Annotated in this window: 106 protein-coding genes, 3 tRNA genes and 1 pseudogene (1 of these 110 cut by a window edge); 60 read left to right on the plus strand and 50 right to left on the minus strand. The window is 66.8% G+C overall.

Annotation, left to right across the window (positions count from 1 at the left end):
• The first annotated feature begins 41 nt into the window (after positions 1–41).
• From NP4_RS08220 to NP4_RS08230, 3 genes are all read left to right on the plus strand, one after another.
• Positions 42–470 (plus strand): NUDIX hydrolase, encoded by a 429-nt coding sequence (locus NP4_RS08220; RefSeq protein WP_067994359.1) that lies wholly within the window; start codon positions 42–44, stop codon positions 468–470.
• Positions 471–480: 10 nt separating this feature from the next.
• The gene (locus NP4_RS08225; protein ID WP_067994362.1) at positions 481–1,743 is read left to right on the plus strand and encodes a helix-turn-helix domain-containing protein; all 1,263 of its coding nucleotides are present in this window, start codon (positions 481–483) and stop codon (positions 1,741–1,743) included.
• 195 nt (positions 1,744–1,938) lie between these two features.
• Positions 1,939–2,346 (plus strand): tyrosine-type recombinase/integrase, encoded by a 408-nt coding sequence (locus tag NP4_RS08230; RefSeq protein WP_307596653.1) that lies wholly within the window; start codon positions 1,939–1,941, stop codon positions 2,344–2,346.
• On the opposite strand, the gene NP4_RS08235 is transcribed toward NP4_RS08230, so the two are convergent.
• Positions 2,338–2,410: transfer RNA gene (locus NP4_RS08235), tRNA-Ala, on the minus strand. The genes NP4_RS08230 and NP4_RS08235 overlap by 9 nt on opposite strands.
• A gap of 160 nt (positions 2,411–2,570) precedes the next feature.
• Here NP4_RS08235 and NP4_RS08240 point away from each other — a divergent pair.
• Positions 2,571–4,298, plus strand: a complete 1,728-nt coding sequence (locus tag NP4_RS08240) for an N-acyl-D-amino-acid deacylase family protein (RefSeq protein ID WP_067994860.1) — start codon at positions 2,571–2,573, stop codon at positions 4,296–4,298.
• Positions 4,299–4,301: 3 nt separating this feature from the next.
• Here NP4_RS08240 and NP4_RS08245 read toward each other — a convergent pair whose 3' ends face one another.
• Positions 4,302–5,042 carry a uracil-DNA glycosylase gene (locus NP4_RS08245; RefSeq protein WP_067994368.1) on the minus strand — a complete coding sequence of 247 codons (741 nt, stop codon included), beginning with the start codon at positions 5,040–5,042 and terminating at the stop codon, positions 4,302–4,304.
• Between the two features lie 205 nt (positions 5,043–5,247).
• Between NP4_RS08245 and NP4_RS08250 the strand changes: the two genes are divergently transcribed.
• From NP4_RS08250 to NP4_RS08285, 8 genes are all read left to right on the plus strand, one after another.
• Positions 5,248–5,691 carry a GyrI-like domain-containing protein gene (locus NP4_RS08250; RefSeq protein WP_067994370.1) on the plus strand — a complete coding sequence of 148 codons (444 nt, stop codon included), beginning with the start codon at positions 5,248–5,250 and terminating at the stop codon, positions 5,689–5,691.
• Positions 5,688–6,122, plus strand: coding sequence for an effector binding domain-containing protein (locus NP4_RS08255; protein ID WP_067994373.1), 435 nt, complete (start codon positions 5,688–5,690; stop codon positions 6,120–6,122). The genes NP4_RS08250 and NP4_RS08255 overlap by 4 nt, the downstream gene beginning before the upstream one ends.
• Before the next feature lie 295 nt (positions 6,123–6,417).
• Positions 6,418–7,149 (plus strand): hypothetical protein, encoded by a 732-nt coding sequence (locus NP4_RS08260; RefSeq protein WP_067994375.1) that lies wholly within the window; start codon positions 6,418–6,420, stop codon positions 7,147–7,149.
• Complete coding sequence (locus NP4_RS08265; RefSeq protein ID WP_067994378.1) at positions 7,139–9,268, plus strand: Rv1355c family protein; 2,130 nt, start codon at positions 7,139–7,141, stop codon at positions 9,266–9,268. The genes NP4_RS08260 and NP4_RS08265 overlap by 11 nt, the downstream gene beginning before the upstream one ends.
• A gap of 43 nt (positions 9,269–9,311) precedes the next feature.
• Entirely contained in the window at positions 9,312–11,144 is a 1,833-nt protein-coding gene (locus tag NP4_RS08270) for a putative bifunctional diguanylate cyclase/phosphodiesterase (protein ID WP_281277662.1), read from the plus strand.
• 2 nt (positions 11,145–11,146) lie between these two features.
• Positions 11,147–12,130, plus strand: coding sequence for a GAF domain-containing protein (locus tag NP4_RS08275; RefSeq protein WP_067994381.1), 984 nt, complete (start codon positions 11,147–11,149; stop codon positions 12,128–12,130).
• Between the two features lie 67 nt (positions 12,131–12,197).
• Entirely contained in the window at positions 12,198–13,325 is a 1,128-nt protein-coding gene (locus NP4_RS08280) for a glycosyltransferase (protein WP_067994384.1), read from the plus strand.
• A gap of 88 nt (positions 13,326–13,413) precedes the next feature.
• A complete protein-coding gene (locus NP4_RS08285; RefSeq protein ID WP_067994387.1) occupies positions 13,414–14,262 on the plus strand; it encodes an SDR family oxidoreductase in 849 nt (282 codons plus the stop codon).
• On the opposite strand, the gene soxR is transcribed toward NP4_RS08285, so the two are convergent.
• Positions 14,263–14,760: a redox-sensitive transcriptional activator SoxR gene (gene soxR / locus NP4_RS08290; RefSeq protein ID WP_067994390.1), complete on the minus strand. Its 498-nt coding sequence runs from the start codon at positions 14,758–14,760 to the stop codon at positions 14,263–14,265. It lies immediately after the preceding gene.
• A 116-nt stretch (positions 14,761–14,876) separates the two neighbouring features.
• On the opposite strand from soxR, the gene arcA reads away from it, so the two are divergent.
• The gene (gene arcA / locus NP4_RS08295; protein ID WP_067994393.1) at positions 14,877–16,106 is read left to right on the plus strand and encodes an arginine deiminase; all 1,230 of its coding nucleotides are present in this window, start codon (positions 14,877–14,879) and stop codon (positions 16,104–16,106) included.
• 7 nt (positions 16,107–16,113) lie between these two features.
• A complete protein-coding gene (locus NP4_RS08300) occupies positions 16,114–16,473 on the plus strand; it encodes a GntR family transcriptional regulator (RefSeq protein WP_067994395.1) in 360 nt (119 codons plus the stop codon).
• Positions 16,474–16,476: 3 nt separating this feature from the next.
• On the opposite strand, the gene NP4_RS08305 is transcribed toward NP4_RS08300, so the two are convergent.
• Positions 16,477–18,078 carry a dolichyl-phosphate-mannose--protein mannosyltransferase gene (locus tag NP4_RS08305; RefSeq protein ID WP_373863814.1) on the minus strand — a complete coding sequence of 534 codons (1,602 nt, stop codon included), beginning with the start codon at positions 18,076–18,078 and terminating at the stop codon, positions 16,477–16,479.
• Between the two features lie 209 nt (positions 18,079–18,287).
• Here NP4_RS08305 and rsmI point away from each other — a divergent pair, with 209 nt between their 5' ends.
• Together rsmI and NP4_RS08315 are read left to right on the plus strand one after the other, a co-directional pair.
• Entirely contained in the window at positions 18,288–19,136 is an 849-nt protein-coding gene (gene rsmI, locus NP4_RS08310; RefSeq protein WP_067994399.1) for a 16S rRNA (cytidine(1402)-2'-O)-methyltransferase, read from the plus strand.
• 160 nt (positions 19,137–19,296) lie between these two features.
• Positions 19,297–20,046 (plus strand): CPBP family intramembrane glutamic endopeptidase, encoded by a 750-nt coding sequence (locus NP4_RS08315; RefSeq protein ID WP_169813691.1) that lies wholly within the window; start codon positions 19,297–19,299, stop codon positions 20,044–20,046.
• A 1-nt stretch (position 20,047) separates the two neighbouring features.
• Here NP4_RS08315 and metG read toward each other — a convergent pair whose 3' ends face one another.
• Positions 20,048–21,607 (minus strand): methionine--tRNA ligase, encoded by a 1,560-nt coding sequence (gene metG / locus NP4_RS08320; RefSeq protein WP_067994404.1) that lies wholly within the window; start codon positions 21,605–21,607, stop codon positions 20,048–20,050.
• A 59-nt stretch (positions 21,608–21,666) separates the two neighbouring features.
• Here metG and NP4_RS08325 point away from each other — a divergent pair, with 59 nt between their 5' ends.
• Both NP4_RS08325 and NP4_RS08330 read left to right on the plus strand, forming a co-directional pair.
• Positions 21,667–22,494, plus strand: coding sequence for a TatD family hydrolase (locus NP4_RS08325; RefSeq protein WP_067994406.1), 828 nt, complete (start codon positions 21,667–21,669; stop codon positions 22,492–22,494).
• A gap of 194 nt (positions 22,495–22,688) precedes the next feature.
• A complete protein-coding gene (locus tag NP4_RS08330; RefSeq protein ID WP_067994409.1) occupies positions 22,689–23,816 on the plus strand; it encodes a resuscitation-promoting factor in 1,128 nt (375 codons plus the stop codon).
• On the opposite strand, the gene NP4_RS08335 is transcribed toward NP4_RS08330, so the two are convergent.
• Entirely contained in the window at positions 23,817–24,584 is a 768-nt protein-coding gene (locus NP4_RS08335; RefSeq protein ID WP_067994412.1) for an SDR family NAD(P)-dependent oxidoreductase, read from the minus strand. It abuts the gene before it with no gap.
• 168 nt (positions 24,585–24,752) lie between these two features.
• On the opposite strand from NP4_RS08335, the gene NP4_RS08340 reads away from it, so the two are divergent.
• The 3 genes from NP4_RS08340 (at position 24,753) to rsmA (ending at position 28,057) form a co-directional block, all read left to right on the plus strand.
• Complete coding sequence (locus NP4_RS08340; RefSeq protein ID WP_245997770.1) at positions 24,753–25,892, plus strand: lipase family protein; 1,140 nt, start codon at positions 24,753–24,755, stop codon at positions 25,890–25,892.
• A gap of 73 nt (positions 25,893–25,965) precedes the next feature.
• Positions 25,966–27,132 carry a lipase family protein gene (locus tag NP4_RS08345; protein ID WP_067994416.1) on the plus strand — a complete coding sequence of 389 codons (1,167 nt, stop codon included), beginning with the start codon at positions 25,966–25,968 and terminating at the stop codon, positions 27,130–27,132.
• A 43-nt stretch (positions 27,133–27,175) separates the two neighbouring features.
• Positions 27,176–28,057: a 16S rRNA (adenine(1518)-N(6)/adenine(1519)-N(6))-dimethyltransferase RsmA gene (gene rsmA / locus NP4_RS08350; RefSeq protein ID WP_067994420.1), complete on the plus strand. Its 882-nt coding sequence runs from the start codon at positions 27,176–27,178 to the stop codon at positions 28,055–28,057.
• Between the two features lie 439 nt (positions 28,058–28,496).
• Here rsmA and NP4_RS08355 read toward each other — a convergent pair whose 3' ends face one another.
• The 3 genes from NP4_RS08355 to NP4_RS08365 are packed head-to-tail and all read right to left on the minus strand — an operon-like array spanning position 28,497 to position 31,830.
• Positions 28,497–30,725 (minus strand): heavy metal translocating P-type ATPase, encoded by a 2,229-nt coding sequence (locus NP4_RS08355; protein ID WP_067994423.1) that lies wholly within the window; start codon positions 30,723–30,725, stop codon positions 28,497–28,499.
• Positions 30,722–31,624 (minus strand): DUF8832 domain-containing protein, encoded by a 903-nt coding sequence (locus NP4_RS08360; RefSeq protein ID WP_067994425.1) that lies wholly within the window; start codon positions 31,622–31,624, stop codon positions 30,722–30,724. The genes NP4_RS08355 and NP4_RS08360 overlap by 4 nt, the downstream gene beginning before the upstream one ends.
• Positions 31,621–31,830, minus strand: coding sequence for a heavy-metal-associated domain-containing protein (locus tag NP4_RS08365; protein WP_062514183.1), 210 nt, complete (start codon positions 31,828–31,830; stop codon positions 31,621–31,623). Before NP4_RS08365 ends, NP4_RS08360 begins: the two co-directional genes overlap by 4 nt.
• A 130-nt stretch (positions 31,831–31,960) precedes the next feature.
• Here NP4_RS08365 and NP4_RS08370 point away from each other — a divergent pair, with 130 nt between their 5' ends.
• Positions 31,961–32,893, plus strand: a complete 933-nt coding sequence (locus NP4_RS08370; protein WP_067994428.1) for a 4-(cytidine 5'-diphospho)-2-C-methyl-D-erythritol kinase — start codon at positions 31,961–31,963, stop codon at positions 32,891–32,893.
• A 397-nt stretch (positions 32,894–33,290) separates the two neighbouring features.
• On the opposite strand, the gene NP4_RS08375 is transcribed toward NP4_RS08370, so the two are convergent.
• Positions 33,291–34,139: an LLM class flavin-dependent oxidoreductase gene (locus NP4_RS08375; protein ID WP_067994432.1), complete on the minus strand. Its 849-nt coding sequence runs from the start codon at positions 34,137–34,139 to the stop codon at positions 33,291–33,293.
• Between the two features lie 208 nt (positions 34,140–34,347).
• Between NP4_RS08375 and NP4_RS08380 the strand changes: the two genes are divergently transcribed.
• Positions 34,348–36,147, plus strand: a complete 1,800-nt coding sequence (locus NP4_RS08380) for an ABC-F family ATP-binding cassette domain-containing protein (protein WP_067994435.1) — start codon at positions 34,348–34,350, stop codon at positions 36,145–36,147.
• Between the two features lie 6 nt (positions 36,148–36,153).
• Here NP4_RS08380 and NP4_RS08385 read toward each other — a convergent pair whose 3' ends face one another.
• The 3 genes from NP4_RS08385 to NP4_RS08395 form a co-directional block, all read right to left on the minus strand.
• On the minus strand, positions 36,154–36,864 hold the full coding sequence (locus NP4_RS08385) for a hypothetical protein (RefSeq protein ID WP_067994437.1): 711 nt from the start codon (positions 36,862–36,864) through the stop codon (positions 36,154–36,156).
• Between the two features lie 104 nt (positions 36,865–36,968).
• Positions 36,969–37,796, minus strand: coding sequence for an Abi-alpha family protein (locus NP4_RS08390; protein ID WP_082875665.1), 828 nt, complete (start codon positions 37,794–37,796; stop codon positions 36,969–36,971).
• A complete protein-coding gene (locus NP4_RS08395) occupies positions 37,784–39,103 on the minus strand; it encodes a DUF445 domain-containing protein (RefSeq protein ID WP_062515399.1) in 1,320 nt (439 codons plus the stop codon). The genes NP4_RS08390 and NP4_RS08395 overlap by 13 nt, the downstream gene beginning before the upstream one ends.
• Before the next feature lie 280 nt (positions 39,104–39,383).
• On the opposite strand from NP4_RS08395, the gene NP4_RS42470 reads away from it, so the two are divergent.
• On the plus strand, positions 39,384–40,265 hold the full coding sequence (locus NP4_RS42470) for a DUF4393 domain-containing protein (RefSeq protein ID WP_245997779.1): 882 nt from the start codon (positions 39,384–39,386) through the stop codon (positions 40,263–40,265).
• An 89-nt stretch (positions 40,266–40,354) separates the two neighbouring features.
• The gene (locus NP4_RS08405; protein WP_067994440.1) at positions 40,355–40,879 is read left to right on the plus strand and encodes a nuclear transport factor 2 family protein; all 525 of its coding nucleotides are present in this window, start codon (positions 40,355–40,357) and stop codon (positions 40,877–40,879) included.
• Here NP4_RS08405 and NP4_RS08410 read toward each other — a convergent pair.
• From NP4_RS08410 to NP4_RS08420, 3 genes are read right to left on the minus strand one after another with little or no spacing between them, the layout of a single operon-like run.
• Complete coding sequence (locus NP4_RS08410) at positions 40,876–42,495, minus strand: peptide chain release factor 3 (protein ID WP_067994442.1); 1,620 nt, start codon at positions 42,493–42,495, stop codon at positions 40,876–40,878. The two genes, NP4_RS08405 and NP4_RS08410, sit on opposite strands and share 4 nt — an antisense overlap.
• Before the next feature lie 57 nt (positions 42,496–42,552).
• Positions 42,553–43,116, minus strand: a complete 564-nt coding sequence (locus NP4_RS08415; RefSeq protein ID WP_067994876.1) for a TetR/AcrR family transcriptional regulator — start codon at positions 43,114–43,116, stop codon at positions 42,553–42,555.
• 17 nt (positions 43,117–43,133) lie between these two features.
• Positions 43,134–44,450 (minus strand): dicarboxylate/amino acid:cation symporter, encoded by a 1,317-nt coding sequence (locus NP4_RS08420; protein WP_067994444.1) that lies wholly within the window; start codon positions 44,448–44,450, stop codon positions 43,134–43,136.
• Positions 44,451–44,725: 275 nt separating this feature from the next.
• Here NP4_RS08420 and NP4_RS08425 point away from each other — a divergent pair, with 275 nt between their 5' ends.
• The 5 genes from NP4_RS08425 (at position 44,726) to NP4_RS08445 (ending at position 48,768) form a co-directional block, all read left to right on the plus strand.
• Positions 44,726–45,385, plus strand: coding sequence for a lysophospholipid acyltransferase family protein (locus tag NP4_RS08425; protein WP_067994448.1), 660 nt, complete (start codon positions 44,726–44,728; stop codon positions 45,383–45,385).
• Positions 45,386–45,604: 219 nt separating this feature from the next.
• Positions 45,605–46,213 (plus strand): 50S ribosomal protein L25/general stress protein Ctc, encoded by a 609-nt coding sequence (locus NP4_RS08430; RefSeq protein WP_067994451.1) that lies wholly within the window; start codon positions 45,605–45,607, stop codon positions 46,211–46,213.
• A gap of 22 nt (positions 46,214–46,235) precedes the next feature.
• Positions 46,236–46,817, plus strand: coding sequence for an aminoacyl-tRNA hydrolase (pth, locus tag NP4_RS08435; RefSeq protein ID WP_067994454.1), 582 nt, complete (start codon positions 46,236–46,238; stop codon positions 46,815–46,817).
• A 26-nt stretch (positions 46,818–46,843) separates the two neighbouring features.
• Positions 46,844–47,935 carry an ADP-ribosylglycohydrolase family protein gene (locus NP4_RS08440; RefSeq protein WP_067994457.1) on the plus strand — a complete coding sequence of 364 codons (1,092 nt, stop codon included), beginning with the start codon at positions 46,844–46,846 and terminating at the stop codon, positions 47,933–47,935.
• Between the two features lie 89 nt (positions 47,936–48,024).
• On the plus strand, positions 48,025–48,768 hold the full coding sequence (locus tag NP4_RS08445) for an SDR family NAD(P)-dependent oxidoreductase (RefSeq protein ID WP_067994460.1): 744 nt from the start codon (positions 48,025–48,027) through the stop codon (positions 48,766–48,768).
• A 1-nt stretch (position 48,769) separates the two neighbouring features.
• Here the strand turns inward: NP4_RS08445 and NP4_RS08450 are convergent, their stop codons facing one another.
• Positions 48,770–49,948 (minus strand): aminotransferase class V-fold PLP-dependent enzyme, encoded by a 1,179-nt coding sequence (locus NP4_RS08450; RefSeq protein WP_067994879.1) that lies wholly within the window; start codon positions 49,946–49,948, stop codon positions 48,770–48,772.
• Between the two features lie 199 nt (positions 49,949–50,147).
• Between NP4_RS08450 and egtA the strand changes: the two genes are divergently transcribed.
• The 4 genes from egtA to egtD are packed head-to-tail and all read left to right on the plus strand — an operon-like array spanning position 50,148 to position 54,811.
• The gene (egtA, locus tag NP4_RS08455; protein ID WP_067994463.1) at positions 50,148–51,434 is read left to right on the plus strand and encodes an ergothioneine biosynthesis glutamate--cysteine ligase EgtA; all 1,287 of its coding nucleotides are present in this window, start codon (positions 50,148–50,150) and stop codon (positions 51,432–51,434) included.
• Between the two features lie 13 nt (positions 51,435–51,447).
• On the plus strand, positions 51,448–52,785 hold the full coding sequence (egtB, locus tag NP4_RS08460) for an ergothioneine biosynthesis protein EgtB (protein WP_067994466.1): 1,338 nt from the start codon (positions 51,448–51,450) through the stop codon (positions 52,783–52,785).
• Positions 52,785–53,843 (plus strand): class II glutamine amidotransferase domain-containing protein, encoded by a 1,059-nt coding sequence (locus tag NP4_RS42475; protein WP_067994469.1) that lies wholly within the window; start codon positions 52,785–52,787, stop codon positions 53,841–53,843. Before egtB ends, NP4_RS42475 begins: the two co-directional genes overlap by 1 nt.
• Positions 53,840–54,811 (plus strand): L-histidine N(alpha)-methyltransferase, encoded by a 972-nt coding sequence (gene egtD, locus NP4_RS08470; protein WP_067994472.1) that lies wholly within the window; start codon positions 53,840–53,842, stop codon positions 54,809–54,811. Before NP4_RS42475 ends, egtD begins: the two co-directional genes overlap by 4 nt.
• Here egtD and NP4_RS08475 read toward each other — a convergent pair.
• From NP4_RS08475 to NP4_RS08495, 5 genes are all read right to left on the minus strand, one after another.
• Positions 54,808–55,440 carry a DUF2461 domain-containing protein gene (locus NP4_RS08475; protein WP_067994475.1) on the minus strand — a complete coding sequence of 211 codons (633 nt, stop codon included), beginning with the start codon at positions 55,438–55,440 and terminating at the stop codon, positions 54,808–54,810. The two genes, egtD and NP4_RS08475, sit on opposite strands and share 4 nt — an antisense overlap.
• A 19-nt stretch (positions 55,441–55,459) precedes the next feature.
• Entirely contained in the window at positions 55,460–55,774 is a 315-nt protein-coding gene (locus NP4_RS08480) for a hypothetical protein (RefSeq protein WP_082875693.1), read from the minus strand.
• Positions 55,775–55,918: 144 nt separating this feature from the next.
• Positions 55,919–56,899, minus strand: coding sequence for a ribose-phosphate diphosphokinase (locus NP4_RS08485; protein WP_062513281.1), 981 nt, complete (start codon positions 56,897–56,899; stop codon positions 55,919–55,921).
• Entirely contained in the window at positions 56,896–58,386 is a 1,491-nt protein-coding gene (glmU, locus tag NP4_RS08490; protein ID WP_062513283.1) for a bifunctional UDP-N-acetylglucosamine diphosphorylase/glucosamine-1-phosphate N-acetyltransferase GlmU, read from the minus strand. The genes NP4_RS08485 and glmU overlap by 4 nt, the downstream gene beginning before the upstream one ends.
• A gap of 92 nt (positions 58,387–58,478) precedes the next feature.
• Positions 58,479–58,549, minus strand: a tRNA-Gln gene (locus NP4_RS08495).
• A 234-nt stretch (positions 58,550–58,783) separates the two neighbouring features.
• Here NP4_RS08495 and NP4_RS08500 point away from each other — a divergent pair.
• The 4 genes from NP4_RS08500 to NP4_RS08515 all read left to right on the plus strand — a co-directional run bounded on the left by NP4_RS08500 (position 58,784) and on the right by NP4_RS08515 (position 64,832).
• Positions 58,784–59,398 carry a TetR/AcrR family transcriptional regulator gene (locus NP4_RS08500; RefSeq protein WP_067994476.1) on the plus strand — a complete coding sequence of 205 codons (615 nt, stop codon included), beginning with the start codon at positions 58,784–58,786 and terminating at the stop codon, positions 59,396–59,398.
• A gap of 215 nt (positions 59,399–59,613) precedes the next feature.
• Positions 59,614–60,261: a TetR family transcriptional regulator gene (locus NP4_RS08505; RefSeq protein ID WP_062513287.1), complete on the plus strand. Its 648-nt coding sequence runs from the start codon at positions 59,614–59,616 to the stop codon at positions 60,259–60,261.
• Positions 60,262–60,531: 270 nt separating this feature from the next.
• Positions 60,532–64,149: a transcription-repair coupling factor gene (gene mfd, locus NP4_RS08510; protein ID WP_067994477.1), complete on the plus strand. Its 3,618-nt coding sequence runs from the start codon at positions 60,532–60,534 to the stop codon at positions 64,147–64,149.
• On the plus strand, positions 64,146–64,832 hold the full coding sequence (locus NP4_RS08515; protein WP_067994480.1) for a nucleoside triphosphate pyrophosphohydrolase: 687 nt from the start codon (positions 64,146–64,148) through the stop codon (positions 64,830–64,832). Before mfd ends, NP4_RS08515 begins: the two co-directional genes overlap by 4 nt.
• Positions 64,833–64,847: 15 nt before the next feature.
• On the opposite strand, the gene NP4_RS40780 is transcribed toward NP4_RS08515, so the two are convergent.
• The 5 genes from NP4_RS40780 to NP4_RS08535 all read right to left on the minus strand — a co-directional run bounded on the left by NP4_RS40780 (position 64,848) and on the right by NP4_RS08535 (position 67,560).
• Positions 64,848–65,021: a hypothetical protein gene (locus tag NP4_RS40780; protein WP_156524895.1), complete on the minus strand. Its 174-nt coding sequence runs from the start codon at positions 65,019–65,021 to the stop codon at positions 64,848–64,850.
• Between the two features lie 381 nt (positions 65,022–65,402).
• Positions 65,403–66,131, minus strand: coding sequence for an NIPSNAP family protein (locus NP4_RS08520; protein ID WP_067994482.1), 729 nt, complete (start codon positions 66,129–66,131; stop codon positions 65,403–65,405).
• Between the two features lie 85 nt (positions 66,132–66,216).
• Complete coding sequence (locus tag NP4_RS08525; protein ID WP_062513298.1) at positions 66,217–66,513, minus strand: MTH1187 family thiamine-binding protein; 297 nt, start codon at positions 66,511–66,513, stop codon at positions 66,217–66,219.
• Positions 66,514–66,517: 4 nt separating this feature from the next.
• On the minus strand, positions 66,518–66,994 hold the full coding sequence (locus NP4_RS08530) for a hypothetical protein (RefSeq protein ID WP_067994485.1): 477 nt from the start codon (positions 66,992–66,994) through the stop codon (positions 66,518–66,520).
• A 110-nt stretch (positions 66,995–67,104) separates the two neighbouring features.
• Positions 67,105–67,560, minus strand: coding sequence for a flavodoxin domain-containing protein (locus NP4_RS08535; RefSeq protein ID WP_067994884.1), 456 nt, complete (start codon positions 67,558–67,560; stop codon positions 67,105–67,107).
• A gap of 650 nt (positions 67,561–68,210) precedes the next feature.
• On the opposite strand from NP4_RS08535, the gene NP4_RS08540 reads away from it, so the two are divergent.
• Entirely contained in the window at positions 68,211–69,632 is a 1,422-nt protein-coding gene (locus NP4_RS08540) for a stealth family protein (protein WP_082875694.1), read from the plus strand.
• A 6-nt stretch (positions 69,633–69,638) separates the two neighbouring features.
• On the opposite strand, the gene NP4_RS08545 is transcribed toward NP4_RS08540, so the two are convergent.
• From NP4_RS08545 to NP4_RS08575, 7 genes are all read right to left on the minus strand, one after another.
• A complete protein-coding gene (locus tag NP4_RS08545; protein WP_067994492.1) occupies positions 69,639–69,953 on the minus strand; it encodes a hypothetical protein in 315 nt (104 codons plus the stop codon).
• A gap of 114 nt (positions 69,954–70,067) precedes the next feature.
• Complete coding sequence (locus tag NP4_RS08550; protein ID WP_169813692.1) at positions 70,068–71,018, minus strand: phosphodiesterase; 951 nt, start codon at positions 71,016–71,018, stop codon at positions 70,068–70,070.
• A 125-nt stretch (positions 71,019–71,143) separates the two neighbouring features.
• Positions 71,144–72,484: an MATE family efflux transporter gene (locus NP4_RS08555; RefSeq protein ID WP_082875695.1), complete on the minus strand. Its 1,341-nt coding sequence runs from the start codon at positions 72,482–72,484 to the stop codon at positions 71,144–71,146.
• 53 nt (positions 72,485–72,537) lie between these two features.
• Positions 72,538–73,566 carry a PLP-dependent cysteine synthase family protein gene (locus tag NP4_RS08560; protein WP_067994498.1) on the minus strand — a complete coding sequence of 343 codons (1,029 nt, stop codon included), beginning with the start codon at positions 73,564–73,566 and terminating at the stop codon, positions 72,538–72,540.
• 40 nt (positions 73,567–73,606) lie between these two features.
• A complete protein-coding gene (locus NP4_RS08565; protein WP_067994501.1) occupies positions 73,607–74,929 on the minus strand; it encodes a type III PLP-dependent enzyme domain-containing protein in 1,323 nt (440 codons plus the stop codon).
• Positions 74,920–75,882, minus strand: a complete 963-nt coding sequence (locus tag NP4_RS08570; protein ID WP_067994885.1) for an ornithine cyclodeaminase — start codon at positions 75,880–75,882, stop codon at positions 74,920–74,922. Before NP4_RS08570 ends, NP4_RS08565 begins: the two co-directional genes overlap by 10 nt.
• Positions 75,836–77,005 carry a TauD/TfdA family dioxygenase gene (locus NP4_RS08575; protein WP_067994503.1) on the minus strand — a complete coding sequence of 390 codons (1,170 nt, stop codon included), beginning with the start codon at positions 77,003–77,005 and terminating at the stop codon, positions 75,836–75,838. The genes NP4_RS08570 and NP4_RS08575 overlap by 47 nt, the downstream gene beginning before the upstream one ends.
• A gap of 311 nt (positions 77,006–77,316) precedes the next feature.
• On the opposite strand from NP4_RS08575, the gene NP4_RS08580 reads away from it, so the two are divergent.
• From NP4_RS08580 to NP4_RS08630, 11 genes are all read left to right on the plus strand, one after another.
• Positions 77,317–78,816, plus strand: a complete 1,500-nt coding sequence (locus NP4_RS08580) for an ABC transporter substrate-binding protein (RefSeq protein ID WP_067994506.1) — start codon at positions 77,317–77,319, stop codon at positions 78,814–78,816.
• On the plus strand, positions 78,813–79,742 hold the full coding sequence (locus tag NP4_RS08585; RefSeq protein WP_067994510.1) for an ABC transporter permease: 930 nt from the start codon (positions 78,813–78,815) through the stop codon (positions 79,740–79,742). Before NP4_RS08580 ends, NP4_RS08585 begins: the two co-directional genes overlap by 4 nt.
• The gene (locus NP4_RS08590; protein ID WP_067994512.1) at positions 79,739–80,524 is read left to right on the plus strand and encodes an ABC transporter permease; all 786 of its coding nucleotides are present in this window, start codon (positions 79,739–79,741) and stop codon (positions 80,522–80,524) included. Before NP4_RS08585 ends, NP4_RS08590 begins: the two co-directional genes overlap by 4 nt.
• Positions 80,521–81,906: an ABC transporter ATP-binding protein gene (locus tag NP4_RS08595; RefSeq protein ID WP_067994515.1), complete on the plus strand. Its 1,386-nt coding sequence runs from the start codon at positions 80,521–80,523 to the stop codon at positions 81,904–81,906. The genes NP4_RS08590 and NP4_RS08595 overlap by 4 nt, the downstream gene beginning before the upstream one ends.
• A gap of 346 nt (positions 81,907–82,252) precedes the next feature.
• Positions 82,253–83,002: a lytic transglycosylase domain-containing protein gene (locus NP4_RS08600; protein ID WP_067994518.1), complete on the plus strand. Its 750-nt coding sequence runs from the start codon at positions 82,253–82,255 to the stop codon at positions 83,000–83,002.
• Between the two features lie 132 nt (positions 83,003–83,134).
• Complete coding sequence (eno, locus tag NP4_RS08605; protein ID WP_067994520.1) at positions 83,135–84,424, plus strand: phosphopyruvate hydratase; 1,290 nt, start codon at positions 83,135–83,137, stop codon at positions 84,422–84,424.
• A 131-nt stretch (positions 84,425–84,555) separates the two neighbouring features.
• Positions 84,556–85,122, plus strand: a complete 567-nt coding sequence (locus NP4_RS08610) for an FtsB family cell division protein (protein WP_067994522.1) — start codon at positions 84,556–84,558, stop codon at positions 85,120–85,122.
• On the plus strand, positions 85,119–85,649 hold the full coding sequence (locus NP4_RS08615; RefSeq protein ID WP_067994525.1) for a DUF501 domain-containing protein: 531 nt from the start codon (positions 85,119–85,121) through the stop codon (positions 85,647–85,649). The genes NP4_RS08610 and NP4_RS08615 overlap by 4 nt, the downstream gene beginning before the upstream one ends.
• On the plus strand, positions 85,642–86,589 hold the full coding sequence (locus NP4_RS08620) for a Ppx/GppA phosphatase family protein (RefSeq protein WP_067994528.1): 948 nt from the start codon (positions 85,642–85,644) through the stop codon (positions 86,587–86,589). Before NP4_RS08615 ends, NP4_RS08620 begins: the two co-directional genes overlap by 8 nt.
• Before the next feature lie 223 nt (positions 86,590–86,812).
• Positions 86,813–88,279, plus strand: coding sequence for a peptide MFS transporter (locus tag NP4_RS08625; RefSeq protein WP_067994530.1), 1,467 nt, complete (start codon positions 86,813–86,815; stop codon positions 88,277–88,279).
• Between the two features lie 57 nt (positions 88,280–88,336).
• Positions 88,337–88,410 (plus strand) — tRNA-Leu (locus NP4_RS08630).
• An 866-nt stretch (positions 88,411–89,276) separates the two neighbouring features.
• On the opposite strand, the pseudogene NP4_RS43325 reads toward NP4_RS08630, so the two are convergent.
• The 5 genes and pseudogenes from NP4_RS43325 to NP4_RS43535 form a co-directional block, all read right to left on the minus strand.
• Positions 89,277–90,317 (minus strand): annotated as a pseudogene (locus tag NP4_RS43325) (recombinase family protein); the annotation flags it as partial.
• 1,168 nt (positions 90,318–91,485) lie between these two features.
• Complete coding sequence (locus NP4_RS39775) at positions 91,486–92,892, minus strand: pentapeptide repeat-containing protein (RefSeq protein ID WP_082875669.1); 1,407 nt, start codon at positions 92,890–92,892, stop codon at positions 91,486–91,488.
• Complete coding sequence (locus NP4_RS08640; protein WP_067994536.1) at positions 92,889–93,692, minus strand: RNA polymerase sigma factor; 804 nt, start codon at positions 93,690–93,692, stop codon at positions 92,889–92,891. Before NP4_RS08640 ends, NP4_RS39775 begins: the two co-directional genes overlap by 4 nt.
• Before the next feature lie 315 nt (positions 93,693–94,007).
• Entirely contained in the window at positions 94,008–95,345 is a 1,338-nt protein-coding gene (locus NP4_RS08645) for a M20 metallopeptidase family protein (RefSeq protein ID WP_082875670.1), read from the minus strand.
• Between the two features lie 279 nt (positions 95,346–95,624).
• Positions 95,625–96,041: a M20/M25/M40 family metallo-hydrolase gene (locus tag NP4_RS43535; RefSeq protein WP_425464080.1), complete on the minus strand. Its 417-nt coding sequence runs from the start codon at positions 96,039–96,041 to the stop codon at positions 95,625–95,627.
• A 929-nt stretch (positions 96,042–96,970) separates the two neighbouring features.
• Here NP4_RS43535 and NP4_RS08655 point away from each other — a divergent pair.
• Entirely contained in the window at positions 96,971–98,305 is a 1,335-nt protein-coding gene (locus tag NP4_RS08655; RefSeq protein ID WP_067994542.1) for a threonine/serine exporter family protein, read from the plus strand.
• A 239-nt stretch (positions 98,306–98,544) separates the two neighbouring features.
• Positions 98,545–98,931, plus strand: coding sequence for a hypothetical protein (locus NP4_RS08660; protein WP_067994545.1), 387 nt, complete (start codon positions 98,545–98,547; stop codon positions 98,929–98,931).
• Between the two features lie 36 nt (positions 98,932–98,967).
• On the opposite strand, the gene NP4_RS40785 is transcribed toward NP4_RS08660, so the two are convergent.
• From NP4_RS40785 to NP4_RS39780, 5 genes are all read right to left on the minus strand, one after another.
• The gene (locus NP4_RS40785) at positions 98,968–99,405 is read right to left on the minus strand and encodes a DUF3558 domain-containing protein (protein ID WP_147287933.1); all 438 of its coding nucleotides are present in this window, start codon (positions 99,403–99,405) and stop codon (positions 98,968–98,970) included.
• An 81-nt stretch (positions 99,406–99,486) separates the two neighbouring features.
• Complete coding sequence (locus NP4_RS08670) at positions 99,487–100,053, minus strand: helix-turn-helix domain-containing protein (protein ID WP_067994550.1); 567 nt, start codon at positions 100,051–100,053, stop codon at positions 99,487–99,489.
• A gap of 27 nt (positions 100,054–100,080) precedes the next feature.
• Complete coding sequence (locus tag NP4_RS08675; RefSeq protein WP_067994555.1) at positions 100,081–100,317, minus strand: hypothetical protein; 237 nt, start codon at positions 100,315–100,317, stop codon at positions 100,081–100,083.
• The gene (locus tag NP4_RS08680) at positions 100,304–100,576 is read right to left on the minus strand and encodes a hypothetical protein (RefSeq protein WP_067994558.1); all 273 of its coding nucleotides are present in this window, start codon (positions 100,574–100,576) and stop codon (positions 100,304–100,306) included. The genes NP4_RS08675 and NP4_RS08680 overlap by 14 nt, the downstream gene beginning before the upstream one ends.
• Before the next feature lie 16 nt (positions 100,577–100,592).
• Positions 100,593–100,826, minus strand: coding sequence for a hypothetical protein (locus tag NP4_RS39780; protein ID WP_147287934.1), 234 nt, complete (start codon positions 100,824–100,826; stop codon positions 100,593–100,595).
• A gap of 497 nt (positions 100,827–101,323) precedes the next feature.
• Between NP4_RS39780 and NP4_RS08685 the strand changes: the two genes are divergently transcribed.
• From NP4_RS08685 to NP4_RS08695, 3 genes are all read left to right on the plus strand, one after another.
• Positions 101,324–102,223: a DUF5753 domain-containing protein gene (locus NP4_RS08685; RefSeq protein ID WP_067994560.1), complete on the plus strand. Its 900-nt coding sequence runs from the start codon at positions 101,324–101,326 to the stop codon at positions 102,221–102,223.
• 5 nt (positions 102,224–102,228) lie between these two features.
• Positions 102,229–102,435: a DUF397 domain-containing protein gene (locus NP4_RS08690; protein ID WP_067994563.1), complete on the plus strand. Its 207-nt coding sequence runs from the start codon at positions 102,229–102,231 to the stop codon at positions 102,433–102,435.
• Positions 102,436–103,343: 908 nt separating this feature from the next.
• The gene (locus tag NP4_RS08695; RefSeq protein WP_067994566.1) at positions 103,344–103,535 is read left to right on the plus strand and encodes a YegP family protein; all 192 of its coding nucleotides are present in this window, start codon (positions 103,344–103,346) and stop codon (positions 103,533–103,535) included.
• A gap of 115 nt (positions 103,536–103,650) precedes the next feature.
• Here NP4_RS08695 and NP4_RS08700 read toward each other — a convergent pair whose 3' ends face one another.
• On the minus strand, positions 103,651–104,121 hold the full coding sequence (locus NP4_RS08700; RefSeq protein WP_067994570.1) for a hypothetical protein: 471 nt from the start codon (positions 104,119–104,121) through the stop codon (positions 103,651–103,653).
• Between the two features lie 715 nt (positions 104,122–104,836).
• Here NP4_RS08700 and NP4_RS08705 point away from each other — a divergent pair.
• Positions 104,837–105,526 carry a DUF6304 family protein gene (locus NP4_RS08705; protein WP_147287936.1) on the plus strand — a complete coding sequence of 230 codons (690 nt, stop codon included), beginning with the start codon at positions 104,837–104,839 and terminating at the stop codon, positions 105,524–105,526.
• Between the two features lie 100 nt (positions 105,527–105,626).
• Positions 105,627–106,256 (plus strand): VOC family protein, encoded by a 630-nt coding sequence (locus NP4_RS08710; RefSeq protein WP_067994890.1) that lies wholly within the window; start codon positions 105,627–105,629, stop codon positions 106,254–106,256.
• 8 nt (positions 106,257–106,264) lie between these two features.
• On the opposite strand, the gene NP4_RS08715 is transcribed toward NP4_RS08710, so the two are convergent.
• Positions 106,265–109,012, minus strand: a complete 2,748-nt coding sequence (locus tag NP4_RS08715) for an ATP-binding protein (RefSeq protein WP_245997784.1) — start codon at positions 109,010–109,012, stop codon at positions 106,265–106,267.
• Positions 109,013–109,171: 159 nt separating this feature from the next.
• Between NP4_RS08715 and NP4_RS08720 the strand changes: the two genes are divergently transcribed.
• Entirely contained in the window at positions 109,172–109,528 is a 357-nt protein-coding gene (locus NP4_RS08720) for a VOC family protein (RefSeq protein WP_067994577.1), read from the plus strand.
• A gap of 5 nt (positions 109,529–109,533) precedes the next feature.
• On the opposite strand, the gene NP4_RS08725 is transcribed toward NP4_RS08720, so the two are convergent.
• From NP4_RS08725 to NP4_RS08740, 4 genes are all read right to left on the minus strand, one after another.
• Positions 109,534–110,118, minus strand: a complete 585-nt coding sequence (locus NP4_RS08725) for a hypothetical protein (protein ID WP_067994580.1) — start codon at positions 110,116–110,118, stop codon at positions 109,534–109,536.
• A gap of 145 nt (positions 110,119–110,263) precedes the next feature.
• Entirely contained in the window at positions 110,264–111,646 is a 1,383-nt protein-coding gene (locus NP4_RS08730) for a lipase family protein (protein WP_114755608.1), read from the minus strand.
• A 111-nt stretch (positions 111,647–111,757) separates the two neighbouring features.
• The gene (locus tag NP4_RS08735) at positions 111,758–112,672 is read right to left on the minus strand and encodes an anti-sigma factor RsbA family regulatory protein (RefSeq protein ID WP_067994585.1); all 915 of its coding nucleotides are present in this window, start codon (positions 112,670–112,672) and stop codon (positions 111,758–111,760) included.
• Between the two features lie 164 nt (positions 112,673–112,836).
• Complete coding sequence (locus NP4_RS08740) at positions 112,837–113,517, minus strand: DUF8020 domain-containing protein (RefSeq protein WP_067994894.1); 681 nt, start codon at positions 113,515–113,517, stop codon at positions 112,837–112,839.
• A 194-nt stretch (positions 113,518–113,711) separates the two neighbouring features.
• On the opposite strand from NP4_RS08740, the gene NP4_RS08745 reads away from it, so the two are divergent.
• Together NP4_RS08745 and NP4_RS08750 are read left to right on the plus strand one after the other, a co-directional pair.
• The gene (locus NP4_RS08745) at positions 113,712–114,230 is read left to right on the plus strand and encodes a hypothetical protein (protein ID WP_067994588.1); all 519 of its coding nucleotides are present in this window, start codon (positions 113,712–113,714) and stop codon (positions 114,228–114,230) included.
• Between the two features lie 56 nt (positions 114,231–114,286).
• Positions 114,287–114,916, plus strand: partial view of a fatty acid desaturase family protein gene (locus NP4_RS08750; RefSeq protein WP_067994592.1) — the 5' portion only. It continues 450 nt past the right edge of the window; 630 of the gene's 1,080 nt are visible here — the first part of the coding sequence; it begins with the start codon at positions 114,287–114,289; its stop codon lies beyond the right edge, outside the window.

Below are 114,916 nucleotides of genomic sequence, written 5' to 3' on the forward strand. Positions count from 1 at the left end.
ACCTGCGGGCCCGCCCCTGCGCCGGTGCTAGCGTCGCGGCTATGACTGCCTCCGGATACGTACCGCACATGTACTCGATCTCGATCAAAGGCGTTGTCGTTCGTGACGGTCGGGTGCTGCTGCTGAAGAACGAGCGCGAGGAGTGGGAGCTGCCGGGCGGCCGGATCGAGCCGGACGAGACACCCGAGGAATGCGTGGCCCGCGAGATCACCGAGGAGACGCAGTGGCCGGTCACCACTGGGCCGATTCTCGACTCATGGATCTACTACATCAACGAGGCCGAGAAGCACGTCTTCATCGTCACGTATGGCTGCTATCCGGATACCGACGCCGAACCGGTCCTGTCGCACGAGCACAAGGAAGTCGGGTTGTTCGGAGAGGACGAAATCGCCGGATTGAACATGCCCGACGGTTACAAGCGGTCCATCATGACGTGGTTCGCTCAGCTCCGAGCTGCGGAGAACGTCTAAGGGGGACGCTGTGGACGGCAGCAGGTGTCAGGCTTGCGGCGTCGCGATAAGCCGCTACGCAACCGAAGCTGTATGCCCCACCTGCGCCGTGGGCCAAAGCCCCACCAAAGCTCTGGTCCGCGCTACGCCGATCGTCTCCGCCATTTGGCTGTGGGCTGCTCCGGAAGCAGCGACGGCGATAGCAACCCGTGACCTGCCGACAATCCTGCGGACCTACCGCCGGATCAACGGCCTGAACCAAATAGCGCTGGCCGAACTACTCGGCTACGACAAGTCCTACGTGTCGATGCTCGAGACCGGCCGTCGGGCGATTGCCGATGTCGCATCGCGCCGTCATATCGCCAGTCGACTGGGCCTACCCGCACATGTCCTCGGGGTCACCGGTGTTGATGACGCCGAATACCGCGCGATGCTCCAATTCGGAGACAGCACAGTTCGTCTCGCCGAAATCGCGCGCCAGTCCGGACATGCTGTCGAGGCCGTCAACGAACTCTGGCCACTCGTGGCGCGACTGGAGGCCAGGGCAGCCGAAGGCCGCATGGAGCGAGACAGCCTCATTCTGCTCGCCCAAGCTCGAGTAGCGCTCGGCGTCTCGCTGGGCACGGTGCTACCCGAGGAACGTTTGGCCTCGGCCGCGCGCTGGACCGGACAAGCGGTCAAGATAGCCGCCAAGCTCAACAACCCGGTTTTCCACGCTCATACACTCCGGATGCACGGCAACGAGCTGCGCAAGGCCGGACATGTCGGCGCGGGGGTAGCGAGACTGGAACAGTCACTTGCCCTTTCGACCGATCCAGCTGACCGCGGTGCGACCCTCGCGTTCCTGTGCCGTGCGACAGGCGAACTCGGTGACGGCGAACACTTCGACCATGCTCTACGGCAGTACCGGCACCTACTGGAGCGAAATACGCACAGCGGCTTGCTATTCCAGCCGTTCACCCTGCACGAAATTGAGATAAGAGGCTTGCTCGGCACCGGCCGGACCGCGGAAGCAGGCCGACTCGTAGGCACTCCTGTCGGCACACCTTCCGCTCCGCAGTGGCGCATCATCGAACGCGTCACGACGGGCGAAGTGCTCGCAGCGATCAACGATCCCGACGCCGCCACAGAGGCATTCATCGACGCCATGCGATCGGCCGAACACCATCGGCTGCCACACCAGATTCAGCGAGTCATCCGCGCAACCATCAAGACCGGAATGGGAGAGCTGACCAGCGAAGCGCAAGCGACTCTGCGTCGCATTCGTTCGTCGCTGGTGTTGCACTCGAAATAAGAACTGCCGCCGGCGAGTCAGGGCCGAGAGAGGGGGTAGCGATTTTTGCATGAATTGCCCACTGGCCTAATAGTACCAACCGATAGTAATTAAACAGCTGCAGTATCCCAGAAACAAAGGGCTCCGTGCTTGCTCCTACGTTTATGGCCCGACCTTACTGCAAAATTCCCCGGCGAGAACGGCGCGGTACTGCGAGTGGGCAACTACCGGCCGCGCGTGTTCGCGATGGCTGTGGCCCGATGCAAGGGCGCGGCGCTTCGTCAGCGGACAAAGGAAGCCCAGCGCGGGAAGCTGAAGACTCCGGAGTTCCCGACGATCACGCCGCACGATTTGCAGCATACGGCCGCGTCACTCTCGATCGGCGCCGGGGCGAATGTGAAGGCGGTTCAGACCATGCTCGGCCACAAGCCGGCAGCGATGACGCTCGACACCTACGCCGATCTGTTCCCCGATGATCTGGAAGCCGTTTCGGCCGCTCTGGACAGGGCAGCGCGCGCGAGTGTGGGCAAAAGTGGGCAGCGGGCTAGCCGTGCTTACGCCCTAACGAAAACACCGCCCGACCTTTTCCCAGGTCGGGCGGTGTTTTCGCAACTGTGGAGCTAAGGGGAATCGAACCCCTGACCTTCTCGATGCGAACGAGACGCGCTACCAACTGCGCTATAGCCCCGTGTGGAACGTTGCCGAACCACGCTGAGGAACTTTAGCAGGTGGGGGTGAGGGTTGCCGAATCGGCTGGTGAGGGGTGGTTTGGGGGTGAGGGGTGGTCGTGGTGGGGGTTTGCGGATACAGTAATGTATCGAAAAGTCGGGAGCGGGCTGGAGGTCCTGGTGGCCGGGTACGAGATCGTGATTCGCGGGGGTGACGTCTACGACGGGACGGGGGCCGCGCCGGTTCGGGCGGATGTGGGGATTGCCGGTGGGCGGGTGTGTGCCATCGGGATCGATCTGCCCGAGGGGGTGCGCACGATCGATGCGACCGGTAAGTGGGTGGTGCCGGGGTTGATCGATGTGCATACGCATTACGACGCCGAGGTGTTGTTCGCGCCGGGGCTGGGGGAGTCGGCGCGGCACGGGGTGACCTCGGTGGTGATCGGGAACTGTTCGCTGTCGACGGTCTATACCGAGGCCGAGGACTGTGCGGATATGTTCGCCCGGGTGGAGGCGCTGCCGTGGGACGTGGTGCACGGCGCGGTCAAGGAGCATCGGGACTGGACCGATCCGAAAGGCTATGTGGCGGCGTTGGAAGCGAAGCCGCTGGGGGTGAATGTCGCCGCGTTCGTGGGACATTCGGATATTCGGGTGGCGGCCATGGGGCTGGCGCGGGCCTCGGATCGGCGGGCGCGGCCGACCCGCGAGGAGCTGCGGCAGATGGTCCGCATGCTCACCGACGCACTGGACGCCGGATTCGTCGGGCTGTCCACGATCCGCAGTTCGTTCTCCAAACTCGAGGGCAAGCGCTATCCGGGCCGCCAGCTGCCGTCGACCTATGCGCCGTGGTCGGAGTATCGGGAGCTCAATGATGTACTGCGGCAACGGGATCGGATCCACCAGAGCACCCCGAATCTGACCAGCCGGGCCGAGATGGGGCATTTCTTCCTGCAGAGCGCCGCACGGCGGCACGGCAGACCGCTGAAGACCACCCTGATCTCCGCCGCCGATATCAAGGCCGATCGGACCGTGGTGCGACTGGCGACAACGGTTGCGGCGCTGGCGAATCGGGTGCTCGGCGCCGAATTCCGCTGGCAGCATCTGCCGGTGCCGTTCGAGGTGTACGCCGACGGTATCGATCTGGTGGTGTTCGAGGAGTTCGGCTCCGGTGTCGCGGCGCTGAACATCCGAGATCTGCTGCGCCGCCACGAATTTCTGAACGACCCCGAGTTCCGGCGGGCGTTCCGCAAGGATATGGCCAAGAAGTTCGGCTCGCGGGTATGGCATCGGGATCTCGACGACGCCGAGATCGTGGCCTGTCCGGACGCCTCGGTCGTGGGCCGCTCCTTCGGCGCGATCGCCGCCGAGCGCGGCATTCTCGCTCCCGACGCCCTGTTGGATCTGGTCGTCGAGCACGGTTCGGCCCTGCGCTGGCGGACCACGATCGCCAACGACCGTGACGCCGAACTGAACCGGCTGGCCCGCTCGCCGCAGGTGCAGATCGGCTTCGCCGACTCCGGCGCGCACCTGCGCAATATGGCCTTCTACAACATGGGGATTCGCTTCCTCGAGCGTGTGCACCGCGACGGCTTCATGTCCGTCGAGCGGGCCGTGCACCGGCTGACCGGTGAACTCGCGCAGTGGTACGGCCTGGACACCGGCCGCATCGCCCCGGGCGCGCGGGCCGATCTCGCGATCATCGATCCGGCGGGCCTCGACGGGTCCGGCGCGCGGTATCACGAGGCGCCCATGCCGGGAGCCCCCGGCGTGCAGCGCATGGTCAATCGCAACGATCGGGCTGTCGCGGCGACCGTCGTCAACGGCACGCTGGTCTACGAGAACGGCGCGTTCGCCGACGGTTTCGGGACCTCGCTGCGCGCGGGCGCGTTCCTGCGCGCGGCGGACTGAGACCTACAGTCCCGCAGCGGATTTCGCCCGGGCGAGGACATCCTCGAGCATGGCCGGGGTCAGTCGCCCGGTGAAGGTGTTGTGTTGGCTGACGTGATAGCAGCCGAACACCTCGAGCGGCTCGCGGTCCGCGCGAGTGGGCGGAAGCGAAAGATGCACGCCGTGACCGAATTTCGGCCGTGGCCGCGGAACCTCCCAGCCCGCCTGGGACAGGATCGGCAGCAGCGTCTGCCAGCCGAAGGCGCCCAGGGTGAGCACCGCGCGCACGGTCGGGGCGAGCAATCCGAGTTCGGTGATCAGCCAGTGCCTGCAGGTATCGCGTTCGCCGGGCGTGGGTTTGTTCTCCGGCGGCGCGCAGTGCACCGGCGCGGTGACGCGGACTCCGAGCAGTCGCAGACCGTCGTCGCTGTCGATCGCGTACGGCTGATTGGTCAGCCCGACCGCGTACATCGCCTTGAACAGGAAGTCGCCGCTCTGGTCGCCGGTGAACATGCGCCCGGTCCGATTGCCGCCGTGGGCGGCCGGGGCCAGCCCGACCAACAGCAGTTTGGCGTCGGCCGGTCCGAGGCCGGGTACCGGTCGGGCCCAATAGTCCTGGTCACGAAAGGCCGCGCGCTTGTCGCGGCCGACCTGCTCGCGCCAGGCGACCAGGCGCGGACACGCCCGGCAGTCGACGAGGTCGGCGTCCATCTCGGCGAGGGTGCGATAGCCGCCGGGTGAGGTCGGGTCCGGATGTGCGGTCATACGACTCCTTCCGATCGATAGCCCACGCGCATCGATAGCCCGATATTTGCAATCTTGCGTTCGCAGGACTGCCGGATGGTTCGAGTGAAGCCGGTCATAGTACGCCCTCGCGAGGCGGCCATGTCACCGATCTCTCACAGAGTGGGTTGATAGCATGACGTTCCTGGCAGGCCGGTACGGGGTCGATTTCGAGAGAGTTTCTTCCATGCAGTTTGAGATCGTCGAGCGGGACGAGACGTGGGTGGCCGGTTTGCCGGTCCGAAGCCCGAAACGCGCGCTCGGGGAACTGCGCGATCACGACCTGGAGGCCGCCTGGGCCTCGGTCTTGCATCAGGAGCTCGGCGGCCCGCTGGCCTCGGCCTATACCGACTATTCGCCGGAGCTCAACACGTTCAACACCCAGATCGTCGGCTACGAGTGCCGCGCCTTCGACGAGGTCACCCGCGGCCATATCGTCGCGCGGCTGCCCAAGGGCACCTACGCCCGGTTCTCCTCGGTGGGCAACTTCCCGCAGATCATGACCGACCTGTGGACCCAGATCGCCTACGCCGAGGAACACAACCACATAAAACGCACGCACACCGGCGATTTCGAATGCTATCCACACGCATACAAGATCGATCTGTACCTGGCGGTCGATCCGCGATGACCTACTCGATCGTGGTCCGCGACGAGGCGCTCTACGGCGGCCTGGTGGTGCCGCGGATGCGCCCCAGTTTCAAGGTCAGCAACAGCGAGCTGATCGAATTCCTGCGCGACCGGCTGCGCGATCGCGACGGCGCCGAGCGTGCGCTGTACACGGTGTACGTGCCCGATCCGGCCGGAAATTACAACGTACTGGTGAGCTACGACTATCCGGCCGTGGACGCGGTACCGCTCGGCGACGTTCTGATTCGGGTGCCCAAGGGTGTCTACGCGCGTTTCGAACCCAACGGTGATTATCACGATCCGGTCGAGGATGTCTGGGCTCAGGTCGACGACGCCACCGCCTCCGCGGAGATCACCCGCGCCTACCGCGAAGAGATCGAAATCTGGCGCGGAACCGACCGAGTGGAGCTGTACATCTCGATCCTCGTCTAGATAGCTATTGGATAACCAAGCAAGTACCAACCGGTCTTCCGGTTATTGCGGCTCGCCGACATGATGGGCCTGACCTGGGGAGATTTCGAACCCCACGTCCAGGTTTCGGGAGATTTGCCGGACGTCTGGTCAATTCCGGCAGGATGACGGATACTGCCCTAGGCGACCACATCCGGACACGGCCGCAGCCCGTCCGGTCCGGACGGGTCGGCGTTAGTCGCGCGATGCCGCGCAGCAACGGAGTAGGAACTGTATGACTGTCGAAGCGGTCGCGGTCGGTCCGTCAGTGTCTCCCGTGGCAGGGACACTGCGCTTCCGAGATGCGCAATCCGCCTGCACCTTCTGGCTGAGCACCCCCGAGACGCGACCGGATCTGTGGGACCGGTACCTCGACGGGGCGTTGCGGGTGTACCGCCACTACGGCGTGGAGGGCGTCCTCGACTACGAGAACACACATGATGGTCGGTCGACTTCCATGTTCTTCAGCGCGGTGAACGAGGTCGGCGAGGTGGTAGCCGGGGTTCGGGTGCAGGGGCCGTACGCCGGCGTGGACGATATCGCCGCCCTGCACGAATGGTGTGGTCGCCCGGGTGAATTCGCGCTTCGCGAGCTCGTAGCCAGAAGACTGGAGTTCGGCATGGTGGAAGTCCGCGGCGGCTGGGTGGACCGGGCGGCCGATCATCGCCGGGCGCTGGGCGCGGCCGTGGCGCGGTGTCTCGCCTATGCGCCGATATTATTCGGTGTGCGTTTCGGATTCGGCACGGCCGCCTCGTTCACCGCCGCACGTTATCGCTCGACGGGTGGGGTGATTTCGCCCGGAGTTCCGGGAATCCCCTTTCCCGACACGCGATATTCGACTGTGCCGGTCTGGTGGGACTCCTGGCGATACCGTGACCTGGTCGACGAATCTCGATACTCGCTCATGTCGGCCGAACTGAGGGAACTGGATGTAGCCGAGAGCAAGGGCGGGCGCAGCCGCCATGGAACCGGGCGCGGATGGGAGGTCCTGCGCACATATGGTCGATGACTACGGTCCGAGTGCAGAATACAGACCGCTGATACTCGATCGGTCGGATCCGGCGGATTCTCGGATTCTCGATACGTTGCGAAGCGATCCGACCATCGAATTCCTCGACTTGCGTGAGCAGATTCGTGCGGAGTACACCGCCATCGCCGGTGAGAGCGCCGATGTCGCCGGGGAGCGCTGGGTGTACTACGGATGGCGGCGCACCGTCGTCGCGATACCCGGTGAACCGATTTTCCGAAGGGTGCGGCTGGATCGAAATCGCAATAAGCTGACCGCCGCCGAGCAGGAGCGATTGGCCGGTCTGACGATCGGCGTCATCGGTCAGAGCGTCGGGCACGCAGTGGCATTCGATCTCGCGCTGGAAGGGATATGCGGCTGTCTGCGGCTGGCCGACTTCGACGCGATCGAACTGTCCAATCTGAATCGGATCTCGGCCGGGCTGCTCGATATCGGGATCAACAAGGCGGTCGTCGCGGCCCGCCGGATCGCCGAACTCGATCCGTATCTGGAGGTCGAGGTCTTCGACGCGGGCGTCGACGAATGGTCCGTCGAGCGGTTCGTGGACGGGCTGTCGCTGCTGGTCGAGGAGTGCGATTCCCTCGACGTCAAAATCGTTGTGCGCGAGGCCGCGCGGGAAGCCGGGATTCCGGTCCTGATGCACACCAGCGATCGAGGTCTGCTCGATGTGGAGCGTTTCGATCTGGAGCCCGAACGGCCCCTGTTCCATGGTCTGCTGGGCGGATTGAAGGCGGGCGACCTGCGTGGACTCACCGTGCGTGAGAAATCGCCCTATGTCGTTCGATTACTCGGCGTTCGTGAAGTATCCGCCCGCATGGCCGCCAGCATGATCGAGGTCGGCGAAACCCTCGCGGGCTGGCCGCAATTGGGCAGTGACGTGATGATCGGCGGGGCGAGTGTGGCCGCGGCGGTGCGGCGCATCGGACTCGGAGTCCCGCTGCAGTCCGGCCGGACCCGCATCGATCCGGATGCGAGCCTGGACGAATTGATCCAGCCCGATCTGGGTGTGGATTTCCTCGGATCCGGCGACGATGTGCGGATCGGCCGGGCGAGCAGTCCGATCGGCAGGATCATGCACTGTGCCGCGCGGGCGCCCTCCGGCGGCAACGTACAGCCCTGGTCGATGCTGCGCGGACCCGGCCGACTGCGTATCGCACTCGCGCCGGAATTCCAGTCACCGCTGGATATCGGGCATCGCGGCAGCGCGGTAGCCGTCGGGGCGGCACTGTACAACGCGCGGGCGGCCGCCGCGGCGCACGGTCTACTCGGCGAATATCGGTTCGTCGAGGATCCCGGCAGTCCGCTGTGCGTCGTACTGGATATGGGCACAGGCGCGGACGCGGCGATCGCCGCGGACTATCCCATGGCCTTGCTGCGCGAGACCAACCGTCATCGCGGCAGCGGCGAACCGCTGCCCGGGTCGGTGATCGAGGCGCTCACCGCGGCCGCGGCGGCCGAGGGCGCGAGGGTGCGCCTGGTGACCGAACCGGGAGATATCGCGGAGGCGGCCCGATTACTGGGGGAGTCCGACCGGGTGCGGTACCTGACCCCGCATCTGCACGACTCCATGTTCGCTGAATTGCGCTGGCCCGAAGACGACGATCCGGTCACCGGGATCGATGTCGAGAGCCTGGAATTAGCCCCCGACGAGCAGGCCGCGCTGGAGGTCGGGCGTCGCGAGGACGTAATGGCCCACCTGCGCGAATGGTCGGCCGGATCCGCGCTCGGAAAATACACTCGCGACCGGGTTCGATCGAGTTCCGGGTTGGTGGCGGTGACCTTCCCGATACACGACGACGACCTGCGCGGATACGCGTCGGCGGGTATGGCGGTGGAACGGGTTTGGCTGCAGGCCCAGCGGTTCGGATTGGCCGTACAGCCCACCTCGCCGGTGTTCCTGTACGCCCGACGCTCCGAAGATTTCGTCGGGCTTTCCCCAATGTTCGCCGATACACTAGCGTCACTTCAGGACCGTTTCCTGGACCTCCTGGGAGTGCCTGAGCATGAGACCATTGCGTTGGTGCTTCGCCTGAGCTACGCGGCAGCAGCTTCAGTCCGTAGCAGGCGGCGTCCGCATACGGACGCGGCGCCCCGTAGTTAGCGTGATCGGAGACAAGGTGCCTCGGCGGACGCTCGATTCACTGGTGACTCAGGTCGCCGCAGAGCTCATGGGTGTCGATGCCACGACCATGGTCGGGGCGACCGAACGCGTATTGGCCCTGCTCGTCGAGTATTTCGATGTCGATTTCAGCTATCTGCGGCATACCGATCGCGACCGTCGCGCGACGGTCCTGATCGCCGAGTGGCCGCACCGGCCCGACGTGCCCGATCCCGATCCCTTGGCCGTGGTGTACTTCGAGAAGGCCGATTCGGTCTTCCGCGCCCTGGAACACGCGACCGAGCCGTTCCTGGTCACCAGCGCGGACGTGGACTATCAGGAGACCATCCGCAAGGCCTCGGGTCTGCCGCGCGTCACCTCCGCCGCGGTACCGCTGCTCTCGCGCGGGAAGTCGACCGGGCTACTCGGCTTCATCAAGGTCGGCGAGCGCGACTGGAGTACGCGAGAGCTGAATGTCCTCAAGGCGATCGCCTCGCTGTTCGCGCAGCTGCAGGCCCGGGTGGAGGCCGAGGAGCGGCTGCGCTACATCGCGATGCACGACGATCTGACCGGCTTGGCCAACCGCCGGGCGCTGCTCGAACATATGGAAGAGCGGCTGCGGCCGGGGCATTCCGGTCCCGTCGCGACGTTCTTCCTGGATCTGGACCGGTTGAAGGCGCTCAACGACTTCCTCGGCCACACCGCGGGCGACAACTTCATCCAGGCCCTGTCCGCGCGGCTGCGCGAACATCTGGACCCCGCGGATATGATCGCCCGGCTCGGCGGGGACGAATTCGTCATCGTTCCGGCCAAGCCGATGGACGCGGTCGCGGCCGAACTCGAGGCCACCCGGCTGCAGCAGGTCATCTCCCGCCGGGTCACGGTGGGCGGCGAGACCGTCAGTCGCGGGGCGAGCGTCGGTGTGGCGCTTGGCATTCCGGGTGAGACCACGGTCGCCGACGTGCTGCGCCGGGCCGATCACGCACTGCTGTCGGCGAAGTCCGGCGGCGGCAACGGCGTCGCGGTGTTCACCGATGCCATGCGCGCGCAGTTCGAGCTGCAGGACGATGTCGAGCTCAATCTGCGCAGCGCGGTATCGGACGGCTCGCTGATCCTGCACTATCAGCCCGAGGTGGATCTGCGCACCGGACGGATCGTCGCCCTCGAGGCACTGGTCCGATGGCAGCACCCGACCCGCGGACTGTTGCCGCCGGGCGCGTTCGTCGGGGTGGCGGAGGCGACCAACCTCGCGGGCGAACTGGGCCGCTGGGTGCTGCGCAACGCCTGTAAGCAGTTCGCCCAGTGGCGCAGCCACGGACTGGCGTCGAATGTCGTCATCCGGATCAATGTCTCGCCGGTGCAGCTGGTCAGTCTCGACTTCGTCGAGTCGGTGGAGGATGTGCTGCGCGAGTACGGAATCGACGGCAGTTCGGTCTGCCTGGAGATCACCGAACATGTGGTCGTGCAGGATTTGACCCGCACGCAGGTGACATTGCGCGGTCTCAAGCGCATGGGCTTGCAGATCGCTATCGACGACTTCGGCACCGGCTACAGCTCGCTGTCACATCTCAAGGCGCTGCCGGTGGATGCGGTCAAGATCGATCGCGGTTTCGTGCAGCGGCTCGGCGTCAGCACCGACGATCTGGCCATTGTGAAATCCATTGTCGGACTTGCGGGCTCGTTCGGATTGGGTGTGGTGGGCGAAGGAGTGGAAACCGCCGTGGCGGCTCGCACCCTGGTGGGTCTGGGGTGCTATCGGGCGCAGGGCTTCCTGATCGCCCGACCCATACCCGCCGAGGAGGTCGAAGTGCATCTTGCCGCTGGTCGCATTCCGTTGGACCTGGAGCTACCCCGGGTATCGCGAGTGCCGAAGGCGTAGTCGTGTCCGGTGGCGACTGGCTTCTGGTCGAAGCGCTCGGTCCCGAATCGGAGCCCACCATGGTGGCCGACGGCTGTCAGCTCAAGGAGTGGGCGAGTCTGGTCCGCGTCCGGCGAAATCTCGGGCCGACCGCGTTCCGGTTGATGCGCGAGGCGATGGATCGAAGTCGAGAGGGCGGGCCTGTGGGCCTGTGCGACGGGGGACTTCGTGCCGTGGCGATGCCGGTGCGCTGCGCGTTCGGCGCGACGCACGGTTTTCAGGTGTGGGTGGGTGGAAACGAGGAGCGTGTACCGCCCCCGCGTGCGGTCGGCGCCTGGGACTGGCTGTCGAAAACCGAACTGGCGCACCATGGTCCGGGGCTGGAAGAACTGATCTTCGCCCGTGCCCCCGGGGACGTGCGTGTGGTGCGGACACCGCCCGAGGTGTTCGGTCGCATGGCGCGATTCGACGGGAGACTGGAGTATTCGGCCGTGCTCACCGGAACCGATCCGGCCGGTCGATGGCAGGGCGAGGTGTATCTGCTCGGCGACGACGACCGGGTGCGTTGCTTCCAGATGACCGTCCGAGTACACGACGACGGCGGGATCGTGACCCGCGCGCTCATGCACGAGATCACCGATGCTCGCCCGCCGCGGCCCACGCCGGAGTTGGCGATGACCCGGGCCGTGTCGCAAGCCGACGACGCCGGGGTCGGATTCATCGAATTGGGTATGGGCGTGATCTACGAATGGATCAATGAGCCGCAACCGCCGCTGGATCCCTGGACGACCGAGCGGCCGGAATTTCATCCCGATGATGTCGAAGGCTATCGCGCGGCCTACCGGGAGGTGTCGACGCTCGGCCCGGACCGCCGAGCGCGGCGTGAACTGCAGGTCAGACTGCGATTCGCCGAGACGGATTGGATCGCGGTGCGGATCGAGATCTCCTATCTGTCCGGTGATTCGCCCCACGGACTCATTCGCGTCACCCCCGCCCCTGCCGGTTAGCCGACACTTCCGCGCCTGTTCACGCCGCGTTGTCCCGGGTGGTCTGGTGGGCGGGAACGATCGGCGAGTGCGCATCGTTCAGCTGGCGAACTTCTATGGTCCGCGGTCTGGGGGACTTCGCACCGCGCTGCATCATCTGGGGTCGGGCTATGTGGCGGCGGGGCACGAAGTGGTGTTGATCGTGCCCGGGGCGCGGCGGTCGGAAGAGGCGCTTGCGAGCGGGGTGGTGCGAATTACCGTGCCCGCCTTGGCTATTCCGTGGACGGGGGGTTATCGGGCGGCGGACCCGCGGCGGGTGGCCGATGTGCTGGCGGGGTTGCGGCCCGATGCGCTCGAGGTGTCGGATCGGCTGACGCTGCGCGGATTCGGGCGGTGGGCGCGGCGGCGCGATATCGCGGGGGTGATGATCTCGCACGAACGGCTGGATCGGCTGATCGGGCAGGTGCTACCGGGGCCGATGGCGCGGCGCGCGGCCGACGCGGCCAATCGGCGCACCGCGGCGGATTACGACATCGTGGTCTGCACAACCGAATTCGCGCAGCAGGAGTTCCAGCGCATCGAGGCGCCGAATGTGGCGCTGGTGCCGCTGGGGGTGGATCTGGAGATGTTCAGCCCGCGCCGCCACGACGGGCGGCTGCGCGCCGAACTCGGCGGGGAGTATCCGCTGCTCGTGCACTGCGGGCGGCTGTCGGTGGAGAAGCGGGTCGATCGCAGTATCGCGGCGGTGCACGCGCTGCGGCGCACCGGACGCGATTCCCGGCTGATCGTGGTCGGCGACGGGCCGCGGCGCGAATCGCTGGAACGGTTGGCGCGCGGACTGCGGCCGCTGAGCGACGGGCGGGCGGCGGTGCACTTCACCGGATTCGTCGACGACCGAACCAAGCTCGCGACCCTGCTGGCCAGTGCCGACGTCTCGCTCGCGCCGGGGCCGCACGAGACGTTCGGACTGGCCGCGCTGGAGGCGCTGGCGGCGGGCACGCCCGTGGTGGCCAGCCGGTCCTCGGCGCTGGCCGATATCGTGACCGCCGACTGCGGTGCGGTCGCCGCGGACCATCCGACCGCCTTCGCCCGAGCCGTCAACGAGGTGCTCGCACTGCCCGCCGGTGAACGCCGGACCGCGGCGCGCAGCCGCGCCGAGCAATTTCCGTGGCGGGCCGCGGTGACCCGGATGCTGCGGGTTTTCTCCGGTCGCTGAGCACCGCTTTCGAACCCCGCGCGCCCCGAGCCCGTATGCTCCTCGGCAGCACAGGAATACGTCCGGTCAACAGCATTCGAGGAACGGCGTGCGCGATCGCTTGAAGTCCGTCAGTGGTAAGAAGACCCTGATCACCGGTGCGGCCAGCGGAATCGGGCGGGCGACCGCCCTCGCCGCGGCGCGCGCCGGGGCCGAGCTGGTGCTCACCGATATCGATGCCGAGGGCCTGGCCGATACGGTCGAGACCATCGGCCGCGAGGGCGGCAAGGTGCTGGTGTCGCGGGCGCTGGACATCAGCGACTACGAGGCGGTCCGGGAGTTCGCCGAGGAGGTGCACTCGCGGCACGGCAGCCTCGATGTGGTCATGAATATCGCCGGGGTGTCGGCCTGGGGCACCGTGGAGAATCTCGAACATCGGCACTGGCGGCGGCTGGTCGACGTCAATCTCATGGGCCCGATCCACATCATCGAGACCTTCGTGCCGCCGATGGTGCGCGCGGGGCGCGGCGGGGCGCTGGTGAACGTGTCCTCGGCGGCCGGACTGCTGGCCTTCCCGTGGCATGCCGCCTACAGCGCCAGCAAATACGGGCTGCGCGGCGCGTCGGAGGTGCTGCGCTTCGATCTCGAGCGGCACGGCATCACGGTGCATCTGGTGGTGCCCGGCGCGGTGAACACCGGTCTGGTCGACACCGTCGAGATCGCCGGGGTCGATCGCGACGATCCGCGAATCCAGCGCTACACCAAGCGATTCCAGCAGCACGCGGCCCCGCCGGAGAAGGTGGCCGGACAGATCCTGCGCGGTATCGAGAAGAACCGCTTCATGATCCACACCTCCTTCGAGGTGCGCTTCGGCTACTGGTGGGCCCGCAAATTCGCCTGGCCCTACGAATTCGCCATGCGCCGCGCCAACGACCTGTTCAACTCGTTTTTGCGCTGATCACGCGGGTTCGGCGCAGCCGTCGACCTCCTTGGCGCAGTTGAGGTTCACATCCAGGACGCGGGCTCCGGGGCCCTCCTCGCCGAGTTTGTCGTGCCAGTTGGCGATGCGGCAGCTGGCCAGCGACAGGCAGCCACAGCCGATGCAGCCGGTGAGGCTGTCGCGCAGGCGGACCAGCTGCTCGATGCGCTGATCGAGGTCGACCCGCCAGATCGTGGACAGTCGTTCCCAGTCCTTGCGATTGGGGGTGCGGCCCTCGGGCAGGGTGTCCAGGGCCTTGCGAATCTCGCTGAGCGGAATGCCGACCCGCTGCGAGATGCGGATGAAGGCGACGCGGCGCAGGGTCTCGCGGTGGTAGCGGCGCTGATTGCCGCTGGTGCGACGGCTGGTGATCAGCCCCTCGCGCTCGTAGAAATGCAGCGCGGACACCGCGACTCCGCTTCGCTCGGACAACTGTCCGGGGGTGAGCTCCTTGGCCTGCCACGTCGTATGCTGCATATCCTAAACAATACTTGAGGTTAGGTGATGTTTACGCCCGATCGGAAGAACTGGGGGACGCGGAGCCGCCAGCGAATTCCGTGCCAATGCGGCCCCGGACTATTACGGTCGAAGCCATGGAAGCAGAGGCTGTGCCGTCGGCGCGACCGTTTTCCGTGACAAGCGAGGTCGGCACGCTGAACACGGTGCTGTTACACCGACCCGGCGACGAATTGCGTCGGCTCACCCCGCGCAACAACGATCAACTGCTGTTCGACGGCATCCCCTGGGTGGAACGCGCCCAGCAGGAGCACGATGTGTTCGCCGATGTGCTGCGCGGCCGCGGCGTGGAGGTGCTGCTGCTGCGCGATCTGCTGGTGGAGACGCTCGCGGTGAGCCGTCCGGGCCGCAGTATGGGCATCACCGCCGCGGTCGACGCACGCCGCATCGGCCATGGGCTGGCCGAGGATCTCAAGGCGTATCTGCGCGGGGTGCCGCCGGAGGATCTGGCCCGCGTGCTGATGGCCGGGATGACCTTCGACGAACTGCCGTTCGGCACCGATGCCACCTCCCTGGTCCGGCGCATGCACCACGGCACCGACTTCGTCATCGATCCGCTGCCGAATCTGCTGTTCACCCGCGATTCGTCGTTCTGGGTGGGCCCGAAGGTCGCGATCACCTCGCTGGCGCTGCCCGCCCGGGCCCGCGAGACCTCGCTGACCGACCTCATCTACGCCTTCCATCCGCGATTCCTGGGTGTGCGACGGGCCTACGAATCGCATACCGCGCCGATGGAGGGCGGCGATGTGCTGCTGCTCGCCTCGGGGGTGGTCGCGATCGGCGTGGGCGAGCGGACCTCGCCCGCGGGTGCGGAGGCCCTGGCCCGCAGCCTGTTCGAGGACAATCTGGCCCATACCGTGCTCGTCGTGCCGATCGCGCAGAACCGTGCCACCATGCATCTGGATACCGTGTGCACGATGGTCGATCGCGACGCGGTGGTGATGTATCCGGCCGTACAGGATTCGCTGTGCGCCTTCACCATCCGCAAGGAGACCGACGGCACGGTGAGTATGAGCGGTCCGGATCCGTTCCTGCCCGCCGCGGCCGAGGCGATGGGCATCGATAAGCTGCGGATCATCGATACCGGTCTCGACGGCGTGACCGCCGAACGGGAACAGTGGGACGACGGCAACAACACCCTCGCGCTCGCGCCGGGCGTGGTCGTCGCCTATGAACGCAACGAGAATACGAACGCGCGGTTGGCGGACGCGGGCATCGAGGTGCTCACCATCCCGGGCTCGGAACTGGGCTCGGGTCGCGGCGGACCCCGCTGCCTGTCCTGCCCGCTCGCGCGCGACGAGATGTGAGACGGTCATGCTCGAGATTCCGGTCGACCACCATTCGACGGTTCCGCCGTACGAGCAGTTGCGGCAGGGCATCATTGCCCGGGTTCGTTCCGGCGAGCTGACGGCCGGAACGAAGATACCCACGGTCCGGGCGCTCGCGGCCCAGCTGAGCCTGGCGCCCAATACGGTCGCGCGCGCCTATCGGGAACTCGAGCAGGACGGGGTGCTCGAAACCCGCGGCCGGCTGGGCTCGTTCATCGCCTCCTCGGGCGATCCGACCCGGGACGCCGCCGGGCGGGCGGCCACCGATTACGTGACCGTCATCCGCCGACTCGGCCTCGACGACGAGTCGGCGCTGCGCTACGTGCGGGCCGCGCTCAACGAATAACGTTCAGCGCCAGCTCGGCAGCCACAGATGGTCGTGCCAATCACCGGTGGTGATCGGCAGCGCGGTGAGAATCGGCCACAACCAGATGAAATTGGCGACCACGAGCGCGAGATACAGGCAGACCAGCAGCAGATTGAGATTGCGGCGTTCGGTGGTGATCGGCCAGCGATGTCCGCCGGGTCCGCGCGCGAACGGCGCGGGGCCGAGAATATCGCCGAGTACCAGCGCGATTCCCATCACGAGGAACGGTGCCATCGGCAGCGCGTAGAAGTAGTACATCTGACGGTCCAGCACCGCGAACCAGGGCAGCAGGCCCGCGCCGTAACCGACCAGCACCGCGGCGTAGCGCCAGTCGCGCCGGGTCGCGGTGCGCCAGATCGCCCACGCCAGCATGGGCAGCGACAGCCACCAGATGGCGGGTGTGCCGATCAGCATCACCGCCTTCACACAGACCGATTGGCCGCAGCCGGTGACCCCGTTGTCGGCGTAGTAGTAGAGCATCGGCCGCAGCGACATCGGCCAGGACCAGGGCTTGGATTCCCACGGATGATGATTGCCCGCCGAATTGGTCAGGCCCTCATGGAAGTTCAGCGATTCGCCGTGGTTGTGCCACAGCGACCGCAGGGCATCGGGCACCCAGGACCAGAAGCCGCCGTAACCGATCGGATCCTTCCCGGCGTAGGGATTGCCCACCGAATAGCGGTCGTAGCCGTCCTCGCTGGCCAGCCAGAGCGAATAGCTGCCGAGATAGACCAGCACCGGAATGAGCACCAGCGCGTACAGCGCGGGGCCGATATCGCGGATCGCGGTGCCCGCCCAGGGCCGCGGCACCCGGTAGGCCCGCCGGGCCGCGAGATCGAAACCCACCGAGAGCAGCCCGAACGCCGCGATGAAGTAGAGCCCCGACCACTTCGTGCCGGTGGCCAATCCGAGTAGCAGCCCCGCCCCGAAACGCCACCAGCGCACGCCCAGACGAGGCCCGAAGGCGCTCAACGCGATTCGGCCCTGCGCGTCGGCGCGGGCCATCCGCTCGCGGATCTGATCGCGATCGACGATCAGGCAGCCGAAGGCCGCGGTGACGAACAGCGCCTGGAAGATGTCGAGCATGCCGATACGCGATCCGACGAATGTGGTTCCGTCGCAGATCAAAAGCAGTCCGGCGAAGGCCCCGATCAGGGTCGAGCGCGACAGCCGCCGGGCGATGCGGATGACCAGCAGCACCAGAATCGACCCGGCCACCGCGGCACTGAACCGCCACCCCCACGGGCTGTAACCGAAGATCATCTCGCCCAGCGCGATCATCTGCTTGCCCACCGGCGGATGCACGATAACCCCGTAGGCCGGATTGTCCTCGACCCCGCTCCCGGTCAGCATCTGCCAGGCCTGCGCCGGGTAGTACTTCTCGTCGAAGACCGGCGTACCCGCATCGGTGGGATATCCGAGTTCCAAGAACCGGGTGACCACGGCGACCGTGGTCAGAAACAGCGTGACCACCCACCCGCGCGCCCAGTCGGTAGGTCCGAAATCGGGGGAGGGGCGTAGCGGCGCCGGACTGGACAAGGCCGGGCCTGCGCCGATCGCCGGTCGCACGTCGGTCTGAGTCACGGTGTCTATCTTGCCTCCGCTTCGCTCCGGCGGCTTCGCGGCCCTGAGTCTCGTCGTTGCGCGGTCGAGACTCGCGCTTCGCGCATGCGCTTCGACCGCGCAACGACGAGACGGCCGCGAAGCTTGTAGCTGGGGCTGGTGTGCCCGGGGTGCTTTCGCTCGTCGGGTATGTGATGGGGTAGGGGTATCGAAACGAGACGGGAGTGGTGATGACCGATCAGGCCGCCGGGCGGCTGGTGCTCGCGGCGACGCCTATGGGCGATGTCGGGGATGCCTCGATGCGGCTGCGGGTGGCGCTGGGGTCGGCCGAGATCGTGGCGGCGGAGGATACGCGGCGGACGAAGGCGCTGGCCAAGGCGTTGGAGGTGGAGATCACCGGGCGGGTGGTGAGTTTTTACGATCACGTCGAGGCCGCGCGAATCCCGTTGTTGCTGGAGGAGATCGAGGCGGGGCGGACCGTGCTGCTGGTGACCGACGCGGGGATGCCGTCGGTCAGCGATCCCGGCTATCGGATGGTGGCCGCCTGCGTGGAGCGCGGGCTGGCCGTGACGTGTCTGCCGGGGCCGTCGGCCGTCACCACCGCGCTGGCACTGTCCGGATTGCCGATGGAACGGTTCTGCTTCGACGGTTTCGCCCCGCGCAAGGGCGGCCAGCGCAGGCAGTGGTTGCGCACCCTGGTGCGCGAAACGCGGGCCGTGGTCTTCTTCGAGGCGCCGCACCGCCTGGCCGACTGCCTGGCCGACGCCGTGGAAACGCTCGGGCCCGATCGCCGCGCCGCGGTCTGCCGGGAACTGACCAAGACCTACGAGGAGGTCGTGCGCGGCACGCTGGCCGAACTCGCGGCCTGGGCGGTCGAAGGCGCGCGCGGTGAGATCACCGTGGTCGTCGAAGGGGCGCAACCGCTTTCGGCCGATCCCGCGGATCTGGTCGGCGAGGTCGAGGCGTTGGTCGCCGAGGGTGCGCGGCTCAAGGAGGCTTGTGCCGAGGTCGCCGCCGCCACGGGCGCCTCGCGCCGCGAACTCTACGACGCGGTGTTGGCGGCCCGCGCCGCCGAATGAAACCCCGATCGGCACCGTATTTTCGGGGGCAGGTTTGAAATGTAGTTGTTTCGTACTATCGAGGTGTAATGGTGCCGGTTCTGCGGGCGGCACCATTGCGATGTGAAAAGCCTTGGTGGGCTTGATTCTTCAAATGGTGACCGATCGGTAGGGTTCGATGGTGGCAGCGGTCGGAATCTATGTCGTGCTGGCATTTCTCGCCTCGGGCGTACTGCTCGGCGCGCAATCGAATTCGGGCCTCGACCCGGCCGCATTGACCCTGCCGCAGTTCGGGCCCGCGATCTCGGCCGTGGTGACGGCGCTGATATTCCGTCGGCGGCTGCGCGATCGGTTCCCCGCGGCGGTGTCGTCGCGACGGGCCGGCCGGGATCTGCTGATCCTGCTGGCGGGCTGCGCGCTGCTGATCGCGGTCGTCCTCGGCCTGCTGTGGGGCGACGGGACGAGCGCGTACGGCCCGCAGGCCGTGGGCGGTATACCCTTCGCGCTGTTCGTGATTCTGCAACTGATCGGCGCGGCCGGTGAGGAGGCCGGCTGGCGCGGATTCCTGCAACCGGTGCTGGAGAACCGCTACGGCCGATTGCTCGCGGTGCCGATCACCGGAATCGTGTGGGCGCTGTGGCATGTGCAGGCGTTCACCCAGGGCCCGGCGGTGGCCGCGTCGTTCCTCGTCTCGACGGTGGCCTTCGCCTATCTGCTCGGCTGGTCGGCCAACGGCTCGGCGTGGCAGCGGATTTCGATCGCCTCGATCGGCCACTGGATCGTCAATGTCGAGCTGTACCTGGCGGTCGGCGATGAGACCCAGGCTCGTCCGCAGGTGATCTACACCGCCGTCGGCGCGGTCGTCGCCGCGGTGGCCGCGGTCGGACTGCACGCCCTCGGGCGTAGGCCCGCGTACAGCCCGACCGGGTAGTTCAGTCCTTGGGCTCCACGTACTTCGGGAATACCGGTTCCGGCGCGGGCAGCGCCAGACCGGCCGCGATCGGGGTCGCCAGATCCGCGAACGTCCGCTCGGTCTGCCCGAGCTGATCGAGAATGCGCCCCGCCGAACCGGGTATCACCGGCTGCACCAGAATCGAGACGATGCGCAGCACCTCGAGGGTCACGTAGAGCACCGTGGCCTCGCGGGCCACATCCTCCGGGGCGCCCGACTTGGCCAGCGCCCACGGCTGCTGCGCGGAGAAGTACTTGTTCGTCTCGCCCAGCGTCAGCCAGATCGCGTCCAACGCCAGATGCAGCTGCTGCTGGTCGAATTCGTCGCGGCAGCGCGCCAGCAGGCCGTTGGCCCGGTCCAGCAGCGCGCGATCCTCGGCGGTGAATTCGCCGGGAGTGGGTACCGCCGAACCGAAGTCGCGCGCGACCATCTTCAGGCTGCGCTGCACCAGATTGCCGTACTCGTTGGCCAGATCGGTATTGATCCGCCCCACAATGGCGTCGTGGCTGTAGGAGCCGTCCTGGCCGTAGGAGATCTCGCGCAGCAGGAAGAACCGCACGGCGTCGAGGCCGTAGTTCTCGACGAGCTCCAGCGGGTCGACCACATTGCCGACCGACTTCGACATCTTCTCGCCCTTGTTGTACAGAAACCCGTGCACGAAAACGCGTTTGGGTAATTCCACGCCCGCCGACAGTAGGAACGCCGGCCAGTACACGGTGTGGAAGCGGGTGATGTCCTTGCCGATGATGTGCAGATCCGCGGGCCAGAACTTGCGGAACGACTCGGATTCGGTGTTCGGGAAGCCCACGCCGGTGATGTAGTTGGTGAGCGCGTCCACCCATACGTACATCACATGCGCCGGATCGCCCGGCACCGGTACACCCCAGTCGAAGGTGGTGCGGGAGATGGACAGATCCTTCAGCCCGGCCTTCACATAGCTGACGATCTCGTTGCGCCGCGTCGCGGGCAGGATGAAATCGGGCCGCTGCTCGTACAGTTCGAGCAGCTTGTCCTGATACTTCGACAACCGGAAGAAGTAGTTCGACTCCTCGGTCCACTCCACCGGTGTGCGGGTCTCGGTGGCCACCCGGACGCCGTCGTCGAGGACGGTCGTCTCCTCCTCGGTGTAGAACGCCTCGTCGCGCACCGAGTACCAGCCGGAGTAGGTGTCGAGATAGATATCGCCCGCGGCCTGCATCCGCTCCCAGATCGCGATCGAGGAGGCCTGATGATCCTCGTCGGTGGTGCGGATGAACCGGTCGTAGGAGATGTCGAGGGTCTTGTCCATCGCCTCGAACACATCGGAGTTGCGCGCGGCGTATTCCTCGACGGGGACGCCCGCGGCCTTCGCCGCCTGCTGCACCTTCTGGCCGTGCTCATCGGTTCCGGTCATGAAGAACACATCGAAACCGTCCAGGCGCTTGAACCGCGCCAGGGTGTCCGACGAGATGTACTCGTAGGCATGCCCGATATGCGGCGCGCCGTTGGGATAGGCGATGGCCGTGGTGATGTAGAAGGCGGGGCGTCCGGTCGCAGTCATGGTGTCACTACTGTAGTCCGCGTGACCCTGATCGCTCGCGCCGATATCCCCGCCTGACCATGGCCGGTAAGCGACCCGCGCCCGAGGCCCCCGAACCGCTGTTCCCGCTGGTGGACGCGCATACCCATCTGGACGCCTGCGGCGCCTCCGACGCGGAATCGGTTGCCGCCGTGGTGAACCGGGCCGAGGCGGTGGGCGTCGGCCGGGTGGTGACCGTCGCCGACGATCTCGACGCCGCGCGCTTCGCGGTCCGCGCCGCGCACTGGGACGCGCGCGTCCACGCCGCGGTCGCCCTGCATCCGACCCGGGCCAACGCCCTCGACGATGCCGCCAAGGCCGAATTGGAGAAGCTGGCCGCCGATCCGCGCGTGGTCGCGGTGGGCGAGACCGGACTGGATTACTACTGGCCCGGCAAACTCGACGGCTGCGCCGAGATCGAGGAGCAGGTCGAGGGCTTCCGCTGGCATATCGATCTCGCCAAGCGGCTGGACAAACCGCTGATGATTCACAACCGCGAGGCCGATCACGATCTGCTGGCGGTGCTGTTGGACGAGGGCGCACCGGACACGGTGATCTTCCACTGCTTCTCCTCCGACGCGCATATGGCGATGGCCTGCGTCGACGCGGGTTACATCCTGAGCTTCTCGGGCACGGTCAGCTTCAAGAACGCGCACGAGCTGCGCGAGGCGGCCAAACTCGTTCCGGACGCGGCGATCCTGGTCGAAACCGATGCGCCGTTCCTTACCCCGCATCCGTTCCGCGGCGCTCCGAACGAGCCGTACTGCCTGCCCTACACATTGCGCGCCCTCGCGGAGCTGCGCGAACAGGATCCGATCGAGCTCGCGCAGATCACCACGGCCAATGCCGAACGGGTGTACGGCATCTGAATTCCGGCAGTGTGCTGGATCACAGGGCGACCGTTCGGTGCGCGGGTTGTGGTTTTGCGCACTAACATTGCCGCGTCGTAATCCGTCGACGGCTGCGTTATCCAGCCGTTATGTGGAAATCGCCTGGTCCACACCATGGTGTTGTCAGGCCCTGACCCCGTCGTTATCGTGTTGTGACCATGCCGGAGCTTCGGATGCCCGCTCTGCAGCGGATCAACTCGTCGCGATCGCCGCTGCTGTACGCGGCGATCGCCGCGATGCTGATCACGCTCATTCTGGGCGCGTCCCTGGCGATCCTGCATCGCAAGACCGTCACCCTGGTGGTCGACGGCGAACAGACCACGCTCACCACGATGTCGCTGAATGTGCGCGGGGTGGTCAAGGCCGCCGGATTCGTCCTGCATGCCAAGGACGCGCTGTCCCCACCCGGTGACGACGCGGTGCCCGACGGCGGCACCATCACGCTGAACCGGGCCCGGCAGGTGTCGGTCACCTTCGACGGCAAGGTGCATCAGCTGTGGACCACCGGTTACAACGTCGCCGACGCGCTGACCCAATTGAAGATCCCCACCGACGTTTTCGTCTCACCACCACGTCCGACCCCGCTGCCGCTCGAGGGCGCCGCGCTGGCGATCACCAGTCCGAATACGGTGCTGCTCGGCGACAACGGCGCCGAACCGGAGATCGTGCGCATCGCCGCCCCGACCGTCGGCGAACTGCTGCGCGGCCAGGGTGCGCCGCTGATCAATCAGGATTCGGTGGAACCGTCCCCGGATACCAAGCTCACCGTCGGTATGAAGATCACCGTCACGCGTAAACGCGTCGAGAATCGCCTCGAGCGGGTGCCGTTGGATCCGCCGGAGAACGTCATCGAGGATCCGACGATGAATATGAGCCGCACGGTGGTCGAGGATCCGGGCAAGGCGGGCGTGCAGGATGTGACGTACGCGGTCTCGATCGTGAACGGCCATGAGGCCGAGAAGAATCCGATCGCGAACAAGGTGATCGTGCCCGCGGAGCCGAAGACCGTTCGCAAGGGCGCCAAACCCGGCACCGAGGTGCCGCCGGTGCGCGACGGGCCGGTCTGGGACGCGCTGGCCAAATGCGAATCCGGTGGCAACTGGGCGATCAATACCGGTAACGGCTATTTCGGCGGCATCCAATTCGACCAGGGCACCTGGGAGCGCCAGGGCGGTACGCGCTATGCGCCGCGGGCGGATATGGCCACCCGCGAGGAGCAGATCGCCATCGCCGAGGTGACGCGGGCCCGGCAGGGCTGGGGCGCGTGGCCCGCGTGCACCAGTCGGCTGGGGATCGGCTGATTACATCAGCGCCCCGCCGTCGACGCGGATCTCCGAACCGGTGATGTAGCGGCCGTCCTCGGAGGCGACCATCGCGACCGCGCCCGCGACATCCTCCGGATTGCCGAGCGCGCCGCCGTTGAGCCAGCCCATGAGCCGGGTGAACAGCTTCCAATCGGTGTCCGGGGGCACATCGAGATTCGAGGTGAGCCCGGTATTGATGCCGCCGGGCACGATATTCACCGCGCGCAGCCCCTTTTTGGCGTACTCGAGCGCGATGGCCCGGGTCATCGCGTTGACCCCGCCCTTGGAGGCGGAATATGCGGCCATATACGGATGCGCGCTGTGGGCCGCGGTGGAGGAGAAGTTGACCACCACCGGATCGCTGGATTCGAGCAGATGCGGGATGGCGGCCTGGATCATCAGGAACGTCCCGGTCAGATTGATCGCGATGACCTGATTCCACGACTCCAGCGACATGTCGTGGGTGTGTGCGGCGCGGTGGATTCCGGCGGCGTTCACCAGTACGTCCAGCCCGCCGAGGGATTCGACCCCGGCCGCGACGCCCGCGCGCACCGATTCCGCGTCGGAGACGTCGATCACCACGGTGTGCAGCCGGGCGCGGGCGTCGGCGTCGACGGATTCGGCGGTCTCCTTCAGGCCCGGCTCGGAGATGTCAGCGGCGACCAGTGTCGCGCCCTCGGCCAGTAACCGGCGCGCGACGCCCCGGCCGATTCCCGAACCCGCTCCGGTGACGAGCACCCGTCGGCCGTCATATCTACGCTGCATTGCGCTCGTCCTCACTCTCCGCGGACCAATTCGCGACACACCGAAATTAGAACGTGTATCAGTTGGCGTCAATGTGTACGATTCGTGCCGATCGGTCTGGTCTCGTCCCGGTTTGCTTGTCGCAACGGAAAGTGGTGCTGGATGCGATTTTTCGGTTCCCGCAGGCGAATGGCGTTGGCAGCGGTGACGGCGGGGGTGGCCGTGATCGCGAGCGGAACCCAGGCCCAGGCCGCCGCGGCCGTCCCGGGTACGCCGATCGCCGTGGTCGCCCGGCCCGACGGCTGGCGCAATATGCCGGGAACCGGATCCGCGCTCGAGTACTGGACCACCGGATCGGACGGTTCGATCCTGCCGGCCACCGGTGCGGTATTCGTCCCGCCGGGGCCCGCGCCCGCGGGTGGCTGGCCGATCGTGGCCTTCGATCACGGCTCGCTCGGCCTCGGGCCGGAGTGCGGCGGGCAGTCCGATTTCGAACAGGGGCCGTGGACCGATCGCCGGGTGCACGAGGATGTATTCCTGCGGAGCTTCCTCACCAAGGGTTTCGCCCTGGTCGCCCCGGACTATCTGGGACTGGGCCGCTTCGACACCGGCACCCATCCGTATCTGGAATTGAAGACCGAGGCCGGTTCGACGATCGATATGGTCAAGGCCGCCCGGACCGCCCATCCCGAACTGGGCCGCAAATGGCTGGTGCTGGGTGGCTCCCAGGGTGGCCAGGCGGCGCTGGGCACGGCGTCCCTGCAACGAAAAATGGCCCCGGAGCTGGACTTTCGGGGCACGATCGCCATCGACCCCGAATCCGAGGTGGAGAATCTGCTGCCGATGGCCGGTCCATGGGGTCCGGATCTGCCCAGTGTGATCGGTGACGCGCTCACCGCGTTCGTGGTCAGCGTGTTCGCCGGATTGCGGACCGCGCGGCCGGATGCGCGCATGGACAGCTACCTCACCCCCCGCGGCCGGTCGATTCTCGACGGCATCGGCAAGCTGTGCCTGGACGCCATCGCCGATCGCGTGACCGGCGTCGGAATCAGCGATCTGCTGGCGAAACCGCTCTCGGACGACCATTTCCGAGCCATTCTGGCCGACTATCTGGGCGTGCCCACCAGCGGCTACGACCGGCCGATTCTGCTGCTGCTCAATGCCCTCGACATTTCGGCGCCCTCGCCGCTGCATGCCGCGCTGGTGGCGCGGTTCGCGGCCAATCACGTCGATCACAAGGTGGTCGTCGGAATGGGGCGGCATATGCAGCTGAACAAGGAGATGACCGCGGCGATCGACGAATTCCTCACGCGCGTGCGCACATCCTGACTCTCATACTGCTCTCACAAACCGCCGGTACGCTCGCTGCGATTTTGCTGGTGTTGAGAGAAGTTCGGTGGTTATGCGGGTGCGGGGTTGCTGGAGGCAGTGGGTCGTCGCGGCGGTTTCGGCGGGGGTGATGCTGGGCATCGCGGCCCCCGCGCAGGCGGCGGAGGCGGGCACGGCCATCTCGGTGATCGCCCAGCCCGACGGGTGGCGAGGCCAGTCCGGCGGCGCGGTCGTGGAGTACCGGACGCTCGGATCCGACGGTTCGGTGCGGCCCGCCAGCGGCGCGCTGTTCGTGCCCAGCGGTCCGGCGCCCGCGGGTGGCTGGCCGATCATGGCCTACGACCACGGCACCTCCGGGCTGGGGCCCGGGTGCGGCGGACAGTCCGATCCGGCGAGCGCGCCCTATCCCGAGACCAGGGCCAAGGAAGATCGCACGCTGAAGTACTTCCTGGACAAGGGTTTCGCGGTCGTCGCGCCGGACTATCTCGGACTGGGCCGCTTCGATACCGGCACGCATCCGTATCTGGAACGCGATACCGAGGCCACCGCGACGATCGATCTGGTGCGGGCCGCGCGCGCGACCCATCCCGAACTGTCGCGCACCTGGGCGGTATTCGGCGCCTCGCAGGGCGGTCAGGCCGCGCTGGGCACCGGACATCTGCAGCACACCTATGCGTCGGATCTCGATTTCCGCGGGACGATCGCACTGGATCCGGCCTCGGATGTGGAGAAGGTGCTGCCGCTGGCCGGTCCGTGGGTGCCCGAGATTCCGGGGATCAGCGGTAACGGCACCACCGCGTTCATCACCAGCATCCTGGCGGGTCTGCGCGAGGCGCGACCCGACCTCGATGTCGACGGCTATCTCAGCCCGCGCGGCCGGGAGATCGTCGATACGGTCGGCGGACTGTGCCTGGACGCCATCTCCGATCGCGTGCGGGGCGTGAGCATCGGCGAGATGTTGTCGCGCCCGCTGACCGATCCCGCGTTCCGCGCCGCGCTGACCGCGTACATGGCCGTGCCCACCAGCGGTTACGACGCCCCGATCCTGCTGCTGCTCAATGCCGCCGATCTGACGGTCCCCTCGCCGCTGCACGCGACCCTGGCCGCTCAGTTCGCCGCCAACCGCGTCGATTTCCAATCGGTGGTCGGCGTTGGCAAGCACTGTGAGATGAACGATCGGATGTGGTCGGCCGTCGACGCCTTCGCCGCCCGAATCCTGGCGACACCCGCCCAACGCTGAGGCAACGCGAGCGCGGGCCGTGCCGCTTGGTAGTTTGTCGGGCGTGTCCGAACCTGTTGTCGCTGCCCGGGGGCAGGCCGAATTGCTCGGCCCGGCCGAGGTCCGGGTATTGGCGGAGCGGTTCGGCGTGCGGCCGACCAAACAGCTCGGGCAGAACTTCGTCCACGATGCGAATACCGTGCGGCGCATCGTCGCCGCCGCGGGCGTCGGGCGCGACGATGTGGTGGTCGAGGTGGGTCCCGGACTCGGTTCGCTGACGCTGGCCCTGCTCGATGTGGTCGATCGGGTCGTCGCCGTGGAGATCGATCCGGTGCTCGCGGCGCAGCTGCCCGGCACGGTCGCCGAACGCGCGCCGGAGCTGGCGGACCGTCTGAGCGTGGTCGAGGCCGACGCCCTGCGCGTGCGCGCCGCGGACCTGCCCGCCTGCCCGACCGCCCTGGTGGCCAACCTCCCCTACAACGTGGCGGTCCCGGTGCTACTGCACCTGCTGGCCGAATTGCCCACCCTCACAACGGCTCTGGTAATGGTCCAGGCCGAGGTGGCCGACCGCCTCGCCGCCGAACCCGGCTCCCGCATCTACGGCGTCCCGAGCGTGAAGGCGGGCTTCTTCGGCACCGTCCGCCGCGCCGGATCGGTAGGCCGCCAGGTCTTCTGGCCCGTCCCCCAGGTGGAATCCGGCCTGGTCCGAATCCAGCGCTTCCCCACCCCACCCTGGCCCCAGGACGAGCCCCACCGCCACCGCGTCTTCGAAGTCGTAGACGCCGCCTTCGCCCAACGCCGCAAAACCCTACGCGCGGCCCTGTCCGGCTGGGCAGGCTCCGCCGCCGAGGCCGAAAAGCGCCTCACCGCCGCAGGAATAGCTCCCACGGCCCGCGGCGAAACCCTCGACACCGCGGCCTTCGTCCGCCTCGCGCAACAGGGCTGACGGCAAGCCCGCCCACGCCCGATCACCTTCCGGCGCAAGCGGATTCCCGAGTCCCGCCATTCCCGCCCGCGCTGCCGGACTCCACGCGAACCGGCAGCCATCCGGTGGATCACCTGTCGCGAAGCGCGACATCTCCCCGACAGCTCGAGGTGCGCTGGTTGCCAGCCTGGTTGCCCGACAACAAGGTTCGCGAGACTCGCGGCCCAACCATCGGCGTGCACGGTCGGCCCGCGACCCGGCCCTGGAGGCGACGTCCTCGGTCTCGCGGTGGGCTGCCGGGTTCGACATTCTCGGTCTCGCGGTGGCCCGCCGGGTTCGGCATTCTCGCTCTCGCGGTGGCCCGCCGGGTTCGGCATTCTCGCTCTCGCGGTCGGCCCGCCCCACAAAAGATTCCCGGTCTCTCCGCCCTCAGGACGGAGAGACCGGGACCATGCACCGCTCAGCGGAAGGCGCGCAGGCGCAGGCTGTTAGTGACCACGAATACGCTCGACAGGGCCATTGCGGCCCCGGCCAGCATCGGGTTGAGCAGGCCCGCGGCGGCCAGGGGGAGGGCCGCTACGTTGTAGCCGAAGGCCCAGAACAGGTTTCCCTTGATCGTGCGCAGGGTGGCTCGGGACAGGCGGATGGCGGTGCCGACCGTGCGCAGGTCGCCGCGGACGAGGGTGATATCGCCCGCCTCGATCGCCACGTCGGTGCCGGTACCCATGGCCAGGCCGAGGTCGGCGCGGGCCAGGGCGGCGGCGTCGTTCACACCGTCGCCGACCATGGCGACCACGCGGCCCTCGGCCTGCAGCCGCTCGACCACGTCCAGCTTGTCGCTGGGCAGAACCTCCGCGATCACCTCGTCGATGCCGACCCGATCGGCGACCGTCCGCGCGGCGGCGGCATTGTCGCCGGTCAACAGCACCGGCGTGAGGCCGAGCGCTCGCATATCGGCGATGGCCGCGGCGCTGGTGTCCTTGATCGCGTCGGCGATCACCAGCACGCCCCGGGCGATACCGTCCCAGGCCACCACGATCGCGGTGCGTCCGGCGGCCTCGGCCTCGGATTTGGCCTGCGCCAACGCCTCCGGGACCGTGACGGCCCAATCGTCGAGCAGTTCGACCCGTCCGATCACGACCGCGCGCTCGCCGACCATACCCTGTACACCCTTGCCGCCGTGAGATACGAACTGCCGCACCGGTTCCGGCCGCAGTCCCCGCTCGGCGGCTCCCGCGACGACCGCCCGGGCCACCGGATGTTCGGAGCCGTGTTCCACCGCGGCCGCGACCGCGAGCAGTTCCCCGGCGTCCTGGCCCTCGACCGTAACAACCTGTGCCAGAGCCATTTTCCCGGTGGTGACGGTGCCGGTCTTGTCGAGCACCACGGTATCGATGCGCCGGGTCGACTCCAGCACCTGCGGGCCCTTGATGAGAATCCCCAGCTGTGCCCCGCGCCCGGTCCCGACCAGCAGCGCGGTGGGCGTCGCCAATCCGAGCGCACACGGGCAGGCGATGATCAGTACGGCCACCGCCGCGCCGAACGCGGTCGCGATCGAGGTTCCGGCTCCGAGCCAGAAACCCAGCGTCGCAATCGAAATCGCGATGACGATCGGCACGAACACCCCGGCCACCCGATCGGCCAGCCGCTGGACCGGCGCCTTACCGTCCTGCGCCTGTTCGACCAGCGCCGCCATCTGCGCCAGTTGGGTATCGGCCCCGATCCGGGTGGCCCGAACCGTCAGCACCCCACCGGCATTGACGGTCGCGCCCACGACCGGATCGCCCGGTCCGACCTCGACCGGCGTTGATTCGCCGGTCAGCATGCTCATGTCGAGCGCGGAACTGCCTTCGACCACCACACCGTCGGTGGCCACCTTCTCGCCGGGACGGACCAGGAATCGCTCGCCGACCCGCAATTGATCCGTGGGAATCCGGATCTCGCCACCGTCGCGCAGGACCGCGACATCCTTGGCGCCCAATTCCAGCAGCGCCCGCAGCGCCGAACCCGCCCGCTCCTTGGCCCGCGTCTCGAAATACCTTCCCGCAAGGATGAATACGATCACCCCGGCCGCGACCTCGAGATAGATATTCGCCGCGGAGCCGCCGCGTTCGACGGCGAAGCTGAAACCGTGCTTCATACCGGCCATTCCGGCGTCGCCGAAGAACAGCGCGTACACCGACCAGGCGTAGGCGGCGAGGGTGCCCAGCGAGATCAGGGTGTCCATGGTGGCGGTCGCATGCCGCGCGTTGACCCACGCGGCGCGATGGAAAGCCGCACCGCCCCAGAACACCACGGGAGTGGCCAGCGTGAGCGAAAGCCACTGCCAGTTGCGGAATTGCAGGGCGGGCGCCATCGCCAGCACGATCACCGGCACCGCCAGCGCGAGGCTGACCAGCAGCCGCTGCCGCAGCAGACGGGCCGGTGACGAATCCGAATCACCCTGTGCCCGAGTCGGTTCGGTGTCGTGCAGCTGCGCGGTGTAGCCCGCGTCGGTGACCTTCTCGATCAGATCGTCGGCGCTCACCGAGGTCGGGAAGTGCACCCGCGCCTTCTCGGTCGCGTAGTTCACCGTCGCGGTGACGCCGTCGATCCGGTTGAGCTTCTTCTCGATTCGAGACGCGCACGACGCGCAGGTCATCCCGCCGATATCGAGTTCGACCGAGCGTTCACCCGTGGGCGCGCTCATTGATGACCTCCTCCGTGATGCCCGTGACCCGCACCCGCCGCGGCGCTTTCGACGGCCTCGACGGTGAATTCCGCGGTGTGCACCGAACCGCCGTGTGCGAAGTCCAGATACAACCGGTAGGTCCCGGCGCTGGGCGCCTGGGCGTGGAAGGCCACCTGCGGACCGGCCGGGATGGATCCGACCTCACCCTCGGGATGGACGTGCAGGTAGGCCAGGTCGCTGCCGCGCAGCGCCACCAGATGGCCGTACGCGCCCAGATAGGGCTGCAAGTCGGTGACCGGCTGTCCGTCGCGGGCGACGGTGAAGCGCAATTCGCCGCCGCCGGTGGACAATTCGCCGTCGAGGGTGAGTGTGTAACCGTCGACCTCCGCGATGCGCGAGGGTGCGGGCAGGGGCCGCGGCGCGGTGGCGCCCGCGACCGTGACGGTGCGGCTGAGGACCAGCTCGCCCGGGCCGTCGACCGGCGCGAAATCGGCGAAGACGCGATAGGTGCCCGGCTCGTCCCACTTCCAGTCGATCGACCAGGTGCCGTCGGCCGCCAATCGCGGGTGCACGTGCCGATAGTGGGCGGCGTCGGAGCGGACCACGATCAGATGCAGCTGCTTTTCGTGCAGATCGGTGAACTTGGTCACGGGCGCCTCGTTCGGTCCGCCGATCCGGAAGCTCAGGGCTCCGGGGTGATTCGGCTCGGCCGGGGCCGAGATGTCGGTGAGGGTGTAGCCCGCCTGGGTGGTCTGCAATCCGGTGTTCACTGTCTCGCCTGCCTGCGTCGTATGAGATTCGTCGTGCCCGGGGGCCGGATCGGTGCGGTCGCCCAGCAGGGCGCCGAGACCGAACGCGGCCCCGAACAGCACGACCAGTCCGCCGCCGAATGCGGCGAACCGAAGTCGGTCGTTCATGAATTCGCTACCTCGTAACCCGCCTCGTCGACGGCGGTGGCGACCTCGGTGTCGGAGATCGGCGCGGTGGATTCGACCACGACACGGCCGGTGGCCAGGTCGACATCGACGCTGGAGACGCCGTCGATTTTGCCGATCTCCTTCTGCACCGCCGACACGCAGTGGCCGCAGGTCATGCCGGTGACGGTGTAGGTGCTGGTGGCCATGATCGACTCCTCGGTCTCGGTTTCTATACGGTGAGGGGGTATCCCTGACATCTCTGAACATACCCCTGGGGGGTACGGGAAGCAAGTGGCTTGCCACATCGGAGCGGTCACCGCATTACGCTTGGGGCTCGTGCTTTCAGTTGTGCCCAGTCCCGTGGTCGTTCGGGCGCCATCGAAGGTGAACCTGCACCTGGGAGTGGGTGAGGTTCGCGACGACGGCTACCACGAACTGACCACGGTTTTCCAGGCGCTTTCGCTCAGCGACGACCTGGAGATCGCCCCGGCGAGTTCGCTCGCGGTGCGGGTGAGCGGTGAGGGCGCGGCCGACGTGCCGACCGATCGTACGAATCTGGTCTGGCGGGCGGCCGTGCGACTCGCACACGAGGGCGGCCGCGCGCCGCTGGTGGAGATCGCGATCCGCAAGGGAATTCCGGTGGCGGGCGGTATGGCCGGCGGCAGCGCCGATGCCGCCGCCGCACTGATCGGGCTGAACGAACTGTGGGATCTGCGCCTGTCCCGCGACGAGCTGGCGACGATCGGCGCGGAACTGGGCAGCGATGTGCCCTTCGCCCTCTACGGCGGGACCGCGCTCGGCCGGGGCCGCGGCGAGAAGCTGCTTCCGGTGCTGTCCCGGAACAACTTCCACTGGGTGCTGGCCCTGGCCAAGGGCGGCCTGTCCACCCCTGCGGTCTTCGCCGAACTCGACCGGCTCCGCGATCAGGGCAACCCGCCCCGCCTGGGCGAACCCCAGGAACTGTTGCAGGCGTTGGCCTCCGGCGACCCCCATCAGCTGGCCCCCCTTCTCGGCAACGACATGCAAGCCGCGGCCCTGTCCCTCAAACCGGAACTGCGCCGCACCCTACGCGCCGGCGTCGAAGCGGGCGCCCTGGCCGGAATAGTCTCCGGCTCGGGCCCCACCTGCGCGTTCCTCTGCGCCGACGAGTCTGCGGCAGTATCGGTCTCCGCCGAATTGTCCGGTGTGGGCGTCTGCCGCAGCGTCCGCACCGCCACCGGTCCGGTCCCCGGCGCCCGAGTACTGAGCGGCCCGACAACCCGATCCTGACCAACGCCGTCCTCCACAAACGTGCGTCCTGGCCTGTGTTTCGGTGGCCGATCGTGTGGGCCTCTACCTCGGACGACTTCTCCCCGCATTCGGTCGGCGCGGGGCAGGGCCGCTTCGGTATGGCCGCCCGGCGTTTGGTTCGAGCTATGGAGTATGGCTGCCGATCCTGCGGTCGGCGCGGGGCCGTTTGTCGCTGGTGCGGCTGCCCGGCGTTTGGTTCGAGCCGTGGATCCATCGCTGGCGCGGCGGCCGATCTTGCGGTCGGCTGGGGGCCGTTTGTCGCTGGTGCGGCTGCTCAGCGTTATAGCTGCTGATGGCCGTGCATTCGGATGCGGCGGGAGGGAATATCGCACGGCCGCAGGGAATTCCCTGCGGCCCCGCGGGTGATGTGTGGTGGTCAGGGGATGATGTCGGCGATGCGGTCGACCTGGTCGGGGTCGGTGCCGTAGCAGTAGAGCATCAGTTCGTCGGCGCCCAGAGCCTCGAATTGGTTGATGGCGGTGCGTATTTGGTCGGGGGTGGTGAGCATGCCCTCGACCATGTAGTCGGCGCGGCCGCTGAATTCGTAGTAGGCGTACATGGACTTGGTGGCCTGGTCGATCAGGGTGTCGGGGCCCAGGGCGACATTGACCTGGGCGACGATGCGGGGCTGGCCGGGGCGGTCGTGGGACTCCCAGGACTGGCGGGCGGATTCGATGAGGTCGTCGGCCCAGGACGGGGCCGCGGCGCACAGGAAGCCGCCGCCCCAGCGGCCGACGCGCTCGATCGCGGCAGGTTGGAAACCCCCGAACAGCAGTTCGGGGCCCTCGGGGTGGATGGGCGCGGGGCCGATCGGGGGGCAACTGTCGCTGTAGGGCGCACCGGCCCAGAGCTTGCGCATCACCGCGAGCTGTTCGTCGAGGCGACGGCCGCGGGTGCGGATATCGGTGCCGGAGGCCTCGTGATCGTCGGCGCGACCGCCGACGCCGAGGCCGAGGACGAACCGTCCACCGGACATGCGGTCCAGTGTGGCGGCCTGTTTGGCCAGCAGGGCGGGATCGCGCAGCGGTGCGATCAGCACCTCGGTCTGCAGTTTGACCCGTTCGGTGACACCGGCGAGCACGGCCAGCGTCACCAGCGGTTCGGGATTGTCGTAGACGAGCCGGTCGAGCAGGCCGAGCGTCACGAACGGTCCCCCGTCGGCGCGACGGGCCCATTCGGGCAGCAGGGTGGGTTCGGCAATGGGAAGGCCGAGGCCGATTCGCATGGGAAAACTCCATGGGGTTGTGGGTAGGCAAAATCACGCCGCCCACTCCCGACCTCGATCCGATTCGTCGAGGCTGGGCTCCCGCTCTGCGGCAATACTTCTGGAGAGCCCTCTTGGATTGAGCGGAACCTTAGGCCGGGCTGCGCGGTTTGGCAAGTCGGGCCGCCCAGTAGGCTGGCTGGGCACGCATCGACGACACCGAGGACCAATGGCCAATCTGATCAATCTCGAACAAGTCCACAAGAGCTTCGGCATCACGCCGCTGCTGGACGATGTCTCGCTCGGCGTGCAGGAGGGCGAGCGAATCGGGGTCGTTGGTCTCAACGGCGGCGGTAAGACGACGCTGCTGGAGGTGCTGACCGGTATCGAGGCTCCCGACGGCGGTCGGGTGAGCCGGGTCAACGGCCTGCGCATGGCCGTGGTCACCCAGCGCGGGCTCCTGCCGGAGGGCGCGACGGTCGGGGAGGTGGTCCTGGCCGGTCTGGCCGAGGACGCCCGCACCGACGGTGTGGCCGAACACGAATGGGCCGCCAATCCGCGCATCCGCAATGTGCTCGAGGGTATCGGCATCGCCGATCTGGGGATGGACACCGGCGTGGCGAATCTGTCCGGTGGCGAACGCCGCCGGGTCGCGCTGGCGGCGGCGCTGGTGCGTGAACTCGATCTGCTCGTTCTCGACGAGCCCACCAACCACCTCGACGTCGAGGGCGTGCAGTGGCTGGCCGAACATCTGCTGGCCCGTCGCAGCGCGCTGGTCGTGGTCACCCACGATCGCTGGTTCCTCGACACCGTCGCCACCCGCACCTGGGAAGTGGTGGGCGGCAAGGTGGAAAGCTATGAGGGCGGCTACAACGACTGGATCTTCGCCCGCGCCGAACGTTCCCGCCAGGCCGACGCCACCGAGGCGCGCCGACGCAATCTGGCCCGCAAGGAACTGGCCTGGCTGCGCCGCGGCCCGCAGGCCCGCACCTCCAAGCCGCGCTATCGCGTGGAGGCGGCCGAGGCGTTGATCGCCGACGTCCCGGCGCCTCGCGATACCGTCGAACTGGCCTCCTTCGCGCGAAAGCGGCTGGGGCGCGTGGTGATCGAACTCGAGGACGCCACCCTCACCACGCCCGACGGCCGCGAGCTGGTACACGATCTGACCTGGCGGCTGGCCCCCGGGGAGCGCGTCGGCCTGGTCGGTGTCAACGGCTCCGGCAAGACCACGCTGCTGCGTGCCCTGGCCGGTGACGCGGAACCGGTCTCCGGCAAGCGAATCCAGGGCCAGACCATCCGAATCGGCTGGCTGCGCCAGGAACTCGACGATCTGCCCACGAAGATGCGTGTGCTGGAGGCGGTCTCCGATATCGCCGAGCGAATCATGCTGGGCGACAAGGAGATCTCCGCGGGCCAACTGGCCGAGCGGCTCGGTTTCACCCCCGCCAAACAGCGCACCCCCGTCGGCGATCTGTCCGGTGGTGAGCGCCGTCGCCTGCAGCTGACCCGCATCCTGATGGGCGAGCCCAATGTGCTGCTGTTGGACGAGCCCACCAACGACCTCGATATCGACACCCTGCAGCAGCTCGAGGATCTGCTCGACGGCTGGGCGGGCACCCTCGTGGTGATCAGCCACGATCGCTACCTCATCGAGCGCATCTGCGATTCGACCTGGGCGCTGTTCGGCGACGGCAAACTCACCAACCTCCCCGGCGGCATCGAGGAATACCTCCGCCGCCGAGCCGCCCTGTCCGAGGCCACCCGCCGCCCGGCCGCGAGCGCGGCAACCGCGAATCCCGCCGCGCCCGCGACCGATTCGGCCGCCTACCGCGCCGCCCGCAAGGAGCTGTCCAAGCTCGAGCGCGCCCTGGAAAAGCTCACCGACCGCGAGGATCGCCTACACAAGGCCCTCGCCGAGGCCGCCACCGATCCCGACAAACTCGTCAGCCTCGGCGCGGAACTCAAGCACGTCCAGACCGAGAAGGAGACCACCGAACAGCGCTGGCTGGAGCTGGCCGACACCGTCTGACCACGGTTACCCGACCTTCTCGCGATTCTCGAGTATCTGGAGAATGCGAGCGATCCCCGAATGGACGATCCCGAACTCCTCGCGCACCGCGGCAAACCGCTCGTCGATTCGTGCGAATTCCGCGGTATGCCCAGCCAACCGCTCATCTATCCGAGCGAAGGCCGCCGCGTTCTCCCGCTCCATCGCGTCGAACCGCCGATCGACGGCCACGAACCGCTCATCGATCTTCTCGAACCGTTCGTCGATCTTGATGAAGCGTTGGTCGATTTGCTCGAAGCGTTCGTCGATCTTGATGAAGCGTTGGTCGATTTGCTCGAAGCGTTCGTCGATCTTGGCGAAGCGTTGGTCGATCTGTTCGAAGCGTTCGTCGATCTTGGCGAAGCGTTGGTCGATCTGTTCGAAGCGTTTGTCCATCTTGTCGAATCTGCGGTCTGCGATGGCGAATCTTCGGTAAACCTCTTCGAACTGGAGGTCCATGTCGTGGCCGAGGGTGGTCACGGTCTGGTTCGTTCGTTTCAGTTCGCTCTGCATTTCCAGTTGGGTGGTTCGCAGGGCGTTGAGGGCGCTGGTGTGGGCGCGGAGGCAGATTCGCATATCCGCGTGTCCCGCTTCGGCATTGGCGGCGGTTGTCAACGCGGCCACCGAGCTGTCCCGCACCTTGGGCAGCTCCTCCTCGAGGTAGCGCACCCGGGCCTCGAGGTTGTTCGGATCGGTCATCGCAGGTCCCCCTCTGCTCGCTGTCGTTGCCCGGTCGAGACTACCGGCAACCGATCAGCGCACCCGCGTGTCGAAGCGGGGTTATCCACAGGGCGCGGCGTTGTTCACAGGGCTTGATCGAGGGGTGGGACGGGCAGGCAGGTGCGGACGAAATCGACGCCGAAGCCGGTCAGGGCGATGCCGCGGTAGAAGACCTTGGTGCCGAAGCCGGTGCGCTCGAGCAACTTCCGCACCTCGGGCTGGGATTCCAGCAATTGGTAGCGGGTGGGGTTGTCCAGCGGCTCGCGGATCCAGTCGAGCAGGCCGAGGCGGCGCAGATTGGTCAGATACGAATCACCGCGGTCGGGGAAGCGCAGGGCCGCGTCCTCGCCGATCATATTGAGCCCCAGCGCCACTCGCTGTGTGCCGGGCCGCAGCGCGCGACCGGTGCGCACGTCCAGGGCGGGCTGGGCGCCGTCGAGATACAGGTGACGCAGGATGCGGGCCTCATCGGGCGCGAGCTCGCCGAGAATGCGGGCGAACGCCGGATGATTGTCGTCGGTGGCGTGCACGCTGGCCGAGCGGCGCAGCAGTTCGGTCCCGCGTTCGCGCAGTCCCGGAGCGCTCGGCGCGATATGCGGCGCATCGGGCGCGCCCGGGATGCCCAGGGCCCGGCGCACCGAATCCTTCACCTGCTCACCGGCTTCCGACAGCACCTCGCGCGTCGGACGTCCGGCCATACTGCCGCGTACCACGGTCCCGGTGACACCCAGCGCGGTCCCCAGACCCCAGGCCGTCACCTCCGTCACCGCGGAGACCGCCACCCACACCACACCGGTCGCGGTGCGCACGGGGCCGACGGAACGAGTGGCCGGTTCGGCGCCCGGCCTGCGCACGAGTTCGGTGGAATACCCGGGGCTTTCGCCGTCGTCCGGGTCGTTCACCACGGCCATGGGGCTACTCCTGTTCCGAAGATCAGGATATGAGCGTAACCGGCGAGCAGCCCCAGCACACCGCCGTGTACGAACAAAAGCCACTCGTCCTGTTTGATGGCCGAGCGCAGCATGTCCACGAAATCCGGCGGCTTCAGCGCGGCCATCTGCTTGGCGATGTAGACGCCGACCTGTCGGCTCTGCCGGGCATTGAAAGCAGGATCGGCAAAGGCCACCGGTGCGAGATTCTTTGCCTCGTCGGCGAATCGGGTCTGCAGCGTCTCGTAGTCGCGGCTGCCGATCATGAATTTCAGCGCCCCCCGCGCCGGGCCGAGCGCGCGATCGGTGGCCGGGCGCAGGGTGTCCTCGAGCACCTGCATGGTCCGATCCGAGCGCGGACCGTTGAGCAACTCGTCACCGATATTGGCCACGGTCATGATCTGGCTGGCCACCAAATCCGCATAGCCCTCGGTGATTTCGGGCTGTCGTTTGATCAACAGACCCTGCCGCCACGGGCACCACCATTTCGGATAGGCAGGCTCGAAGATCAAATTGATGCCGATCCAGTTGACCACCCAGCCGATGACCACACCGCCGATCGGCAACACCACCAGCGGATGCGGATACAGGTGCAGCAGGAACACCAGCACCACACCCATCGGCGCGCCGAAGTAGAAACCGAAATTCTGCATGAACCGCAGTTCTTTCGCGCCCAGCACCTGGAACACCATGTTCAGCAACTGCGGTCGCGATTGGAAGTAGCGGATCACCATCTGCTTCACATCGAGCAGCTGTTCGATGTTGTTGCCCAGTTCCTCGGTGAGCTCGCGCAGGATCTCCGGCAATTGCTGACGCACCCGCTCGTGCACCATCTCGCGAATCTGGCTGGGCAGGTTGAACCACAGCTGCGGATGTTCGCGGATCGCGATCTCCTCGACGATGTCGCGGATCTGCTCCTGCGCTATCTCGGTGAGATGTTCGGCCAGTGCGTCGGGTTCCAACTCGCGATAGAAATCGGCGACGCTGCCCAATTTGGCCAGACCTTTGTCCACCGCGATCGAGGCCATCTTGTCCGCGCGCGAGGGCACGATGCCCTGCCAACCCATCCGGCCGTCCCACTGCAATAGGGGCAGCACCTGAATTCGCTTGGGCAGATAGGGGAACAGCCATCGCAGCCCCGGAACATGGACGCCGTGGAAGCGGATCGGCTTGAACAACATCAAGACGCCGGTCCAGTTCGTGATGTATCCGATGACACCGGTGAACAGCGGGATCGTGATCAGTTCGAGCCACCAGCTCGGGGCGACATTGAACAAACTCTCCAGCACGACACCCTCCTGCCGACCCCAATACCGGTGACCGCCGCCACACCGGCACCTCAACGTACCCCGTCGGCACGCTGGACCTTACTGTGGATTCTGGAAACCGGTCCAATTCTCGTGAAGGTCGCCCTTCACCGGACCCGGAGGTGGGAGACTTCGGTCACACGCGGGTCCGGAATGTCGCGCTCTCGCTGCTGGGACCGGAAGAATGACCCTCGCCACATCAACGGCGACGGCGGGCAATAACGCGTGGGCAGGCGCGCTTATCTGGGATACGGAGAAGGACGTGGCAGACGACAGGACCGGACAGGATGTGGTCCGACCCGGTTCCCGTGCCGTGGAACGCAGCTCGGATGTGGAGAAGCGGCAGATCAGCAACGAGGCCCGCCTGATTCGCGGTGTGTTCCGCGCGGCCGGACTCGCGGCCGGGACGGCGGTGCGCGGTAGCCAGTGGGCCGTCGGCACCACCTATGAGGTCGGCAAGCAGATCACCCAGGCGGCGCTCGACGGCGATTCCTCGGCCGATATCGCCGAGCGCGCGGGCGCGGCCCTGCAGTCGGTGGCCCGCAATATTCTCGGCGTGACCGAGGGGTCCGTGCGCGAAATCGTCAGTTACGTCCCGACCTCCAACGGCAACAGCCATCAGCAGACCGCGATCACCACGGGCTACGTCCGCTCGGGCACCCTCGACGATCTGCGCCGGCGCGGCGATGCGCTGCTGGCCCGGTCGGCCGATGTGTATTTCACCGAGGATGTGCATCCGGCCTACGACCGCATCCTCGACCAGCTCGCCCCCGACGAGGCCCGCATCCTGCGATTCATGGCGTTGAACGGGCCGCAGCCGGCGGTCGACGTGCGCACCAACCGCCCGCTGGGTATCGGTTCGGAGCTGGTCACGGGCGATCTGACCTCGGTGCCCGAACAGGCCGGGGTGCGCTATCCCGACCGGGCTCGGCTGTATCTGATCAACCTCAACCGCCTCGGGCTGATGATCACCTCCGACGATCCGGTGGTGCTGAGCCGCTACATGGTCCTCGAGGTGCAGCCGGTGGTGGAATCGGCGCTCAAGCAGGCCGGACGGGCCCCGAAGATCGTGCGAAAGAGCCTGCGCCTGACCGAGTTCGGCGAGGACTTCTGCAAGACCTGCTTCACGATCAACGGGTCGTAGGGCCGCGCCGGGAACCTTGGCAAGGCCTCGATCTGATACAGATTTGCCGATCCGCGCGAATCTTCGGCATCGGGTGGGATTGTTGAAGTATGGACTCCGACGCCGTCTCCGCGATCAGCCGGCTGAAGTTCCGGTATCTGCGGGCACTCGACACCAAGTCCTGGGACGATTTCGCCGACACCATGATTCCGGAGGCGACGGCGACCTACAGCGAGTACCTGCAGTTCGAATCGCGTGACGCGTTCCTGGCGTTCATGCGCAACACTCTCGGCCCGCACGTCATCACCGAACACCGCTGCGATCACCCGGAGATCGATATCGATGGCGATGCCGCCTCCGGCACCTGGTACCTGGCCGACACCGTCCTCATCCCCGGCCACAACATGCTGCTGCGCGGGGCCGCGTTCTACACCGATCGATACGTCCGCTGCCAGGACGGTCAATGGCGCATCGCCCATACCGGATACGAGCGGACCTACGAGGTCGTGCTGTCGCTGTCGGACCTACCCAGTCTCCGATTGACCTCCAGCCGTTGGGGTTTGATCGCCCGCGAGCCCGGAATGCAGCCGGACGGTGAGGGCTCTCCGCCGGACTCCGCCGAGACGATGGGTTAGTCGGCCGTCGCCACCAGCGGTTCGAGGGTCAGCTTCGGCATCTCCTTCTGGATGTACTGCAGCCGCCACTTATCGCTGAACAGCGCCAGCAGCGCGCCGTCGGTGCGGGTGAAGACCTCGACCCCGCGCTGACGATCCAATTCCGGCGCGGATTCGGCGTCGGTGCGCCGGGCCAGCTGATACGGCAGGAAGTCCAGCTGCGTCTCGACATTGAATTCCGCCTGCATGCGGGCGGTGACCACCTCGAACTGCATCGGTCCGACCGCGGCCAGCACCGGCGAGGCGTCACCGCGGGTGTCGTTGCGCAGCACCTGCACCACGCCCTCGGAGTCGAGCTGGTCGACGGCCTTGCGGAACTGCTTGTACTTACCGGAGCTGCGGGCGCGCAGGGTCGCGAAATGTTCCGGAGCGAAGGACGGAATGGGTGGGAATTCGACCTTCTTGTCGGTGAACAGCGTATGCCCGGGCGCGAGCGCGGTCGCGTTGACCAGGCCCACCACATCGCCCGGATAGGCCGTGTCGACGGTCGAGCGTTCGCGGCCGAAGACCGTCAGCGCGTATTTGGTCGCGAACGGCCGCCCGGTCTGCGCGTGGGTGACCACCATGCCGCGCTCGAACTCCCCGGACACGATGCGCATGAACGCCAGCCGGTCCCGGTGCGCGGTATCCATTCCGGCCTGCACCTTGAACACCACCGCGCTGAACGGTTCGGACGGCTCGCGCGGCTCGCCCTTGGCGTCGCGGCGCGGTCCCGGCGGGGGAGCAAGGGCCACAAGGGTTTCCAGCAGCTGGCGCACACCGAAGTTGAGCATGGCCGAGCCGTAGATGACCGGCGAGGTCTGCCCGGCCAGGAACAGTTCCTGATCGTGGTCCTGGCCGGTGGCCGAGAGCAGTTCGCTCTCCTCGGCCGCGGTGATCCACGCCTCGCCCTCGCGCTCCTCGGCCTGCTCGGGGGTGTAGGACTCCTCCGGCGCGATGGTCGCACCACCGGCGGTGCGGGTGAAGTGGATGTATTCGACCGCGGCGCCGTCGGTTCCGCGCCGCAGCAGCCCGCGGAAGTCGCCCGCGATGCCGACCGGCAGGAACAGCGGGGTCGGGGTGAGACCGATGCGCTCGCTGATCTCGTCGAGCAGTTCCAGCGGCGCGCGGCCCGGCCGGTCCCACTTGTTGATGACGGTGATGATCGGGATGCCGCGATGGCGGCACACCTGGAAGAGTTTGAGTGTCTGCGGTTCCAGGCCCTTGGCCGCGTCGATGAGCATGACCGCGGCGTCGACGGCGGTGAGCACGCGGTAGGTGTCCTCGGAGAAGTCCGAGTGGCCCGGGGTGTCGACCAGGTTGATCACGCAGTCGCCGTATTCGAACTGCAGCGCGGTCGAACTCACCGAGATGCCGCGCGCCTTCTCCATCTCCATCCAGTCGGAGACGGTCGACTTGCGTCCGGACTTGCCGTGGATCGCACCGGCCTCGGAGATGACCTTGGCATGCAGGGCCAGCGCCTCGGTCAGGGTGGATTTACCGGCGTCGGGATGCGAGATCACCGCGAAGGTGCGTCGCCGCGCGGTCTCCTCAACCAGCCGCCCGGACGTGGTCGCGCTGGTGGTCGGGGAATTCACGGGAACGGCTCCTTTATCGCGGATCGGCAACCGCTCCAGGTTACTGGACTCGCGATATCAGGCGTGTTCCGAGTCGAGGTGTCGGGCCACGGTCGCGCGGACGAGATCGGTCGCATCCGCGTCGGGAGCGATGAGTTCGAGACTGCGATTGGCGACCAGGGCCGCGATGCCGTGCAGATTCGCCCACAGCTCCACCGGTCGCTGGCCCGCCGGTGCGGGGACGCAGGCGGCGACGAGTTCACCCCAGTCATGAAAGATCGGCAGCGTCTGCCGTCGCAGATTCTCCCCCGAACCCTCCAGCAGATCGTGGCGGAACATGAGGGTGAACATCTCGGGCCGTTCGGCCGCGAAACGCACGTAGATCAGGGCCATCCGTTCGATCCGCGCCCGCGGCGAGTCGTCGGCGACGGTCGCGAATTCGCCCCGCAGATCAGCGAATCCGCGCGCCGCCACGGCCGCCAGCAGCGACCGATGTGTGGGGAAGTGTCGTCGCGGCGCGCCGTGTGACACCCCTGCCTCCCGTGCGATGGCCCGCAACCCGAGCTCTCCGACGCCTACCTGTTCCAACAGGTCGACACCGGCGCTCACCAGCCGTTCCCGCAGCGACTCCTGGACTCCCATGCGGGCCATTGTCTCGCCTATGCCATCGCGGACACCGCCTGCGGCTCGCTGTCGCGGGTGGTCAGCGAGGAGTCCGGGCGATCGAAGGTCTCCTGATCGAGAATTCCCTCGCGCTTGGCGACCAGCACCGGCACCACCATCTGCCCGGCCACATTGGTCGCGGTGCGGATCATGTCCAGGATCGGATCGATCGCCAGCAGCAGACCCGCGCCCGCCAGCGGTAGGCCGAGGGTCGACAGGGTCAGGGTGAGCATGACGATCGCACCGGTCAGGCCCGCGGTGGCGGCCGAGCCGACCACCGAGACGAAGGCGATCAGCAGATAGTCGCGGATGCCGAGTTCGGTTCCGGTGATCTGCGCGACGAAGATCGCCGCCAGCGCCGGATACACCGCCGCGCAGCCGTCCATCTTGGTGGTCGCGCCGAACGGGACCGCGAACGAGGCGTATTCGCCCGGTACGCCCAGCCTTTCGATGGTCGTGCGCTGGGTCAGCGGCATGGTGCCGATCGAGGAGCGGGACACGAACGCCAGCTCGATCGCGGGCCAGGCCTTGGCGTAGAAGCGAAGCGGATTCACCCCGGCGACCACGCGCAACAGGACCGGATACACCACCAGCAGCACGATCAGGCAGCCGCCGTAGACCGCGACGGTGAAGGTCGCCAGGGGTCGCAGCAGGTCCCAGCCGTAGGTGGCCACGGCCTTGCCGATCAGTCCGGCCGTGCCGATCGGGGCCAGCCGGATCACCCACCACAGCGCCTTCTGCACCAGCTGCAGCACCGATTCCGACAGGGCCAGAACGGGTTCGGCGGCCTTGCCGAGTTTCAGCGCGGCCACGCCGAAGACCAGTCCGAGGAACACCAGCTGCAGCACATTGCCGCCGGTGAACGCGCCGACCACATTGGTCGGGACGATGCCGGTCAAGAAGTCGGTCCAGCCACCCTTGGTGTCGGGCGCCTTGGCGCCGGTCAGCGAGAGATCTACGCCGCGACCGGGATTGGTGATCAGCCCGAGCGCGATGCCGACCGCCACGGCGATCAGTGAGGTACCCAGGAACCAGGCCAGCGTGCGTCCGGCCAGCCGCGCGGCATTGGTGACATGCCGCAATCCCGCGACGCTCACCAGCACCGCGGTGAACACCAGCGGCGGCACCGCGAGTTTGAGCAACTGGATGAAGATGCCGCCGACCTGCTTCAGGGTGGCGGTGAGCCAGGCGACGTCCCAGGTGCGGGCGATGAATCCGGCGGCGATGCCGACCACGAGGCCGAGCAGGATCTGCACACCGAAGGACCAGCGCGCCGGATTCAGCACGCGGGCAGACGAAATGGAGGAAGACATGACGAACTGCTCCAGAAGAGAGATGGATTCGGGTGGGCCGAGGCGGCCCGGGGCAGGCGTCAGCGACAGAGCTGCGCGGCCAGTCGCCCCAAATCCACATGCAGCCTGGCCACCAGGTGCACACACGTCTCAGAGAAGTTCACAACGTATCGAGCGTAGGCGATTTGTCCGATCCGGGATAGTTCCGGCCGGTAGTACCCCTACGGGCGGAAAGTAGACAGTGTCTACGAAGTTCGGTAGACAGTGTCTACAACCGAACTCCGGAGAGGTCTCCCATGTGGTACTGGCTGCTGAAGTACGTCCTGCTCGGCCCCCTGCTGCGCCTGCTCGGCCGACCGAGAATCGAAGGGCTGCGCCATGTTCCGGCCGACGGTCCGGTGATCATCGCGGCCAATCACCTCGCCGCCATCGACTCGCTCTATCTCGCGCTGGTCCTGCCCCGGCGCATCACCTTCCTCGCCAAGGGCGAGTACTTCACCGAGCGGGGGTGGCGGGGCCGGATCAACCGGTGGGTGATGACCGCGACCGGTCAGGTCCGCGTCGACCGGACCGGTGGCTCCGCGGCGGCGGCCGCACTCGACGCGGCCGCGCGCATTCTCGAGTCGGGCGGTATCTGGGGCATCCATCCCGAAGGCACCCGCTCGCCCGACGGCCGGATCTATCGCGGCCGCACGGGTGTGATTCGAGTGGCCATGCACACCGGCGCTCCCGTGGTACCGGTCGCGCTGTCGGGTACCGATCGGGTGAATCCGCGCGGTCGCCGGCTGCTGCGCTTCGCGAAGGTCCGCATCACCTTCGGCCGTCCCCGTTATTTCCTGCCCGCCGATCACACCGCCGTGCGCGCCGCGACCGATGAGTTGATGTTGGAATTGGCCAGCCGGTCCGGTCGCCGATATGTCGACCACTACGCGGCCACTTTCCGTACTTCCCACTGACCGGGCTGGTGGGCGGGTGGTGATTCGGGGGTCCCGGGCGTGCGTGTTATTCTCTTCGGGTTGTCTCGGCGAGGGTGAGGCACTTATGTGCGCACCGTGATCGACGTGGCCCGGCTTCCGGTCGTCCTCGTTCGGTCTTCGCCCGACGAGCAGACCCCTTGCCAGGGCAGACCCTGGCCCACTGTTGCAGACCGCCCGAAGCCGTAGGAGTTATCTGTCATGTCCGACGTCAGCGTCCTCGAAGCCACCGTCCGTACCGAGTTCGGCAAGGGCGCTGCGCGCCGTACCCGTCGCGACGGCAATGTGCCCGCCGTGCTGTACGGCCACGGTGAGGCTCCCCAGCATCTGTCGGTCGACGCCCACGCGTTCGCCGCGATTCTGCGTGAGCACGGCACCAACGCCGTGCTGAATCTGGACATCGCGGGCAAGAAGCAACTGGCGCTGACCAAGTCGGTCGTCGTGCACCCGATCCGCCGCTACATCGAGCACGCCGACCTGCTGATCGTGCGTCGCGGCGAGAAGGTCACCGCCGATGTGAACGTCGCCCTGGTCGGCGAGGCCGCCTCGGGCACCCTGGTCACCCAGGACACCACCACCCTGTCGATCGAGGCCGAGGCGCTGCACATTCCGGAGCAGATCGAGGTCTCCATCGAGGGCGCCGAGGCCGGCACCCAGATCCTCGCGGGCCAGATCCCGCTGCCCAAGGGCGTCACCCTGGCCGCCGACGCCGAGACGCTGATCGTCAACATCATCGAGTCCCCGTCGGCCGAGGAGCCCGCCGCCGAGGGTGAGGGCGAGGCCGCCGCCGAGGGTGAGAGCGCCGAATAATCCAGCGCCCCAACGCCTTTCGATGACCGCATCGGACGCCGGGCCCGCGCTCGTGGTCGGACTGGGTAATCCGGGACCCGAATACGAGCGCACCCGGCACAATGTCGGTTTCATGGTCGCCGACGTGCTCGCCGAGCGCGTCCGCGGCCGATTCACCGTGCACAAGAAGTCGGGCGCCGATCTGCTCGAGGCCCGGCTCGACGGGCGTAAGGTCCTGCTGGCCAAACCGCGCTCGTATATGAATGTCTCGGGCCGCCCCGTCGCGGCGCTGGCCCGCTTCTTCTCCGTGCCGCCCACCGAGGTGATCGTCGTCCACGACGAATTGGACCTCGATTTCGGCACCATCCGCCTCAAACAGGGCGGCGGCGAGGGCGGCCACAACGGTCTGCGCTCGATCTCGAATGCCTTGAGCACCAAGGACTATCTGCGCGTGCGTTTCGGCATCGGCCGCCCGCCGGGCCGCCAGGACCCCGCCGATTTCGTCCTCAAGCCGTTCTCCGTCCCGGAGCGCAAGGATCTGCCGGTCTTCGTCGAACAGGCCGCGGACGCCGTCGAACTCCTGTTGCGCGTGGGCCTGGAACCGGCGCAGAACCAATTGCACTGACTCCGCGCGCCGCGCAGGATCGGGTTGTGCATGATTACGAGAAATCGTTCGATCGAGTGCGTGGGGTCCTGCTCGGCGGGGCGGTGGGCGACGCGCTCGGCTGGCCCATCGAATTCCTGTCGCTGAACCAGATTCGTGAGCGATTCGGTGCGGCCGGGATGACCGATTTCGCGCCCGGCCGCGATCCGAGCGCACCCCAGCAGATCACCGACGACACCCAGATGACGCTGTTCACCGCCGAGGCCCTGCTGCGCTGTCCACCGGGCGCGGATCCGGTTCCGGTGCTGCTGCGGGCCTATCTACGCTGGCTGACAACACAATCGGAGCACGGGCCGGGTACGCGACCGGACGGGTGGCTGGCGAGTCTGCCGTTCCTGTACGCCGCGCGCTCGCCCGGTAATGCCTGCATCAGCGGTCTGCGCCAACAGCAACGGGAGTTTCGGCCGCCGCATCCGTTCGGTGAATCGGGTCCGGTGAACGCCGGATCCAAGGGCTGCGGCACCGTAATGCGCGCCGCGCCCTTCGGATTGGCCGGACTGGGTCCGCAGGGCGCCTTCGATCTCGCCGCGCGCGGCGCGCAGCTGACCCACGGCCATCCGACCGCCGCCGTGGCCGCCGGTGCGTTCGCGGCGCTGGTGGATCTGGTGGTGAGCGGTGTCGAACTGCCGAATGCGGTGCGCGACATCATCTCCCGGCTCGCGAACCTACCCGCGGGCGCGGAGACGGCCGACGCGCTGAAACTCGCCGTGATCGTCGCCGACTCCGGCGCGGCCTCACCCGAACACGTCGAGCAGGTGGGCGAGGGTTGGGTGGCCGAGGAGTGTCTGGCCATCGCGGTGTACAGCGCGCTGTACGCGCAGCGCACCGGCGATGTATCCGGCGGGCTGCTGCTGTCGGTGAACCATTCCGGCGACTCCGATTCCACCGGCGCGGTCGCGGGCAATCTGATCGGCGCGATCGTCGGACTGGCCGGACTGCCCGGCGAATGGGTCGCCGTGGTGGAGGGTCGCGATGAGTTGATCCGCATGGCAGACGATCTCGTGCTGAATTTCGTCTACCGGGATCGCGCCGATCTCGACACCCGCCATCCGCTCGATACGGCGGTCGGCTCGGCCTGAGTGTGGAAAGCGGAGCGGGCGGGAGCGTGGGCAGGTCCCGCTCGCCCCGCATATCCGGAATACGTGATCGAAGCAGCTACGGTTCAGTCATGACGGATTCGACGGATTTGGCGGGGCGGGTGGCGCTGGTCACCGGTGGTTCGCGCGGACTGGGCCGGGCGATCGCGCTGCGGCTGGGCCGGGCTGGCGCGGCGGTGGCGGTGAACTACCGCGATCGGGCCGAGGCGGCCGAGGAGGTCGTCGAGCTGATCCGCCGCGCGGGCGGCCGCGCGATCGCGGTGGGCGCGAACGTATCCGACGGCGCGCAGGTGCGCGAGCTGGTCGAGCGGGTCGCCGCCGAGCTGGGCTCGATCGGCGTGCTGATCAACAATGCCGGTGTCGGGCAGGTGGCCCAGCTCGACGAGCTGACCGAGGAGATCTTCGACGAGGCGATCGCGGTGAATCTGAAATCCGCGTTCCTGTGCACCCAGGCGGTGCTCGCGCCGATGCGGGCCGCGCGCTGGGGTCGCGTCGTCAACATGTCCTCCGCGGCGGCGCGCGGTCCCGGCGTGGTCGGCCCGCACTACAACGCGTCCAAGGCCGGACTCGAGGGCCTGACCCGCGGCTATGCCTCCCGGCTGGCGCGCGAGGGCATCACCGTCAATGCCGTCGCGCCCGGCCCGATCGATACCGACATGGCCGAACCGCTCAAACTCAGCGGTATCGCGGATCGAATTCCGGTGGGGCGCATGGGAGCCGCCGACGAGGTGGCCGAGGCCGTGCTGGCGGTCGCCACCAACGCGTTCATCACCGGCCAGTGCCTCGCGATCAACGGCGGCACCGTCTACATCTGAATCAGCGCCGCGCGGCCACGGTTTCGACCGCCTCGAGGAAGCGGTCGAGATCGGCGGTCGTGACGAAGCAGTGCGGTGACGCGCGCACCACCGAGGACAGCCGCCGGGCCGTCATATCGAGCAGGGTGGAACCGGCGTGGCTGACCGTCACCGTGACGTCTCGCTCGGCCAATCGGTCACGCACATCAACGGATTCGACGCCGTCGACGGTGAAGGAGACGATGCCGCTGTGCCGGGCGCCCAGATCGCGCACGGTGACGCCCGCGATCCGCGGCAGTTCGGCGCGCAGGTGCGCGGCATTGGCCGCGACGGCCGCGTAGACATTGTCCGGGCCCAGATCCAGCAGATAGCGCACGGCCGCACCGAGTCCCAGCCGCGCGGCCACATCGCACTCCCAGAATTCGAAGCGGCTGGCGTCCTCGGCGAGCCGGTACTCGGCCGGGCCGGTCCACTGCGCGCTGTGCAGATCCAGCCGCTGCGGTTCCATCGTGGTCGCCAAATCCGGTCGCACATAGAGGAATCCGGTGCCGCGCGGGCCACGCAGCCATTTGCGGCCGGTCGCCGAGAGCGCGTCCACCCCGAATTCGAGCACATCGAGCGGGAGCTGCCCGGCCGATTGACAGGCATCCAGCAACACCAGCGCATTCGCGTCGTGGGCGAGTTTCACGACCTCGCCCACCGGATTCACCAACCCGCCGTTGGTCGGGACGTGCACCAGCGACACCAGTTTCACCCGCTCGTCCAGCAGTGCGCCGAAGGCGGCGATATCGATCTGCCCGGACTCGTCGCTCGGGATCGATTCGACGACCGCACCCGCCGCGCGCGCACGCTGTAGTGCGGCAATGGCATTGCTGGCGTAATCGGATCCGGAGATCAGGATGCGATCGCCGGGCGCCAGCGGTACCGAGTAGAAGAAGTCGGCCCAGGAGCGGGAGGCGCTGTCGCTCAGGGCGATTCCGGCGGGATCGGCGTTGATCAACTCGCCGATCGAGGTCTTCACCGCGGCCAGATCGGCCAGGCGTTCGTTCGCCGCTCGGTAGCCACCCACCTCGGCCTCGCGGTGCAGGTGGGTGATCATCGTGTCCAGCACGCTCCGGGGCGGCAGGGACGATCCGGCGCTGTCGAGGAAGACCGGCGTCGGCCGGGACGGGTCGGCGTAGGCGGGGATGTCGGCGCGCAGGCGAGTCTGATCGAGCACCTCATCGACGGTAGAGGATGGGCGGAATGGGGGTTCGACGATTTTTGCGAATCTCTTTCGTTGCCCCGCTGACCTGCGGCGTTACGAAGCGGCTGCCGTTTTCGTCACGAAATGGCCAGATTTGTTGTCGGTCCACGCCGCTACTCTGGTTCGGTCGGCAACAAGCCCTTCGGAGGTTGGCATGGCAGTGACGGCGGTGCGGGCACCTGCGGGCACGGGTACGGACTTCTCCTCCCGAGCGGCCGCCGAGGCGTACGTCGGCGGTGTCTGCTTCAAGCAGGGCCCACCCGCGCTCATCGGCGCCGAACTCGAGTGGCTCACCGCGCAGGACGAGCCGTCGGCGTCCGGATCGCGTCCCAGTCTCGCGGAACTGGCCGGCGCACTCGGATCGTATGCGCCACGATCCATCGCCCCCGATTCCCCAGCCCTGCCACTACCCGGGGGCAGCCGGGTCACCATCGAACCCGGTGGGCAGGTTGAACTTTCCAGCGCCCCGTTCGGCGATGCGGCCGAATTGTGTGAGCGCCTGCGGGCCGATGCCCGCCAGTTGGAGCGTCTGCTCCGAACTCGTTCGATTCGAATCCGTGCGGCGGCCGCCGATGGCGATCGCCTGGCGGAGCGGCTGCTGCAATTGCCGCGGTATCGGGCCATGGAGCGCACGTTCTCCGGCATCGGACCATTCGGCAAGCTGATGATGTGCAATACGGCCGCGACGCAGGTCAGCGTCGATGCCGGAACCGACCGTGCCGAGGTCGCGGCCCGCTGGACCGCGCTCTACGCCATCGGCCCGGCCCTCATCGCGGCCTTCGCCTGCTCACCCGATCTGCACGGCGCACCCGTCGGCACCTGGGCGTCGCAGCGCATGCGCGCCTGGATGCGGCTGGATCACGCCCGCACCCGGCCGCCGGTACGGCAGTGGTCCGATCCGATCGGCGACTATGCGCGCTGGGTGCTGGATGTGCCGCTGCTGTGCGTGCGGGGCAGTGAGGAGGTCGGCGATTGGGAGGCCCCGCCCGGAGCCACCTTCGCCGATTGGCTGTGCGGCGCGCTCGACGACGAGGTCGGCCGCCGCCCGGATGTCGCGGATCTGGACTACCACCTGACCACGGTGTTTCCGCCGGTGCGAGCCTCGGGACATCTGGAGGTGCGCTATATCGACGCACAACCCGGTGACGGGTGGACGGTTCCGATCCACGCGGTCGACGCGCTGCTGTCGGAGCCCGCGGTGATCGCCGAGGCCACCCGGATCGGGGCGCCCGTGGCCGACGAATGGCTGGAGGCGGCGCGCTGCGGGCTGGCCGAGCCGGAAATCCGTTCGGCCGCAGTGGAACTGCTGACCCTGGCCGCCGAGCACGCGCGAACCCCCGCGGCGGCGGACGAGCTGGGCGCGGCGGTGCGCCGATGTATCGACGGCCGCATGCCCACGGGCGAGGCCGCACACCACTTCGATGACGAGATCGAATCGTGAAGGGCGCGTACTGATGACCACACATCTCACCGGCACCGACCATGCCGAAACCGAGCGGCTGCGCGAGCGAATCGCGCGGGTGCTCACCCGCTCCCGCGAGCGCACGGCGACCCTGACCGCCGTCGACGAGGCGGAACTGGTGGCCCAGCATTCGCGGCTGATGAGCCCGCTGGTCTGGGATCTGGCCCATATCGGCAATCAGGAGGAACTGTGGCTGGTGCGTGATGTCGGCGGCCGCGAACCCGTGCGCGCCGATATCGACCACCTCTACGACGCGTTCCAGCATCCCCGCGCGGACCGTCCGGCCCTGCCGCTGCTCGATCCGATCGAGGCCCGCGGCTATGTCGGCACGGTGCGTCAGAAGGTGCTGGATGTGCTGTCCGACAGCCGATTACATGGCTCCCGCCTGGTCGACGGCGGTTTCGCGTTCGGCATGATCGCCCAGCACGAGCAGCAGCACGACGAGACCATGCTCGCCACCCATCAGCTGCGAACGGGTAAGCCGCTGCTGTCCGCACCGCCCGCCCCGGAGTCCAAGGTCCTGGTGACCGATGAGATCGTCCTTCCCGCAGGCGAATTCGTCATGGGCACCTCGACCGATCCCTGGGCGCTGGACAACGAGCGCCCCGCCCATCCGGTGTATGTGCCCGGCTTCGCCATCGACGCCGCACCCGTGACCAATGCCCAGTACCTGGCATTCCTGGCCGACGGCGGCTACGACCGCCCCGAACTGTGGTCCGAGCGCGGCTGGGCGCATCGGCAGCAGGCCGGTCTGATCGCACCGCAATTCTGGGAGCGTGACGAGGACGATCGCTGGTGGCGAAGGGTTTTCGGGACCATGCGGCTGGTTCGCCCGCAGCAGCCGGTGGTGCATGTGTGCTGGTTCGAGGCCGAGGCATATGCCAACTGGGCCGGTAAGCGCCTGCCGACCGAGGCGGAGTGGGAGAAGGCCGCCCGCTTCGATCCCGCGACCGGGCGCTCGCGCGCCTATCCGTGGGGCGACGGCGAACCGGACGAGCGGACCGCGAATCTGGGTCAGCGCCATCTGGAACCGGCCGATGTCGGCGCGTATCCGGAGGGGGCCTCGTCGTCCGGGGTGCATCAGCTGATCGGCGATGTCTGGGAGTGGACGGCCTCGGGTTTCGAACCGTATCCGGGGTTCGAGGCGTTCCCGTACCGGGAGTACTCCGAGGTCTTTTTCGGCGGCGATTACAAGGTGCTGCGCGGCGGTTCGTTCGGCACCGACGAGGTCGCCTGTCGCGGCACCTTCCGCAACTGGGATCATCCGATCCGGCGTCAGATCTTCTCCGGCTTCCGCCTGGCCCGCGATCTGGCCCCGGGCGAGCGCTGATGTGCCGCCACCTCGGCTATCTCGGCCCGCCGATCGGGGTGGGCGACATCCTCACCCGGGGTACGCATTCCCTGCGCACCCAGGCCTGGGCCCCGCGCGATATGCGCGGGGGCGGCACGATCAATGCCGACGGCTTCGGAGCGGCATGGTGGATCCCGGATATCGGCGCACGGCCGCATGACCTCGCGCCGCCGACCGCCCGGACGGCCAGCCGCTACCGCAATGCGGTCCCGATCTGGACCGACCCGGCGGTGGACGAGGTGCTGCCGCAACTGCATTCGCGATCGGTCCTGGCGGCCGTCCGATCCGCCACGATCGGCATGCCCGTCGAACGCAGCGCCTGCGCCCCGTTCACCCACGGCCGCTGGGCCTTCAGCCACAACGGCGTGATCCAGGACTGGCAGCGCACCCTCACCGCCGTCGCCGTCGAATTCAGCTCCCCATCGCTCATCGAGGCGGAGTCGCGCACCGATTCCGCCACGCTCTGGGTCATCCTGCGAGACCTGTTGGAGCGCAAGGAAGTCGCATCCACGCCGAGCGACAACACGTACCGCCGTCCAGTCCCGCCGGGGACGAACGGCACCGCCCCGGCCGCGGGACCAAAGGCCACGGCTGCCGCTACGGCGCAACGGGATGGTTCGGCTGCTGCTGCTGAGCTCAGGAATGGTATGGCGGCCGCCGCGGTCCTACGGGATGGTTCGGCGGTGGCTTCGGCCCAAGGGGATGCCGCGGACTCCGCGTGGACCATTACTCCTGCGCGGGCGGGGGATGATCGACCCGGTGAGATCCTGCGACAGGTTGCCTCGGCCGTGCTGCGGCATTCACCCGGTGCGCGGCTGAATCTGCTGCTCAGTGATGGGGAGACGCTGTGGGCCACAACGGTGTATCACTCGCTGGCGGCACTGATCACCGAGGACACCGCGATCCTCGCCTCCGAACCTTTTGACGACGATCCGCGCTGGCGCGAGATTCCCGACCGGCGGCTCGTGGTCGCGCGGCCGGGCTCGTTGTCGGTCGCATCCCTCGAACTCGATGAATCCGAAAGGGCGCTCACATGACCGCACCGACGCTGGAGACCCACCTAACCGACGAAGACCTGACCGCGGCCCTGCGGGCCGATGCGCGGGCGGGGCTCACCACGGCCCCGAAGTCCTTGCCGCCCAAGTGGTTCTACGATGCGCGCGGCAGCGAATTGTTCGAGGCCATCACCGCGCTGCCCGAGTACTACCCGACCCGCACCGAACGCGCACTGCTGGAGCGGGTGGTCGGCGAGGTGGCCCGGACCGCCCAGGCCGAGGTGCTGGTCGAACTGGGCGCGGGATCGGCCGCCAAGACCAAACTGCTGCTGGACGCGCTCGGCTCCGAGGGGCCGCTGAAAACCTATGTACCGCAGGATGTCTCCGCGGCGGCGCTGCGCGGCGCGGCCGCCGAGATCGCGGCCGCGTTTCCTGGACTCGGCGTGCACGGCGTGGTCAGCGATTTCACCGACACCCTGCACAATCTCCCGGGCGGCGGGCGGCGGATGATCGCCTTCCTCGGCGGCACGATCGGCAATCTCGTACCCGCCGAACGCGCCGAATTCCTCTCCGGCATCCAGCAGGTGCTGGAACCGGGGGAACAGTTGCTGCTCGGCGCGGGTCTGGTCATTGATCCGGCGGTGCTGGTCCCGGCCTACGACGATGCCGCCGGGGTGACCGCGGAATTCAACCGGAATGTGTTGTACGTCTTGAATTCCCGGCTCCGCGCGAACTTCGAACCCGAGGCCTTCGCCCACATCGCGCTGTGGGACGCCGAGAACGAGTGGATCGAGATGCGACTCGAGGCGACCCGGGATATGACCGTCACCGTCGCCGATCTCGATCTGACCGTCGAATTCGCCCGCGGCGAGCAGATGCGCACCGAGATCTCCGCCAAATTCCGCGTCGACGGCATGACCGGAGAACTCGCGGCCGCCGGATTCGATACCGAACACGTGTGGACCGATCCGGACAACCGGTTCGCCCTGTTCCTGGCCGAGCGGCACTAGGTACCCACCACCGCCGAGAGCCATTCGACGGCCGGACGCAGGGTCTCCCACGACTGGCGGATCTCCTTTGCCGCGCGCGGGGTTTCGAGCCAGTCGGGAGCCCCGAAATCCTTGCTCACCACGATCGACTTGTGCCGCAGCAGATCGATGCGCGGGTGGTCGGCGGAAAAGCCCTTGGGCTTGGTCTTCAACCGATCGCCGCCGACCTGGTAACCGACCGCGGTCAGTCCCGCGAGGATCTGTTCGAGTTCGTGGCCGCGCACCTCGTCATCGATCGTGGTGCGCAGCCGCGCGAGCTGTTCCGGCGACGCGGCGTACAGTCCGCCCGCCACGAACAGGCCGGGCGCGCCGATCTGCACATACCAACCCGCGCCGGACGCACTGTGCACGACCGCGCCCTGATGATCCTTGTAGGGCCGCTTGTCCGAGGCGAAGCGCACGTCCCGATACGGCCGGAAGATCTTGGCGGGGCCGAAGTCGGCCTCCAGTTCCGCGCACAGCGCGGTCATCGGCTCGCGTACGGCTTTGTCGTAGATGTGCTTGTGCGCGGTCCAGAACGACTTCGAGTTGTCGGCCTCGAGATCCTCGTAGAAGTCCAACCCGGCCAAGGGAAATCCGGCGAAACTCATGGCGCCAACCTAGCGGGCCTCAGTCGCCGGGTTCATCGACGACCTCCATCGCCGCCACCTCGGCCGGGCGCTCGTCCTCGGCGCGCTCCTCCTCGCGCCGTCGGCGGCGGGTCCACTCCTGATCGAGTTCCCGCGCTATTCCGAGGCGGCCGGTGTCGTCGTTCTCGTGATACCGGATCACCAGATCGTCGGGCGGGTCGGTGATATAGCGCTCGTATTCGCGGACCTCGTCGGCCTGATCGTCATCGCCCAGGTCGTAGTCGAGATCCTCGCTGTCGTCATCGCCCATCTCGAACACCTCGTCCGTCAACCGGTTGTCGCGTTCGTCGGCCATGTTGATGCCCACCTCTCTCCGCAGGCCAGCTCACCGAGAGCTACTACCTACGCTACAACGGGGAGGCCCCGGCCAAAAGCACGCCGGGGCATGGTGGGGTGGCGCGCGCCGGAACGAATTCGTTCCGGCGCGCTCGACCGAAATCTACGCCGAGCCGTTGAACAGCCCGGTCACCGAGCCGTTCTCGAACACCTCGCGAATCGTGCGGGCCAGCAGCGGCGCGATCGACAGGACCGTCAGCGTCGGGAACTTCTTGTCCTCGGTGATCGGCAGCGTGTTGGTGACGATGACCTCCTTGGCGCCGCACGCCGACAGGCGCTCGGCGGCGGGGGAGGACAGCACGCCGTGGGTGGCGGCGATGACCACGTCACCGGCGCCGGCCTCGCGCAGTACGCGCACGGCCTCGGCGATGGTGCCACCGGTGTCGATCATGTCGTCGATCAGGATGCAGGTGCGGCCGTCGACGTCACCGACCGGGCGGTGCGACTTGACCTGGTTGGGCACCAGCGGATCGCGGGTCTTGTGGATGAACGCCACGGGCGCGCCGCCGAGCGAATCGGCCCACTTCTCCGCGACCTTCACACGGCCCGCGTCCGGGGATACCACCGTGATGTTGTCGAGTGTGTAGTGCTGACGGACGTACTCCGACAGCTGCACCAGCGCGTGCATATGATCGACCGGGCCGTCGAAGAAGCCCTGGATCTGATCGGTGTGCAGGTCGACGGTGATGATGCGATCGGCGCCGGCGGTCTTGAGTAAATCGGCGACCAGGCGGGCCGAGATCGGTTCGCGGCCGCGGTGCTTCTTGTCCTGCCGCGCATAGGGGTAGAACGGCAGCACCGAGGTGATCCGCTTGGCCGAACCGCGCTTGAGCGCGTCGATCATGATGAGATGTTCCATCAGCCACTCGTTGAGCGGGGCCGGGAAGCTCTGCATCACAAAGGCGTCCGAACCGCGCACCGACTCCTCGAACCGAACGAAGATTTCGCCGTTGGCGAAGTCGCGGGCGGTTTGCGGAGTGATGGAGACGTCGAGCTCCTTCGCGACCTGTTCGGCCAACTCGGGATGAGCGCGTCCCGAGAACAGCATCAGGTTCTTATGGTTGTCGGTCGAGAACGCGGTCACTCTGTGTTGCCATCCTTTTGCTCGGTTGCCTGACTCGCCCTGTCGTCGGCCGCGATCGCCGCCTCCGCCGCCTGCGCCGCAGCAGTTCCGGGTCGGTTCCGCTGCACCCAGCCATCAATATTGCGCTGTGCTCCACCCGACACGGCAAGCGCCCCCGGCGGAACGTTTCTACGCAGCACAGTACCCGCCCCGGTATAAGCGCCGTCACCCACGGTGACCGGGGCGACGAACATGTTGTCGCTACCGGTTCGCACATGGGATCCGATGACCGTGTGGTGCTTGTGTACGCCGTCGTAATTGACGAACACGCTGGACGCGCCGATGTTGCTGTACTCGCCGATCGTCGCGTCGCCGACGTAGGTCAGATGGGGCACTTTCGAATGGGCCCCGATTGTCGCGTTCTTCGACTCGACGAATGCTCCGAGCTTGCCGGATTCGCCAACAATGGTGCCCGGCCGCAGATAGGCGAAGGGTCCGATATTCGCGCCCGATCCGATGGTCGCGCCCTCGCCGTGGGTGCGGACCACCTTGGCGCCGTCGCCGACCACCACATTCGTCAGGGTGCTGTCCGGTCCGACCTCGGCGTCCTCCCCTACGACGGTGTAGCCGAGCAGTTGTACCCCGGGCCGCAGTACCGCGTCGCGGCCGATGCGGACCTCGGCGTCGACCCAGGTCGAGGCCGGATCGACGACCGTCACGCCCGCGCGCATATGCCGTTCGAGAATGTAGCGGTTGAGGGTGCGCGCGGCCTGGGCCATCTGCACCCGATCGTTGACGCCGGTCACCTTGTTGGCGTCCACCAGTCGCGCGCCGTGCACCGGATGGCCCGCCTCGCGCGCCAGCTTCAGAACATCGGTCAGATACAGCTCGTGCTGCGCATTGGCGGTGGTCAGTCGGCCGACCATGGTGCGCAGCACGGTGACGTCGAAAACATAGACGCCGGAATTGACTTCGGTGATCGCGGCCTGTTCGGGAGTGGCGTCCGCGTGCTCGACGATCTCGAGCATATGGCCCTCGGAGTCGCGCACGATGCGGCCGTAGCCGTTGGCGTCGTCGGGTACGAAGGTCAGCACCGTCACCGCCGACCGTTCGGGATAGCTGCGGTGGTCCGACAGCAGCGCCGAGAGCGTATGTCCGTCGAGCAGTGGAACATCGGCGGAGGTGACCAGCAGATCGCCGGTGAAATCCGCGGGCAGCGCCTCGAGCGCGCACTGCACCGCGTGTCCGGTGCCGAGCTGTTCCTCCTGCACAGCCGCGATGATCTCGCGATTCAATTCCGTCGCAACGGAATTGGCTGCCGCGCCGACCTGTTCACGATCGTGACCGATAACCGTGATGAGGTAGGCGGGGTCGATCTCGTTCGCCGCATGCAGGGCGTGCGCGAGCATGCTGCGGCCGGCGAGTGAATGCAACACCTTGGGGGTCTTGGACCGCATTCGGGTTCCGGCGCCGGCGGCGAGAACGACGACGGCGGTCTGCTGTGGCATGGATCTCCCTCGGCTGCCTGTCATCGTGCTGCTGGGCTGTCGTAGTGGGACTGGTGAGACGCGGACCCACGATATACGCCTGCGCCCCCGAGCTCCGCCGCCAGGACTCGAACCTGGACTAACTGAACCAAAATCAGTGGTGCTGCCATTACACTACGGCGGATCGTCACACCGGCGGACCGATCGGATCCGCCGCTGCGCCACGGCACGCGGGATAGATCCTCGCACGTCTGCGTCCAAACGTCGAACCGCTTCTGCGATTTCCGGTCACCGTGTCGATAGGGTACAGACGGTTGGAACATTTGCCGCAGGTGAGGTTGCGGTAATCAGGCGGGTGCAGCGAAGGGTTGGTGGATCAATGACGTCGGGAGAGGTGAGCCGGACGCCGCGGCCGCGGATGACCGGTACGCAGCGACGTCAGCAGCTGATCGAGATCGGGCGGGCGCTGTTCGCCGAGCGTGGCTACGACGCCACCTCCATAGAGGAGATCGCCCAGCGTGCGCAGGTCTCCAAACCCGTTGTGTACGAACACTTCGGCGGCAAGGAGGGGCTCTACGCGGTCGTGGTGGACCGGGAGATGTCGACGCTGCTCGAGATGATCACCGCGTCGCTGACCCAGAACCGTTCGCGGGTGCGGCTCGAACAGGTGGCATTGGCGTTGCTGACCTATATCGAGGAGCGCACCGACGGCTTCCGGATCCTCATGCGCGACCAGCCGCCCTCGGCGGCCGAGGGGACGTATCAGAGTCTGCTGCACGAGGTGGTCAATCAGGTGGCCTACATACTGGCCGGTGATTTCGGCCGCCGGAACTTCGACACCAGCCTCGCGCCGATGTACGCACAGGCGTTGGTCGGCATGGTGGCGATGGCCGCTACGTGGTGGCTCGACGAGCGACAGCCCTCCAAGGAGGTGGTCGCCGCGCATCTGGTCAATCTGTGCTGGAACGGTCTGACCCACCTGGAGGCCGACCCTCAGCTGGCCTCGCGCTGGCCGAACGGGGCGGCGACCTGAGGGGGTCCGCACCGAGCTGGGGGTAATGGGGGTGGAACTGGACAGTTAACCCAAAATTAGCGATGGAGGCTGGTCTGAATGCTCGATTCCGCTGGCGCGCGCCGGTCGGGTGGTACGGTTCACCCATCCTTCGAGTGCTGTTCGAGCTGTGATGTCGGTCAACTTCGGGATGTCGGTCTACTTCAGGATGGCTGGTTTGATGACAGGCGGATCTGATGGCTAGGCAAGCGCGCGCTGAGATCACTCGCGATTCCGTCCTTGCGGGCGCGGCCGATGTCTTTCTTCGGCTGGGATACGCGAACGCGAGCCTGAGCGAGATCATCGCGCAGTCCAATGTGACCAAGGGCGCCTTGTACTTTCACTTCGGCTCCAAGGAGGAGCTGGCGCGCGCGGTGGTCGATCAGGGCAACGAGCGATTGGTCAGCGCCTGCCAGGGATTCTTCGATCCGCGCGTGCCCGCGCTCGAGGCATGTATCGGGATCACCTATGTGGTGGCCGATCTGACGATGAACGATCCGATGGTCGGCGCGATGCTGAAGCTGACCCATCAGATCGGCGACTACCGCGGCGCCACCGGTGAGAACATCGCCAAGACCTGGGGTGAGACCCACCGATTACTGGCCGAACGCGCGATCGCCCAGGGCGATCTCGAACCGGATCTGGACCCGGAGACCATCGGCCTGCTGCTGCAGGAGATGACCGCGGGCGTGCACATCACCGCGGTCGGCACCGACTCCATCGACCAGATGGCGGTCCGCATGGAACGCATGTGGTACTTCCTGCTGCCCTCGATCGTCCCGCAGGAAAAGGTCGCCTACTTCCGCGAATTCGCGGCCCGACGCCTGCGCAGGTATGTGCCGTAATATTGGCCTCCGCTTCGCTCCGGCGTGTTCGCGGCCCTGAGTCCCGTCGTTCAGCGCTCGAGACTCGCGCTTCGCGCATGCGCTTCGAGCGCTGAACGACGGGACGGCCGCGAACGGTCGCTCGTCCGGCTCGCTCCGTTGGGGTCCGGTTGGTGCGTCGCTCACCTCTGCGCTCCGCGGGTGCAATTGGGCGGGCCGGGATCTGTCATACCGGCCCACTAGACTCGCCTGAGTCATCGGTTATCCCGATTCGTGCCCAGGAGTCTGTTCATGTCCACCCGTCGTCCGCCCCTTGCCGGCCTGGTCGCGGCGGCCGCCGCCGACGCCGCGTTGGCTCAGGTCACCGGGCTGATCGGCCGTTCGTCGGTGCAGTTGGTCGCGCCCTCGGCGGTGCGGCCGTTCGTGGCGGCGACGGTCGCGCGGCAGCGGCCGCTGGTCGTGGTGACCGCGACCGGACGCGAGGCCGACGATCTGACCGTCGAGTTGTCGGAGATCCTCGGCGATCAGGTCGCGCTGTTTCCCTCGTGGGAGACGTTGCCGCATGAGCGGTTGTCGCCGAGCGCGGATACCGTCGGGCGGCGGCTGCAGGTGCTGCGGCGGCTGGCCCATCCCGACGACCCGGTGCATACCGAGCCGCTGCGGGTCGTGGTCACCACCGTGCGCTCGCTCATGCAGCCGATGGCCGCGGGCCTGGGCGAGATCGAGCCGGTCCTGCTGAAGGTCGGCCTCGAGCATGACTTCGACGAATTGATCACGCGCCTGGTCGAATTCGCCTACGAGCGAGTCGATATGGTCGGCAAGCGCGGTGAATTCGCCGTGCGCGGAGGCATTCTCGACATCTTCCCGCCCACCGCGGATCATCCGGTGCGCGTGGAGTTCTGGGGCGACGAGATCACCGAGCTGCGTCCGTTCTCGGTCGCCGATCAGCGCTCGCTGACCGATGTCGAGGTGGATGTCGTTGTCGCGCAACCCTGCCGGGAGCTGCTGCTCACCGAGGAGTTGCGGCTGCGCGCCGCCGAGGTGGCCGAGCAGAATCCGGCCGACGCCGCGCTGGTGGAGATGCTGGAGAAGGTCGCGCAGGGCATTCCGGTGGTGGGTATGGAGGCCCTGCTGCCGGTGCTGCGGCCCGGACAGCTGCAACTGCTCACCGATGTGCTGCCCGACGGAACCCATGTGCTGCTGTGCGATCCGGAGAAGATCCGCACCCGCGCGGCTGATCTCGTTCGCACCGGACAGGAGTTCCTGGAGGCGTCGTGGACGGCCGCCTCGTTCGGCGGCGCGGCCCCGCTGGGCGCGCACGGACTGGATCTGGCCGCTTCGGCCTACCGCAATCTCGACGAGATCCACCGCGACGCCGACGATCGCGGCCTGCCCTGGTGGACGCTGAGCCCGCTGGCCGCCGACGATCCCGCCGAGGTGGTGCTGCCGGTGCTGGCCGCCCCCGCGGCCCGCGGCTCGGACGAACTGGTGGCCACGGTGTTCGCCTCGCTGCGCGCGCACGTGACCACCGGCGGCCGTGCGGTCATCGTGGTCGCGGGACATGGTACGGCGCAACGCTTCCTGGAACGACTGGCCGACGCCGAGGTGCCCGCCGCAGCGCTCGAGGCGGGCGCCGAACCGGTGCGCGGTCTGGTCGGGGTGCTGTGCGGTTCCCTGCACGACGGCATCGTGTTCGACGACGCCAAACTGGTCGTCATCGCGGAATCGGATCTGACCGGCAATCGGGTCACCGCGCCCGCCGAGGGTAAGAAGCTGCCCGCGCGGCGGCGCAATCAGGTCGATCCGCTGGCGCTGTCGGCAGGCGATCTGGTCGTACACGATCAGCACGGCATCGGCCGATTCGTGGAGATGATCGAGCGCACCGTGGGCGGGGCCCGGCGGGAATACCTGGTCATCGAATACGCCCCGGGCAAGCGCGGGCAGCCGGGCGATCGGCTCTATGTGCCGATGGACGCGCTCGATCAGCTGTCGCGCTATGTCGGCGGCGAGATGCCGAGCCTGTCCAAACTGGGCGGGTCGGACTGGTCGAATACGAAACGTAAGGCGCGCAAGGCGGTTCGCGAGATCGCGACCGAACTCGTGCAGTTGTACGCGGCCCGCCAGGCCGCGCCCGGACACGCGTTCGCGCCGGATACCCCGTGGCAGCAGGAGATGGAGGACGCGTTCGCGTTCACCGAGACCATGGATCAGCTCACCGCCATCTCCGAGGTCAAGGCCGATATGGAGAAGGCCGTCCCGATGGACAGGGTGATCTGCGGCGACGTCGGCTACGGCAAGACCGAGATCGCGGTGCGCGCGGCGTTCAAGGCCGTGCAGGACGGTAAGCAGGTCGCGGTGCTGGTGCCGACCACGCTACTGGCGCAACAGCATCTGCAGACCTTCACCGAGCGCATGGCCGGATTCCCGGTCCGGGTCAAGGGTTTGTCCCGCTTCACCGATGCGGGGGAGTCGCGCGAGGTCATGGAGGGTATGGCCACGGGCGAGGTCGATATTGTCGTCGGCACGCACCGGCTGCTGCAGACCGGGGTGCGGTGGAAGGATCTCGGCCTGGTCGTCATCGATGAGGAACAGCGCTTCGGTGTCGAGCACAAGGAGCACATCAAGGCGCTGCGCACCCATGTCGACGTGCTGACCATGTCGGCCACACCGATTCCACGCACGCTGGAGATGAGCCTGGCCGGGATCCGCGAGATGTCGACCATCCTCACCCCGCCCGAGGAACGCCATCCGGTGCTCACCTATGTCGGCGGCTACAACGACAAGCAGGTCGCCGCCGCGGTGCGCCGCGAACTGCTGCGCGACGGCCAGGTGTTCTACGTGCACAACCGCGTCTCCTCGATCGACAAGGCGGCCAAGAAGATTCGCGATCTGGTGCCCGAGGCGCGGGTGGCGGTCGCACACGGTCAGATGAACGAGGACACCCTCGAGAAGACCGTGCAGGGCTTCTGGGAGCGCGAATTCGACGTTCTGGTGTGCACCACGATCATCGAAACCGGCCTGGACATCTCCAATGCCAACACCCTGATCGTGGAACGCGCCGATACGCTGGGCCTTTCGCAGCTGCATCAGTTGCGCGGCCGCGTCGGACGCAGCCGCGAGCGCGGCTATGCCTACTTCCTGTACCCGTCGGAGACCCCGCTCACCGAGACCGCCTACGACCGGTTGGCGACGATTTCGCAGAATTCGGATCTGGGCGCGGGTATGGCCGTGGCCATGAAGGATCTCGAAATCCGCGGCGCCGGAAACGTATTGGGCGCCGAACAGTCCGGACATGTCGCGGGTGTCGGTTTCGATCTGTACGTGCGCCTGGTCGGCGAGGCGGTCGAGGCGTACCGCGCCGCGGCCGACGGACGTCCGATCACCACCGACGAGGAGGTCAAGGAGGTGCGCATCGACCTGCCGGTGGACGCGCACATCCCGCCGGACTACATCGCCAGCGATCGGCTGCGCCTGGAGGGCTATCGGAAACTGGCCGCGGCGCAGGACGATTCGGCGCTGGCCGCGGTGGTGGAGGAGCTCGTCGACCGCTACGGCCCGCTGCCGGTGGAGGTCGGGCGGCTGGTGTCGGTGGCCAAGCTGCGGCTGCTGTGCCGCGAATACGGTATCGCCGAGGCCGGGGTCACGGGCACCACGCTGAAGATCTCGCCGATGCAGCTGCCGGATTCGAAGCAGATGCGGCTCAAGCGGTTGTATCCGACCGCGACCTACCGCCCGACCACCGGCATCGTGCAGTTGCCGCTGCCGCGGGTGGAAGACAGCGTGGGCGCCGGGCGGATTCGCGATGTGCAGCTGCTGCAGTTCGTGGCCGATCTGCTGCTTGCGCTCGACGGTAAGCCGCAGGGCACGGTGGACCTGCGGGTCGCGACCGAGGTTTCGGCGGCCCGATGAGTTCGGACGCGGCCGCCATGGCCCACAATCTCGGCGCGGCCGTCGAAATCATGGACCGGCTCTGGAATTTCGGCGGCTGGGAGGTCACCCAGACCCACGATTCGCTGCGCCCGTATCTGCTCGAGGAGACCTATGAACTGCTCGATGCCATCCAGCACGGCGACACCGAAACCATCCGCGAGGAGCTCGGCGATCTGCTGCTGCAGGTCCTGTTCCACTCCCGAATAGCCGAGGCCGCAGGCGAATTCACCGTCGACGATGTGGCCGCCGCCCTGGTCACCAAGCTCGTTCACCGCAGCCCGCACCTGCACAACGCGCCGATCGATCCCACCGCCACCCTGGAGGAGAAGATCGCCGCCCAGGAAAAAGCCTGGGAGGAGCGCAAATTCACCGAGAAGTCCCGGCGCTCCTGTCTGGACGGCATTGCCCTGGCCCAACCCGCCCTGGCCCTGACGGAGAAGATCCTGTCCCGCAGCCGTAAGGCGGGTCTACCCGAAGACCTGATCCCCGACGAGTTGCGAGTCGTCCACCTCGGCGGCCCCGACAGCGCAGAGGAACGCCTCCGCAAATCGGCCCTCACGTTCGCGGGCAGCATTCGCTCCGCCGAAGACGCCGCCGCCACCAGCAGGGGCGACCGCCTACCTCTCACCGCGGAAGACTGGCGCGCCCACTGGCCGCGATGAGTCACCGGGCCTTGCTCAGTCGGGCAGGCGGGTTTCTGTGAGACGCTCGGCCTCGGACCACAGCTTGTCGCTTATGTTCGGATCGCTTGCGCGGCTGGGGATTCGGGCGCGGGTGGTGGGGCCGAGTCGTCGGTTGGGGTCGTGGTATTCGCCGGACTTCGCGGCGGTGTAGAGCAGGGGGTTCGGCACCCTTGTGGACGTCCTGGCTGGGGAAGATGTCGAAGCGGAGCAATGGGATTCGGTTACGGGTCGCGTCGGTTCGTCTGGCTTCGGCCTGGCCGCTGACGTGCGCTGAGGACTTCACGTTCGGGGCGGTAGCGAGGTGAGGGGGTGTCGCATGGGAGCGTCGGTGCGGCAATGGGATTCGGTTACGGGTCGCGTCGGTTCGTCTGGCTTCGGCTCGGCCGCTGACGCGCGCTGAGGACTTCACGTTCCCAGGCCGTATCGAGCTGAGGGTGGTGTCGTACGGGAGCCTCGGTGCGGTAAAGGGATTCGGATGTGCGTCGCGCTGGATTGGGTTGGTGGGATGGCGCGCGCAGCCTGGGCGTACTGCCCAGGCTGCACGGCGAATCAATGCAGTAGTGAGCGGGCCGTGGGGGCCAGGCGCAGCTGTTCGCTCGGGGCGGCGAGGCGCTTCGTGAGGGCGGGCTCGACGTGTTCGGTCCAGTTGGGGCAGCGGGATATGGCCTCGAGATGGTCGGTCAGGTCCTCGGCGGTATCGAAGCGGGAGAACCATACGAAAACCCGCTCGCTGCGGATCGGCAGCGCCGGGAAATCATTGTGTGAGGGATCGGTTTCGTAGCAGGCGAGTACCTCGGCCCCGCTGTCGGAGATGACCGGGCACATGCGGATGGCGAAGAATTCGGTGAACTCGGCCATGGTGACGGCCGGATAGTGGATCGTGACCAGTATGCGTGAATCGGGCAGCTCCACCGCACACCGCCCGGGACGCACGAACTGGGCCCCGAGATCACCGACCGACCAGACGGGTTGCAGCAGTAGCGCATTGCTGGTGTCGACCATCGTCGCCCGCGCCGCCGGGGCATGGGTGCGCCAGGTCTCACCCTCGAAATAGAAGGCGGTCAATGCCGAGTGACGGGCGGTCATGTCCTGAAAGGCTCGTAACCAGACGAATCGGTCAGGATCGTCCTCATCTCGGAATTGACCGACGATCCGCATACCCGCGGACTCCTGGGTCTCCACGAATTCCCGGTCGAACAGATCGATCAGCGCGTCCCGCCGACCGGGACGCAAGGTGTACTGACGCAATTCCACAATCGGCCAATGGGTTTCGGTCATGCGAAAACGATGCCGCACCGAAATGTATTGGACGAGCGGCCAGATAGCCTTTGTTCGTCAATATCTGGCCATTGAGGGGTGTGTGTCAGCCCTCGGCGAGATAGCGTTCCACACTGGCTACTTTCGCGGTCATCGCATCGGTCACGCCGGGACGGATATCGGCTTTGATCACCAGACTGGCCCGCGGCGCGGCGGCCAGAACCGCCTCGGTGGCCTGTTTGATCACGGCCATTACCTCATCCCATTCACCCTCGATGGTGGTGAACATGGCATTCGTTTCGTTGGGCAGGCCGCTCGCGCGCACCACGCGCACGGCCTCGGCGACCGCACGGCCGACCTCTTCGCCCGCGCCGAGGGGACTCACCGAAAACGCAGCAATCATGGGATCAATTCTCGTCGGTGGCCAGCCGTCGCAGGGTCGCGACACGCGATTCCAGATAGCGCAGTTCGGAATCGTCGAGCACCGTGCGCTGGATGCCGGTGTCGACGGCGAAGGCGGACTGGCGATGATCGTCGATCACCTCGACGTCCAGGGCGATGCCGACGTAATCGTCGGCGCCGGGCAGCGGATCGGCGATCACCCGCGCGCAACCGCGGGCGCACAGCGCGACATTGCCGCCGCCGAGAATGAGCAGGGCCACATCGGGCCGCTCGCGCAGGCGTGCGAGGGAACCGCGATCGGACTTGAGGCTCAGCAGGATTCGCCGATCGCCGGCGCGCACCGGCCAGGACACCGGAATCGCGTGCGGCGCGGGATCGGTGGTCACCAGCACCGCGATCGTGTCCTGGGGCCACTGCGGCAGAACGTCGAGTTCGGGATGTTCGGTCGAGGGCTCTTGACGCTCCCGGGCTCCGGTTACCATCTTCGTCACCTTACGGTCGGCTCGCGCGGCGGGCTGGGCCGCGCATTTAGCAGTGTAAGCCGTTGTGCCGCAGGCCCAATCGGCCGTCGACTGGTGAGGTTGGCCTAACTTCAGGCTTTCGCCAGGTCCGGAATGGGAAGTCGGGTCGCCCACTCGCGCGCGTGATCCTGGGGCCGGACGGCGACGGAGGCGTCGTGCCGGGCGTGTTCGCCGATCTGCACCGCGCCCAGGGCGGTGAACTTCTCCGCGCAGATCTCGCCGCCGCGATTGAAGGTGGTGTCGTAGACCGTGTCGCCCAGGCCGAAGACCGCGAAGCGTAGCCCGGTCAGATCGGGGAGGCGGTCGTCGAGCTGTTCGAAGAACGGTTCCGCGCCGGTGGGCAGGTCGCCCGAACCGTAGGTGGAGCAGACCAGGATGTGAAAATCGTCGCGCTCGAGGTCGTCGACATCGAAATCGCTCATGTCGTAGACCGCGACATCGTGGCCGCTCGCCAGTACGTCGGCGATCGCGTCCGCGGCCCGCTCCGCGGTGCCCATCTCGGTCCCGAACAGAATCACAACTCGCACAACCATCTCCTGCGTCTCGTCCGACTGGCTCGCAAACGCCCAGCTACGCTGTGCCTTTTCTGCGAGTAAGCCTACCCTAACCTGTACACTGGTCGAGGTGTGCCGCCACCTTTCGTGAACCGACGGGACGGCATGTTCCGGTTACGGATGTGAAAACAGGTCGAGAGCTGCGACGGTTTCGATTGACGAACAGGTATCGGCGGTTGCATCATTCGTAACAGTTCCCCGTCCACGCGGGGAAGCGCGAGTAACCGGCCGATGACCGTCCGGTGAAGCGAGTCGTTCACCGCTTCCAGGTGGAGACAACGCAGCAGCATCCAGTACGGCGCGTTCGCGCGTCCGGCCGCGAGTGAGGTGAGAGCAATGGGATTCCGGTCTTATCGGCATCGGCTGTGGGCAGCTTTCCCGAACAGTCTCCCCGCGCGGCTTCGTCCGGCGCGCTGAATCGTTGATGTGTGCCCTTCGCCTTCGGCGAAGGGCACCTGGGTGTGGCTTCGGGCACGTGGGTGCGTGTCTCGGGCGTGTGGGTGTGTCTTCGGTAGGTGAGGTGCCTGCCCGTTGATCCCGCGTGCGTTGTTTTTCTTTTCGGTGGTTTCGATCCGTTGGCCCGTGGGTGGGGTCGTCGGGTCCGTAGCGAGGCAGGAGTGGTGATGATGGAGTTCGATGCGATGGTGGCGAATCTGGCGGTTTCGACCGCGGTCGTCGACGATCTGCGGTATCTGCGAGCGGAATTGACGGCCGCGGATGCCCCCTTCCTGCTGGTGCGTGATTCCGATCATCGGCTGGTCCTGGCGGTGGATTCGGCCCATCGCCCGGCGCTGCGCCGGGTGCTCGGCGCGGCCGTGGTCGCCGGGTTCCGCTGTAACGAGGTGCGCCACAACGTGTTTCGGCTCGGTCGAGACCTCGATCCGGCCCATCACGTGGAGCTCGAGCTGTGGGATCACCACGGCGATACGGTCGAATGCCCGCGCCCGAACGCCCTGACCCGCAACGTATTCGACGCGGCCGATGTCGAACAGACCACCGTGCTGATGTTCGACACCAGCTGGCCCACCCTCGACGGCATGTTCGCCCCGCACCCCACCGATGTCGGCTTCGATATCGACCTGGTGTTCTCCTGGGTCGACGGCGCCGATCCCGAATTCCGCGCTCGCCGTGCGGGAATGCTCGCGCAGGTGGTGGTCGGCGAGGGCGACGACGCCGATGCGCGGATCCGTCAGATCGACGAGCTGAAGTACGCGCTGCGCTCGGTGTACAAGAACGCGCCGTGGATCCGGCGCATCTTCATCGCCACCGATTCGAAGGTGCCCGAGTGGCTGGCCGAGGACCCCCGGGTCACAATTGTGCGTGCGGTGGACCATTTCTCGGATATCAGCGCGCTGCCGGTATTCAATTCGCATGCGGTGGAATGCCAGCTGCAGCACATCGAGGGCCTGTCCGAGCATTTCCTGTACTCCAACGACGACATGTTCTTCGCCCGGCCGGTACGGCCGTCGATGTTCTTCACGCCCGCGGGCATCAGTCGGTTCATCGAGGCGGGTACGCGGATCGGTCCGGGGGCCAATACCGAGCGTCGCAGCGGATTCGAGAACGCCGCGCGGGTGAATCGGCGGTTGCTGGCCGGGCGGTTCGGACATGTCATCACGCGGCATCTGGAGCACACGCCGGTTCCGTTGCGCCGCAGCGTACTACTGGAGATGGAACGCGAATTCGCCGAGGATTTCGCCCGCACCCGGGCCAGCCGCTTCCGCGCGGCGACCGATATCTCGGTCACCAATTCGCTGTACCACTACTACGCGCTACTGCGCGGGCTGGCGGTACCGCAGGAATCGGCGCGGATGCGCTATGTCGACACCACGAGCCACCGCGGCCTGGCCCTGCTCGACGAGCTGATCCAGCGCCGCGATGTGGACTTCTTCTGCCTCAACGACGGCAGTTTCCCGGAAGTGGCGGAGGCCGAACGAATTCGGACGGTCTCGGAATTCCTGCAGAGCTATTTCCCAGAGGCCGCGCCGTGGGAGAAGGTCGCCGACGGGGATCCGCTGGCGGCCCTGGAACCGGGCGCGGCCTAGGTTCGGTCAGCTCGCGCAGACGGCGTTGAACGCGTCGGTGGCAGCGTCCATATCGGCGTTGTCATCGAGCAGCGCCTGGGCGTACGCGTCGATGGCCGCCTTCTCCGCGCCGACGGCGGGCAGCCCCGACAACCGCGCGGACAGCGTCTGCAGAGTGGCCGCATCGAGGTTGCCGTCGGGAGACATGTCGACGGCCGCGTTGATCCAGGCGATCGCGGTATCGCACACCGGTGACTGCGCCTGCGCGATGGCGGCGGGAATGAGGATCAGCGAACCGACCGCGGCCGTGGTCAGCAGAGTGGCGGAAAAGAGCTTGTACAACGTTCCCTCACAGTGTCAGCGGAAAGATCCGCCAAGCGCGGATCTCCAACCGAACACCGTAACCAAAACGGACTAAGCCGCCAAAACGGGCGATACGAACCTGATTTCGGCCGCTCAGCAGACCGCTTCGTCGTCGGACTCGGGAGCCGAAGCGCGGCGCTCGAGTCCGACCGGTATGCGTCCCGCGGGAAGGATGACGATGCCCTCCTTCTCGAGTCGCTCGGCCGCCTGTTCGGGAGTCGCGGGCTGACCGACCGTCGGCCCGCGATCGATCGGCACTACCGAATGCACGACGGTGTCCGGATATACGTGCACGTAGTTGAAGCTCTGGGCGCCGTCGCGGCCGCGCTGGCCGCCCTCGGCGACCGCGAGATCCTGGCTGTAGCAGGCGGAGGAGGCCACCGACACCGGAATTCCGGCGAAGGTCGCGGTCGTGGAGAAGTGCAGGTGTCCGGCGAGGATGCTGCGTACATCGGTGCCGTCCAGGACATCGGCGAGGCGGCGCTGATCGCGTAACTCGACGGTCACCGCGAGGTCCTGGATGCACGGCACCGGCGGGTGGTGCATGGCCAGAATAGTGCCGAACGGCGCGGGTTCGGCCAGCACCGAACGCAGCCAAGCCAATTGGGCCTCGGAGATCTCGCCGTAGTGATGTCCGGGCACGGTCGTGTCGAGCACCACGACGCGCAGCCCGTCGAACATGTGCACCCGGTCGAACGGTTCGGCCGAGCCGTCCTCGTCGAGCAGATGTTCGCGCAGCGCGGCCCGGCTGTCGTGATTACCGGTCACCCACACCACGGGAGCGCCCAGACGCCGCGCGAACGGTTCGACCAGGGCGCGCAGTTTGGCGTAGGCGTCCGGCTCGCCGTGATCGGTGAGATCGCCGGTGAATACGATCGCGGTCGGCGTGATCCGGCTCGCCTCGGCCCGGGCGAGCAGCTGCCGCAGCCGCTGCTCGGCGTCCACCGCGCCGTAGAGTTCGTCGCCCGCGATCAGATGGGTGTCGCTGAAGTGGAACAGAACGTGGTCCGGTCGCGGATACTCCGCGACTCTGCTGATGTGCACCGGACTCCTCCCGGCAAGGTTGCTCGCCATTGGCTTCAGGCTCCAGCGTCAGCTTAGCGAAGCCCTATAGTCCAAGTTCCCCGTGCACGGTGACGACATGCTTACGTGACGGTGAGAATTCCGTGTCAGCTCGCCCCCGGCAAGCTATCGGCCAGCACTCGTCGCTCGGCCTGCTGGCGCTGGGTGAGCGCGGTGAAGTACCGGCGCAGCATCAGCCCGGCAGTCGCCGCGAGTCCGGCCGCCAGACCCCACCACACCCCGGCCGCGCCGAGTCCGAGCGGGAATGCCAGCAGCAGCGCTGTGGGCAATCCCACAACCCAGTAGCCGATCAGCGACAGCCGGAATCCGGCCTGGGTCTCCTTGACCCCGCGCAGCAGCCCGTTGCCGATGTTCTGGGCGGCGTCGAAGAACTGCAGCACGATCGCGATCAGCAGCAGGCCGTGCGCGAGCCGGATCGTATCCCCGTCCTCGCTGTGCAGGAACGGCCGCAGCACCAGATCCGGCACCGCGACATAGGCCACCCCCACCAGCGCCGCCACCACCGCGGCATGCCGCAGCGCGAGCCAGGCCAACCCGTGCGCGCGATCGAATTCGTCGCGGGCCACGGCCTTGCTGACCAGGATCGATCCGCCGTGCGACAGCCCGACCGCGATCTGGAACACGATGTAGACCAGCTGGTAGACGATATTGTGCGCGGCCAGCGCGGCCGGGCCGATCGTGCCCATCACCAGCGCGAGCACGGAGAACATCCCGGCCTCGGAGCCATAGGTCAGCGCGATCGGCGTGCCCTGCCGCAATTCGGCCACGACCGTGCGCATTCGCACCGGCCACATGCGCAGCGGCAGCGTCGCACCGAGTTCCGGATCGCGGCGCACCATCGCCCACAGCACCGCGAACGTGGCGAGGAAGACCAGCGAGGTCGCGATGCCGATACCGGTCAGCCCCAGCGCGGGCAGTCCGGCCCAGCCGTGCATCAGGGCCAGCGCGACAACCAGATTCAGGGCCACCGAACCGAGGGTGACCAGCAGCAGTGCCTGCGGTCGCTGCATGCCCACGGTGTACTGCCGCAGTGCCTGGAACCACAGACACGGCAGCAGACCCGGCGCCAGCGCCACCATCATCGGCCGCGCCTCGGACAGCACGCTCGCGTCCTGACCGAGCCACTGCAGCGTCCAGCCCAATCCGATCAGGACCAGGCCGCCGAGCAGACCCGCGACGGTGGCGATGAGGAAGCTCGAGCGCACCACCTCACGGATCTCGTTGTCCGGATTCGTGTTCCGCTTCTCCGCGCGACTGACCACGGTCGCGACCTGATTGCCGGTCGCGGTGATCAGTCCGACGCACATGGTGCGGATCTGGTTGAACAGCGTCAGCGCCAGCCCGCCCGCGGCGACCTGACTGATGCCCAGCGACCCCATCAGCGCGATATTCGTCGTCGACACCGCGACCTGAGCCAGCTGTGTCATCGCGATGGGCGTCGCCAGCGTCGCTAGTTGTTTCGCATCGGTACCGACGATGCTCACGACACCCCCACCAGGTCGCGTCGGGTCGGGGCGTAACGATCCAGCAATTCCAGCACCTCGCGTTCGGCGGATTCGTCGAGCAGTTCGCGCTCGGCCATCCAGTCGTCGTCGAAGACGGTATCCAAATACTTCTCCCCGCCGTCACACACGATCGACACGATCGTGGAGCCGGGCGGGAACTGCTCGAGGCGGGTGAGCGCGGCGTGCACCGAACCGCCCGCCGAACCGCCGAGCATCAGGCCGTGGAAACGGGCGACCGCTCGGGCGGCGGCGAAGGCGGCCGCATCGGTGACCTTCAGACCCTCGTCGAGCAGCGAATAGTCCACGGCCGTACCGACCGTCGCGCCCGGCGGTGTTCCGGTGCCGGACTGCCAGTACGGTCCGCCCTCGCCGCCGAAGGCGATCGAGCCGACCGGCTCCACCCCGATCACCCGCGGCACGCAGCCGAGTTCACGCAGGCGTCGGGCGGTGCCGAACAGCGAACCGCCCGTGCCGACCGCGGACAGCAGAATATCGACGCTGCCGAGATCCGCCAGCAACTCCTCGGCGACGGCGTAGTAGCCCAAAGCGTTGGCGTCGTTGTTGTGCTGTTCGGTGAAGTAGGCGTCGGGCCGGGCGTCGGCCATCGCCTCGGCGAGATCCTCTCGCGCCGAGGTGGCCAGGCTGTCGTCACCGTCGTCGGCGACGTAGACGAGTTCGGCTCCCATGGCTTTCATCGCACGCAGTTTGTCCCTACAGGCGTGGTGGTCGACCACCGCGGTAAAGCGATACCCACGTTCGGCGGCTACCACCGCCAGGCCGAGTCCGGTATTGCCGGACGTGGACTCGATAATGTGACCGCCATCGTTCAGCAAACCACGCCGCTCGGCATCGAGCACCATTTCCCGCGCCATCCTGATCTTGGCGGCGCCGGTCGGGTTGAACTGTTCGAGCTTGAGCAGCAGCCGCGTACCCGTCGCGGTGCTGGCGAGTTCGAACAGCGGGGTATTACCGATCAGGTCCGTCACGCGCGTGACGAGCGGCATGCGTATCTCCTCGGGTGGGCTGGGTTGGAGGGGGTGCCGGTCACCCGGCGTCGAAGGACCAGCGGAACCGCTCGCCGGATGCGTCGTGTAGCACCAACTTGGGCGGTATGGGTAATTCGTGGAACGCGGACTCGTTGGAATCCATCTGGTAGCCGGCGGTATTCGGGTAGACGAGCAGATCGCCGATCTCGGCGGGGCGCGGCAGCGGGATGCGCCGCCAGCTGAGCAGATCGGATTCGAGGCAGGTGGCCGCGCCGACCGACGCGCCAACCTGTTCGCCGGGGCGCGGCGGCCACGGTACCGGGTCGGGTAGGTATTCGCTGGCGAACCACTGTTCCGACAGGCTCAGGCTGGTGCCGTCGACGGTCAGAAGCTGGTACGGATGGCCTTGTGCGGTCCGGGTTTTCACGCCCTGTACCCGGAAGACGGTACTGCCCGCGCGGTCGAGCAGGGCGCGGCCGGGTTCGATGGCCAGCTGGATCCCGTTGTCGCGCAGCAGCGTTGCCAGATCATCGTGCGCCAGGACCTCGGCCAGCATGGCCGGGCCGGGGTTCGCGCAGTGATAGGGGTAGTAGTCGTCGAACCGCTTGTCGGCGTGGAACCACTGGGGTCCGGCCTCGGCGGTGAAGGTCCGCCAGTTCTCCGCCGGGACGTAGTCGACGGCGAAACCGCCGCCGATGGAGATGGTGAGCACCGGATGTCCGAGTGCCCGGGCGGCGCGGCAGCGTTCCACCAACGCCGCCGCCAGCTCGGCCCGGGCCATGGGATCGTAACCGGACAAATGGAAACTGAAGCCCTCCAGCCGCACCGATCCGAGTGTCGTGTCGGTCAGGGCGGCGGTGAGTTCGTCGTCGGTCAACCCGAAGCGGCTGGACGAACCGGGCGGCAGCACCCGCAGCAGCACCCGCGCGGGCAGGTCGAGGGCGGCCAGCCGGTGCAGCTCGGAGAGTTCGTCGATCGCGATCAGCGCGCCGTGGCGGGCCGACAACCAGAGCAGCTCATCGGATTTCGCGGGCCCGGTCACCATGAGTTCGTCGCCGCGGATGCCGTGCGCGAGCGCCGCGGTCAGCTCGCCGGTGCTCGCGACGTCCACGCCCGCACCCGCCTCGGCGCAGGCGCGCACCACACAGGCGGCCTTGTTGGCCTTCTTGCCGTAGAAGATCGCGCCCTCGATCCCGGCCCGCTCGAATACCGCGCGGAACTCGGCGATATTGCGCCGCACGCGCTCGGGGTACATCACATGGAACGGCCCGCCGACCGCGAAGGCCATATCCGCCAACAGGTTCGGATCATCGAGCAGCCGCTGCTCCCACGCGTCGCGATGCGCGGGCATGGGCGCGGCCGTGACGGCGCTCAATCCCATAGGCGAACCTCCGTACCTCGGCCCTCCTCGATGGCCCGTTCGGCCAGCGCGTGGGCGACTGCGATATCGGTGAGCACCAGACCGCTGTTGTAGACGAAGACGCGGTCCTGTGCGGTGCGGCGGCCCACCGCGCGGCGGGCGAGGATCTGGGGCAGTTCGGCGTCGACGCCGCGCAGATCGCCGTCGGGTCCGGCCATATCGGTGCCGGTGAGGGTCATCTGCTCGGCGCTGGTGGCGATCACGCGGTCGGCGTCGTGCAGCGTCGAGGGCGCCAAGCCGTAGCCGACCAGCACCGCGACCGAACCCGGTGCCAGATCGGCGGATTCGAGTGCGACCGCGGTGCCCGGACCGGCGGTCGCGAGCACCACATCGGCCTCGCCGGCGGCGGCGCGCGGATCGGCCACGGTCCGCAGTTCCAGGTCCGGGCGGAAGCCGGCCAGCTGATCGTGCACCGCCTTCAACCCCTCCTCGTGCGTGCCGTACACCGTGAGCCGATCCAGTTGCGGATTGGCGGCGAGCAGATGCGGCAGGGCGTGGCGGCCCTGGGTTCCGGTGCCGATGAGCAGCACACTGCGTGCGCCGGGGCGCACGGTCTCGCGCACCAGCAGCGCCGACGCCGCCGGGGTGCGTACGGCGCCGACGCGGGCGCAGTCCATCATCGCGATCGGCATACCGGTGGCATCGTCGTAGAGCGTGATGGTGGTGTAGTACCGCTTGGTGCTGCGGTCGTGGCTCGGGTCGAACTTGTAGGAGGTCTTCATCGCGACTACCCGCCGGCGGCCGTCGCGGCCGAGCATGGCGTAGGCCACCGACCAGCCGTCGGGATGGGCGACGCTGAGCTTGCGCGGATTGTCCGATTCACCGCCTGCGAGAGCGAGATACGCGTCCTCGACGGCGCGCACCACCTCACCCGGAGTGATCGGAACGTCCGCCAGGTCGCTGCGGCTCAGAATGCGTAACGGGGTGGGCTTGGAACTCACGGTCTTCCTCGTTCATTTCGGATCCGAACGGCGTGACCGTCCGCTGCCCGTAACCACTTTCGCCCGTTTCGGCGGGAGTGCGGCGGCGGGGCAGCCGGATGTTGACCCGCTTGAGCCAGCGATCGGTCCCGTCGTAGCGTGGGGTGAACGGTACTCGGCCATGCACCACCACGTCGTTGTCCACCAGCAGCAGCTCACCCGGATGCAGCACGGCCACGCGGCACACCCGTTCCAGTTCGGCGCCGAGATGTGAATAGGCGCCGCGGAATTCGTCGTCGGCGTCGTCGAGCGGGGTGTAGGCGGGGTCGTAGCGCAGTGTCGGCTCGTCCTCCGCGCCCCCGATCGTCGCCACCGGATCGGCCTGCAGGCGGTGGAACTCGGTGCCGTAGGAGACATCCGGCAGGATCGGCAGCAGCGGCTCCCGCAGACGGAGTCGCTGCCGATCGTCGAGGTCGATCTGGCGCACCGAGGAGACGGTGGTGCCGACCAGATCCGGATTGCGCAGGCAGCCGAGCATGAGCAGGTGGGCCCGCTGGGGATGGAACGCGTCCTCGGTGTGCGGGCTGAGCAGGGTCGTACTGCTCGCGCCCGACTGTTCGTGTTCGTGACCGGGCGAGGGGACGATGTTGTTGACCAGTCGGCCGTCCTGCTGCCCTTCCCAGCCGAACGGCTCACCCGCGCAGCGGGCCAGCAGCAGCATCGACAGGTCCAGCTCGAAGGAGGCGTGCCGATATTCGGCCTGGCCGCTCCATGCCGCGGCCTGTCGCCAATCGCGGGGCGTGGGGCCCAATTCGCCGTCGTGCAGCGGCAATCCGGACACGATGGCGGCTCCGGCCGAGGTGGCGGGCGGGCGCACCGCGTGGCGTACGGCGCCGGGCAGGCCCGCGGCGCGGGCATCGATCAGTTCGATCAGCCGCGGATCGGTGAGCGCTGCGGCATCGCTGGTGGACCATCCCGGTAAACGTTCCATCATCGCGGCGATCGCGGCGGCTGTGGCGCGGATCGCCTCGGCGGCGGCCGCCGGCAGCGTCCTGCGTTCGATCTCTTCGGTGGCGCCGGCGTGGGGTGTATGACGTTCACACAGAACGTTTTTCACCAGGCATTCCCTTCTTCGCAACGGTGGTGAAGCAGGTGGTGAAGACTCCGGTGTGCGAAGGTAGCCGCTCTGCCGAGCTTAAGCAAGGCTTACCTAAGAGTGTGTCGGAAATAGCTGCCATGCATCAGCCGATCGCCAGGCACGATATCGGACCCGGCGGGCGGTTCCGCCGTCCCGCATGGACGGACGCGGGCCGGGTGTCGCAAACTCATTAGGTTAGCCTTGGCTCCCCGGCGAAAAGCGCGCCGGGGAAAACGGAGTGACGTGCCGGAAGACAGACTGAGTCGAAGCGTGAGGACGGGCAATCCGCGATGACGATCATGACCCGCAGGCAGATGCTGGGCGCCGGACTGGGCCTCGGGGCGGCGCTCGCGCTGGGCGCCTGTGGGCGCGGATCGGGGGATACCGGCACATTGCGCGTGGGCGCATTGGGCAAGGTGTCGGCGCTGCAACAGGATCCGCACGCCAATCTGAGCAATGACAGCGATTTCATGATCGCCTCACTGGTTTTCGATCCGCTGACCGTACCGGGCGCGGACCCGACCGTGCAGCCGCGCCTGGCCGCCTCGTGGACGGCCGATCCGGATCAGCGGCGCTGGGTGTTCACCCTCGCCGAGAACGCGACCTTCCACGACGGCAGCAAGGTGACCGCCGACGATGTGGTGTGGTCGCTGCGCAGACTGCGCGAGATCGGCGGCGAATCGAAGGTTCCGGTGCGCGCGCAGGACATCACCGCCGACGGCCCGGGGCGGGTCGTACTCACCGCCGCGACGCCGAACACCCAGATCCCGCTGCTCGTGCGGCTGATGACCTTCACCGTCAAACAGGGCACGACGGATTTCACCAAACCCGTTGGCAGCGGGCCGTTCCGGCTCGAATCCTATCGCCAGGGCAGCGCCCGGCTGGTACGAAACGACGCCTGGCACGGGCCGAAACCGCGGCTCGAGGCGATCGAGATCACGCCGTTCGAGAGCGTCGACGCGCTGTCCAACGCCGTACTCGGCGGGCAGATCGACCTGGCCTCCAATGTCGGCGCGATCGCCGGGCGCACCGCGGCCGGACGCGGCGATCTGCAGGTGATCCGCCGGGCCAACGACACCGCCGTGGCAATCGCCATGCGCACCGCCGACGGCCCGTTCGCAGATCCGCGGGTGCGCACCGCGCTGCGGATGGCCGCCGATCGCGATGCGCTGGTCGCGCAGGCGTTCTCGGGTTTCGGCGCGATCGCCAACGATGTGCTCGGCACCGGGGATCCGCAGTACGCCAAGGACATTCCCCAGCGCCGCCGCGATGTCGACCGGGCGCGAGCGCTGTTGGCCGAGGCCCGATTCGACACCGGCGCGAGCTATCAGCTCGTCACCAAGGAGGAGGCGCCGGGCGAGGCGGAATCGGCGAAGCTGTTCGCCGCCCAGGCCCGCGAGATCGGCGTGAAACTCGATGTGGTGGTGCAGGATTCGGGCACCTTCTACGACCGCACCTGGCTGCACGCGCCGCTCTACACGGTCAACTGGGGCACCAACGATTCGGTGCTGTTCTACGCCGCCAAACTCATGGCGGCGAGCAGCAACCGCAACGAAACCGCCTTCGCCGACCCGGAATTCGATGCCGCCACCGCCGCCGCGCTGGCCGCGGCGAATCCGAGCGACTACGGGCGGGCGATCAAGGGCGTGCAGCAGATCGAGCACGATCGCGGCGGATATCTGGTGTGGGGCATGGCCGACGGCATCGATATCGCCTCGACCCGGGTCCGGGATCTGCCGACGCTCGGCGGCTTCGGCCGGGTCCAGTTGGAGCGGACCTGGTTGTCGTGACGACGTTCCTGGCCCTGCTGCTGCGCCGGCTCCTGCTGCTGGTGGCGCTGCTGGCGCTGGTATTCGCCGTGGTCTCGGCGCTGCCCGGGGATGCCGCGCGGGCCGCGCTGGATCGGGGTGCGTCGCCGGAACTCGTCGCCGCCAAACGCCACGAGCTGGGCCTGGATCGGCCACTGCCGCAACGCTTCTGGTCCTGGCTGAGTGGGGTGTTCACCGGGGATTTCGGTTCCACCGTGCGCGGCCGTCCGGTGGCCGATCTGCTGGCCGCCGCCGCGCCGCAGACGCTGCTGCTGGGCGGGTTGGCCCTGCTGCTCACGGTCGCGGCCTCGCTCGGATTGGGTATGCGATGGGCCGCGCGGCCGTCCGGCTGGCTCGCGCGGGTGCTTCAGCCGAGTACCGCGATGGTGGTGGCGCTGCCGGAGTTCGTGGTCGCGGCGGTGCTGATCATGGTGTTCTCCTTCGCGATCGGCTGGCTGCCCGCGGTGACCGTCGCCGGGCGGTCGGGCTTTCCGGCGCGCCCGGACATGCTGGTCCTGCCGGTGCTGGCATTGGCGATTCCGCATATCGGCTGGAATACCCGGGTGGTGCGGGGCGCGCTGGCCGACGCCTGGCGCGCGCCGCATGTGGAACAGGCCGCGCTGGAGGGATTGCCGCAGGGGCAGTTGCTGATTCGGCACATTCTGCCGGTGGCGCTGCCGACGGTGGTGGCCTCGATGGCCACGACCGTGGGCATGCTGTTCGGCGGGGCGCTGGTGGTGGAGAGTCTGTTCAACTACCCCGGCCTCGGTGCGCTGCTGGCCGGATCGATCGGCGATCGCGATACCGCGCTGACCGCCGCCACCGCGGCCGTCGCGGGGGTGGCGATCATGCTGATGCTGTTGGTGTCGGACGGTATTCGCGCCTGGGCGGTTCGGGGGCGGCGATGATCCGGACGAGCCGAGGGCCGCTGCTGCGCGGTCTGCCCGCGGTGATCGTGGTGCTGGCGGCCTGCCTCGGACCCTGGCTGGCCCCGCACGGGATGGACGACGGAGTCGGGAATCCGTTCGCGACGCCGAATTCGGCGGCGTGGTTGGGGACCGATCGGCTGGGCCACGATGTGTTCAGCCAACTGCTGCACGGGGGTTGGGGGCTGATCCTGTTGGCCGCGTTCATCGCCGGGGTGGTGACGGGGTTGTCCAGTGTGCTCGGCGCGGTGGTGGCGCTGTGGCCGCGGCTGGGTGCGGTGATCGAGCGATGTGCGGATCTGCTCATCCTGCTGCCGGTGGTGCTGGCGCTGCTGATGGTGGTCATGTCGTGGCCGCAGTTCGGGACCGTCGGGGTGTTGGTGGTCGGGATCGTATTCGGAGTTCCGTACTGCGCCAGGGTTTTCGCGGCCGCGGCCACCGGAGTCGCCGCGTCGGGATATATCGAGGCGGCACGGCTGAGCGGAGAATCGGCGGGCTATGTGATCTTCCGCGAGATGTTGCCGAATATGCGGGAACTGCTGTTGACCCAGCTCGGGCTGCGTTTCGTCGCGGGTATGTACATCGTCGCGACGGCGGCGTTCCTGCGGCTGCCGACCCTGCTCGGCGCGTCGAACTGGGCGGTCATGGTGCGCGACAACGCATCCGGCATCCTGCTGAATCCGTGGGCGGTGCTCGCGCCGAGCGCGGCGATCGGCGTGGTCGCGGTGAGTGTGAATCTGCTGGCCGGAGGTGGGCGACAGTGATTGCGGTGGAGGATTTCTCGGTCGCCTCGCCGAGCGGGGCGACGCTGCTGGCGCCGATTTCGCTGCGGGTGCCCACCGGCGGCATCGTCGGGCTGCGCGGACCATCGGGCTGCGGTAAGTCGACGCTGCTGCGGGCGCTGCTCGGTCAGGTGCCCGCCGGAACGACCACGACCGGATCGGTGCGGGTCGGCGAACATGATGTGCTGGCGCTGGAACCCATTGTGTTGCGGCGGTTTCGGCGGCAGCAGATCGCCTTCGTCGGCCAGGATCCCGGGGTCGCGCTGAATCCGACCATGCGGGTGCGGTCGCTGCTCGGCGAATTGGCCGATGCCGACAGGGCATTGGAGGCGCTGGAAGCGGTGGAGCTGCCGCAGTCGTATCTGCGGCGTCGTCCGGCGGAGCTGTCCGGTGGGGAGCAGCGGCGTATCGCCCTGGCCCGGGCCCTCGCCCGGCATACGCCGGTGCTGGTCCTCGACGAGCCGCTGGCCGGACTGCACGGGCGATTGCGATCGGCGGTGGTGCGGTTGCTGCGGCATCGGGCCGGGGAGCGGGGAACGACGATCGTGGTGTCCGGGCACGACGACGCGGCGCTGCGGGAACTGGCCGATGAGGAGATCTTCGTCGGGCGCAGGTTGTCCGCCGTGTCGGAACAGGTCGCGGGACAAGGTATTACGGGCAGTGAGTCGAGTATCGAGTCCGGCGAGCCAGGGGCGCTGGCCGTTTCGGGATTGAGTGTGCGGATCGGACGTCGGCCCGTGCTCGAGGATATCGAGCTGCGGCTCGCGGCGGGCGAATCCCTGGCCGTCACAGGCCCTTCGGGCGCGGGCAAATCCACCTTGGCGCGCGCGGTGGTCGGACTGCGCAAACCGTCGGCGGGCTCGGTGCGATCGTCCGGTCGAATCGCGTTGGTGCCGCAGGACAGCACCGGCAGCCTGAACCCGCGCCGCACGATCGCCGAAACCCTGTCCCGCCCCCTCCTGCGCCACCGTGGCGTACGCGACCCGGCCGCCGTCACCGCCCTGCTGCACACGGTCGACCTGAAACCCGAACTGGCACAGCGATACCCGCACGAACTATCCGGCGGCCAGCGCCAGCGAGTGGCCCTGGCCCGATCCCTGGCCATGGATCCGGCGGTCCTGGTGTGCGACGAAATCACCTCCGCACTGGACTCGGACACCGCCACGGCGATCATGACGCTGCTGGACCGACTACGCCGTGAGCGCCGAGTGGCCCTGCTGATCATCACGCACGATATGAATCTGGTCACGCGCTACTGCGGGCGAATGTGTGTACTGGAATCCGGACGGGTGGTGGAGACGGGCGAGGTGCGGGACCTGCTCGCGGCCCCCGCACACGATGCGACCCTCGCGTTGCTGGGTTAGTCGGCTCGCCTCGACCTCGTTGGTTGCGTTGGCCTGGCCGCCGGTCGGCGCGGACCAAGCGCGCGGGTTGAGTCAGCCGGCCATGTTGGTTGAGTTATCGGTCGTGTGGACCTGTTCGGTCCGGTCGCGTGGGGTGGCTCGGTTCGGTCGTGCGGACCGTTTCGGTCCGGTCGCGTGGGGTGGCTCGGCCCGACTTTTGATGGTCCGGGCCTGGCCCACCATTCCCGCTCGAGCGAAGCGAGGGCGGGTCCCGCGGCTGTGGAGATCCTGTGGTGATCGGGGAGAGGTTCGGTAGCGAGGGGATTGGGGGCACTGCGGCGGGAGCCGGGATCTGGATTATGGAGGGATGCGTTCGACGAAGTCCGGTGCCCGTGCCGTGATAGCTCGCGCCGGTGCCGTGCTCGCCGTCGCGGCGGTTGTGCTGTCCGGTTGTGGGATGGGAGAGCGGCTGCCGCCGATTCCCGAGGGGATTCCGCCCGGTCCGGGTACGCCGGTGCCGCCGATCAATCTCGACGCGCCGGGGCGCAGCGCCGAGCAGTTGCGCGGCTGGGCCGAGGAGCAGGCCGATGCCCTGCGGATTCCGGTGGTCGCGCTGGAGGCCTACGGCTATGCCGCGGCGGTCATGGCGCGGTCGCGGCCGGACTGCGGAATCGCGTGGACGACCCTCGCGGGTATCGCGAGTGTGGAGAGCAAACACGGCAGCCACGGCGGTTCGGAACTGGACGCCGACGGTGTGGTGCGCCCGCCCATCCGGGGGATTCCGCTGGACGGATCGCCGGGCGTGGCAAGGATTCTCGACGATGCCGAAACCGCCCGCACCGGCACACCGGTCTACGTCCGCGCCGAGGGCCCGTTCCAATTCCTGCCCGAGACCTGGCAGCGCTGGGGCGTCGACGCCAACGGCGACGGCGTCGCGGACCCGGACAATATCGACGACGCCGCGCTGACCGCCGCCCGCTACCTGTGCGCCAGCGGCGGCACGCTGACCACACCCGAGGGCTGGCAGAAGGCGCTGTTCACCTACAACCAGTCCAGCGCGTACATGCTGAACGTCCGCAACAACGCCGCGGCCTACAGCATCGGCCGCCGGGCGTGAGGTCCGCCGGGAACTGCCCGAGGTGACGCGCGGCCGCCTACGTTAGGCTCGCGGGTGCACGGGCTCACCGTGCGACCTGCTCATGGACGGCGGTGAGCAGACTGAGTCCACAGCCGAAGGAGTGTCGTTTTCGTGGCCATCATCGAACAGGTCGGAGCTCGCGAGATCCTGGATTCGCGCGGTAACCCCACCGTCGAGGTCGAGATCGCTCTCGACGACGGCACCCTGACCCGGGCGGCCGTACCGTCCGGCGCGTCCACGGGTGAGCACGAGGCCGTGGAGCTGCGCGACGGCGGCGAGCGCTACGGCGGCAAGGGTGTGCAGAAGGCCGTCGAGGGTGTCCTCGACGAGATCGCCCCGGCCATCATCGGTCTGGACGCGGTCGAGCAGCGCACCGTCGATCAGGTCCTGCTGGATCTGGACGGCACCCCCGACAAGTCCCGCCTCGGCGCGAACGCCCTGCTCGGCGCGTCGCTCGCGGTGGCCCGCGCGGCCGCGGAGTCCTCGGGCCTGGAATTGTTCCGCTACCTGGGCGGCCCGAACGCCCACGTGCTGCCGGTGCCGATGATGAACATCCTCAACGGCGGCGCGCACGCCGACACCAGTGTCGACGTGCAGGAATTCATGATCGCCCCGATCGGCGCGCCCACCTTCAAGGAGGCGCTGCGCTGGGGTGCGGAGGTCTACCACGCGCTCAAGGCCGAACTGAAGACCAAGGGTCTGGCCACCGGCCTCGGCGACGAGGGCGGTTTCGCGCCCGATCTCGCCGGCGGCACCCGCGAGGCGCTGGATCTGATCGCCGCCGCGATCGGTAAGGCCGGTTACAACCTGGGCACCGATATCGCCCTGGCCCTCGACGTCGCGGCCACCGAGTTCTACACCGCGGGCACCGGCTACAAGTTCGAGGGCAGCGATCGCACCGCCGCTCAGATGGCCGACTTCTACAGCGAACTGCTCGCGGCCTACCCGCTGGTCTCCATCGAGGATCCGCTGTCGGAGGACGACTGGGACGGCTGGGTCGCGCTGACCGATCAGATCGGCGACAAGGTGCAGCTGGTCGGCGACGACCTGTTCGTCACCAACCCCGAGCGCCTCGAGGACGGTATCGCCAAGGGCGCGGCCAACGCGCTGCTGGTGAAGGTCAACCAGATCGGCACCCTGACCGAAACCCTCGACGCGGTCGAGCTGGCCCATCGCAACGGCTACAAGACGATGATGAGCCACCGCTCGGGCGAGACCGAGGACACCACCATCGCCGATCTGGCGGTGGCGGTCGGCAGCGGCCAGATCAAGACCGGCGCCCCCGCCCGCAGCGAGCGCGTCGCCAAGTACAACCAGCTGCTGCGCATCGAGGACGCCCTCGGCGACTCGGCTCGCTACGCCGGAGACGTTGCGTTCCCGCGCTTCGCGTTCGAGGGCTAGTAAGTTCGTCGCAAGTTGTGCTTGTCCCGGACCGACTTTCGAGGTGTGAGATGACGGAGCGACGGGCGCGCGGTACCAGTCCCAACGGACGCGGAGACCGCCGCTCGTCGCGGTCGACTCGATCTCGGCCCGTGCGGTCGTCGGGGGCCTCCGCGCCCTCGGCGCGCACGGCCGCCGGTAAGCGCGCGGCCCAGCGCCGGACCGGCAAGTCGGAATCCGGTGGGGGAGCGGGGAAATCGACCCGCGCCGCGGCCAAGCACGATCGCAAGATCTTCGGCCTGTCGACCGGCCGCGCGGTGATCCTGGCGGCCGTGCTGTGCGCGCTGGCGCTGACCCTGGCGGTTCCCATGCGCACCTACTTCAGTCAGCGTGCGGAGTCGGCCCAGCTCGCCCAGCAGCGCATCGATCTCGAGAACGATCTGGCGCGCCTGCGTGATCGCCGTGCCCAGCAACAGGATCCGGCCTACATCAAATCCGAGGCCCGAGACCGGCTGCGGCTGGTCATGCCCGGCGAAACCCCCTACATCGTGCAGGTGCCCGGCATCGAACAGCCCGCGGTTCCCGCCCAGACCACCCAGCCCCGTAAACCGGACCCCTGGTACACGGAGCTGTGGCGCACTATGTCCAACCCCCAACCAAATCAGGCGGATCCGGAACCCACCACCCCGGCGCCGCCTCCGGAAGGAGCACCCCGGTGACCCAGCCCGACACCCAGCCGAGCGCAGCGGATCTCGAGATCGTCGCCCGGCAGCTGGGCCGCCCGCCGCGCGGTGTGCTCGCCATCGCCTATCGCACCCCCGACGGTCAACCGGCGGTGGTCAAGACCGCCCCGCATCTGCCCGACGGCACTCCGTTCCCCACGCTGTACTACCTGACCGACCCGCGTTTGACCGCCGAGGCGAGCCGGCAGGAGGCCGCCGGACTCATGCGCGGTATGACCGAGCGACTCGGCAGCGATCCGGAATTGGCCGCGGCCTATCGCGCCGCCCATGAGAGCTATCTGGCCGAACGCGATGAAATCGAGTCCCTCGATACCGATTTCAGCGGCGGCGGCATGCCGGATCGGGTGAAATGTCTGCACGTGCTGATGGCGCACGCGCTGGCCAAGGGTCCGGGCGTGAATCCCCTCGGCGACGAGGCGGTCGCCTTGGCCGCCGACAACGGATTGCGCGGCACCGCGATTCCCGCGGAGTGGCCGAGATACGAAGGGGCACGGGATGAGTGATCGGGTCGCCGCGGTCGACTGCGGCACCAATTCGATTCGACTGTTGATCGCCGACGTCGGCGCGGACGGTCGGCTGACCGACGTCCATCGCGAGATGCGCATCGTGCGACTCGGCCAGGGCGTGGACGCGACCGGCGAACTGAATCCGGAGGCGATCGAGCGCACCCGCGCGGCGCTGCACGACTACGTGGACCTGATGCGCGACAACGAGGTCATCCGGGTGCGCATGGTGGCGACCTCGGCCACCCGCGACGCGCGCAATCGCGACGACTTCTTCGCCATGGCCGCCGCCGAGCTGGGTCGGGTGACGTCCGGCGCGCGGGCCGAGGTGATCACCGGCGACGAGGAGGCGCGACTGTCGTTCGCCGGTGCGGTCGGCGAATTGTCCAGCGCCGAAGGGCCTTTCGTCGTGGTGGATCTGGGCGGCGGATCCACCGAGGTGGTACTCGGCGACGCCGACGGTGTGCAGTCCGCCTACTCCGCCGATATCGGCTGCGTCCGGATCACCGAACGGTGCCTGCACGGCAATCCGCCCACTCCCGAGGAGGTCGCCTCGGCGCGCTTCTTCGCCTCCCAACGCCTGGCGCAGGCCTTCGGCGTGGTGCCCGTAGAGCGGGCCCGCACCTGGGTCGGCGTGGCGGGAACCATGACCACGATCGCCGCGGTCGCCCTGGACCTGCCCGAATACGATTCTGAGAAGGTACATCTCACCCGCCTGAGCCTGGACGAGGTGCGCTCGGTCTGCCATCGGCTGGTCGCCATGAACCACGACGAGCGCGCCGCGCTGGGCCCGATGCATCCCGGCCGCGTCGACGTCATCGGCGGTGGCGCGGTGATCACCGAGGTCCTGGCCGACGAGCTGGCCCGGCGCGCGGGCATTGCCGAACTTATCGTCAGCGAGCACGACATCCTCGACGGGATCGCCCTGTCGATCGCCTGAAACCCCGTAAGGCAGCCGTGCATCGTGCCAAGCTGCCATGCCGGTAGATGTGCACATTGAGGGCAAATTGCTCAAGCGTCCAACATTCTGACCGGAATTTACTTCCTCGACACACATATCCCGCTACTCTGCTGGCCGCGGCGACCGAACCCCGGATCGCCGACTTTCGTGCGACCGCCACCCCGGTTGCTGGAAAATTGCGTTACATGGAAAGGTCGAGCACATGACGGAAGTGGCTCACCCCGAGCGGCAAAGCTCCGAACGAACCGTGTTCGGACATCCGATCGGGTTGGTGAATCTGTTCGGAGTCGAGCTCTGGGAACGGTTCTCGTACTACGGCATGCTCACCATCCTGGGCTACTACCTCTACTACTCGCTGGCCGACGGTGGTCTGGGGCTCGAGAAGTCCACCGCGACCGGCATCGTCGGCGCCTACGGCGGCCTGGTGTACCTGTCCACCGTGCTGGGCGGTTGGATCGCCGACCGGGTGCTGGGCATGGAGCGCACGGTCTTCTACGGCGGAGTGGTCGTGATGGCCGGGCATATCGCGCTGGCGGTGCTGCCCGGATTGCTCGGCGTGGGCGTGGGTCTGGTCCTGGTCGCGCTGGGTTCCGGTGCGCTCAAGGCGAATGCCTCGTCGCTGCTGGGCACCCTCTACGACAAGGGTGACGCGCGCGCGGACGGCGGTTTCACGCTGTTCTATCTGGGCATCAACCTCGGCGCGTTCATCGGCCCGCTGATCACCGGTGTGCTGCAGGACAATATCGGCTTCCACTGGGGCTTCGGCGCGGCCGCGGTCGGCATGGCGCTGGGCCTGGCGCAGTACGTGGTGTTCCGGCGAAATCTGGGCGGACACGGCCGCGAGGTGCCGAACCCGTTGCCGCGGAGCCAGGTCGGCAAGGTCGTCGGATTCGCGGTCGCGGTGATCGTGGTGGTGGCGATCGCGCTGGTGACCGGGCTCGTCACGCTGTCGAATCTGAAGTGGGTGGCCACCGGAGTCATCGCGGTGGCCTCGATCGTCTACTTCGCCGTGATGCTGACCGATTCGAAGGTCACCCCGATCGAGCGCACCCGCGTGCGGGCGTTCATTCCGCTGTTCATCGCCAATGCCGTGTTCTGGTCGCTGTTCCAGCAGATCTTCACCGTGCTCGCGGTGTACTCCGACGAGCGCATGAACTGGACCATTTTCGGCTGGACCGCCCCCTCGAACTGGGTCGGCTCGGAGGAGCCGGTGTGGATCATCACGCTGTCCCCCCTGTTCGCGATCATGTGGACCCGTCTGGGCAACCGCGCCCCGAGCACCCCGCGCAAATTCTCCTTCGGCGTGATCGGTATGGGCGCGGCCTTCCTGCTGTTCGTGCTGCTGTCCGGCTTCGAGGGCAAAACCGTCCCCGCCCTGCTGGTCTTCTTCATCCTTGGCGGCTTCGCGGTCTCCGAACTCCTACTCTCGCCCATCGGCCTGGCCGTCACGACCCAGCTGGCCCCCCAGGCATTCCGAGCCCAGATGATGGCCCTGTACTTCTTCTCCGTCGGCCTAGGCACCGCGATGTCCGGCGTCCTGGCAGGCTTCTACAGCACCGACAACGAGGTCACCTATTTCGGCCTGACCGGCCTGATAGCCATAGCCGTAGGCATCGTCGTCTACTTCCTCTCCCCCCGCGTCAGCCGACTGATGGAGGGCGTCCATTGACCAACCCGCCGGAGAATTCCGAGACGCCCGTACAAATTCGGTAGTCTGACCCGGCACGCCCCCGTAGCCCAATTGGCAGAGGCAGCGGACTTAAAATCCGCACAGTGTCGGTTCGAGCCCGACCGGGGGCACGGACAGCATCCACACAGACGTCATCGACGGTCTGGGTAGATCTGTCCGGCCTGGTAGCGGTGATCGTTGCTGCGGTGCGGGCGATTTCAGGCACTTGATCGGCAGGCAGTTTGACGGTGATGACGGCGCGGGTCGCGTCGTCGTTGAGTTGGACAGTGAGTTGGGTGACGGCGAACAGACGTCGCAGCAGCTCCTCCGGTGCGGCCGATAGGTTGAGGGCCAGGTATGGCAGGGCATCGAGTAGCGCGATATCTGACGCGGCGGGGCGGCAAGTTTCAGTCTGGTCCGCTGCGTCCAGCTGACGGATGGTGTTCAGGGCATCGTTCTTCTCTGCTTCCAATTCGTTGTAGGTACGGCGGAGGCCCAGAGTGAACGGGTCGTCTGACTCGCTGGTTTGTGCTTGCTTGAGGATCGAGTTCTGGCGTCGTGCAAGGTCGTCCACGGTGCGCTGGTACCGATCCCGATCTTGTCGGCGTTGGCGGGCGGCGTGGTCGTCGAACTTGTCGAGGTCGGCGGCGAGGATCTGGCTGCGGTGCGCGCCGAATACGCGTTCGGCGAAGAATCGGGACACTGCGTCGAGGATGGCGTCTTCTCGGACGTAGACCGTTTTGGGGTGGTCGGCGTAGTTGTCGGCGCGCCCCCGGTTGTTACCGCGCGGCCAACACCGGTAGTAGATGCCACCCGGGCGGATGCCGCCGTCCATCCGGCGTGTGCACCCGCAGAAGAGAATTCCCCGGAACATGTACTTTCGTGTCGTGCTGGGATGTGTGTTCTCTTCGTTGCCGTTTCGCGATCCGCGCCGGGCTTGGCGGCGAGTCCAGAGCTCGTCGTACATCCATTTCGGGATCAGCGGTTCGTGGGCGGGTTCGACCGACCACACCCATTTCACTGGGTTGTTGACCTTGCCGTGCCGCGATCGGGATGCTCGCCGGTTGAAGACTTGGAAGCCGGTGTATTTCGGATTGGAGAGGATCTCGTACACGCTGCTCTTGCCCCATGCGCCTCGGGCGCGTTCCTTGTTGGGTGGGGTCGGGGGTGGATACTTGACCAGATCGGCGTTGAGCCGTTCAACGATGGTGTCGTAGCCCAGTCCTTCGTGATAGCGCCACAGCGCGATCTGGGTGACTGTCTCCCCGCGGAGATCGTCTGGCTCGAGTCGTGTCTTGGTCTGTCCACGAGCGGCTTTGGTTGGGTTGGGGTGGCGGTAGGACTTCGCCTTGTATCCGTACGGCGGTTTCCCGATGTTCCAGCCTTCTCGCACGTGTGTGCAGAGTCCGCCCCAGGACTGCTCCAGAGTATTGAGAACTTCGTACTCAGCAACAGACTGATTGATTCGACGCTGGAGAATCCGTTGAGCGCGACTGCCGCTGAAGGTGATCGGTTCATTGGATGCGAAGAGTGGTACCTCGACTCGCTCCAGCTCTCGTTCGATCGACAAGCCTTCGAAGGTGCGACGTGCGACGCGGGACACGGACTCGCAGATCACCACATCGAACCGTCGGTCGGACCGTTGTGCTTCGTCAAGCAAGTCGGCGATACCGCCGTCGCGGGCGATCGGAATATCGAACCGCTCATAATCGGTTCCATGCCCACGCGCTTCCAGCTCCATCCGGCCGGATTCTACGTCATAAAAATGTGCAACGATAACCCATGATTCGGGAATTGCAGCCTTCGAGTTGCGGAGCTGACGCAACATTGATTGTCGTGGGTCTTGCTGGTCTTCGGTTGATGTTCGACCAAGAAAGGCTACGCGGACTTCGTCGCGTAGCAACGCGAGCGGCATGCCTAGCGGTGAGACCGCATAATCGGATAGCCCCGATGGTCCTGATACGTGAGACCGATTGAAGCTTGGTGTTGGTTTCAGGCCCGATCCGGGCAAGTCGACTGGGGCGTCATCTATGCTCATGCGGCATCCTGGTTCTCTGCGAGTGGCCCGTCTTCTATTCTCTGAGAAGCCCAGGCAAGCAGACCTTGGACTACCTCAGTTAACTCACTGCGCAGGCGATCGCCTTCTCGGCCGCCCACATCAATTACGTGACCAGTGTATCGGCAATTTATATCGCGTTTTAATTGTCCGTTGTATATCCAGGATTGGCTAGGGTCCGATGATTCCGCGATCTGCGCGCGGCCGTGAAGTGGACCTGCGTTCGATAGTTTAGATTCAATCGCGTCCACAAGACTTCCGCCCACATCAGACGGGACGTTATGGGGATTCATCGGCTGACATGTATTTTCGCGCGTAGGATAATCGCCACTTCGTCTTCCCGCACAGCACCTACACCTATAACTCGGCAGGTGTCAGCGGAACGCTTACCGGAGGTATGGGAGAGTCGCCGCGAGATTCGGAACATGAGTGGCCGCCCTTCTGATCGACGGAAGTTCACGTGCACCAACGCACTGGCACGCCTCCTGTCGAAAATCGCCGGACATCCCCAGGCGACCTCCAGCGGCAACAGGGCTGGTGGAGAGCGAGCGAGGACGATAGTGCACCTCACGCTGGGGGCATGCCGCACGTGATGGTGCCGCATGAGGCGATAGATGGGTGCGGGTTGCAGTTCGCGCTGTGCACGAACGGCAGGTCCGATATGCCCGACGCACAAAGTTCCGGCGGGCCGGCGGCAAAGAATTCGCCTTTCCGCGCGGAGGAGCTCTGCCACGGGCCCGAGCGAATCCGCGCCGGGTCCAAACGGTCGCCCGAGACGATGGCGCATTCCGTGGTGGAACTCGCGCTGCGAAGACCGTGCGTCTGGTGTGTCCGGACTGCTAGTTGTCATACCCCGTCGTATACGGTTCCGCCCGTGGACATGCGGATCGCCCGCGCCGCCCGGATCGGAGGATCGCCGCCGCCAGATCGAATTCCATCCTGGAGTTCTGCTCGATCCCCGACGGCGTCGGCGGAACAACGGCACTCGCCGTCGACCCGTGCGCTGGAATGGGGGAGACGAGTCGAGGCCCCGGCCAAGAGGCCTCGACTCAACGCCGTCAATGCCTGTTGGAGCAGGCAGAGACAGCCAGCAGACCGACAACCATACTCCCACGCATCGCCCATAAGCACCGCAGCACGACCCGGCCGGCTATCGGTAGGAGAGAGGCATCAGCGGTGTGGGCTCGGGCGCATAGGGGGTCTGGACGTCACCTCGTGGATTCAGTTTGTAGCGGCCTCGACCGATTGGAATGGACTTGCTGAGGACCTCAGCCCAATGCGCGCCCCACTGCGTCCTTTCAGACCACGTCACATCTTCCAGTTTCCCGATTTCGGAAATTTTCGTGTTTGTCAAATTGGCATCGATCAGCACAATATGCTTCAGTACCGCACCGATGAGATTAGCGCCAGACAAATTAGCGCGGGAAAGGTTCGCTCGGTAGAGATAAACGCCGCGCAGGGTCGCGTGAGATAGATCTGCTCCTTCAAGATTAGCGCCGTGCATATGCGCCCCGGAGAGATACGATCCGATGAAAAGCGCTCCGGAAAGATCGGTATCGGACAGCTCTGCCCCGGATAGAATCGCGCCTGAAAAATCTGCATGAGACATATCCGCATATGCGGAGTAAGCGCCAGAAAGATTTGCTCCAGTAATATGCGCTCCGGATAAATCGGCACCTGACAATCGCGCTCCAACTAGGAGGGTGCAGGCAAGATTAGCTCCGCGAAGGTTGGCGCCAGTCAATTCTGTGCGAGACAGATCAGCACTAAATACGCTTGCCCTGGAAAGGTCTGCGCCGTAGAGATTAGCGCCACGTAGCGCGATTCCCTCCATGTTCGTCCCGGTTAAGCATGCTCCAATCAGATTGAGCCCGAGGAGGTTGATGCCACGCAGGTCGAAGCTTGCAAGGTCAACGGTTCCTGAATCACTCCAGCGTATTTTGGGCTTTTGTCGTGATGGTACGGCAGTGCTTAAGATCTGCCCTTGTGGCTTCGCTGGGAGAATATTTACCGGGCGGCCCACTGCTTTGTATTGTTCCTCGCGCTGGCGCATTTCCCGGTACTCCGCTTCACGTTGCTGGGCTTCGCGGCGTTCGGTTTGGCGGCGCTGCGCTTCCTCTCGTAACTCGCGTCGGCGCGCTGTCCACTCTGCCTGAGTCAGTTCCCGGCGGCGGGCATCACGCCTGGCCGCTTCTGGGATCCACCATGTAAGCGCAGTGATTCCCAATATCAAGACGCTAATAAGCGACCAGTATCCGCCCAGAAATACAAGAATTACAGCTGCGGTCGTGGACAAGCCAACGAAGGCCTTCATAGCATATCTGGTGAGTACGCTGCCCACGTTGTCCGCAGCCGCCACGATCCATTTTCTGGTCCCGTCTATCTTCACTTTCGAGGCGGGCTGCGACTTGGCCCTGAGCGTCGCTTGCAGTCGTGCCCAACCGGCATCAACACTTTCGCCCCCGCCGCGACGCGCGTAATAACTTTCGAGCGCGTCCAGCGCCTCCTGGATGGTGATCTCGCGAGCCGCGTCCATCCTGCCTTGCTGCTCCGTCATACCGTCACCTCTCCTATACCGCCGGGGGTGGACGAACTCTGGCCTGTGCCGGGGTCCATGAAGACGATCTCGTCCCCGTCCTTCTTCATCCAGGGCCTGAGCTTTCTGCAAGCCGCGCTCCGGTGAGTTCTCACCGTGCGGATGGTTGTTCCCAGCTCCTGCGCTATGTCGGCATCCGGCTTGCCCATGAAGACCCCCATGTACACCACCCACCACTCGCCCCGCGTCAACACTTTCTCCGCCACTCGACTCAGCCGAATGGCGAACTCCTCGTTGACTAGCCGATCGATGTGCTCCGTGTCGGAGGCCGGCACCCCATCCATGGGAACAGCCGACTCTGAATAGGACTGCCAGAACGCCAGCTTGGCGTCCTTTCGCCACCTATCGACGAGACAGTTGTGACCGATCGTCTTCAACAGACCAGCCACCTGAGCGTCGGTCATCTGGGCGATGCGCTCCCCGTAGTTATCCGCCAACCGCTCGAACGTGTCGTGGATGACGTCATCGGTGAGAGCGCAGTCGCCCAGCGTCGCCGCACGCAGCTGACGCTTGAGAAACTCGCGATGCTTCCGGTACAGCCGTTCCAGCAGCGGTTCGAGCGACTCCCACGAAGGTGCCGCGGGACGTGGAGAAGACGATTGGTGTGTGTAGTTGAGAAGCGCTGTCATCTCTTGGGATCGGGTATGTCCTTGGCCGACTTCATCCGCCTCCGCCACGGCCGCCGCAAGATCGGCGCTGAGCGCGATCTCCTCCGCTACGCGCGCGGCCCGACCCCGCCGCCCCGGAAACTCCTTCCTCATAGGTGCTCGCCAACCCCGCGAACCGCATCCAATGCCGCCTCATCGATGTCGTAGGTGGTCACATCGAACCCCTACGACGCGGTCTGGAAGGCGATCTGCGATCCGAGTACCCCCGTTCCCAGCACGGTCACTCGCCGAATATCGATCGTCATCGTTGCGGCTCCCCGGTCCGTCCGTGGTATCCGCTGATGCGCGTTGTTCTGTCCTTACCTTCGCTGCGCTTGTCGAGTGGGATCCCGGCACGAAAACATCGCCCGCCCGACCGCCGGAGGAGGGCGCGACGAGTCGTGTCTCGCCGCGCCCTCCTCGGCCGGTTCATCGGGGCACGGTCAGTGTTCCGGTGAGGTGATCGAGGGTGACGTGGCCGTGGAGCCGGACGCCGGTGACGAGGGTGTCGTCGTCGACGTAGAAGTGTGGATTGTGGTTGGGCCACATTCCGCGCCCGCCGGGGATCGCGATGGGTGTGCCGTTGGCGTCGAGGGTCACGTCCTGTACGCCGAGTACGACGTAGAGCCCGCCGTAGCGGTTGACGAATTCCGACACGTCGTCGTATCCGAGTGCGGGTGGTACCGGTGCCACCTTGTCCGCCCCGGCGACGCGGCGGAAGGTCGGCAGGGCCGCCTCGACCCAGTCCGCGCGGTTGTGTACTGCGGGTACGTCTTGCAGGTACTCGGTGGTCGCGGTGCAGTTGTAGGCGGCCGCGGTCGATTCGGCGAGCGTGGTCAGCCGCTGCTGCAGCTCGCGCATGTCCGACTCGACGGCGCAGCGGATCGTGCCCCACAGGGTGATGGTCTCACCGATGATGTTGAACCGGCCGACGTCCTCGATGTGGCCGATGGTCACGGTGAACGGGTCGTAGGCGGGTAGTTGCCGGTAGAGCTGACCGATCCCGGTGGCGATCGCACCGGCGGCGGGCATGGGGTCGATGCCCATCCATGGCGTCGATCCGTGCACCTGCTGGCCGGTGATCACGATTTTGACCAGGCATGAGGCGGCGAACTGGTTGCCGATTCGATACCCGATCAACCCTTTGGGGCCGGGGCCGACATGGAAGCCGAAGGCCATGGTGGGTTCGGGGTCGGCGAGGGCGTTTTCGGCCAGCATCTGCCGCGCCCCGCCCTTTTCGTCGATGGGCGGTCCTTCTTCGGCGGGCTGGAACACGAACAGCACTGTGCCGGGCAGGTTTTCGCGGATCCCGGCGAGCACGCTGGCCGCGCCCATGAGCATCGCAGTGTGCGCGTCGTGGCCGCAGGCATGCGAGACCGGGAACGGGCCGCCGGGGTAGTCCTGGTCGACCACCGTGGAGGCGAACTCCATCCCAGACTCCTCGCGCACCGGCAGCGCATCGATATCGGCGCGCAACGCGATCACCCGCTCATCGCCCCCGCCGCCGCGCAGCACCCCGATCACGCCGTGCCCGGCGATCCCGGTGCGTACCTCGTCCAGATGCAGCGACCGCAGATGATCGGTGACCATCGCCGCGGTGTTGACCTCGCGATTCGACAGTTCGGGGTACTGATGGATGTGATGCCGCCACGCGATCACCTGATCGGCGACCGCAGCCGCGCGGGAGTCGATCTCGGCGTAGAGCGGGTGCTGCCCATTGCCCTGCGCTTGGGCAGTGGCTTGTGTGCTGAGCGGGGTGGTGGTCATCGGGTCGAACTCCTTTCCAGGGGTGGATGTCGCGGTGAGACCGCGCGACCAGGGAATGCTGTCTGTTCCTTTCGTGCCGGGTGAACAGGTTGCGCACGAGCGGCGCGATGCGGCTGATAGCGGGCCCGGTCGGTGAGGTAGGGAGGAGACGTTTTGCTCACGTCTGCGGCGCGGTAGGAGAACCGCGCGCAGGGTTCGAACGGGTAAACACAGCTGCCTCCCGATCAATGAGGAATGGGTAAGGCGCTCAGTGACCGAGCCAGGCCAGCGCGGCGGTGGTCATCGCCTGGACGCCGACGGTGAGCGCCGGTTCGAGCACGGGAGCGTAGGTGGAGGTGTGCCCGGGTATTTCGACGCGTCGAGCTTGCCTGCGGCATAGTCACTCATGGCTTGGTGGAGGTCTTCGCCGAAGCGGTCGGGGTCGAGGATGCCGAAGAACCAGTAGCACAGCGGGGCCTTCGCGGCGGTGGCGAAGATTCCGGCGTCCTCGCTGCCGGGGTTGGGGCCGGGATCGAAAACGTGGTCGGCGCCGAAGGTTTCGCGCAACGCCGCGGTGGTGCGGGCGACCGCTTCGGCGTTGTTGACCGTCAGCGGGTAGGTGTCGATGACCGAGGTCTCCGGATCTTTCGGCGCGCCCGCGGCGGCGGCCTCGGCGGTGATGATCCGCTCGCCCGCGGCCAAGACCTTCTCCCGCACCTTCGGGTCGAAAGTGCGGATGTTGAGCTGGATTTCGGCGGCGGTGCGGTGTTCCTGGAACGATAGCTCCGGATGCTCGTGCAGATCCCGATCGAAGGCCTCCAGATCGGACAGGATCTTTTCGAGCCCGGCCAACGGCGAGATGGTCGTCACGATGATCATTCCTTCCAAGGTGTGGCCGGAACGCGTTGTCGCGGAAATATTTTCGTCAACTATCGGGTCGGGACGCCGCATCCCCCGCAGGGTCCTCGGCCAGCTCCATCCCAGACGGTGAGCACGGCGCGTCCCGCCGTGACGAACCGGTGAGTGAAACTGCGGGTAACGCTCACAGCAGCCTAAATAGTAATCAGTCATAGTGAGTCAGTTTGTGATCAAGGGCACCGGCCTGAAGAAGCGGAGTCCGATGCCGTATGGCTATTGAGTGAGGCCGGGCTGATCATGCGCAACTACCACGGTGTTCGTCCGCGAGATTCCCACAGGCTATATCGCAGAAATAGCCCCTCGGGCACTTTCCCGACAGTCTTGACGCTGGATAGCGGCCATCGCCCCGGCATCCGGAAACACAGGGCCCGCTACGCGGATCAAATCCGACTCGATAACCACCGCAACCAGCAAATATGGCCTCAAACCGGCGACGAGCGGAGATGTTCGAGCGCGAACTCCAGCACGGCCCGAGAAATGCGCCGAGACCATTGGGGGCGATCTGGGCGAGGTCGCGCCATCGGCTGCGCTTCCGCGATCAGCACCGGGTGAGCCCATGTCGCGATTCGAGCACCGTACCCCCAGCGGATGCTGTCCACGCCACATCAGCTTCCTTCGGACTACTACTCGACCTTATCTTTACATCAGTCACATGGAGCCCCTTACGCCCGCTCATGCGTCCCAGGCCCCCGAGCAGGTTCCGCCATTCGATGCGAAGAGGTGAGGCCATGACCCTCGAACACACCACGCCGTCGGCGACAGGGCGGGCGGCGACAGCGCCGCCGCCGGTCGAGGTGCTGGACATGCTGCGGCGGCTGGGGGTCGCGCTGCTGAGATCGTCGGAAACGACTATGCGTGTGCAGACCGTCCTCACCGAGCTGGCCCACCGCTACGGCTACGCCGACGCACGGATCTTCGTGCTTCCCACCGGCGTGTGGGTGCGGCTGGCCGATTCCGACGGCGATGTTCATCTGGACCTGCTCGACACCGCCACGTCGACGCTGCGCATGGACCAGATCGACGAGGTCTACCGGTTGATCGCCACCGCGCAGCGGGCGCGGACCGCACCGCGCAAGGTCGTGGCCCGCCTGGACCGCATCCTGCGCACACCGCCACCCACACCGGTATGGCTGGCAGTGGTCGGCAATGTGGTGCTGACCGTGGGATTCGGGCTGATGCTCAACCCGTCGGCCCGAACACTGATCGGCTACCTCGTACTCGGCGTGGTAGTGCAACTGATCATCATGCTCACCGAGAAGACGACCCCACGGCTGGCGTTCGCGATCCCGTTCTCGGTTGCCGCGGCAGTGACTCTGCTCGCGTTCGGGCTGCCGGGACCGCTGTCGGGCGGACATCCCACCGACCTGTTGGTGCCAGGCGTGGCCGCCCTGCTACCCGGCGCGCTACTCACCACCGGCGCGATCGAGATCTCCGCCGGATCGCTGGTCTCCGGCGTCGCGCGCCTGGCCTCCGGTGTCATGGTGCTGCTGCAGATGGGCTTCGGAATCATCCTCGCCCTGCAACTGACCAGCCACATCCACACCGACTACACGATCTCCCCCGCCCGGCTCGGCACCTGGGCACCGCTGCTCGGCGTCGCGCTGATCGGACTCGGATACCTGTGGCGCGCAAGCGCTCCGGCCCGGGCCATCGGCTGGACACTGCTCGTGCTCTACCTCACCTACACCGCGAAACTGCTGGGCGATCTAATCGGCCGCCCCCTCGTCGGGCCATTCCTGGCCGGACTGATACTGATTCCCCTCACCTCGGTCATCGCCCGCCGATTCCGCAGCGCCCCCACCGCACAGGTGATGGGCCTGCCCGCCTTCTGGATGCTCGTGCCCGGATCGATGGGCGTCACCGCCGTCTCGGACCTGATCCGCCACCAGACCGCGCTCGGCACCCAGGTCATCGCGACCGCGCTGGCCACCATCCTCGCCATCGCCGTCGGCACCCTGATGGGCTCCGGGCTGAACGGCCCCGACCGACCCGAGCCGGACTGCCCACAGCCGTCTGCAAGCGCCGCTACGGATCGACCAGCCACACCCGCGTCGACGACCTGATCCGCCCCGCGCCACCGGGTCGTCCGAGCCTTCATCACCAGCACCTCGATGACTGTCGCCGACCAGCACCCCGGGCTCCCGCGGCGACGGTGACACCGTCAGCAACAAGTCGTCAGCGGATAGCCGGCCTCATTCTTGTCGCCTCACGAGGGAGTGGGCTCGAAGACGCCGCAACCTACCGAGATCAAGCGTCCTGCATAATATCGGATATGCCACCCCACGGACTGAAGGTTTAGCCGATGCACCCGCGAGAGAACGAATTCGAAGAACTCGGCGTGAAAGTGCAACGCGCTCACTATGCGTTGCAGCAGGTTCGCGGCGTGGGTGTGGTGAAAGGGGTCAGGGTTGTTGTGGACGCGGAGAACCGGCTTTTATCGGTGACGGTCGACGACGAGGACGTCATCCTGGCCGCGTATCAGGCAGCGATAAATGACAAGCAGCCGAAGGTGGATGACGCCATGCGGGAATTGCGCGCCGATTCCCGCTTCGAGGCCGTTTCCACATTCACCGAGGCGAATTCGGCTCGCGAGGACGCCGACCGCGCTCGTCGGCAACGGGAACGCGAGGAAGCCGAAGACCGCTTCTTCGAAGAACGCAACCGCCGTGGTTGGTTCGACCAGCACTGAGCAAGCCGACTGCTTGCAGGTGGGAGGTGATGTCCTTCACCGGGGCAGCAGCGGGGCCAGCACTTCGGCCGCTTCCATCACGCGCACGCAGGGATCAACACCGCTTTGTGGATCTAGCTTGACGGCAACAATACTGTAAGAGCCGTGGTCGGCCGGGAAAACGATATCGCACTGAATTCCGATGAGATCATGCGACGGCTGATACCGCAGGCCGGTACGGTCCGCGATAGTAATCTCGACGAAGTCCACTCCACCTTCCATGTGGTGGAAATCTTCGATTGTGTAAATCTGCGACCACACATCGATCTGGCAGGTCGGCGGCAGATCACTGCCGCCGCAGCGTTTGAATCCTCCAACTTGGGGGAGTCCGGCAATATGTGACGTAAGGGTCGCGGGATCAACTCCCGCCCTCTGCCATGCCTCCGAGCTCAGAGTACGGGGGTTCCATATTTCCCCTCCGGATACCTTCGTCATACGATTCTCCTTTTAACCTCTTGGGTCTTTTCCGGTGCGGTGGTCGGTGTGCAGACTGTTGGAATGCCTGTCCTTACCGATTCAACGGTGCACCGCACCATTCTTTTTTGTCAGTCGTCGGACGCGTGCTTGCAGGATTCGACCTTGCAGGGTGGGTGTCCAAATGACGCGGGTGCGGTTGGTCTTGTCTCTGATTCCTGTCACAAGTCCTTGTCGCTGCATAGTGTGCAGCCGCCGCCGCACGCTGGAATCGGCCTCGTCCAATATCTTGGCGATGTCTTGGGTGGTGCGGACGGTCGTTGATTCCGTCAAGACCGCCAACAGCGCGGCGCGGCGCGTGAGCGACTTACTCATATTCGGCAGGAGCCCCGCCTGCAACAATTCCGCGTGCCGGTCGCGGCCTTGCTGAGTCAACCGCCACACCGTCGCTCCGGGACGGTGTGGCGACGCCACCAATTCCACCAAACCCTGCCGGTGCATGGTGTAAAGGCTTTTCGCCGCCCCATTGTGGTTCTTCTTGCCTTGCCGAGCGGCGATCTCTCGCGCCGTGCATCCCTTCGAAGCTGCGGCAAGTATCGCCAACGGGATAATTTGTTTAGATGGGTGAGGCATCAATATACCCTTCTGTAAATCGACATTGACGTACATGTTTTGTGCGGTCGTCGAATAGGCCGGTTATTGGTGCGAGGTGTCGTCGTCTTCTTCTTTTACGGGCCAGCGTTCAAGGCGTTCGAGTGGCCCGCTGCACACGATCGCGCCGGAGGCGTCGACCAGATTCCAGCCGTACGGCGGCTTCAATTCGCGCTCCACGCGAAAACCCGGCCCCGCCTCGTCTTCGATCCGGCACAGCCACCCCCGGATCGAATCCAGCTCCCCGGCGTGCCTGCCGGACCACGGATCACCGGCCGTCATAGCCGTGCACCCGGCTTGCTCGCGATGGGGGTACCAGTGCCCATTCGGCCCACAGATCGTGACGCACCGCGTCCCACAACCGCGACAGCTTCGGCAGCCGCTCGCGCGCCTCGGCCAAATCCGGGCATCCCGACCGCTGGAAGTTCACCACCGGCAGGTTCTCGGACGTGTTGTAGACGTTCACGATCCGGATGCGTTGGTGGTCGAGCCGCCACGTGGCCTCGAGATCGTCCACCCGTGTTCGATGTTCGCCGTCCATGCCCTCATGCCTGCCTTCAATTCAGGCCCGGCCCGTAGACACAGATCGTGCAGTCTTCGGGCGAGTCGTAGGGGTGCAGGTGTCCCAGCCGGATCAACGCCAGCCAGCACGCCCGCTTCATCTCGCACGTATCGAACGCGCACTCGGCGTGCTCGACCCGCTTCAATTCGCTGTGCATCTCGGCGGCGCTCATGGCCGAAGCAGGGGGCCGATGCGACACACCCGGAACCGTCTCGGTGCCCATGGTCACGACCTCGTCCCCGGGCCACCTCCGCGCGCCCGACGTTCAGCCTCGACCAGACGCGCACGAGCCTGACACTTCAAGGGGCACAACGAAATTGAGCATCCGATATGAGCTTCCATAACGACACGCGCGTACGTGGTTGTCATTACGGGCACTGCATCGTGGTTGGTCACTGGAAGTCCGTTGACTGTCACTTCCAATCACCTCCAAATCCGTTGGGTGTCTTGTTGGTTCCCCCGATAGCCGGGGCCGCCTCCGCTCCGCCCCCGGGGCAGTTTCGTGGGCACGATGTGACGGTGAAGGCGGAGTGGTTGGTACTTCCCGGCCACCGGGGTCGGGTCCAAGTAGACACCTAAAATTACAACTGGACCGTCCAATACGGGCAGTCCGTGAAATATACTGAGACGTCCATGTTGGACCGGCCCAGTAAGGCCCGGACCGATACGAATGGGTCCAGTACGGATAGGTTCAGTACGGGCCACGACAGACGGTGAGGCAAAGCTATGGCTGGTGGTTCTACCCTTCCCCGACGTGCCCTCGGTCGACGCCTCCGCGAGCTACGACTGAAGGCGAAGAAAAGCCAGCTAGCAGCCGGGTTGGCTATTGACGTGTCCAAACAGGGAATCGGCCGAATGGAAGATGGTCAGCCGGTCAGGATCAGCACCCCACAGTACCGAGACCTGCTCGATTTCTACGGCGCTGATGAACACGCAAAGGCGGAGGTTATGGGCCTTGTCCAGGAGGTTAAAGCCTCCAAGGGCGATCCGTCCGGGGTTTGGTGGCGGGCATACGCCGACGTTGTGAACCCACATTTCGACCACTTCATGAGCCTGGAACAGGCGGCAAGCCGGATGACAACGTTTCAACTGACGTTGCTCCCCGGATTGCTTCAGACCGCGGCCTATCGCCGCTGGATCATGCGAACAACCGATCCGCTCATGTCTGCGGTGGACGCGGAGCGGCAACTGGAACTGATCGCGCGGAGGCAACGTCGGTTGACCGAAGATCCTGACTTCGCACTGACTGTGCTGCTGTCCGAGGCGGCGCTGAGACACCAGACCGGCGGCCGTGCCGTCATGGCCGAACAAGCTCGACATCTGCTGACAGCAGGGGAGTTGCCGAACGTGACTATCCGAGTAATCCCGTTCGACGGCGGCCCGCACCCGGGGTTGGTTGTCCAGTCATTCACCCTGTTCGAGTTTCCGCCGCTCCATGCCAGTCGTTCGCCGGAACCTCCCGTGGTATTCGTCGAGGGTTTCACGGGCGCGTTGTTCCTGGAGGAGGAGGACAGCGCCGTCAGCACTGTGATCGAGCGCCACCGCAAGGCGATAGACGAGATCAGCCAGGTAGCGTTGAGTGTGGATGCCACCAGGCTTCTGGTGCAGGAGATCGCAGAGGAGTAGGCCGCGTGACCAGGGACTCGTCCGGCGCGACTTGGTACAAGAGCAGTTACAGTCAGTCTGGTGGGGATTGTGTGGAGACAGCGTTCTTCGAGAGCGGTCTGGTGGGGGTCCGTGACTCGAAAAATCCGGGCGGCCCGGCGCTGATGTTCGCGCCGAGTGAGTGGGACGCCTTTACCGCGCGCGTGAGGCGTGGCGAGTTCGATTGGCACTGAGCCGTTTTCGATTTGATAAGCCCTCAGCCGTGCTGAGGGCTTAACTCTGGGTCCACCGAAACTGCACTGGCTTCGGCCCGACAGGTGAACGCGACCCGCACTTTCCGGTCAGGTTGGTTCGAGGGGCGTCCGCCGTTGCTGAAGGGTAAGCAGCAAGTGGTCGACAGTCACGATCGGTGCAAGCAGCAGGGGTCGTGCTCGGCGTCGGCAAGCAGTTGCGCTGCGAACGCGCGTGCGGAGAGATACCCCGCCTCCTCCGCCCGCCACGCCAGGACCTACGCTGCTTGATCGGCACCGATCCGGAAGACCCATCTGAGATTGCCCATATGTAGCGGGCGTTTTCGCCGGGACGTGACGCGGGTATAAGGACGGCCTTCACCGTGTCGGCCAGTGCGCGCTCGGTGAGGTCTTTGGGGATGTATCCGGCGGCGAGTGGTCGAGCACGCCGTCGATCACACAGGTGCGGTAGAACCCGCGCATCCAGCCGACGTAGCGTTCGATCTCGGGCCCGGCTCATCGCCAGCGGGGTGAGGTGACGCTCGGTGCACCACAGGAAGTACAGGCGCAGATCCGAGCCGCAGTGCTCCCGGGAAGTCCCGGTGTACCGGGCCAGGTAGCCGGCTGAGGCCAGCCGCAGCACGAGGTCGTAACCAGCGAAGGTGACATCGATGTCGGGTGAGGTAGCCATCTCCTGACGATCCGCGCACCTGCAGCGACCGAGGATAGCTTGTGCGCACGCCGCATGTGCGTATGTTGGCACGGGGCCGCTTTTCCTTACCGACCCTGGTTGCGATGGGCGCACCTTGTTGATTGCTGTTCGATAACCAGATGGCACCTCCGGTAGCGTTGATCACCTACCGTCGGAGGGTCAGGTGCTATCCAGATCAACAAGAGCTGAGGTAACTGGCATGGCTGCGAAATTCGAGATCTACCAGGACAAGTCCAACAAGTACCGATTCCGACTCAAGGCCACCAACGGCGAGATCATTGCCGTTGGTGAAGCGTATGAGTCCAGGGCTGCGTGCAAGAACGGCATCGAGTCAATCAAAAAGAACGCGCCGACCGCAGAGATCGTCGACCAGACCCCAGCCGGGGTCTGACGATTCCGATCCGCGAGCTCGGTCCGGCCACTGCCCGCCGGACCGAGTGATCGCGCGCCCAGCGGCATGAGCGTGCACTCTCTGGCCGATCGGACGACCAGAGAGTGCACATCGTCTAGAAATCGATAGAGCAAATGAGCCCTTCACGTATGTACGCGACCATGTGCTCGACCGCAGACCTGTCGCCCATCACCGCGGCCACCTGGCCCGGCTTCTGGACCACCAGCAGGATCTTGTTGTCCTGCAGCGGACAGAAGAACAGTAGGCCGGTGGCGACAGGTTCATACTCTGCGTCGCGGTCCTCGAGGGTGTTGTAGAACTTCACGTCAACGGCTCTGGTGCAGGCACGTTTGGTGCCCGCCAGTGTTATCGCCGGGGGGTTGGTGGCGGTGGCACCGGCAAAGGCCGAGTTGAATGTTCCACCCTGCACGGTCATCGCACTAGCGGGGACTCCAGGGCCCAAGGCCAGAATCTCGTTCTCCGCTGGCTGCCCGTCGAAGCTGAGGGCGGCGGCGTCGATTCCGTCGTGGCCGGGGTTGAACATCCTGGACAAGTAATCGACCCAAGCGGCCCGTCCGTCAGTCATGGCGACACCTTTCGCTAGTCCGTCCAGCACGCCTGGCCGCCTCGCCAGACGCGCCGACGACGGCAAATCCTTTGCCGAACAACGCTGTTCAGCCCCTCAGTCAAGGTAGCGGCGGTCGGCGCGCTGTGTGATCCGATCGCATCAAAGTTTTAGATCAGCATCGGCCCTGTAACTCGGCTGGCCACCGCTGAACCCTCCGACTGCACGGAATTCGGCATTACCGATTACTTGCGTCGGCTATAGCCAGAGACGGTATGTTCCTGCCACCGCCGGTCCTCTGATCAGGCACACCAATGAATTGGGCGCGATGGGATGCCGTAGGTCTCAGGCTTGGCGCACAGGGGCGCGAAACCGTCGAGAGTTCCTGATTAACACCGCCCTGTCCGGCTGCTGACCTGTCCTGCTCATGAATCGAACCTGCGACGGGGAGTGGACTGCCGACGCTACGTCGACGATCCCCTGCGGCGGCGGTTCACGCCGACATCCGCGGAAATCAGCAGTTCAGGGCGCGTCCGGGTTTGTGTGGATGCTGTTCGTGCCGCCCCGGGGGCACTACGAAACGGCTGGTAGGTCGGCATGCCCGGCCTTGACCTGCGCGATCGTGGTGCCCTCAGTCCGCAGTTGGTCCGCAGCAGTCCGCGCGCCACTCCTGCATGCCGGGACATAACGTCCCAAGGTTCTACCGGGTTGCCGAGGTCGCGGCTTGCTGCGCACCATGAGAACCATGGTGGTCGGCATGCCGTTGCAGTCCTTCCCCGGCAGTTACGTCGATGACCGTGGCGTCGAATCCATTGTGTGGCAATTCGTGCCCGTGGAGGCGGACGTCACGCACGCGCGCAGCTTCTACATCCGAACCGTCATTCGTGGAATCTCCTTGGCGGGAGGGGCCTTCGACGGTCTCGAACCCGACGACGCTCGTGCCGCCGCCGGGGTGCTGCCGCTGTCGAACGATACCGACGACAGGTACGCATGCGAACTGCGCCGGTGCGTGCTGCATGCGGACCTGCCGTGCGCGGTGGAGGTGAGCGGCAATCGTCGCTCCACTATCGTGCGGTTCAGCGTCGATCTACGGGCCGACCGACCACCCCTGAACCAGCATTTCGCGATGGACTTGGACGGTACGACCTACGAGGTGGACGTCGACGGGGGCCTCGACGATGGCCTGGGCCGCCTCCAGAACGACTTCCCACCCACCATCCGCCTGATCTGCTGTCACACCTGCCAATTCGCTGGCTACTCGCCGTATATCGGCTACGACATGATCGGCATCAACTGCCACCGCGAAGCGAAAACCCGCTACCTCGCCGTCCGCTCCAAACACGACTACAAACCCGACCTGATCACGGAGGAAGTACCGGAAAACCACCTGTGTCCGGAATACCGATACCGCACCCCCGCCACCTGATTCAGGCTGTCGTCCACAACCGTCACCGAGCGTGGCTCAGTGGTCTGTTCCGTGGTCGGCACGGATGTCACCCGGGCGGCCCGTGCCTAGCGTTATGGGCATGGAAAACACCACGAAGACCAGCACCGATATCAACATTCAGCTCGAGGTGGCCGATCCCGCGGCCGCGGCGGCGAGCTATGCGGCCGCGTTCGGATTGGGGGATCGGATCGGGTTCCGGGCCTCGCAGGCGCCTACTTCCGGGTTCCGCGGATTCCTTTTGTCCCTGGTGGTGTCGCAGCCGTCCACTGTCGACAGTCTCGTCGGCACCGCAATCGAGGCCGGGTTCACCGTTCTCGCTCCCGCGAAGAAGAGTCTGTGGGGCTACGGTGCGGTGTTGCAGGCGCCGGACGGGACGGTGTGGAAGGTCGACACCTCGAAGAAGAAGGATGTGGGTCCGTTCACCCGGGAGATCGACAACCTGGTTCTGCTGCTGGGTGTGGCGGATGTGAAGGCCAGCAAGCAGTTCTATGTCGATCGCGGGCTGACGGTGGCGAAGAGTTTCGGCGGCAAGTACGCCGAGTTCGAGAACCAGGGCTCATCGGTCTCGTTGGCGATGTACCCGCGTAAGGCGGCCGCCAAGGATGCCGGGATGTCCCCGGAGGGCAGCGGATCGCATCGCATCGTCATGGACAGCGGTATCGGTGCGTTCGTCGATCCGGACGGGTTCGTATGGGAGGCGACGGCCTGAGTGGGTGGTCAGGCCGTGCGGTCGGCGGCGAGGGCCGGACTGCGCGCGGATTGGTAGGGGCAGTGGGCGCGTTCGAATTCCGCCGCGAGGGCGGGCAGGCGGTCGAGGTCGTCATCGAGCAGGGCGGCGGCCCGCTCGACGATCGCAGCGGCTATCGGGTTGCCGGACACCGTGGTCCGGGCCGCGGCAATGAAGCCGCGCGCATCCGGATGGCCGACCAGGACGGCGGCCTCGGCGCGCAGGGCGACATACCAGTGCCGCCAGATCCAGATGGCGCGCTCGTCGAATGCGTCCGGCTCGGTGGCCAATTCGGCCAGTGCCTGTTCGGGACGGCCGCGGTCGAGCAGCACGATGGCGTCGAAAACCGAGCGGTAGGCGGACCGATGATCGGACGCGCCGTCGAGGGTGTCCACGATGGTCAGCCATTCGGCACGCGCGGCGTCATCGCCGCGCAGGCCGTGGGCCATCGCGACCGCCGCGGCGGCCGGGGCGAGACCGGGGGCATAGGGACGCCCGGACAGTTCCCAGGCGTCGACGAATCGTCCACTGCCGGTGAGCACTTCCTCGAGATTGCCCGCCAGGGCGTCCGCGATCAGGAGCGCGGAGGTGGCGAAATCACCGCGCTCGGCCAGCAGCGGCAGATCGCGCAATTGTTCGGCCCAGCGCCGAGTGCTCCGAAGGTCGCCGACCCCGATACCGATCTCGGCCGCCTCGGACAACGCGTCGACATGTTCGAGGGCGCTGGCCGGAGTGTGTGGCATGGCGGTCACCAAAGCGACGCGCCGATAAGAGGTTTCGGCGGTGGCGAAGATATCCCCGGCCCAGCATTGTGCCGCGGCGAGGGCATCGAGGGCCGCGCTGCGCATGAGCGGATCGCCGGTGCGATCAGCCAGATCCACCGCGCGCTGAGCGCGCGAGAGTGCAACGAGGACAGCGGTTTCCGATTCGAAGGCACCCGAGATATCGGCGAGCACCCCGCATTCGGCGAGGGCCACGGCGGCCAGTGCGGTCGGGTCCGCACCGGCCAGTTCGCGCGCCCGCGAGAGCAGTTCCGCGGTCTCACCCGCCGCGACCGGCTGTGCGAAGGTGTCGGACATGCGGTGGACGGTACTCGCCGCGGTCGCCAGATCTCGCGCCGCCGACGCGGGATCGTCTGCGCCGAAGGCGATTTCGGCGGCGGCGCGATACAGACGGTACATATCCTCGCCGCGCATCCGGCACCCGGCCGCCTCGGCGGCATGCCGTAATGCTGCCGAGGCCGCGATCGGGTCGTCGGTCAGATCCGCCGCCTGCTCGTAGCGACGCTGGGATTCTCCGATCAGATTTCGATTGAAAGCCAACCGCGCCAAGGAAATCGACAGCGCGTATGCGTCGCTCCGCCGCTCGGGCAGCGCCGCAGCCCAGGCCAGGGCCGCGCGCATATCGTCGGCGGCGGCATCGAACGCCCCGTGCCGGTCGGGAGTCGCCGACGCGGGTTCGGCGAGCAGTTTCGTGGCGGTCTCGACACACCAATTCAGATGGCGCGCAAGCACTTCGTCGAGTTCACCGGCGGTATCCAGTTCCTCGCGTTCGTATTGGCGGATGGTCTCCAATGCCCGGTATCGGGTACCGCGCGCGGAACGCACCACCGTCAGCAGACTCTGTTCGGTGAGCCGGGCCAGCCCGTCGGCGACCGCGATCCGATCCGAACTCGACGATCCGGCCACCGCCATGGCATCCGCCGCGGTGAACGGCGCGACGAATACCGAGATGCGCCGCAGTACGCACCGATCCTCGGCGGTCAGCAGCGCCTGACTCCAATCCAGCATGGCCCGCACGGACCGATGCCGTTCGTCGGCGCGACGGCCACCGACCAGCAATCGCAATGGATCCGCGAGGCTCGCGCCCAGTCCGTCGAGACCGAGGGTGGGCAGCCGGGCGGCCGCGAGTTCGATGGCCAGCGCCAATCCGTCGAGGCGACCGCAGATCTCGTGCACCCGATCCAGCTGCTCGGCCTCCACGGGCCAGCCGAGCGCTTCGGCGCGGTCCAGAAACAGGGCCACGGCGTCGTCGCCGAGCGACAGCGGCGGCACCGTGAAGACCTGCTCGAACGGCACCATGAGCCGCGCCCGGCTGGTGGCCAGCACGGTTACGTTCGGGCAGTTCGCGAGCAGGTGCTCGATGAACGGGGCGACCGCGTCGCGCAGATGTTCGCAGTTGTCGAGCACCAGCAGCACCCGGCGTTCGCCCAGCGTGGTTGATACCGAGTCGTCGAGACCGCGTCCCTGCTGTTCCCCGAGTCCCAATGTCCGCGCGACCGCGGCCGCGACCATCGCCGGATCGGTCACCGGCACCAGGTCCACAAACCATGCGCCGCCGATGAATTCGGCGGAAAGGTCCGCGGCGACGGCCAATGCCAGCCGCGTCTTGCCGACGCCCCCGGGTCCCAGTGCGGTCACATGCCGATGTGCCCGCACGGCCTCGCGCAGCGCGGCGCGTTCACGCTCGCGGCCGACGAACGAGGTCAGCGGCGAGGGCAGTACGGCCGTCGCCGCGCCGATCTCCGCGACCCGGTCGAATTCGGCGGCCCGTCCGGCCAGCGCCCGCCGATCCGTCACCCCGACCTTGCGCAGCAGGGAGGACACATGGGTCTCCACGGTGCGCACCGAGATGAACAGCTGCGCGGCGATTTCGGCATTGCTGCGATATTGCCCGACCAGGGCGAGCACCTCGGCCTCACGATCCGAGATCCCGGCGGCCAACTTCGACTTCGACACGTCCACATTCTCACGTACGCCCATTTCGCTTGCGCGGGAACGCCCGGGCGCATCTCTCAGTGTCACGTTCCGTGGTCAGCACGGATGTCGCGGCAGCGCATCGGAAATACCGTAATACCCGTACCGAACAGCACGAATGCGAAGATTCGAGGAGCATCCATGACCGCCACCGCAGCCAAGGGCATCAAGACCGTGCTGCATCCCGTCTCCGACCTGGCCGCGGCCACGGCCGTGTACACCGCGCTGCTCGGCGTGCCGCCGCAGATCGAGGGCACCTATTACGTCGGCTTCGAGCTCGACGGGCACCACATCGGCCTGGTGCCCGACGGCGGTCCGCAGGCCATCACCACCCCGGTCATCTACTGGGAGGTATCCGATATCGAGGCCAAACTGGCCGAACTGATCGCCGCTGGCGCGACGGTGCAGCAGGCCCTGCGCGATGTCGGCGAGGGTCGCCGGGTCGCCGAGGTCCTCGACCCCGACGGCAACATCCTCGGCCTGCTCCAGGATCGCTGAACCACTCAGGGCGGCGGCGTCCACGTCTCCAGATCGGTGAAATCCGGCGGGGTTTCGGCGGCGCGCCGGGTGGCCAGGGCCGTGGACTGTCGGCGGGCCGTGCGGCGGGTGGACCAGCCGAAGAATTGGATATCGGCGCGCATGGCCTGGATGCAGACGTCGAGTTCGGGTTTGATGTCGTACCGGAACGGCAGGGTGATCGCCATCTGGACGTCCTCGGAGACCAGGGGTTGCTGCCAGGCCCATTTGCGGTAGACGCGGCCGAATGTTCGACATCGTTCCCACAGCGCGCGGTAGGCCGCGGCGGTCTCGGGGGATTCGAGTTCGAGCCAGCCCAGATGGAATCCGATGCCGCTGATGATCTCGCCGTGTTGTCTGTCGAGTGCGGTACGGGTCGCGGCGCTCGAATCGAGCCGTCGCACAACCCGATACGGCACCTCCTGGTACTGGCGGATCGTGCGCAGGGCCTCGGCGTACGCCTTCGAGCGTCGCTCCCGGCGAGCCGCCATCTGATTGACGACGTAACCGGTGAGGGCCGCGGACGCGGCGATGACCGCGGTGAGGATTCCGACGATCGCGGTCGCGTTCATGGTTCAACCATTCTCGCAACCCGAGCCCCATCCGTCCGCCGTTCGGCAAGGAAGGTGCATTGGGGTCTTCCTTCCAGCCGAAAGGGGCATGCGCCCCGGAGGTCGAACGGGCGGTGGCGGTTCCTGGCCTACCGCCCGGCGCTGCTCACCGCCCGACCGGCAACCCCAGCAGCGTCGTGAGCACCGCCCCGGCGCCGAAGCCCAGATTATTCAGCGCACCGGCATCGAGCAGTGTCGACGGCGGCGTCCGATAGTCGCAACCCTGTTGTGCCGGTTGGCCGTTCATGCGATCGGTGAGCCAGGCGAGTGCGTCGGGCGCGCCCAGGACCGCGAAGTTGCCGTGCGGGCTGATCAGTGGCGGGAACAGGTCGCGGCGGTAGGTGATCGAGGCGCCGTGGGTGCAGTAGGCGTCGGCGAGGCCGTCGGCTCCGGTGATGGTGCTGATCTCGTCGCTGACGCTGTTGTAGAGGTAGACCGGGGCCGTGGGGGTGCGGCGGCCGAGGGTGCGTTCCTCGACGGTCCGCGCGACGACCGGGTCGGCGAGCAGTTCGGCGAACGGGACGCGGACGTAGTGGGTGAAGTCGGGGAGTGAGAGATGGTGCACGAGTTCGTAGAGGCTGGTGTCGAGGACCGCCTGGGTGGTGCAGCGGTCGGCGGCATGGTCGATCAACGCCAGGCCCTCGGGGGTGACCGAACGTTCCAATACGGCACGGAATTCGGGGGAGTCCTTGGCGATCGCGGCGACGGCGATGGGGATCAGGCCGCCGAGTAGTCCGCCGTTGGCGGCGAGCAGTCCGGCCTTCAGATCGGCGACGGGGGCGCCGATCGCCGCGCCGACGATATTCAGTTCGGGTGCGTATTCCGGCTGCATCTCCGCGGTCCAGGCGGTCGCGATACCGCCGCCGGAGTAGCCCCACAGGCTGACCGGCGTGCTCTCGCCCGCGAGGCCGAGCGGGGCGAATCGTTCGGCGGCGCGAACACCGTCGAGTACGACGTAGCCGGGTTCGCGCGGGGTGGCGAAGCGATTCTCCCGGCCGCCCTGATCGGGTATGGCCACCGCCCAGCCCTTGGCCAGACCCGTTGCGGCCAAGAGGATTTCGGCGGCGGGATTACCGCTGGTGATCGGCCCGGCCGGATCGGTGAGGTCGATCGGGGCGCTCTGCTGGAGCTGGTAGGAGGCGCGGCACATGCCGGCGATCGCGTCGACGGCGGTCTGGTACGACAGCAGCGGCCGTGGTCCGGTGGCGCCCTCGGGAATCATCACGGTGGTCACCGATGTATACGGCTTGTTGTCGAAATCTGTTGTGCGGTAGAGCAGTTGCCATGCCTGCACGCGCACCGGCAGGAGGTTGAGCGCCGCGATGCGCACCGGACGCGAGCGGAGGATGGTTCCCGGTTCGGCGTTCTCGTAGCCGGGTGGATCCGTGTAGAACGAATCGTTCTGCGGCAGCGGCGGCGCCGCCGTGGCCGTCGCGGACAGTGTCGTCGTCAACCCCAGCAGCAGGGTCGCGACGACGGTGAATGCCAAAAACGCAGGACGAGAAGCTTTTCCGAGCACCACGCCACCCCACAAAAAGAGAATGATAGTTTCCCAAATGTAAGGTGACCGCTGTCACGGTGTCAATGGTGAACGGTCGGTTCAGGCCGCCAGGCGCAGTAGCGCGTAGTGCCGGGTGCCCGCCGTGGTGGTGTGGGTTCGGAACAGATCCGCCAGCTGATGCACCAGAAGCAGTCCGCGCCCGCCGAATTGGCCCGGCTGCGGTGGATGGCGGCCCGCCAGCGGATCGGTGATGTGGCCGAGATCGTGGGTCTCGCAGACCAGATGGTCGCCGTGGCGGTGCAGGCGCAGACAGCAGACGCCGTCGGTATGTTCCAGTCCGTTGGTGACCAGTTCGGTCACGATGATCTCCAGATCCGGAATGCGCTGGGGCGCAAGGCCCAGACGCAGGGCCTTCTCGGACGCGGCGTAGCGGGCGTCCATGACATCGGACGGGGTGGCCACCACCAGATCCGGCAGATCGTCGCTGTCGAACAGTCGCTGGTTGTAGCGGTCGATCACGGCCTCGGGGGCGTAGCGATCGCTGTCGCGCCGAGAGTTGTTCTGCCACAGTTCCGGATGCGTCTCGTGGGCATCGGCCACCGCGACGGGGGACAGCCGCGAGGTGTCGTACGGGCAGACGATCGTGACCTCGCGGCCGACGAAGGCGAAGTTGATCAGCGCCTCGTGCTGCGCGCACGCCGGATACTCCAGTGCGCTGCGCTCGGCCCAGATCGGTTCGCCCACGATCCGGACAGGACGGTCGACATGGGCATCGGCGAACTCGCGCAGCACCGCGGCGATGATCCGGCCCGGATTGCGCCCGGCCTCGCACATGTCGAGCATGGTGATCCGCGCGGCCGCCGCGCCGAGCGCGGAGCGCAGCAGCCGTAATCGACCGGTCGGCAGCGCGACCGCCACCGGGCCCGGCGCCTCGGTCACGAACGGCACGAGCCCGGCGAGGTATTCCTCATCCGACCCGTAGAACAGGGCGGGATGTACGAAGGGTCGAGTCATCCCCGCATCACCACCTTCACCAGGTCCGCAGCACGTGGCCGAGTCTAGACCCGCTCGCTGTGTAGCCTGTCAAGCCTGGATAAGCGGCGACTTCGGGCAAACTACCGGATGTGACGATGCGAAGGTTCCTCATCGCGGCCGCGGCCGCACTGCTGTTCTGAGTCTCAGCTCGTCGCCTGGATCCGCAGGGCGTCGAAGAACCACCAGGCCCCCACGGCCGCAACGGGTATCCCGATGACGACATTGCCGACGACCGCGCCGATCGCCCCGGCCGCGGCCGCGGTGATCAGACAGCCGCCGAGGAATCCGGGCACCGCGAGGACGCCGATGGTGGGTACCGCCGCGGCCGCGCCGACGAGTGCGCCGCCCGCCACGCAGCCGACCACCGCGCCGATGGCCGTGCCCAGCAGGGTGCCCAGGGCCACGCCGAGCCCGACCTGGGTCGCGAAGTTCATGACCGCGGTGTTGAACGCCGGGGACTGGGGATCGATGGCGATCTCGCGCGCGTTCGGATGCGCCACGGGGACAGCGTGTTTCGGATCGGTATCGGGGGTCAGGGTGACCGTGGCGGCGTCGATCGCCGCGCCGATCGGATAGACGGCGTCCTCGCGCCGATAGGTCAGGGGCAGGGTCACCGCCGGTGTGCCCGCGGGATCGCGCAGTTGGAGATTCCCGCCCTCGACCGCCAGGCTGCCCCTGTCCACGGTGAGCACCACGGACCGGTCGACCAGGCGCAGCGAATATCCGATCGTGTCCGGCGTCGGATCGGCGGCAGCGTGCCCGGCCGAGCCGCCGACCGCCGCCACCGCGCAGGCCGCTACCACCGCCGATGTCAGAACCCTCATCAATCCGACCACTTCCTGTTGGGACGAGACGGCACGAATGTGCCGTGGGTGAAGGTCGGCGTCCGAGCGGGGGAAGTTCCGATCGTGAGGGGGATCACCGTCGCGGCGAATGAGAGTATCGTTTCGCTGTGAATTTGCGCGACTGTCTGTGACAGCCGCTGAGATATCCGAACGATCGCGAGAGAGGTGCGTAGATGCTTGTCTCCAGGATTGTTGCGGTAGCGCTGCTGGCCGGTGCGTTCGTCCCGGCGTTCGGAATCGGCCCGGTCTCGGCGGACTCCATGTTCGGCAGCTGTTCGGGCGGGGTGATCAACTGGACCGCCGACAACGGCGGAATCAGCATGTCGCCCAAGGCGACCACCATCGCCTTCGCCGGTGAGGTGAGCGGCTGTACCGGTACCCCCAATGGCATCAGCGGCGGCAGTCTGAGCGGCACCCAGAACGCCTCGGGTGACTGCAATACCGGCGTGACCGGGCCGGTCGACCTCACGGTCAGTTGGAACAACGGGACGACGAGCCGATTGAGCGGCGTCTGGACCGCCCATGCGGCGATACCGGACACCAATGTCGTGAATATCGTCGGCGGCGAGGGCGCCGGGCAGCAGATCGAGATCAATACCACCAACAACCCCACGCCCACCGACGCGGCCGCGTGCTGGGGCGACGGGTTGACCTCCGGATCGCATTCGATCACCGCCGCCTACTTCCGCTGACATCGGCCGACCGGCCGCGTCAGCGCCCGGTCAGAGCCGCTGGTGACAGTGCGTTCATGGCCGGGAACTACGAACAGCTGTTGGCGACGCCCGCGACCGATCCGATCGCCGAATCCGAGCGATCGGCATCGGCCGCGAGCGGTTCGCGATTCCGCCTGCTGCAGAACGATATTCGCGCCGCGGGGTTGCTTGATCCGAGGCGGCGGTACTACCTCGCGAAGTCGATCGGCACCGTCGCGCTGTTCGTGGCGTGCTGGATCGTGTTCGCCCTGCTCGGTTCGTCGTGGTGGCAGCTGGCCGTGGCGTTGGCGCTGTCGTTCTGCTTCGTCCAGATCGGGTTGGTCGGCCACGATATCGGCCACCATCAGGTCACCCGCGACCGCCGCGCGATGGACGTGCTCGGCTATCTGCACTGGAATCTGTTGCTGGGGGCCAGTTTCGACTGGTGGGTCAATCACCACAACCGCCACCACAGCAATCCGAACCATATCGATCGTGATCCGGATATCGTGCGGCGCCGGGCGATCTTCACCGTCGAACAGGCCGCGCGGCCGATGAGCGCGGGTCGGCGGCTGATCATTCGATTCCAGGACAAGGTGTTCTTTCCCATGTCCGCGCTCGAGGCGCTGGGGTTGCGGGCGTTGAGCATTCGCGCCATCGCGACCGGCGCGGTCCGGCGGCCGGGG

The sequence above is a fragment of the Nocardia pseudobrasiliensis NBRC 108224 genome (genome assembly GCF_001613105.1).
Lineage (GTDB): Bacteria > Actinomycetota > Actinomycetes > Mycobacteriales > Mycobacteriaceae > Nocardia > Nocardia pseudobrasiliensis.

Excerpts from the sequence above, each read along its gene's own strand:
- NP4_RS08220 (WP_067994359.1), top strand. The coding sequence starts at position 42 with ATGACTGCCTCCGGATACGTACCGCACATGTACTCGATCTCGATCAAA.
- NP4_RS08245 (WP_067994368.1), bottom strand. The coding sequence starts at position 5,042 with ATGACCGCACATCCGGACCCGACCTCACCCGGCGGCTATCGCACCCTC.
- NP4_RS08250 (WP_067994370.1), top strand. The coding sequence starts at position 5,248 with ATGCAGTTTGAGATCGTCGAGCGGGACGAGACGTGGGTGGCCGGTTTG.
- NP4_RS08255 (WP_067994373.1), top strand. The coding sequence starts at position 5,688 with ATGACCTACTCGATCGTGGTCCGCGACGAGGCGCTCTACGGCGGCCTG.
- NP4_RS08265 (WP_067994378.1), top strand. The coding sequence starts at position 7,139 with ATGGTCGATGACTACGGTCCGAGTGCAGAATACAGACCGCTGATACTC.
- soxR (WP_067994390.1), bottom strand. The coding sequence starts at position 14,760 with ATGCAGCATACGACGTGGCAGGCCAAGGAGCTCACCCCCGGACAGTTG.
- arcA (WP_067994393.1), top strand. The coding sequence starts at position 14,877 with ATGGAAGCAGAGGCTGTGCCGTCGGCGCGACCGTTTTCCGTGACAAGC.
- NP4_RS08300 (WP_067994395.1), top strand. The coding sequence starts at position 16,114 with ATGCTCGAGATTCCGGTCGACCACCATTCGACGGTTCCGCCGTACGAG.
- rsmI (WP_067994399.1), top strand. The coding sequence starts at position 18,288 with ATGACCGATCAGGCCGCCGGGCGGCTGGTGCTCGCGGCGACGCCTATG.
- metG (WP_067994404.1), bottom strand. The coding sequence starts at position 21,607 with ATGACTGCGACCGGACGCCCCGCCTTCTACATCACCACGGCCATCGCC.
- NP4_RS08325 (WP_067994406.1), top strand. The coding sequence starts at position 21,667 with ATGGCCGGTAAGCGACCCGCGCCCGAGGCCCCCGAACCGCTGTTCCCG.
- NP4_RS08330 (WP_067994409.1), top strand. The coding sequence starts at position 22,689 with ATGCCCGCTCTGCAGCGGATCAACTCGTCGCGATCGCCGCTGCTGTAC.
- NP4_RS08335 (WP_067994412.1), bottom strand. The coding sequence starts at position 24,584 with ATGCAGCGTAGATATGACGGCCGACGGGTGCTCGTCACCGGAGCGGGT.
- NP4_RS08340 (WP_245997770.1), top strand. The coding sequence starts at position 24,753 with ATGGCGTTGGCAGCGGTGACGGCGGGGGTGGCCGTGATCGCGAGCGGA.
- NP4_RS08345 (WP_067994416.1), top strand. The coding sequence starts at position 25,966 with ATGCGGGTGCGGGGTTGCTGGAGGCAGTGGGTCGTCGCGGCGGTTTCG.
- NP4_RS08355 (WP_067994423.1), bottom strand. The coding sequence starts at position 30,725 with ATGAGCGCGCCCACGGGTGAACGCTCGGTCGAACTCGATATCGGCGGG.
- NP4_RS08360 (WP_067994425.1), bottom strand. The coding sequence starts at position 31,624 with ATGAACGACCGACTTCGGTTCGCCGCATTCGGCGGCGGACTGGTCGTG.
- NP4_RS08365 (WP_062514183.1), bottom strand. The coding sequence starts at position 31,830 with ATGGCCACCAGCACCTACACCGTCACCGGCATGACCTGCGGCCACTGC.
- NP4_RS08375 (WP_067994432.1), bottom strand. The coding sequence starts at position 34,139 with ATGCGAATCGGCCTCGGCCTTCCCATTGCCGAACCCACCCTGCTGCCC.
- NP4_RS08380 (WP_067994435.1), top strand. The coding sequence starts at position 34,348 with ATGGCCAATCTGATCAATCTCGAACAAGTCCACAAGAGCTTCGGCATC.
- NP4_RS08385 (WP_067994437.1), bottom strand. The coding sequence starts at position 36,864 with ATGACCGATCCGAACAACCTCGAGGCCCGGGTGCGCTACCTCGAGGAG.
- NP4_RS08390 (WP_082875665.1), bottom strand. The coding sequence starts at position 37,796 with ATGGCCGTGGTGAACGACCCGGACGACGGCGAAAGCCCCGGGTATTCC.
- NP4_RS08405 (WP_067994440.1), top strand. The coding sequence starts at position 40,355 with ATGGACTCCGACGCCGTCTCCGCGATCAGCCGGCTGAAGTTCCGGTAT.
- NP4_RS08415 (WP_067994876.1), bottom strand. The coding sequence starts at position 43,116 with ATGGGAGTCCAGGAGTCGCTGCGGGAACGGCTGGTGAGCGCCGGTGTC.
- NP4_RS08420 (WP_067994444.1), bottom strand. The coding sequence starts at position 44,450 with ATGTCTTCCTCCATTTCGTCTGCCCGCGTGCTGAATCCGGCGCGCTGG.
- NP4_RS08425 (WP_067994448.1), top strand. The coding sequence starts at position 44,726 with ATGTGGTACTGGCTGCTGAAGTACGTCCTGCTCGGCCCCCTGCTGCGC.
- NP4_RS08430 (WP_067994451.1), top strand. The coding sequence starts at position 45,605 with ATGTCCGACGTCAGCGTCCTCGAAGCCACCGTCCGTACCGAGTTCGGC.
- pth (WP_067994454.1), top strand. The coding sequence starts at position 46,236 with ATGACCGCATCGGACGCCGGGCCCGCGCTCGTGGTCGGACTGGGTAAT.
- NP4_RS08445 (WP_067994460.1), top strand. The coding sequence starts at position 48,025 with ATGACGGATTCGACGGATTTGGCGGGGCGGGTGGCGCTGGTCACCGGT.
- egtA (WP_067994463.1), top strand. The coding sequence starts at position 50,148 with ATGGCAGTGACGGCGGTGCGGGCACCTGCGGGCACGGGTACGGACTTC.
- egtB (WP_067994466.1), top strand. The coding sequence starts at position 51,448 with ATGACCACACATCTCACCGGCACCGACCATGCCGAAACCGAGCGGCTG.
- NP4_RS42475 (WP_067994469.1), top strand. The coding sequence starts at position 52,785 with ATGTGCCGCCACCTCGGCTATCTCGGCCCGCCGATCGGGGTGGGCGAC.
- egtD (WP_067994472.1), top strand. The coding sequence starts at position 53,840 with ATGACCGCACCGACGCTGGAGACCCACCTAACCGACGAAGACCTGACC.
- NP4_RS08475 (WP_067994475.1), bottom strand. The coding sequence starts at position 55,440 with ATGAGTTTCGCCGGATTTCCCTTGGCCGGGTTGGACTTCTACGAGGAT.
- NP4_RS08480 (WP_082875693.1), bottom strand. The coding sequence starts at position 55,774 with ATGGCCGACGAACGCGACAACCGGTTGACGGACGAGGTGTTCGAGATG.
- glmU (WP_062513283.1), bottom strand. The coding sequence starts at position 58,386 with ATGCCACAGCAGACCGCCGTCGTCGTTCTCGCCGCCGGCGCCGGAACC.
- NP4_RS08500 (WP_067994476.1), top strand. The coding sequence starts at position 58,784 with ATGACCGGTACGCAGCGACGTCAGCAGCTGATCGAGATCGGGCGGGCG.
- NP4_RS08505 (WP_062513287.1), top strand. The coding sequence starts at position 59,614 with ATGGCTAGGCAAGCGCGCGCTGAGATCACTCGCGATTCCGTCCTTGCG.
- mfd (WP_067994477.1), top strand. The coding sequence starts at position 60,532 with ATGTCCACCCGTCGTCCGCCCCTTGCCGGCCTGGTCGCGGCGGCCGCC.
- NP4_RS08515 (WP_067994480.1), top strand. The coding sequence starts at position 64,146 with ATGAGTTCGGACGCGGCCGCCATGGCCCACAATCTCGGCGCGGCCGTC.
- NP4_RS08520 (WP_067994482.1), bottom strand. The coding sequence starts at position 66,131 with ATGACCGAAACCCATTGGCCGATTGTGGAATTGCGTCAGTACACCTTG.
- NP4_RS08525 (WP_062513298.1), bottom strand. The coding sequence starts at position 66,513 with ATGATTGCTGCGTTTTCGGTGAGTCCCCTCGGCGCGGGCGAAGAGGTC.
- NP4_RS08530 (WP_067994485.1), bottom strand. The coding sequence starts at position 66,994 with ATGGTAACCGGAGCCCGGGAGCGTCAAGAGCCCTCGACCGAACATCCC.
- NP4_RS08540 (WP_082875694.1), top strand. The coding sequence starts at position 68,211 with ATGATGGAGTTCGATGCGATGGTGGCGAATCTGGCGGTTTCGACCGCG.
- NP4_RS08555 (WP_082875695.1), bottom strand. The coding sequence starts at position 72,484 with ATGACACAGCTGGCTCAGGTCGCGGTGTCGACGACGAATATCGCGCTG.
- NP4_RS08560 (WP_067994498.1), bottom strand. The coding sequence starts at position 73,566 with ATGCCGCTCGTCACGCGCGTGACGGACCTGATCGGTAATACCCCGCTG.
- NP4_RS08565 (WP_067994501.1), bottom strand. The coding sequence starts at position 74,929 with ATGGGATTGAGCGCCGTCACGGCCGCGCCCATGCCCGCGCATCGCGAC.
- NP4_RS08580 (WP_067994506.1), top strand. The coding sequence starts at position 77,317 with ATGACGATCATGACCCGCAGGCAGATGCTGGGCGCCGGACTGGGCCTC.
- NP4_RS08590 (WP_067994512.1), top strand. The coding sequence starts at position 79,739 with ATGATCCGGACGAGCCGAGGGCCGCTGCTGCGCGGTCTGCCCGCGGTG.
- NP4_RS08600 (WP_067994518.1), top strand. The coding sequence starts at position 82,253 with ATGCGTTCGACGAAGTCCGGTGCCCGTGCCGTGATAGCTCGCGCCGGT.
- NP4_RS08620 (WP_067994528.1), top strand. The coding sequence starts at position 85,642 with ATGAGTGATCGGGTCGCCGCGGTCGACTGCGGCACCAATTCGATTCGA.
- NP4_RS08625 (WP_067994530.1), top strand. The coding sequence starts at position 86,813 with ATGACGGAAGTGGCTCACCCCGAGCGGCAAAGCTCCGAACGAACCGTG.
- NP4_RS39775 (WP_082875669.1), bottom strand. The coding sequence starts at position 92,892 with ATGACGGAGCAGCAAGGCAGGATGGACGCGGCTCGCGAGATCACCATC.
- NP4_RS08640 (WP_067994536.1), bottom strand. The coding sequence starts at position 93,692 with ATGAGGAAGGAGTTTCCGGGGCGGCGGGGTCGGGCCGCGCGCGTAGCG.
- NP4_RS08645 (WP_082875670.1), bottom strand. The coding sequence starts at position 95,345 with ATGACCACCACCCCGCTCAGCACACAAGCCACTGCCCAAGCGCAGGGC.
- NP4_RS08655 (WP_067994542.1), top strand. The coding sequence starts at position 96,971 with ATGACCCTCGAACACACCACGCCGTCGGCGACAGGGCGGGCGGCGACA.
- NP4_RS08660 (WP_067994545.1), top strand. The coding sequence starts at position 98,545 with ATGCACCCGCGAGAGAACGAATTCGAAGAACTCGGCGTGAAAGTGCAA.
- NP4_RS40785 (WP_147287933.1), bottom strand. The coding sequence starts at position 99,405 with ATGACGAAGGTATCCGGAGGGGAAATATGGAACCCCCGTACTCTGAGC.
- NP4_RS08670 (WP_067994550.1), bottom strand. The coding sequence starts at position 100,053 with ATGTACGTCAATGTCGATTTACAGAAGGGTATATTGATGCCTCACCCA.
- NP4_RS08675 (WP_067994555.1), bottom strand. The coding sequence starts at position 100,317 with ATGACGGCCGGTGATCCGTGGTCCGGCAGGCACGCCGGGGAGCTGGAT.
- NP4_RS08680 (WP_067994558.1), bottom strand. The coding sequence starts at position 100,576 with ATGGACGGCGAACATCGAACACGGGTGGACGATCTCGAGGCCACGTGG.
- NP4_RS08685 (WP_067994560.1), top strand. The coding sequence starts at position 101,324 with ATGGCTGGTGGTTCTACCCTTCCCCGACGTGCCCTCGGTCGACGCCTC.
- NP4_RS08695 (WP_067994566.1), top strand. The coding sequence starts at position 103,344 with ATGGCTGCGAAATTCGAGATCTACCAGGACAAGTCCAACAAGTACCGA.
- NP4_RS08700 (WP_067994570.1), bottom strand. The coding sequence starts at position 104,121 with ATGACTGACGGACGGGCCGCTTGGGTCGATTACTTGTCCAGGATGTTC.
- NP4_RS08705 (WP_147287936.1), top strand. The coding sequence starts at position 104,837 with ATGAGAACCATGGTGGTCGGCATGCCGTTGCAGTCCTTCCCCGGCAGT.
- NP4_RS08710 (WP_067994890.1), top strand. The coding sequence starts at position 105,627 with ATGGAAAACACCACGAAGACCAGCACCGATATCAACATTCAGCTCGAG.
- NP4_RS08720 (WP_067994577.1), top strand. The coding sequence starts at position 109,172 with ATGACCGCCACCGCAGCCAAGGGCATCAAGACCGTGCTGCATCCCGTC.
- NP4_RS08725 (WP_067994580.1), bottom strand. The coding sequence starts at position 110,118 with ATGAACGCGACCGCGATCGTCGGAATCCTCACCGCGGTCATCGCCGCG.
- NP4_RS08735 (WP_067994585.1), bottom strand. The coding sequence starts at position 112,672 with ATGACTCGACCCTTCGTACATCCCGCCCTGTTCTACGGGTCGGATGAG.
- NP4_RS08740 (WP_067994894.1), bottom strand. The coding sequence starts at position 113,517 with ATGAGGGTTCTGACATCGGCGGTGGTAGCGGCCTGCGCGGTGGCGGCG.
- NP4_RS08745 (WP_067994588.1), top strand. The coding sequence starts at position 113,712 with ATGCTTGTCTCCAGGATTGTTGCGGTAGCGCTGCTGGCCGGTGCGTTC.